The organism is Klebsiella sp. GG_Kp146 (genome assembly GCF_040061975.1).
Classification (GTDB): domain Bacteria; phylum Pseudomonadota; class Gammaproteobacteria; order Enterobacterales; family Enterobacteriaceae; genus Klebsiella; species Klebsiella quasipneumoniae.
On the sequence record NZ_JBEAHA010000042.1, the window covers coordinates 1 to 104,366 of the forward strand.

The 104,366-nt window shown below is 58.7% G+C and carries 95 protein-coding genes and 3 pseudogenes; 40 read left to right on the forward strand and 58 right to left on the reverse strand.

Annotated elements, in window-relative coordinates; genetic code table 11:
- Nucleotides 1-369: 369 nt before the first annotated feature.
- On the reverse strand, nucleotides 370-1,179 hold the full coding sequence (iolB, locus tag ABLU95_RS24015) for a 5-deoxy-glucuronate isomerase (protein WP_023291777.1): 810 nt from the start codon (nucleotides 1,177-1,179) through the stop codon (nucleotides 370-372).
- Nucleotides 1,180-1,197: 18 nt separating this feature from the next.
- The gene (locus tag ABLU95_RS24020) at nucleotides 1,198-2,703 is read right to left on the reverse strand and encodes a CoA-acylating methylmalonate-semialdehyde dehydrogenase (RefSeq protein WP_348880446.1); all 1,506 of its coding nucleotides are present in this window, start codon (nucleotides 2,701-2,703) and stop codon (nucleotides 1,198-1,200) included.
- Nucleotides 2,704-3,054: 351 nt separating this feature from the next.
- Between ABLU95_RS24020 and ABLU95_RS24025 the strand changes: the two genes are divergently transcribed.
- A complete protein-coding gene (locus ABLU95_RS24025; RefSeq protein WP_048296518.1) occupies nucleotides 3,055-3,876 on the forward strand; it encodes a TIM barrel protein in 822 nt (273 codons plus the stop codon).
- Between the two features lie 97 nt (nucleotides 3,877-3,973).
- Nucleotides 3,974-5,476: a helicase HerA-like C-terminal domain-containing protein gene (locus ABLU95_RS24030; protein ID WP_348880447.1), complete on the forward strand. Its 1,503-nt coding sequence runs from the start codon at nucleotides 3,974-3,976 to the stop codon at nucleotides 5,474-5,476.
- Between the two features lie 50 nt (nucleotides 5,477-5,526).
- On the opposite strand, the gene lptG is transcribed toward ABLU95_RS24030, so the two are convergent.
- Together lptG and lptF are read right to left on the reverse strand one after the other, a co-directional pair.
- Nucleotides 5,527-6,609 (reverse strand): LPS export ABC transporter permease LptG, encoded by a 1,083-nt coding sequence (gene lptG / locus ABLU95_RS24035; protein ID WP_002886956.1) that lies wholly within the window; start codon nucleotides 6,607-6,609, stop codon nucleotides 5,527-5,529.
- Nucleotides 6,609-7,706 (reverse strand): LPS export ABC transporter permease LptF, encoded by a 1,098-nt coding sequence (lptF, locus tag ABLU95_RS24040; RefSeq protein WP_023291773.1) that lies wholly within the window; start codon nucleotides 7,704-7,706, stop codon nucleotides 6,609-6,611. The genes lptG and lptF overlap by 1 nt, the downstream gene beginning before the upstream one ends.
- 389 nt (nucleotides 7,707-8,095) lie before the next feature.
- Here lptF and pepA point away from each other — a divergent pair, with 389 nt between their 5' ends.
- From pepA to ABLU95_RS24055, 3 genes are all read left to right on the forward strand, one after another.
- Nucleotides 8,096-9,607, forward strand: a complete 1,512-nt coding sequence (gene pepA, locus ABLU95_RS24045; protein WP_004206531.1) for a leucyl aminopeptidase — start codon at nucleotides 8,096-8,098, stop codon at nucleotides 9,605-9,607.
- A gap of 121 nt (nucleotides 9,608-9,728) precedes the next feature.
- A complete protein-coding gene (holC, locus tag ABLU95_RS24050) occupies nucleotides 9,729-10,172 on the forward strand; it encodes a DNA polymerase III subunit chi (protein WP_048296514.1) in 444 nt (147 codons plus the stop codon).
- The gene (locus ABLU95_RS24055) at nucleotides 10,172-13,027 is read left to right on the forward strand and encodes a valine--tRNA ligase (RefSeq protein WP_087848676.1); all 2,856 of its coding nucleotides are present in this window, start codon (nucleotides 10,172-10,174) and stop codon (nucleotides 13,025-13,027) included. The genes holC and ABLU95_RS24055 overlap by 1 nt, the downstream gene beginning before the upstream one ends.
- Nucleotides 13,028-13,074: 47 nt before the next feature.
- On the opposite strand, the gene ABLU95_RS24060 is transcribed toward ABLU95_RS24055, so the two are convergent.
- Entirely contained in the window at nucleotides 13,075-14,268 is a 1,194-nt protein-coding gene (locus ABLU95_RS24060; RefSeq protein ID WP_241515831.1) for a DUF898 family protein, read from the reverse strand.
- Nucleotides 14,269-14,453: 185 nt separating this feature from the next.
- On the opposite strand from ABLU95_RS24060, the gene ABLU95_RS24065 reads away from it, so the two are divergent.
- Nucleotides 14,454-14,957: a GNAT family N-acetyltransferase gene (locus ABLU95_RS24065; protein WP_032454663.1), complete on the forward strand. Its 504-nt coding sequence runs from the start codon at nucleotides 14,454-14,456 to the stop codon at nucleotides 14,955-14,957.
- 251 nt (nucleotides 14,958-15,208) lie between these two features.
- On the opposite strand, the gene miaE is transcribed toward ABLU95_RS24065, so the two are convergent.
- Complete coding sequence (gene miaE / locus ABLU95_RS24070) at nucleotides 15,209-15,973, reverse strand: tRNA isopentenyl-2-thiomethyl-A-37 hydroxylase MiaE (RefSeq protein ID WP_023291769.1); 765 nt, start codon at nucleotides 15,971-15,973, stop codon at nucleotides 15,209-15,211.
- Between the two features lie 57 nt (nucleotides 15,974-16,030).
- Nucleotides 16,031-16,453, reverse strand: coding sequence for a ribonuclease E inhibitor RraB (rraB, locus tag ABLU95_RS24075; RefSeq protein ID WP_023291768.1), 423 nt, complete (start codon nucleotides 16,451-16,453; stop codon nucleotides 16,031-16,033).
- 163 nt (nucleotides 16,454-16,616) lie between these two features.
- Between rraB and argF the strand changes: the two genes are divergently transcribed.
- Nucleotides 16,617-17,621, forward strand: coding sequence for an ornithine carbamoyltransferase (argF, locus tag ABLU95_RS24080; protein WP_048296511.1), 1,005 nt, complete (start codon nucleotides 16,617-16,619; stop codon nucleotides 17,619-17,621).
- 69 nt (nucleotides 17,622-17,690) lie between these two features.
- Here the strand turns inward: argF and ABLU95_RS24085 are convergent, their stop codons facing one another.
- Entirely contained in the window at nucleotides 17,691-18,143 is a 453-nt protein-coding gene (locus tag ABLU95_RS24085; RefSeq protein WP_023291766.1) for a YhcH/YjgK/YiaL family protein, read from the reverse strand.
- A 194-nt stretch (nucleotides 18,144-18,337) separates the two neighbouring features.
- Between ABLU95_RS24085 and ABLU95_RS24090 the strand changes: the two genes are divergently transcribed.
- From ABLU95_RS24090 to ridA, 5 genes are all read left to right on the forward strand, one after another.
- Nucleotides 18,338-18,442, forward strand: a complete 105-nt coding sequence (locus ABLU95_RS24090) for a pyrBI operon leader peptide (RefSeq protein ID WP_002886930.1) — start codon at nucleotides 18,338-18,340, stop codon at nucleotides 18,440-18,442.
- Entirely contained in the window at nucleotides 18,417-18,476 is a 60-nt protein-coding gene (locus ABLU95_RS24095; RefSeq protein WP_227650304.1) for a pyrBI operon leader peptide, read from the forward strand. Before ABLU95_RS24090 ends, ABLU95_RS24095 begins: the two co-directional genes overlap by 26 nt.
- Nucleotides 18,477-18,478: 2 nt before the next feature.
- The gene (pyrB, locus tag ABLU95_RS24100) at nucleotides 18,479-19,414 is read left to right on the forward strand and encodes an aspartate carbamoyltransferase (protein WP_004206522.1); all 936 of its coding nucleotides are present in this window, start codon (nucleotides 18,479-18,481) and stop codon (nucleotides 19,412-19,414) included.
- A gap of 13 nt (nucleotides 19,415-19,427) precedes the next feature.
- A complete protein-coding gene (pyrI, locus tag ABLU95_RS24105; RefSeq protein WP_002886927.1) occupies nucleotides 19,428-19,889 on the forward strand; it encodes an aspartate carbamoyltransferase regulatory subunit in 462 nt (153 codons plus the stop codon).
- A 153-nt stretch (nucleotides 19,890-20,042) separates the two neighbouring features.
- Complete coding sequence (gene ridA / locus ABLU95_RS24110; protein ID WP_002886926.1) at nucleotides 20,043-20,429, forward strand: 2-iminobutanoate/2-iminopropanoate deaminase; 387 nt, start codon at nucleotides 20,043-20,045, stop codon at nucleotides 20,427-20,429.
- A gap of 73 nt (nucleotides 20,430-20,502) precedes the next feature.
- On the opposite strand, the gene mgtA is transcribed toward ridA, so the two are convergent.
- Nucleotides 20,503-23,211, reverse strand: coding sequence for a magnesium-translocating P-type ATPase (gene mgtA / locus ABLU95_RS24115; RefSeq protein WP_218810428.1), 2,709 nt, complete (start codon nucleotides 23,209-23,211; stop codon nucleotides 20,503-20,505).
- Nucleotides 23,212-23,590: 379 nt separating this feature from the next.
- Here mgtA and treR point away from each other — a divergent pair, with 379 nt between their 5' ends.
- The 5 genes from treR (at nucleotide 23,591) to nrdG (ending at nucleotide 31,109) form a co-directional block, all read left to right on the forward strand.
- Nucleotides 23,591-24,538, forward strand: a complete 948-nt coding sequence (gene treR, locus ABLU95_RS24120) for a trehalose operon repressor TreR (RefSeq protein ID WP_004206520.1) — start codon at nucleotides 23,591-23,593, stop codon at nucleotides 24,536-24,538.
- Nucleotides 24,539-24,668: 130 nt separating this feature from the next.
- Nucleotides 24,669-26,087 carry a PTS trehalose transporter subunit IIBC gene (gene treB, locus ABLU95_RS24125; RefSeq protein ID WP_023291762.1) on the forward strand — a complete coding sequence of 473 codons (1,419 nt, stop codon included), beginning with the start codon at nucleotides 24,669-24,671 and terminating at the stop codon, nucleotides 26,085-26,087.
- Nucleotides 26,088-26,138: 51 nt separating this feature from the next.
- The gene (gene treC / locus ABLU95_RS24130) at nucleotides 26,139-27,794 is read left to right on the forward strand and encodes an alpha,alpha-phosphotrehalase (protein ID WP_241515827.1); all 1,656 of its coding nucleotides are present in this window, start codon (nucleotides 26,139-26,141) and stop codon (nucleotides 27,792-27,794) included.
- Nucleotides 27,795-28,179: 385 nt separating this feature from the next.
- A complete protein-coding gene (gene nrdD / locus ABLU95_RS24135; protein ID WP_348880448.1) occupies nucleotides 28,180-30,318 on the forward strand; it encodes an anaerobic ribonucleoside-triphosphate reductase in 2,139 nt (712 codons plus the stop codon).
- Nucleotides 30,319-30,644: 326 nt separating this feature from the next.
- Entirely contained in the window at nucleotides 30,645-31,109 is a 465-nt protein-coding gene (gene nrdG / locus ABLU95_RS24140) for an anaerobic ribonucleoside-triphosphate reductase-activating protein (RefSeq protein WP_012969085.1), read from the forward strand.
- A gap of 3 nt (nucleotides 31,110-31,112) precedes the next feature.
- On the opposite strand, the pseudogene ABLU95_RS24145 reads toward nrdG, so the two are convergent.
- From ABLU95_RS24145 to pmbA, 14 genes and pseudogenes are all read right to left on the reverse strand, one after another.
- A pseudogene (locus tag ABLU95_RS24145) lies at nucleotides 31,113-31,397 on the reverse strand (type II toxin-antitoxin system RelE/ParE family toxin).
- The gene (locus tag ABLU95_RS24150) at nucleotides 31,387-31,629 is read right to left on the reverse strand and encodes a type II toxin-antitoxin system RelB/DinJ family antitoxin (RefSeq protein ID WP_023291757.1); all 243 of its coding nucleotides are present in this window, start codon (nucleotides 31,627-31,629) and stop codon (nucleotides 31,387-31,389) included. The pseudogene ABLU95_RS24145 and the gene ABLU95_RS24150 overlap by 11 nt, the downstream one beginning before the upstream one ends.
- Before the next feature lie 77 nt (nucleotides 31,630-31,706).
- Nucleotides 31,707-33,617 carry a PRD domain-containing protein gene (locus tag ABLU95_RS24155; protein ID WP_241515825.1) on the reverse strand — a complete coding sequence of 637 codons (1,911 nt, stop codon included), beginning with the start codon at nucleotides 33,615-33,617 and terminating at the stop codon, nucleotides 31,707-31,709.
- Between the two features lie 22 nt (nucleotides 33,618-33,639).
- Nucleotides 33,640-34,790 (reverse strand): annotated as a pseudogene (locus ABLU95_RS24160) (lactonase family protein).
- A 66-nt stretch (nucleotides 34,791-34,856) separates the two neighbouring features.
- The gene (locus tag ABLU95_RS24165) at nucleotides 34,857-35,597 is read right to left on the reverse strand and encodes a KDGP aldolase family protein (protein WP_004206507.1); all 741 of its coding nucleotides are present in this window, start codon (nucleotides 35,595-35,597) and stop codon (nucleotides 34,857-34,859) included.
- The gene (locus ABLU95_RS24170) at nucleotides 35,594-36,712 is read right to left on the reverse strand and encodes a DgaE family pyridoxal phosphate-dependent ammonia lyase (RefSeq protein ID WP_086075671.1); all 1,119 of its coding nucleotides are present in this window, start codon (nucleotides 36,710-36,712) and stop codon (nucleotides 35,594-35,596) included. The genes ABLU95_RS24165 and ABLU95_RS24170 overlap by 4 nt, the downstream gene beginning before the upstream one ends.
- Nucleotides 36,696-37,829 (reverse strand): amidohydrolase/deacetylase family metallohydrolase, encoded by a 1,134-nt coding sequence (locus ABLU95_RS24175; RefSeq protein ID WP_065882701.1) that lies wholly within the window; start codon nucleotides 37,827-37,829, stop codon nucleotides 36,696-36,698. The genes ABLU95_RS24170 and ABLU95_RS24175 overlap by 17 nt, the downstream gene beginning before the upstream one ends.
- Before the next feature lie 112 nt (nucleotides 37,830-37,941).
- The gene (locus ABLU95_RS24180; protein WP_004206504.1) at nucleotides 37,942-38,586 is read right to left on the reverse strand and encodes a DUF4310 family protein; all 645 of its coding nucleotides are present in this window, start codon (nucleotides 38,584-38,586) and stop codon (nucleotides 37,942-37,944) included.
- A 13-nt stretch (nucleotides 38,587-38,599) separates the two neighbouring features.
- On the reverse strand, nucleotides 38,600-39,376 hold the full coding sequence (locus ABLU95_RS24185) for a DUF4311 domain-containing protein (RefSeq protein WP_002886897.1): 777 nt from the start codon (nucleotides 39,374-39,376) through the stop codon (nucleotides 38,600-38,602).
- A 21-nt stretch (nucleotides 39,377-39,397) separates the two neighbouring features.
- On the reverse strand, nucleotides 39,398-39,697 hold the full coding sequence (locus tag ABLU95_RS24190; protein WP_004206503.1) for a DUF4312 family protein: 300 nt from the start codon (nucleotides 39,695-39,697) through the stop codon (nucleotides 39,398-39,400).
- Between the two features lie 2 nt (nucleotides 39,698-39,699).
- Nucleotides 39,700-40,062, reverse strand: coding sequence for an SFCGS family glycine-rich protein (locus ABLU95_RS24195; RefSeq protein WP_032454653.1), 363 nt, complete (start codon nucleotides 40,060-40,062; stop codon nucleotides 39,700-39,702).
- Between the two features lie 10 nt (nucleotides 40,063-40,072).
- Nucleotides 40,073-40,411 (reverse strand): PRD domain-containing protein, encoded by a 339-nt coding sequence (locus ABLU95_RS24200; protein WP_101976681.1) that lies wholly within the window; start codon nucleotides 40,409-40,411, stop codon nucleotides 40,073-40,075.
- A 289-nt stretch (nucleotides 40,412-40,700) separates the two neighbouring features.
- The gene (cybC, locus tag ABLU95_RS24205) at nucleotides 40,701-41,087 is read right to left on the reverse strand and encodes a cytochrome b562 (protein ID WP_065882703.1); all 387 of its coding nucleotides are present in this window, start codon (nucleotides 41,085-41,087) and stop codon (nucleotides 40,701-40,703) included.
- A 36-nt stretch (nucleotides 41,088-41,123) separates the two neighbouring features.
- Nucleotides 41,124-42,476 carry a metalloprotease PmbA gene (gene pmbA, locus ABLU95_RS24210; protein ID WP_065882704.1) on the reverse strand — a complete coding sequence of 451 codons (1,353 nt, stop codon included), beginning with the start codon at nucleotides 42,474-42,476 and terminating at the stop codon, nucleotides 41,124-41,126.
- A gap of 95 nt (nucleotides 42,477-42,571) precedes the next feature.
- On the opposite strand from pmbA, the gene yjgA reads away from it, so the two are divergent.
- On the forward strand, nucleotides 42,572-43,123 hold the full coding sequence (gene yjgA / locus ABLU95_RS24215) for a ribosome biogenesis factor YjgA (protein WP_004206498.1): 552 nt from the start codon (nucleotides 42,572-42,574) through the stop codon (nucleotides 43,121-43,123).
- A 631-nt stretch (nucleotides 43,124-43,754) separates the two neighbouring features.
- Nucleotides 43,755-44,963 (forward strand): aldose 1-epimerase family protein, encoded by a 1,209-nt coding sequence (locus tag ABLU95_RS24220; protein WP_023291750.1) that lies wholly within the window; start codon nucleotides 43,755-43,757, stop codon nucleotides 44,961-44,963.
- A 42-nt stretch (nucleotides 44,964-45,005) separates the two neighbouring features.
- Here ABLU95_RS24220 and ABLU95_RS24225 read toward each other — a convergent pair whose 3' ends face one another.
- Together ABLU95_RS24225 and mpl are read right to left on the reverse strand one after the other, a co-directional pair.
- Nucleotides 45,006-45,533 (reverse strand): GNAT family N-acetyltransferase, encoded by a 528-nt coding sequence (locus ABLU95_RS24225; protein ID WP_023291749.1) that lies wholly within the window; start codon nucleotides 45,531-45,533, stop codon nucleotides 45,006-45,008.
- A gap of 66 nt (nucleotides 45,534-45,599) precedes the next feature.
- Nucleotides 45,600-46,973 carry a UDP-N-acetylmuramate:L-alanyl-gamma-D-glutamyl-meso-diaminopimelate ligase gene (gene mpl / locus ABLU95_RS24230; protein WP_048296492.1) on the reverse strand — a complete coding sequence of 458 codons (1,374 nt, stop codon included), beginning with the start codon at nucleotides 46,971-46,973 and terminating at the stop codon, nucleotides 45,600-45,602.
- 175 nt (nucleotides 46,974-47,148) lie between these two features.
- On the opposite strand from mpl, the gene fbp reads away from it, so the two are divergent.
- Complete coding sequence (gene fbp, locus ABLU95_RS24235) at nucleotides 47,149-48,147, forward strand: class 1 fructose-bisphosphatase (protein WP_065882706.1); 999 nt, start codon at nucleotides 47,149-47,151, stop codon at nucleotides 48,145-48,147.
- Between the two features lie 44 nt (nucleotides 48,148-48,191).
- Here the strand turns inward: fbp and yjfF are convergent, their stop codons facing one another.
- The 4 genes from yjfF to ytfQ form a co-directional block, all read right to left on the reverse strand.
- Nucleotides 48,192-49,190: a galactofuranose ABC transporter, permease protein YjfF gene (gene yjfF, locus ABLU95_RS24240; protein WP_002886825.1), complete on the reverse strand. Its 999-nt coding sequence runs from the start codon at nucleotides 49,188-49,190 to the stop codon at nucleotides 48,192-48,194.
- On the reverse strand, nucleotides 49,177-50,202 hold the full coding sequence (gene ytfT / locus ABLU95_RS24245) for a galactofuranose ABC transporter, ATP-binding protein YtfT (protein WP_023291747.1): 1,026 nt from the start codon (nucleotides 50,200-50,202) through the stop codon (nucleotides 49,177-49,179). The genes yjfF and ytfT overlap by 14 nt, the downstream gene beginning before the upstream one ends.
- A gap of 10 nt (nucleotides 50,203-50,212) precedes the next feature.
- Entirely contained in the window at nucleotides 50,213-51,715 is a 1,503-nt protein-coding gene (gene ytfR / locus ABLU95_RS24250; RefSeq protein WP_348880449.1) for a galactofuranose ABC transporter, ATP-binding protein YtfR, read from the reverse strand.
- A 123-nt stretch (nucleotides 51,716-51,838) separates the two neighbouring features.
- On the reverse strand, nucleotides 51,839-52,795 hold the full coding sequence (gene ytfQ, locus ABLU95_RS24255) for a galactofuranose ABC transporter, galactofuranose-binding protein YtfQ (RefSeq protein WP_008807147.1): 957 nt from the start codon (nucleotides 52,793-52,795) through the stop codon (nucleotides 51,839-51,841).
- A 403-nt stretch (nucleotides 52,796-53,198) separates the two neighbouring features.
- Between ytfQ and ppa the strand changes: the two genes are divergently transcribed.
- Nucleotides 53,199-53,729: an inorganic diphosphatase gene (gene ppa / locus ABLU95_RS24260; RefSeq protein ID WP_002886766.1), complete on the forward strand. Its 531-nt coding sequence runs from the start codon at nucleotides 53,199-53,201 to the stop codon at nucleotides 53,727-53,729.
- 74 nt (nucleotides 53,730-53,803) lie between these two features.
- Nucleotides 53,804-54,991: a hypothetical protein gene (locus tag ABLU95_RS24265; protein ID WP_261901827.1), complete on the forward strand. Its 1,188-nt coding sequence runs from the start codon at nucleotides 53,804-53,806 to the stop codon at nucleotides 54,989-54,991.
- A gap of 144 nt (nucleotides 54,992-55,135) precedes the next feature.
- Here ABLU95_RS24265 and ABLU95_RS24270 read toward each other — a convergent pair whose 3' ends face one another.
- Genes ABLU95_RS24270 through tamA form a run of 3 tightly spaced genes read right to left on the reverse strand, consistent with a single transcriptional unit; the run spans nucleotide 55,136 to nucleotide 60,989 of the window.
- Nucleotides 55,136-55,480 carry a gamma-glutamylcyclotransferase gene (locus ABLU95_RS24270; protein WP_002886724.1) on the reverse strand — a complete coding sequence of 115 codons (345 nt, stop codon included), beginning with the start codon at nucleotides 55,478-55,480 and terminating at the stop codon, nucleotides 55,136-55,138.
- Between the two features lie 2 nt (nucleotides 55,481-55,482).
- Nucleotides 55,483-59,259 carry an autotransporter assembly complex protein TamB gene (gene tamB, locus ABLU95_RS24275; protein WP_348880450.1) on the reverse strand — a complete coding sequence of 1,259 codons (3,777 nt, stop codon included), beginning with the start codon at nucleotides 59,257-59,259 and terminating at the stop codon, nucleotides 55,483-55,485.
- A complete protein-coding gene (tamA, locus tag ABLU95_RS24280; RefSeq protein WP_023291743.1) occupies nucleotides 59,256-60,989 on the reverse strand; it encodes an autotransporter assembly complex protein TamA in 1,734 nt (577 codons plus the stop codon). Before tamA ends, tamB begins: the two co-directional genes overlap by 4 nt.
- A gap of 209 nt (nucleotides 60,990-61,198) precedes the next feature.
- Here tamA and msrA point away from each other — a divergent pair, with 209 nt between their 5' ends.
- The 5 genes from msrA to araC all read left to right on the forward strand — a co-directional run bounded on the left by msrA (nucleotide 61,199) and on the right by araC (nucleotide 67,719).
- Complete coding sequence (gene msrA / locus ABLU95_RS24285; protein ID WP_264274310.1) at nucleotides 61,199-61,837, forward strand: peptide-methionine (S)-S-oxide reductase MsrA; 639 nt, start codon at nucleotides 61,199-61,201, stop codon at nucleotides 61,835-61,837.
- A 180-nt stretch (nucleotides 61,838-62,017) separates the two neighbouring features.
- On the forward strand, nucleotides 62,018-63,355 hold the full coding sequence (locus tag ABLU95_RS24290) for a hemolysin family protein (protein WP_023291742.1): 1,338 nt from the start codon (nucleotides 62,018-62,020) through the stop codon (nucleotides 63,353-63,355).
- Nucleotides 63,356-63,555: 200 nt separating this feature from the next.
- Entirely contained in the window at nucleotides 63,556-64,788 is a 1,233-nt protein-coding gene (locus ABLU95_RS24295) for an oligosaccharide MFS transporter (RefSeq protein ID WP_032454642.1), read from the forward strand.
- Between the two features lie 18 nt (nucleotides 64,789-64,806).
- Nucleotides 64,807-66,816, forward strand: a complete 2,010-nt coding sequence (locus ABLU95_RS24300) for a beta-galactosidase (RefSeq protein ID WP_348880451.1) — start codon at nucleotides 64,807-64,809, stop codon at nucleotides 66,814-66,816.
- A 30-nt stretch (nucleotides 66,817-66,846) separates the two neighbouring features.
- The gene (gene araC, locus ABLU95_RS24305; protein ID WP_023291739.1) at nucleotides 66,847-67,719 is read left to right on the forward strand and encodes an arabinose operon transcriptional regulator AraC; all 873 of its coding nucleotides are present in this window, start codon (nucleotides 66,847-66,849) and stop codon (nucleotides 67,717-67,719) included.
- Nucleotides 67,720-67,780: 61 nt separating this feature from the next.
- On the opposite strand, the gene ABLU95_RS24310 is transcribed toward araC, so the two are convergent.
- Nucleotides 67,781-67,987 (reverse strand): DUF1107 domain-containing protein, encoded by a 207-nt coding sequence (locus tag ABLU95_RS24310; protein WP_002886707.1) that lies wholly within the window; start codon nucleotides 67,985-67,987, stop codon nucleotides 67,781-67,783.
- Nucleotides 67,988-68,310: 323 nt separating this feature from the next.
- Between ABLU95_RS24310 and ABLU95_RS24315 the strand changes: the two genes are divergently transcribed.
- Nucleotides 68,311-68,868 carry a YtfJ family protein gene (locus tag ABLU95_RS24315; RefSeq protein ID WP_023291738.1) on the forward strand — a complete coding sequence of 186 codons (558 nt, stop codon included), beginning with the start codon at nucleotides 68,311-68,313 and terminating at the stop codon, nucleotides 68,866-68,868.
- Here ABLU95_RS24315 and cysQ read toward each other — a convergent pair.
- Nucleotides 68,858-69,601 (reverse strand): 3'(2'),5'-bisphosphate nucleotidase CysQ, encoded by a 744-nt coding sequence (gene cysQ / locus ABLU95_RS24320; RefSeq protein WP_023291737.1) that lies wholly within the window; start codon nucleotides 69,599-69,601, stop codon nucleotides 68,858-68,860. The two genes, ABLU95_RS24315 and cysQ, sit on opposite strands and share 11 nt — an antisense overlap.
- Nucleotides 69,602-69,793: 192 nt before the next feature.
- On the opposite strand from cysQ, the gene cpdB reads away from it, so the two are divergent.
- Entirely contained in the window at nucleotides 69,794-71,737 is a 1,944-nt protein-coding gene (gene cpdB, locus ABLU95_RS24325; protein ID WP_101995541.1) for a 2',3'-cyclic-nucleotide 2'-phosphodiesterase, read from the forward strand.
- 54 nt (nucleotides 71,738-71,791) lie between these two features.
- On the opposite strand, the gene ABLU95_RS24330 is transcribed toward cpdB, so the two are convergent.
- The gene (locus ABLU95_RS24330; RefSeq protein WP_032429258.1) at nucleotides 71,792-72,163 is read right to left on the reverse strand and encodes a helix-turn-helix domain-containing protein; all 372 of its coding nucleotides are present in this window, start codon (nucleotides 72,161-72,163) and stop codon (nucleotides 71,792-71,794) included.
- A 90-nt stretch (nucleotides 72,164-72,253) separates the two neighbouring features.
- Between ABLU95_RS24330 and ABLU95_RS24335 the strand changes: the two genes are divergently transcribed.
- The 4 genes from ABLU95_RS24335 (at nucleotide 72,254) to ytfE (ending at nucleotide 75,797) form a co-directional block, all read left to right on the forward strand.
- Nucleotides 72,254-73,102: an SDR family oxidoreductase gene (locus tag ABLU95_RS24335; protein WP_023291734.1), complete on the forward strand. Its 849-nt coding sequence runs from the start codon at nucleotides 72,254-72,256 to the stop codon at nucleotides 73,100-73,102.
- Nucleotides 73,103-73,180: 78 nt separating this feature from the next.
- On the forward strand, nucleotides 73,181-74,005 hold the full coding sequence (locus ABLU95_RS24340; RefSeq protein ID WP_023291733.1) for an AraC family transcriptional regulator: 825 nt from the start codon (nucleotides 73,181-73,183) through the stop codon (nucleotides 74,003-74,005).
- 75 nt (nucleotides 74,006-74,080) lie between these two features.
- Nucleotides 74,081-75,052, forward strand: coding sequence for a DMT family transporter (locus tag ABLU95_RS24345; RefSeq protein ID WP_044525189.1), 972 nt, complete (start codon nucleotides 74,081-74,083; stop codon nucleotides 75,050-75,052).
- 82 nt (nucleotides 75,053-75,134) lie between these two features.
- On the forward strand, nucleotides 75,135-75,797 hold the full coding sequence (ytfE, locus tag ABLU95_RS24350) for an iron-sulfur cluster repair protein YtfE (RefSeq protein WP_032454637.1): 663 nt from the start codon (nucleotides 75,135-75,137) through the stop codon (nucleotides 75,795-75,797).
- Between the two features lie 104 nt (nucleotides 75,798-75,901).
- Here the strand turns inward: ytfE and cycA are convergent, their stop codons facing one another.
- Nucleotides 75,902-77,305, reverse strand: coding sequence for a D-serine/D-alanine/glycine transporter (gene cycA, locus ABLU95_RS24355; RefSeq protein WP_080901605.1), 1,404 nt, complete (start codon nucleotides 77,303-77,305; stop codon nucleotides 75,902-75,904).
- Between the two features lie 305 nt (nucleotides 77,306-77,610).
- Nucleotides 77,611-78,231, reverse strand: a complete 621-nt coding sequence (gene fklB / locus ABLU95_RS24360; RefSeq protein ID WP_002886687.1) for an FKBP-type peptidyl-prolyl cis-trans isomerase — start codon at nucleotides 78,229-78,231, stop codon at nucleotides 77,611-77,613.
- A 219-nt stretch (nucleotides 78,232-78,450) separates the two neighbouring features.
- Between fklB and ABLU95_RS24365 the strand changes: the two genes are divergently transcribed.
- On the forward strand, nucleotides 78,451-79,125 hold the full coding sequence (locus ABLU95_RS24365) for a LysM-like peptidoglycan-binding domain-containing protein (protein ID WP_023291729.1): 675 nt from the start codon (nucleotides 78,451-78,453) through the stop codon (nucleotides 79,123-79,125).
- Between the two features lie 108 nt (nucleotides 79,126-79,233).
- Here ABLU95_RS24365 and rplI read toward each other — a convergent pair whose 3' ends face one another.
- The 4 genes from rplI to rpsF are packed head-to-tail and all read right to left on the reverse strand — an operon-like array spanning nucleotide 79,234 to nucleotide 80,672.
- Nucleotides 79,234-79,683, reverse strand: coding sequence for a 50S ribosomal protein L9 (gene rplI, locus ABLU95_RS24370; RefSeq protein WP_004206464.1), 450 nt, complete (start codon nucleotides 79,681-79,683; stop codon nucleotides 79,234-79,236).
- 41 nt (nucleotides 79,684-79,724) lie between these two features.
- Complete coding sequence (gene rpsR, locus ABLU95_RS24375; protein ID WP_000135199.1) at nucleotides 79,725-79,952, reverse strand: 30S ribosomal protein S18; 228 nt, start codon at nucleotides 79,950-79,952, stop codon at nucleotides 79,725-79,727.
- A 4-nt stretch (nucleotides 79,953-79,956) separates the two neighbouring features.
- On the reverse strand, nucleotides 79,957-80,271 hold the full coding sequence (gene priB, locus ABLU95_RS24380) for a primosomal replication protein N (protein WP_002885722.1): 315 nt from the start codon (nucleotides 80,269-80,271) through the stop codon (nucleotides 79,957-79,959).
- A gap of 5 nt (nucleotides 80,272-80,276) precedes the next feature.
- Nucleotides 80,277-80,672: a 30S ribosomal protein S6 gene (gene rpsF, locus ABLU95_RS24385; RefSeq protein WP_008807174.1), complete on the reverse strand. Its 396-nt coding sequence runs from the start codon at nucleotides 80,670-80,672 to the stop codon at nucleotides 80,277-80,279.
- 341 nt (nucleotides 80,673-81,013) lie between these two features.
- On the opposite strand from rpsF, the gene ABLU95_RS24390 reads away from it, so the two are divergent.
- Together ABLU95_RS24390 and ABLU95_RS24395 are read left to right on the forward strand one after the other, a co-directional pair.
- Nucleotides 81,014-81,289, forward strand: a complete 276-nt coding sequence (locus ABLU95_RS24390; RefSeq protein WP_004206463.1) for a DUF1471 domain-containing protein — start codon at nucleotides 81,014-81,016, stop codon at nucleotides 81,287-81,289.
- Nucleotides 81,290-81,438: 149 nt separating this feature from the next.
- Nucleotides 81,439-82,632: an MFS transporter gene (locus tag ABLU95_RS24395; protein ID WP_348880452.1), complete on the forward strand. Its 1,194-nt coding sequence runs from the start codon at nucleotides 81,439-81,441 to the stop codon at nucleotides 82,630-82,632.
- 62 nt (nucleotides 82,633-82,694) lie between these two features.
- Here ABLU95_RS24395 and ABLU95_RS24400 read toward each other — a convergent pair.
- Together ABLU95_RS24400 and yjfP are read right to left on the reverse strand one after the other, a co-directional pair.
- Nucleotides 82,695-83,174, reverse strand: a pseudogene (locus ABLU95_RS24400) (class II aldolase/adducin family protein); the annotation flags it as partial.
- Nucleotides 83,175-83,190: 16 nt separating this feature from the next.
- A complete protein-coding gene (gene yjfP / locus ABLU95_RS24405; protein ID WP_023291719.1) occupies nucleotides 83,191-83,907 on the reverse strand; it encodes an esterase in 717 nt (238 codons plus the stop codon).
- Nucleotides 83,908-84,116: 209 nt separating this feature from the next.
- Between yjfP and bsmA the strand changes: the two genes are divergently transcribed.
- Together bsmA and yjfN are read left to right on the forward strand one after the other, a co-directional pair.
- Nucleotides 84,117-84,425 (forward strand): biofilm peroxide resistance protein BsmA, encoded by a 309-nt coding sequence (gene bsmA, locus ABLU95_RS24410; protein WP_262962760.1) that lies wholly within the window; start codon nucleotides 84,117-84,119, stop codon nucleotides 84,423-84,425.
- A gap of 137 nt (nucleotides 84,426-84,562) precedes the next feature.
- On the forward strand, nucleotides 84,563-84,838 hold the full coding sequence (yjfN, locus tag ABLU95_RS24415) for a DUF1471 family protease activator YjfN (RefSeq protein WP_004206450.1): 276 nt from the start codon (nucleotides 84,563-84,565) through the stop codon (nucleotides 84,836-84,838).
- On the opposite strand, the gene ABLU95_RS24420 is transcribed toward yjfN, so the two are convergent.
- From ABLU95_RS24420 to ABLU95_RS24445, 6 genes are all read right to left on the reverse strand, one after another.
- A complete protein-coding gene (locus ABLU95_RS24420; RefSeq protein WP_262962759.1) occupies nucleotides 84,829-86,466 on the reverse strand; it encodes an isovaleryl-CoA dehydrogenase in 1,638 nt (545 codons plus the stop codon). The two genes, yjfN and ABLU95_RS24420, sit on opposite strands and share 10 nt — an antisense overlap.
- A gap of 124 nt (nucleotides 86,467-86,590) precedes the next feature.
- Nucleotides 86,591-87,322, reverse strand: coding sequence for a 23S rRNA (guanosine(2251)-2'-O)-methyltransferase RlmB (gene rlmB / locus ABLU95_RS24425; protein WP_002885669.1), 732 nt, complete (start codon nucleotides 87,320-87,322; stop codon nucleotides 86,591-86,593).
- Nucleotides 87,323-87,401: 79 nt separating this feature from the next.
- Nucleotides 87,402-89,840, reverse strand: coding sequence for a ribonuclease R (gene rnr / locus ABLU95_RS24430; RefSeq protein WP_023291716.1), 2,439 nt, complete (start codon nucleotides 89,838-89,840; stop codon nucleotides 87,402-87,404).
- 36 nt (nucleotides 89,841-89,876) lie between these two features.
- On the reverse strand, nucleotides 89,877-90,302 hold the full coding sequence (gene nsrR / locus ABLU95_RS24435) for a nitric oxide-sensing transcriptional repressor NsrR (protein WP_002885667.1): 426 nt from the start codon (nucleotides 90,300-90,302) through the stop codon (nucleotides 89,877-89,879).
- A 150-nt stretch (nucleotides 90,303-90,452) separates the two neighbouring features.
- Nucleotides 90,453-91,751, reverse strand: a complete 1,299-nt coding sequence (locus tag ABLU95_RS24440; RefSeq protein ID WP_012543110.1) for an adenylosuccinate synthase — start codon at nucleotides 91,749-91,751, stop codon at nucleotides 90,453-90,455.
- A 102-nt stretch (nucleotides 91,752-91,853) separates the two neighbouring features.
- Nucleotides 91,854-92,051 carry a DUF2065 domain-containing protein gene (locus tag ABLU95_RS24445; protein ID WP_002885664.1) on the reverse strand — a complete coding sequence of 66 codons (198 nt, stop codon included), beginning with the start codon at nucleotides 92,049-92,051 and terminating at the stop codon, nucleotides 91,854-91,856.
- A gap of 223 nt (nucleotides 92,052-92,274) precedes the next feature.
- On the opposite strand from ABLU95_RS24445, the gene ABLU95_RS24450 reads away from it, so the two are divergent.
- Complete coding sequence (locus ABLU95_RS24450; RefSeq protein ID WP_080901606.1) at nucleotides 92,275-92,565, forward strand: hypothetical protein; 291 nt, start codon at nucleotides 92,275-92,277, stop codon at nucleotides 92,563-92,565.
- An 82-nt stretch (nucleotides 92,566-92,647) separates the two neighbouring features.
- On the opposite strand, the gene hflC is transcribed toward ABLU95_RS24450, so the two are convergent.
- The 9 genes from hflC to nnr all read right to left on the reverse strand — a co-directional run bounded on the left by hflC (nucleotide 92,648) and on the right by nnr (nucleotide 102,890).
- Entirely contained in the window at nucleotides 92,648-93,652 is a 1,005-nt protein-coding gene (hflC, locus tag ABLU95_RS24455) for a protease modulator HflC (RefSeq protein WP_004192484.1), read from the reverse strand.
- Nucleotides 93,653-93,654: 2 nt separating this feature from the next.
- Nucleotides 93,655-94,917, reverse strand: coding sequence for an FtsH protease activity modulator HflK (gene hflK, locus ABLU95_RS24460; protein WP_004206443.1), 1,263 nt, complete (start codon nucleotides 94,915-94,917; stop codon nucleotides 93,655-93,657).
- A 65-nt stretch (nucleotides 94,918-94,982) separates the two neighbouring features.
- Nucleotides 94,983-96,263, reverse strand: coding sequence for a ribosome rescue GTPase HflX (hflX, locus tag ABLU95_RS24465; protein ID WP_004146725.1), 1,281 nt, complete (start codon nucleotides 96,261-96,263; stop codon nucleotides 94,983-94,985).
- 75 nt (nucleotides 96,264-96,338) lie between these two features.
- Nucleotides 96,339-96,647 (reverse strand): RNA chaperone Hfq, encoded by a 309-nt coding sequence (hfq, locus tag ABLU95_RS24470; protein ID WP_002885659.1) that lies wholly within the window; start codon nucleotides 96,645-96,647, stop codon nucleotides 96,339-96,341.
- A gap of 92 nt (nucleotides 96,648-96,739) precedes the next feature.
- Entirely contained in the window at nucleotides 96,740-97,690 is a 951-nt protein-coding gene (gene miaA / locus ABLU95_RS24475; RefSeq protein WP_044525187.1) for a tRNA (adenosine(37)-N6)-dimethylallyltransferase MiaA, read from the reverse strand.
- Nucleotides 97,683-99,542, reverse strand: a complete 1,860-nt coding sequence (gene mutL / locus ABLU95_RS24480; RefSeq protein WP_086076019.1) for a DNA mismatch repair endonuclease MutL — start codon at nucleotides 99,540-99,542, stop codon at nucleotides 97,683-97,685. The genes miaA and mutL overlap by 8 nt, the downstream gene beginning before the upstream one ends.
- Nucleotides 99,543-99,552: 10 nt before the next feature.
- A complete protein-coding gene (gene amiB, locus ABLU95_RS24485; RefSeq protein ID WP_205425129.1) occupies nucleotides 99,553-100,908 on the reverse strand; it encodes an N-acetylmuramoyl-L-alanine amidase AmiB in 1,356 nt (451 codons plus the stop codon).
- A gap of 16 nt (nucleotides 100,909-100,924) precedes the next feature.
- On the reverse strand, nucleotides 100,925-101,386 hold the full coding sequence (gene tsaE, locus ABLU95_RS24490) for a tRNA (adenosine(37)-N6)-threonylcarbamoyltransferase complex ATPase subunit type 1 TsaE (RefSeq protein ID WP_032454629.1): 462 nt from the start codon (nucleotides 101,384-101,386) through the stop codon (nucleotides 100,925-100,927).
- A complete protein-coding gene (nnr, locus tag ABLU95_RS24495) occupies nucleotides 101,379-102,890 on the reverse strand; it encodes a bifunctional ADP-dependent NAD(P)H-hydrate dehydratase/NAD(P)H-hydrate epimerase (RefSeq protein WP_348880453.1) in 1,512 nt (503 codons plus the stop codon). Before nnr ends, tsaE begins: the two co-directional genes overlap by 8 nt.
- A gap of 13 nt (nucleotides 102,891-102,903) precedes the next feature.
- Here nnr and queG point away from each other — a divergent pair, with 13 nt between their 5' ends.
- Entirely contained in the window at nucleotides 102,904-104,043 is a 1,140-nt protein-coding gene (gene queG, locus ABLU95_RS24500) for a tRNA epoxyqueuosine(34) reductase QueG (protein WP_080901610.1), read from the forward strand.
- The last annotated feature ends 323 nt before the right edge of the window (nucleotides 104,044-104,366 follow it).

Below are 104,366 nucleotides of genomic sequence, written 5' to 3' on the forward strand. Positions count from 1 at the left end.
CATCGCCCGGTGGCGCTGCGCTTACCGGGCCTACGAGGTATGAGCCTGTGAGAGGCCCCCGTAGGCCGGATAAGCGTAGCGCCATCCGGCATAAAAACGGCGACGGTGTTTGCGGTGTCCTGCCCGGCGGCGCTGCGCTTACCGGGCCTACGAGGTATGAGTCTGTGAGAGGACCCCGTAGGCCGGATAAGCGTAGCGCCATCCGGCACAGCCACGGGTACGGTGCCTGACTGCCCGGCGACGCTGCGCTTGCCGGGCCTGGGAGTGGGATTCCGCGGACCCTTTCGCTAAAAAACACCCGCAGCCCATAGACAAGAAGGCCGGTTAGCATCGCTAACCGGCCTTTTTTATCGGCGTCTGCGCGTCACGTTAGTCGTGGCGCGGATATTCCGGGGTGTTGATCCAGGCGTGGTCCTCTTCCCAGGTGAACAGCCATTTCCGATCCGGCCCGGCCATGACGTTCAGATAGTAGCTGTCGTAACCGGCAATCGCCGCCACCGGATGGTAACCGCGCGGCACCATCACCACATCGTGGTTATAGGGCGCCATGCAGGCGTCCAGGCTGCGGTCGTCGGTGTAGACCCGCTGGAAGGCAAAGCCCTGCGGCGGATCGAAGCGGTGATAGTAGGTCTCTTCCAGCTGCGTCTCTTTGCCCGGCTGGGCGGTATCGTGCTTATGCGACGGCCACGAGCTGGTGGCCCCTTCGTCGGTGTAGACCTCGACCACCAGCAGGCAATCCGCCTCGGCGCTGTCCGGCAGAATATTATGCACCCGGCGCTGGTTGCGCCCTTTCCCGCGGTGCTCCACGCCGACGTCTTCCGGCCGAATCAGGCGTGCCGGGAAGCTGCCTTTGCCCGGCGCGCTGCACACCGCCAGCTCCAGATCGGAATCGGCGGTCACCTCGACCCGATCCTGCGGCGGCACGTATACCGACCACGGCGGGGTACGTTCAAACGGCGACATCCGTTTACCGAGATTCGGGAAATCGGCCTGCTGCGTTTTCACCGACGCCAGGCCAGCGACCAGCACCAGGCACAGCTCGCGATCGCCGCTCTCCAGCGTCACAGTCTGCCCTTTTTTCAACATCCAGACATCGAAGCCGATATAGCGCCAACCGGCGCTTTGCGGCGTAATGTGCTGGATCTGTCCCTCTTTTCGCGATTTAGCCAGTAACGACATGGCGCTCTCCTTCGCCGATTAACCTAACGTCGGCATGCTGAATTCAGATACGGTCTGCTGCCCTGCCGGCCAGCGTACGGTGGCGGTCTTCATGCGCGTGTAGAAGCGCACGCCGTCCGGCCCGTGGACGTTCAGCGCGCCAAACACTGAGCGCTTCCAGCCGCCGAAGCTGTGGAACGCCATCGGCACCGGGACCGGCACGTTCACCCCGACCATCCCCGCCTGCACGTCGTGGACGAATTCACGCGCGGTGTGGCCGTTGCTGGTGAAGACGGCGCTGCCGTTGCCAAACTCGTGGCTGTTGACCAGTTCGAGGGCGCTGTCATAGTCCGCCGCGCGCACAATCCCCAGCACCGGGCCAAAGATCTCTTCGCGCCAGATGGTCATCTCCGGGGTGACGTGATCGAACAGGGTGCCGCCGATATAATAGCCCGAGTCGTAGCCCGGCACGCGCAGTTTGCGGCCATCGACCACCAGTTTTGCCCCTTCGCTTTCGCCTTTATCAATATAGCCGAGCACTTTTTTCTGGTGAGTATCAGACACCACCGGCCCCATCTCGTTCTCTTCCTGGCCGCGCATGCAGCCCGGGCCCACTTTCAGCGCTTCCACCAGCGGCTTCAGGCGAGCGATCAGTTTGTCGGCGGTTTCATCTCCCACCGCCACCACCACCGGCAGCGCCATGCAGCGCTCGCCTGCGGAACCGAAGGCGCCGCCCATAATGGCGTTAACGGTGGCGTCGAGATCGGCATCCGGCATCACTATCGCGTGGTTTTTGGCGGCGCCGAAGGCCTGCACGCGCTTGCCGTGGGCGCTGGCGGTCTTATAGATATACTCCGCCACGCCGGAAGAGCCGACGAAGCTCACCGCCGCAATGCGCGGGTCAGTGTACAGCTGCTCGGCATCTTCATTGCTGCAGTGCACGACGTTAAACACGCCGTCCGGCAGACCGGCCTCTTTCAGCAGCTCTGCCAGACGCACGGCGGCCGTCGGCGCCAGCGCCGGCGGCTTGAGGACGAAGCTGTTGCCGCAGGCCAGCGCCAGCGGGAACATCCACATCGGCACCATCGCCGGGAAGTTGAACGGGGTGATCCCGGCCACCACGCCCAGCGGCTGCATCAACGAGTAGCTGTCGACGCCGGTGCCGACGTCAGAAGAGTATTCGCCTTTAATCAGGTGCGGGATCCCGCAGGCGAATTCGACCACTTCCATGCCGCGGGTCAGCTCGCCCAGCGCATCCGACCACACTTTGCCGTGCTCGCTGACGATGATCCCCGCCAGCTCTTCCACGTGCTGTTCCAGCAACATTTTAAAGTTGAACAGCACGCGGGCGCGGCGCAGCGGCGTGGTGCGAGACCAGCTGTCAAACGCATCGCGAGCAACCTGAATCGCCTCAGAGACTTCCTGCGCGGTCGATACCGTGACTTCGCGCACCGCTTTGCCCGTCGCCGGATCGTACACCGGCATCGTTTCGTTGCTGCTGCTGATAACGGTTTTCCCGCCAATAAAGTTTCCTGTGATCGTCATGTTCTCGCCTCATAGTGAAGAGGGCCAGCGCACGCCGGCCCGTCGCTGATTCTGCTGTGCTATAACCGTAGTAAAATGAAATTTATATTTCAACATTGTTGTGAAATGAAATTCCATTTTGGTGATAACAGTCGCATTTTGCGATCACGCATCGCTTACGCGCTTTCCCCATCGAGCCGCGCCGCCTCGCGATACCTGGCTCCCGGTCCCGGTCACTCCCGCCGCGGCAGCCGGGAATATTTTGCGAGGCAGCTCAAACAATCATCATTTTCATTCTTGCTTATTTTGGAATAAACGTTTTGACTGTTAGCCAATTGAACGAACCCAACCCTCTTCCGTCAGGAGTGTCTTATGGCCATCGCAATGCAACGTTTTTGTATTAACCGCAAAATCGCGCCAGCGCTCAGCATTGAAGCGTTTTTCCGTCTGGTGAACCGTCTGGGCCTGAATAAAGTCGAGCTGCGCAACGATTTACCCAGCGGGAAAGTGACCGACGATCTGAGCCATCAGCAGGTGCGCGAGCTGGCGGCGCGTTACCACATCGAGATCCTGACGATTAACGCGGTCTATCCCTTTAACCGCCGTAGCGAAGAGGTGCGGCAGCTGACCGAGTCGCTGCTGAAAGAGGCCCAGGCCATCGGCGCCAAATCGCTGGTGCTCTGCCCGCTCAACGACGGCAACGAGGTGCCGGCCAGCGACACCTTAGGCGCCCTGCGCGACCTGGCGCCGCTGTTCGCCTTCTACGGCATCCACGGCCTGGTGGAGCCGCTGGGCTTTCCGCAAAGCTCGCTGCGATCGGCGCACCAGGCGCAGACGCTGATCCATGACGCCCGCGTACCGTTTAAGCTGCTGATCGACACCTTCCATCACCATCTCTACCCGCAGGCGGCGGACGAGTTCAGCCAGGTGGAGGTGGCGGATATCGGTCTGGTGCACCTCTCCGGGGTGGACGATACCCGTCCGCGCGAGCAGCTCACCGATGCCGAGCGCATCATGCTGACGCCGCAGGATCGCCTCGGCACCTGCGAGCAGGTTAAAGCGCTGGAAGCCCGCGGCTATCAGGGGGTATACGCTTTTGAACCCTTCGCCCCCGAGCTGGCGCAGTGGAGCGAAGCGGATATCGAGCGCGAAATTGAGCAGAGCATTGCGCTTATCCAGCGCCACTGCGCCTGAGGCCTCTCGCGACAGCGTGCGCGGCGCGTGACGATTTCCCCAACGCCGGACGACGAGGTTGCCTATAATCGTCGCAGGATAAATGGAGGAATCGATCATGAGCTCACCCCTGTTGATTGCGCGCACGCTGGATAACGCGCTCTATTTGCTGCCCGCGATGGCCAACCGCCATGGGCTGATCACTGGTGCGACCGGCACCGGTAAAACCGTCACCCTGCAAAAGCTGGCTGAGTCGTTCTCGGAAATTGGCGTGCCGGTATTTATGGCGGACGTCAAGGGCGACCTGACCGGCATTGCCGCCGCGGGGCAGAGCTCAGAGAAACTGCAGGCGCGGCTGGAGAAGATCGGCGTCAGCGACTGGGAGCCGCACGTCAACCCGGTGGTGCTCTGGGATATCTTTGGCGAGAAGGGCCACCCGGTTCGGGCGACGGTCTCCGATCTTGGCCCCCTGCTGCTGGCGCGCCTGCTCAATCTCAATGAGGTGCAGAGCGGCGTGCTGAACATTATTTTCCGCATCGCGGACGACCGCGGTCTGCTGCTGCTTGACTTCAAAGACCTCCGCGCCATCACCCAGTTTATCGGCGACAACGCCAAATCTTTCCAGAACCAGTATGGCAATATCAGCAGCGCCTCGGTCGGCGCCATCCAGCGCGGACTGTTGACCCTGGAGCAACAGGGCGCCGGGCACTTCTTCGGCGAGCCGATGCTGGATATTGCCGACTGGATGCGCGTCGATGCCAGCGGCAAAGGGATAATCAATATCCTCAGCGCCGAAAAGCTCTACCAGATGCCGAAGCTCTACGCCGCCAGCCTGCTGTGGATGCTCTCCGAGCTGTACGAGCGTCTGCCGGAGGCGGGCGATCTCGACAAGCCCAAACTGGTGTTCTTCTTCGATGAGGCGCATCTGCTGTTCAACGACGCGCCGCAGGTGCTGCTGGATAAAATCGAACAGGTGATCCGTCTTATTCGCTCCAAGGGCGTCGGCGTCTATTTTGTCTCGCAGAACCCGGCGGATATACCCGACGCCGTGCTCGGCCAGCTGGGCAACCGCGTACAGCACGCGCTGCGCGCCTTTACGCCGAAGGATCAGAAAGCGGTGAAAACCGCCGCCCAGACCATGCGCGCCAACCCGGCCTTCAGTACCGAGCAGGCGATCCAGGAGCTGGGCACCGGCGAGGCGCTGATCTCCTTCCTCGATGAGAAAGGCAGCCCCTCGGTGGTCGAGCGGGCGATGGTTATCGCCCCCTGCTCGCGAATGGGGCCGGTCAGCGATGATGAGCGCAATGGCCTGCTGAATCACTCGCCGCTGTACGGCAAGTATGAAGAAGAGGTGGACCGCGAGTCGGCCTTCGAGATGCTGCAGCAAGGGGTGCAGGTCACTACCGAGCAGCAGTCGGCTCCGCCGGCGAAGGGTCAGCAGAGCGGGGATGACGATGGGCTGCTCGGCGGCCTGAAAGATATCCTGTTCGGCAGCACCGGCCCGCGCGGCGGCAAACGCGACGGTATCGTGCAGACCGCGGCGAAAAGCGCGGTTCGCCAGGTCACCAATCAGATCGTCCGCGGCATGCTGGGCAGTCTGCTGGGCGGCCGCAAGCGCTAAAAAAAAGCCCCCTCATCGTTGAGGGGGCTTACGTTCCGTAGCCGAGTCCGCTAGGCCTTGCGCATCATCAGCCAGAGGCTTATCAGGAAGAAGCTGGCGCTTGGCAACAGGGCGCCGATGATCGGCGGTATGCCGTACACCAGGGTCAGCGGGCCGAAAATCTGATCCAGCACGTAGAAGATAAAGCCGAAGCTAATCCCGGTCACCACCCTGACGCCCATCGGCACGCTACGCAGCGGGCCAAAGATAAACGACAGCGCCATCAGCATCATCACCGCCACCGACAGCGGCTGGAAGATTTTGCTCCACATATTGAGCTGGTAGCGTCCCGGATCCTGGCCGCTGGACTTCAGGTATTTCACATAGTTGTGCAGCCCGCTGATCGACAGCGCGTCCGGATCCAGGGCTACCACGCCGAGCTTGTCCGGCGTCAGGTTGGTTTTCCAGGTGCCGCTCACCATCTGCGACCCGGTCACCTGCTTCGGATCGGTCAGATCGGATTCATCCACCTGCGACAGGCGCCACACTTTATTCTCGCTATCGAATTTTGCCGAGGCGGCATAGCGCACCGACTGTAAACGACGCTCCGGGTTGAAGGCATAAATGCTGACGCCCCCCAGCTCATCGTTACCTTTTACCCGTTCGATATAGACAAAGTTATGGCCATCTTTCGCCCACAGCCCCTGCTGGGTGGAAAGCAGCGAACCGCCGTACATCTGCTGGGCGCGGTAGTTGCGCGCCATCTGTTCGCCCTGCGGCGCCACCCACTCGCCGATCGCCATGGTCAACAGCACCAGCGGGATCGCGGTTTTCATCACCGCCAGCGCCACCTGCAGCCGGGTGAAACCAGACGCCTGCATCACCACCAGCTCGCTGCGCTGGGCCAGCATCCCCAGCCCCAGCAGCGCGCCAAGCAGCGCCGCCATCGGGAAGAAGATCTGGATGTCTTTCGGCACGCTGAGGATGGTGTAGAGGCCGGCGCCCAGCGCATCGTAACTGCCCTGCCCGGACTTTTTCAGCTGATCGACAAACTTGATAATGCCGGAGAGCGACACCAGCATGAACAGGGTCATCATGATGGTGTTGAAAATCGTCTTACCGATATAACGGTCAAGTACGCCAAACGCCTGCATCAGGCCGCTCCTTTATTAAAACGGGCGCGGAAGCGGCGCATCGGCACCGTGTCCCACAGGTTTAACAGCACCGCCAGCGCAAAATAGAGCAGGTTAATCGCCCACATCCAGATAGCCGGGTCCATTTTGCCTTTGCCGCCGTTCGACTTAATCGAGGTCTGCAGCAGGAAGAACACCAGGTAGAGCAGCATCGCCGGCAGCATCGACAGCACGCGGCCCTGGCGCGGGTTGACCACGCTGAGCGGCACCACCATCAGCGCCATAATGAAGACGGTCGCCACCAGCGTGAAGCGCCAGTGCAGTTCGGCGCGCGCACGATCGGTGTGGGTCTGCCACAGGGTGCGCATATCCATCTGTTCGGTGTCGTCCGGATCGGCGGCCACCGCCTGGTGGCCGATAATGGCCTGATAGTTATTGAAGTCGGTGATGCGGAAGTCGCGCAGCATCGCGGTGCCTTCAAAGCGGGTGCCCTTATTGAGGGTCACCACCTGCGAACCGTCTTTCTGCTGCGACAGCTCGCCGGAATCCGCCACCACCACGGAGGGGCGCGCGTTGCCTTTCGGGCGCAGCTGGGCAAGGAAGACGTCATGGAAGCGGTTGCCGTTGACGCTCTCGATAAACATGACCGCGTTACCATCGCTGGCCTGCTGAAACTGGCCCTGGGCCAGCGCGGCCATGCCGGGGTTGGCCTTGGCTTCCGCCAGCACTTCATCCTGATGGCGCGACGACCACGGCCCCGCCCACATCACGTTGACCGCCGCCACCGCGCCGGTGAACAGCGCGAGGATCATCGCCGCCTTGATCAATACGGCTTTACTCAGGCCGCAGGCGTGCATCACCGTAATTTCGCTTTCGGTGTACAGCTTGCCGAGGGTCATCAGCAGGCCAAGGAACAGACTTAACGGCAGGATAAGCTGCGCCATCTCCGGGATGCCGAGCCCCAGCAGCGAGAGCACCAGATTGGTTGGGATATCGCCATCCACCGCAGCGCCGAGGATCCTGACTAATTTCTGGCAAAAGAAAATCAGTAACAGGATGAATAGGATCGCCAACTGGCTTTTCAGCGTCTCACGAACCAGATATCTTATGATTATCACTATAAATACGCCCGTAAAAACCCGTTTTAGTGCAGGAAAATTGCTTGTTTCATGGCTTAAACGTCATTTATTCTCTTTGGTCGTCGAAAACGTCGCTAAGATTAAATGACTCATCGGTTCTGCATGTCAGGATCTTTTCTGACGAACCCAGGCCTTATTAACGTTAAGATTAACACGAAGTCACCGCAACAGCGGACATGAGTTACGAAAGCTTGCAATTATATACTCAATGGATTTCGAGTTGTAAGAAGGCAGCAGGGCTGTGGCCCCTGGCGCGCACAATGTGCCACGTCAGGGTAAGCAGGCGCAGCCGGCGCATCTGCAACTTGAAAGGCGACGAGTATAGCCGTAGCCACCACTGTTGTCTTTAAGATTCAGGAGCATAGTGCATGGAGTTCAGTGTAAAAAGCGGTAGCCCGGAGAAGCAGCGGAGCGCCTGTATCGTGGTCGGCGTCTTTGAACCACGTCGCCTCTCCCCCATCGCCGAACAACTCGATAAAATCAGCGACGGCTACATCAGCGCCCTGCTGCGTCGCGGCGAGCTGGAAGGCAAACCTGGCCAGACGTTATTGCTGCACCATGTGCCGAACATTCTGTCTGAGCGCATTCTGCTGATTGGCTGCGGCAAAGAGCGCGAACTGGATGAGCGTCAGTACAAGCAGGTCATCCAGAAAACCATCAATACCCTGAATGATACCGGTTCAATGGAGGCAGTCTGCTTCCTGACCGAGCTGCACGTCAAGGGTCGTAACAACTACTGGAAAGTTCGCCAGGCGGTGGAAACCGCCAAAGAGACGCTGTACAGCTTCGACCAGTTGAAGACCAACAAAAGCGAGCCGCGTCGCCCGCTGCGTAAAATGGTCTTTAACGTGCCGACCCGTCGCGAGCTGACCAGCGGCGAACGCGCCATTCAGCACGGGCTGGCGATCGCCGCAGGCATCAAAGCGGCGAAAGATCTCGGCAACATGCCGCCGAACATCTGTAACGCCGCCTATCTGGCCTCCCAGGCGCGCCAGCTGGCCGATACCTATAGCAAAAACGTTATCACCCGGGTGATCGGCGAACAGCAGATGCGCGAGCTGGGAATGAACGCCTACCTCGCCGTCGGCAACGGTTCGCAGAACGAGTCGCTGATGTCGGTCATCGAGTATAAAGGCAACCCGTCGGAAGACGCGCGCCCTATCGTGCTGGTCGGTAAAGGCCTGACCTTCGACTCCGGCGGTATCTCCATCAAGCCGGCCGAAGGCATGGACGAGATGAAGTACGACATGTGCGGCGCCGCGGCGGTGTACGGCGTGATGCGGATGGTTGCTGAGCTGCAGCTGCCGCTGAACGTGATCGGCGTGCTGGCGGGCTGTGAAAACATGCCTGGCGGTCGCGCTTATCGCCCGGGAGATGTTCTGACCACCATGTCCGGCCAGACGGTGGAAGTGCTCAACACCGACGCCGAAGGCCGCCTGGTGCTGTGCGACGTGCTGACCTACGTTGAGCGCTTCGAGCCGGAAGCGGTTATCGATGTCGCGACGCTGACCGGCGCCTGCGTGATTGCCCTCGGCCATCACATCACCGGCCTGATGTCGAACCATAACCCGCTGGCCCATGAGCTGATCGGCGCCTCTGAACTGGCGGGCGACCGCGCATGGCGTCTGCCGCTGGCCGACGAGTTCCAGGATCAGCTGGAATCCAACTTTGCCGATATGGCGAATATCGGCGGCCGTCCTGGCGGCGCGATCACCGCCGGCTGCTTCCTGTCGCGCTTCACCCGCAAGTACAATTGGGCGCACCTCGACATCGCCGGCACCGCCTGGCGTTCCGGTAAGGCCAAAGGCGCCACCGGTCGTCCGGTCGCGCTGCTGTCGCAGTTCCTGCTCAATCGCGCGGGTTTTAACGGCGAAGAGTGATTGCCGTCTGATGCCCGGTGGCGCTACGCTTACCGGGCCTACGGAAAGAAGCCGTTTGTAAGCCGGGTAAGCGTAGCGTCGCCCGGCTTTACATTTAAATCCACAACAAGAAGCCCCATATATGAAAAACGCAACGTTCTATCTTCTGGACAACGAAGACACCGTCGAAGGCCTGAGCGCCGTCGAGCAGCTGGTGTGTGACATTGCCGCAGAACGTTGGCGCAACGGCAAGCGCGTCCTGATCGCCTGTGAAGATGAGCAGCAGGCGATTCGTCTCGATGAGGCGCTGTGGTCGCGACCACCGGAGAGCTTTGTGCCGCACAATCTGGCGGGCGAAGGCCCGCGAGGCGGCGCGCCGGTAGAGATTGCCTGGCCGCAAAAGCGCAACAGCAGCCCGCGGGATATTCTGATCAGCCTGCGGCTTAACTTTGCAGATTTTGCCACCGCTTTCACAGAAGTGATAGACTTTGTCCCTTACGAAGAAAATCTGAAACAACTGGCGCGCGAACGCTATAAGGCGTACCGCATGGCTGGTTTCAACCTGAACACGGCAACCTGGAAATAATGGAAAAGACATACAACCCACAAGATATCGAACAGCCGCTTTACGAGCACTGGGAAAAGCAGGGCTATTTCAAACCGAATGGTGATGAAAGCCAGGAGAGCTTCTGCATCATGATCCCGCCGCCGAACGTCACCGGCAGTTTGCATATGGGTCATGCCTTCCAGCAAACCATCATGGATACCATGATTCGCTACCAGCGCATGCAGGGCAAAAACACCCTGTGGCAGGCGGGGACCGACCACGCGGGTATCGCTACCCAGATGGTGGTTGAGCGTAAGATTGCCGCTGAAGAAGGGAAAACCCGTCACGACTACGGCCGCGACGCCTTTATCGACAAAATCTGGCAGTGGAAAGCGGAATCCGGCGGCACCATTACCCGTCAGATGCGCCGTCTCGGCAACTCCGTTGACTGGGAGCGCGAGCGCTTCACCATGGACGAAGGCCTTTCCAATGCCGTGAAAGAAGTCTTCGTTCGCCTGTACAAGGAAGACCTGATCTACCGCGGCAAACGCCTGGTTAACTGGGACCCGAAACTGCGCACCGCCATTTCCGACCTCGAAGTGGAAAACCGCGAATCGAAAGGCTCCATGTGGCATATCCGCTACCCGCTGGCCGATGGCGCGAAAACCGCTGACGGTAAAGACTACCTGGTGGTCGCCACCACCCGTCCGGAAACCCTGCTGGGCGATACCGGCGTGGCCGTTAACCCGGAAGATCCGCGTTACAAAGATCTGATTGGCAAATTCGTGGTGCTGCCGCTGGTTAACCGCCGCATCCCGATCGTGGGCGACGAACACGCCGACATGGAGAAAGGCACCGGCTGCGTGAAGATCACCCCGGCGCACGACTTTAACGACTACGAAGTGGGTCGTCGTCACCAGCTGCCGATGATCAATATCCTGACCTTTGACGGCGACATCCGCGAAAGCGCGGAAGTGTACGACACCAAAGGCAATGAATCTGACGTCTACTCCAGCGAGATCCCGGCGGAGTTCCAGAAACTGGAACGCTTCGCGGCGCGTAAAGCCGTCGTTGCGGCGGTTGACGCCCTCGGCCTGCTGGAAGAGATCAAACCGCACGACCTGACCGTGCCTTACGGCGACCGCGGCGGCGTGGTTATTGAACCGATGCTGACCGACCAGTGGTACGTGCGCGCGGACGTGCTGGCCAAGCCGGCGGTGGAAGCCGTTGAAAACGGCGACATTCAGTTCGTGCCGAAGCAGTACGAAAACATGTACTTCTCCTGGATGCGCGACATTCAGGACTGGTGTATCTCCCGTCAGCTGTGGTGGGGTCACCGCATCCCGGCATGGTATGACAACGACGGCAACGTTTACGTGGGCCGCACCGAAGACGAAGTACGCCAGGAAAATAACCTCGGCGCCGAGGTGGCGCTGCGCCAGGACGAAGACGTGCTGGATACCTGGTTCTCCTCCGCGCTGTGGACCTTCTCCACTCTCGGCTGGCCGGAAAACACCGACGCCCTGCGTCAGTTCCACCCGACCAGCGTGATGGTCTCCGGCTTCGACATCATCTTCTTCTGGATCGCCCGCATGATCATGATGACCATGCACTTCATCAAAGATGAAAACGGTAAACCGCAGGTGCCGTTTAAGACCGTCTACATGACCGGTCTGATCCGCGATGACGAGGGCCAGAAGATGTCCAAATCCAAGGGTAACGTTATCGACCCGCTGGATATGGTTGACGGCATCACCCTGCCGGAGCTGCTGGAGAAACGTACCGGCAACATGATGCAGCCGCAGCTGGCGGAGAAAATCCGTAAGCGCACCGAGAAACAGTTCCCGAACGGCATCGAGCCGCACGGCACCGACGCCCTGCGCTTCACCCTGGCGGCGCTGGCCTCTACCGGCCGCGACATCAACTGGGATATGAAGCGTCTGGAAGGTTACCGTAACTTCTGTAACAAGCTGTGGAACGCCAGCCGCTTCGTGCTGATGAACACCGAAGATCAGGATTGCGGCTTCAACGGCGGCGAGAGGGTACTCTCCCTGGCCGACCGCTGGATCCTCGCGGAATTCAACCACACCGTCAAAGCGTATCGCGAAGCGCTGGACAACTTCCGCTTCGATATCGCCGCCGGCATCCTGTACGAGTTCACCTGGAACCAGTTCTGCGACTGGTACCTGGAACTGACCAAGCCGGTGATGAACGGCGGCAGCGAAGCGGAACTGCGCGGCACTCGCCATACGCTGGTGACCGTGCTGGAAGGTCTGCTGCGCCTGGCGCATCCGATCATTCCGTTCATCACCGAGACCATCTGGCAGCGCGTGAAGGTCATCTGCGGGATCACCGCCGACACCATCATGCTGCAGCCGTTCCCGCAGTATGATGCCTCTCAGGTGGATGACGCGGCGCTGGCCGACACCGAATGGCTGAAGCAGGCGATCGTCGCCGTACGTAACATCCGTGCGGAAATGAACATCGCCCCGGGCAAACCGCTGGAACTGCTGCTGCGCGGCTGCAGCAAAGAGGCCGAGCGTCGCGTGAACGACAACCGCAGCTTCCTGCTGAATCTGGCGCGTCTGGAAAGCATTACCGTGCTGCCTGCCGATGATAAAGGTCCGGTCTCCGTGACCAAGATCGTCGACGGCGCCGAGCTGCTGATCCCGATGGCGGGCCTCATCAACAAAGAAGATGAGCTGGCGCGTCTGGCGAAAGAAGTGGCCAAAATCGAAGGCGAAATTGGCCGCATCGAAAGCAAGCTGGCAAACGAAGGCTTTGTCGCCCGCGCGCCGGAAGCGGTGATCGCCAAAGAGCGCGAGAAGCTGGAAGGCTACGCGGAAGCGAAAGCGAAGCTGATTGAGCAGCAGGCGGTGATCGCCGCGCTGTAATTGCTCGCGATAGAAAAAAGGCCGGAGCTTGCTCCGGCCTTTTTACATTACAGGAACGGCAGCATCGGAAAAAAACCGCCGCATAGTTTGTCAGATACCGTCGGCTGCGGTGGTGCCGCCGGCTGCAGATCGAGCGAATCGAACTCACCGACCATCGTCGTGTTTTCAGCAATATAGCGTAGCAAATCAATCTTGAACCAGGGATAGGCCAGCCCCAGCGTCAGCGGCGTGAGAAACGTCAACGCCAGTAAACGCGGAGCAAGACCGAAAAACGTCAGGGTGGAACGAAAATGAACGCTGTCCCCCAGCACCAGGTTATTCATCGCGTGATTACGTAAAGCCACACGAAGGTATGCCATGGATAACACGATACCGATAGTGAGGAATATATATCCCCCTAATATCGCCCCAAGATGTCGCAATGCCATAAACAGTGCCGAACCTTCACTGCACAGACCAAACATACAGCCCGTCAGCAGTTGAGCGAATGCGGAAAATAAAAAGCCAATAAAAATGATGATAAACGGCAACAAAATCGCCGTTGCCCATAAAAAAATCACCACACAACGCTTAGTACTCACATAAATATTAAATTTATTTTTGCCTAAGGTTGCGCCTTTGCCGATGAGATCAAGCCAGTGGCTGTAAACCACACCGCTGGTTATTGCCATAATAACTAGCGCCAGCAAAAGCAGAACAACGATCCCCAGCAGCATGCTATATAGGCCATTGTAAAAGAGCCGACTTCCCAGCATGGCGAACACCACCGCTGTTAGCACGTATATCAGCAAAGGTAAGCCGAGCATAATCCACCATCCGCGCAGCAGATGACACTGAACCCCAAAGCGAATATTCGTGAAAGAGGTCATCGTCGCATGGTAGCTTAACCCCTTAATTATCATTACCGGCAGCAGGATAAGAAATGCCAGCGTCTCCAGCCCTTCGCTACCGGGATAGAAAATGGCAAGCGCTAAGCTGAGTAAAACCAGCACGACAAATATCAATAGCCAGCTGAGTAAAATCGTGATACCGCGCCCATGATAGGCAAAGCGGGCGCCATTAACCTCCATATTCTCACAAAGATAACGGCGACTCCGTACCCATGCCCATGGAATAAATAACCCACAAGTTATTACAGAAAAAATAATATTAACCAGACAAATAATAAAATAGCGCCCGACCTGACCATGAAAAACAAAAGAATGGCCAGAACGCTGCAATTGCCCTGAAATCATACTCATAAAAAAGTCGTCCTTGTACTTTAAACCATATATAAAAATAATAAATAATGCGCATCGGCATTAAGCGAGCAGAATATATTATTTTGAATTTTCCCGGCAATACATTTCACGCGCACCTTGCGCCTGTAAACGAATAATGGTATTAAAGAAATATATGGTTATTTAAGCTAAAATTGAGTGATTCTATGAATCTTGCCGCGCCACAGACCTTTACTTTACGCCGTATCGCGGTACAGGATAACGCTGCGATAGCGGCCGTCATCCGCCAGGTATCCGCAGAATATGGCCTGACCGCCGATAAAGGCTATACGGTCGCCGACCCGAATCTCGATGAACTGTATGAGCTGTACAGCCAGCCGGGCTCCGCATACTGGGTGGTGGAGAAAGAGGGTGAAGTGGTTGGCGGCGGCGGCGTCGCGCCGCTCGCCTGCAGCGAGCCGGATATCTGCGAGCTGCAGAAAATGTATTTCATGACCAGCGCCCGCGGCCAGGGGCTGGCGAAGAAGCTGGCGCTGCTGGCGCTGGACTACGCCCGCGAGCAAGGGTTTAAACGCTGCTATCTGGAAACCACCGCCTTCCTGACGGAGGCGATCGGCTTATATGAGCATCTTGGCTTCGAACATATTGACGGTCCGCTGGGCTGCACCGGCCACGTGGACTGCGAAGTGCGGATGTTGAAAACGCTGTAACGCATCACTACCCTGGGCCTCCCCGGTAGCCCGGCTAAGCGTAGCGCGAGCCGGGGTATGTCCCGGATGGCACCGCTTGCACCTTACCCGTGCTCGCGGTGCCGTTTTTTTGTCGGGTGGCGGCTAACGCCTTACCCGACCTACGGCCCGTACCATGGCGAGCTGAAGCTCTCAACGCTATCTCTCCCCCATGGCTACTGAGACTGCCGGCGTGAGTGGCGACCGGGGCGACGGGAGCCGAACAGCGTGGGCTACGCCGCCGCCGGCACGCCGCTGTGAAAGCGGAACTCGGCCTCCGGACGGAGGATCAGCGCCGCTTCCGCCTCGCCGAGCTGGCGGACCCGTTCGCTGATATCTTCTCCGGCAATCTTCTGCGCCAGATCCAGGTAGTCCTGATAGTGACGCGCTTCCGAGCGCAGCAGCGACAGATAGAACTTCTGCAGATCGTCGTCCAGCCACGGCGCCAGCGCCGCAAAGCGCTCGCAGGAGCGGGCCTCGATATAGGCGCCGCAGATAAGCTTATCGATCAGCATCACCGGCTCATGTGAGCGCACCTCCCGTCGCATGCCGCGGGCATAGTTGCTGGCGGTGATTTTGACGTAGGGGATATCGCGCGCCAGCATCATCTCCCGCACCTGCCAGAAGTGATGCAGCTCCTCTTTAATCAGCAAAATCATGCTGTCCAGCAGCTGACGGCCCCACGGGTCGTCGGTCTGCGGCATGGCGCTTTTGTTGATCCGCTTATGCAGGGCGACAAAATCCGGCTCCGGCCCCCGGCGGTAGGTGAAGTCTTCATACGGCTTCAGGCAGGCCAGCAGCTCGTCGGCGTCGGCTTTATCCGCGACATAGCGACGCACCAGCAGCATGGCGTTCTGCGCCGCTTTCAGTTCGCACACCATATGGTCGGTCAGCAGCAGCGGCAGGTTTTCCGGCTTGCGGGCTTCGTCAATCCACGCCTGCGGCGTCGGGCAGTGCAGGAAGTTGATAATCGGGGAGAGTATCTGCGGGTAATCCATGGAGGTTCCTTGCTATACGGCGGCTGGCGCCGCCGTATCATCTACATCTTCTGCGACTTAGTGACGAACACCATCGTCGTCTTCATCGACAAAATCTTCGTCATCCTCGCCATCTTCTTCACCGTTCGGGTCCTCATAGTAGGTGCCCCAACCGTCATACTCGACGTCAAATTTTTCTGCCAGCGTCATCAGCTGTTCCACCTGGGCATCGATCAGTTCTGCGTTCAGGGCGCATTCGCTCAGAATATCGCAGCAGATGACCACTTCACCCTCTTCCACTTCCAGCTCTTCGGGCTCGGTCACTTCGTAGCCCAGCTTAAACGCTTCCACCGCCACTTTCTCCAGGGTTTCGAAATCGTCTGCAGAGAGGTGATGCTCAATCGTGTACAGTGCGTCCGGATCGCTGCCATCTTCCAGCAGCTCTTCGATAATCAGACGCGTCTCTTCACGCTGTTCTTCCAGGTGTTCCGGGTTTGCCATGGCTCGTTCCTCATAATGTGCGGCAGTTATCCCTATTGTCACATACCGCCGTCATTGCCTCCACTTCTCAGTGAAAGATTTCGATCACAGACTTGCAAATGAATATTCATACATATAAATTGAATTTTAATTCAATTAGTGGCCTATGCCAGGTGAGGGAACCATGTCTGCGTTTTACCAGAAGCATTTTTTAAAGTTACTCGATTTTACGCCTGCAGAAATCACCGCCCTGCTCGAGCTGGCGGCAAAGCTGAAAGCCGATAAGAAAAACGGTATCGAAGTCCAGAAACTGGCAGGGAAAAACATCGCGCTCATCTTCGAAAAAGACTCAACCCGTACACGATGCTCTTTCGAAGTTGCCGCATACGATCAGGGCGCCCGCGTGACCTACCTGGGGCCCAGCGGCAGCCAGATTGGCCATAAAGAGTCGATCAAGGACACCGCCCGCGTGCTCGGACGGATGTACGACGGCATTCAGTACCGCGGCCACGGCCAGGAAGTGGTGGAGACCCTGGCGCAATACGCCGGCGTGCCGGTGTGGAACGGCCTCACCAACGAGTTCCACCCTACCCAGCTGCTGGCGGACCTGCTGACCATGAAAGAGCACCTGCCGGGCAAAGCCTTTAACCAGATGACGCTGGTCTACGCCGGCGACGCGCGCAACAACATGGGCAATTCGATGCTGGAAGCCGCGGCGCTGACCGGTCTGGATCTGCGCCTGGTGGCGCCCTCGGCCTGCTGGCCGGAGGCCGCGCTGGTGGAAACCTGTACCGCGCTGGCGAAACAGCAGGGCGGCAACATCACTCTGACGGAAGATATCGCCGCGGGGGTGCAAGGCGCCGATTTTATCTATACCGACGTCTGGGTCTCAATGGGCGAGGCGAAGGAAAAATGGGCCGAACGTATCGCCCTGCTGCGCGACTATCAGGTTAACAGCGCGATGCTGGCGCTGACCGGCAACCCGCAGGTCAAATTCCTCCACTGCCTGCCGGCGTTCCACGACGACCAGACCACGCTGGGCAAACAGATGGCTGCCGATTACGGCCTGCACGGCGGCATGGAGGTGACTGACGAGGTGTTTGAGTCGGCGGCAAGCGTGGTCTTCGACCAGGCGGAAAACCGGATGCACACCATCAAAGCGGTGATGGTGGCGACGCTGAGCAAATAGTCCTTCGCTCGCCGTCAAATCCCGGATCGCTTGGCGCGTATCCGGGATACCGCTCGTCAGGACGCTTTGTCACGCCATCAGCATCTTCACCACCGCTTTGCGCACCTTCGCCGGGGCGCCCACGGCGCACAGCGGTTTATGCACTTCGCCGGGATAAAACACCACAAAGTCCCCTTCGTTAAGGATCACCGTTTGCTCCTGCGCCCCCTCCGCCAGGAAAGCGATGTCTTTCTCCGCCAGCCAGTCGGTCTGCGGCTCTCCTGCCGGCAGGGTGCTGAAGGTCATCCCCTCGCTGCCGCGGAGCACAATCTGGATATCGAGATAGCGGGCATGATATTCCGCGCGACGCGCGGCCTGCGGCTCGGTGGTGTCCTCGGAAATCAGATAAAACAGGTTGTTGCCGTCGATATCATGTTTACCCAGCGGCGTCGCCTCGCTGACATGGGCGATAACGTGTTCGATAGCCTCGCGCAGCGCGGCAGGCAGCCATGGCTGCAGATGGTGGATATTGCCAATAATCATCGCTTACCTCAAATATAAAACAACATTTCATTTTTGCGTTTTATACCCCCATCGTCGCTGCCATACCAGTGCAGTTTCACGGTTCTTTGCGCTGGCGCACTTTTCTGCAGGCAAACGATTACCTGTTTGTGAATGAATCGCTTGATCGTCATAACGGTCTGCGTATAATGCCAGTCGTTTTGCCGGGAGGAAGCATGGCCAATTGCGTACGACATTCTGTCTTAGCGCGTCTCAATGCAGACGCTGGCCTGCCGTTTTTCTTTCCGTTGCTCATTGGATTCCCGAAGCCCCTTATTTAAGGGGCTTTTTTTTTGCCCAGGCGTCAGGAGATAAGCATGGCTAACCCGCTATATCAAAAACATATCATTTCCATAAACGATCTCAGCCGCGAAGACCTCGAACTGGTGCTGGCGACGGCGGCAAAGCTGAAAGCTAATCCACAACCCGAGCTGCTGAAGCATAAGGTTATCGCCAGCTGTTTCTTTGAAGCCTCGACCCGCACCCGCCTCTCTTTTGAAACCTCGATGCACCGCCTGGGGGCCAGCGTGGTCGGCTTCTCCGACAGCGCCAACACCTCGCTGGGCAAAAAAGGGGAAACGCTGGCGGATACCATCTCCGTCATCAGCACCTACGTTGACGCCATCGTGATGCGTCATCCGCAGGAGGGCGCCGCCCGTCTGGCGACCGAATTCTCCGGCGGCGTGCCGGTACTGAACGCCGGCGACGGCGCCAACCAGCACCCGACCCAGACCCTGCTCGACCTGTTCACCATTCAGGAGACCCAGGGCCGCCTCGAAAACCTCAACGTGGCGATGGTCGGCGATCTGAAGTATGGCCGTACCGTCCACTCCCTGACCCAGGCGCTGGCCAAATTCAGCGGCAACCGCTTCTACTTTATCGCCCCGGACGCGCTGGCCATGCCGCAGTACATCCTCGATATGCTGGATGAAAAAGGTATCGCCTGGAGCCTGCATAGCGCCATCGACGACGTGATGGCGGAAGTGGATATTCTCTACATGACCCGCGTGCAGAAAGAGCGTCTGGATCCGTCGGAATACGCCAACGTCAAAGCGCAGTTCGTCCTGCGCGCCGCCGACCTCGAAGGGGCACGCGCCAATATGAAGGTGCTGCACCCGCTGCCGCGCATTGACGAAATCACCACCGATGTCGATAAAACGCCGCACGCCTGGTACTTCCAGCAGGCCGGTAACGGCATCTTCGCCCGCCAGGCGTTACTGGCACTGGTACTGAATAGCGAGCTGGCACTGTAAGGGGAAATGAGAGATGACACACGACAATAAACTGCAGGTAGAAGCGATCAAACGCGGCACCGTGATCGACCACATTCCGGCGCAGGTCGGCTTTAAGCTGCTCACCCTGTTCAAACTGACCGAAACCGACCAGCGCATCACCATCGGCCTGAACCTGCCCTCCGGCGAGATGGGCCGCAAAGATTTGATTAAAATCGAGAACACCTTCCTGACCGACGAGCAGGTTAACCAGCTGTCGCTGTACGCCCCGCAGGCGACGGTAAACCGCATTGATGATTACGAAGTGGTGGGCAAATCCCGCCCGAGCCTGCCGGATCGCATCGACAGCGTGCTGGTGTGCCCGAACAGCAACTGTATCAGCCACGCCGAACCGGTTTCTTCCAGTTTTGCAGTGAAAAAACGCGCTGATGACATCGCACTCAAATGTAAATACTGCGAAAAAGAGTTTTCTCATTATGTGGTGCTGGCCAACTAAATGCGGTTGGTATTGGTGGTAGGCCTCCCTATAATGGCTACCACCCTACGCTTCGTCCTTCAGGCGGCGTCTGCGCCCGGCGGCACAGCGCTTACCGCCTGGCGGCCACCTGAATGATTTTGCGTAACATTACTCAGTTCATCTGGAGATAACATGAGCAAAACTATTGCGACGGAAAATGCACCAGCAGCGATTGGCCCCTACGTTCAGGGCGTTGACCTGGGCAGCATGATCATCACCTCTGGCCAGATCCCGGTCGACCCGAAAACCGGCAGCGTCCCGGAAGACGTGTCCGCGCAGGCGCGCCAGTCGCTGAACAACGTGAAAGCCATCGTTGAAGCCGCAGGCCTCACCGTCGGCGATATCGTCAAGACCACCGTTTTCGTCAAAGATCTCAACGATTTCGCTACCGTTAACGCCACTTACGAAGCGTTCTTCACCGAGCACAACGCCACCTTCCCGGCGCGCTCCTGCGTTGAAGTGGCGCGTCTGCCGAAAGACGTGAAGATCGAGATCGAAGCCATCGCCGTGCGTCGCTGATCGCGAACTCCGGCATGAAAAAAGGCAGCCCGCAGGCTGCCTTTTTTACGTGGGTCATCCGCAAACCTTCCCCTCACTGCCAGCCGTAGCGGCGGCTGTAGAAGCCTTTGACCGTTTGGGTCAACACCATATAGCCCGCCAGGATCGCCACCAGCCATGGGAAGTAGCTCAGCGGCAGGGCCTGCAGCTGCAGATAGCCCGCCAGCGGCGAGAACGGCAGCGCGATCCCCACCGCCATCACCACCAGGGTCATGGCGAAAAGCGGCCAGGCGGCGCGGCTCTGGACGAACGGAATGCGCCGGGTGCGGATCATGTGCACGATCAGCGTTTGCGACAACAGCCCTTCAATAAACCAGCCGGACTGGAACAGGGTCTGCATCTCCACGGTATTGGCGTGGAACACCCACCACATCAGGCCGAAGGTGAGGATGTCGAAAATCGAGCTGATCGGGCCGAAGAAGACCATAAAGCGTCCGAGGTCGGCCGGGTTCCAGCGCTGCGGCTTGCGGATCTGTTCATCGTCGACATTATCGAACGGGATCGCCACCTGGGAGACATCGTACAGCAGGTTCTGAATCAACAGGTGCAGCGGCAGCATCGGCAGAAACGGCAGGAAGGCGCTGGCCACCAGCACGCTGAAGACATTGCCGAAGTTGGAGCTGGCGGTCATTTTGATGTACTTAAGCATGTTGGCGAAAGTGCGGCGGCCTTCGATCACCCCCTCCTCCAGCACCATCAGGCTTTTCTCCAGCAGAATGATATCCGCCGCCTCGCGGGCGATATCCACCGCGCCGTCGACCGAGATGCCGATGTCCGCCGCGCGCAGCGCCGGGGCGTCGTTGATGCCGTCGCCCATAAAGCCCACCACGTGGCCTTCGCGTTTCAGCAGCGTCACGATGCGCTCCTTATGCAGCGGCGCCAGGCGGGCGAAGAGCGTGGTGCGTTTCGCCAGCGCCGCCAGCTCGTCGTCGCTCATGGCTTCAATCTGGCTGCCAATCACCACTTCGCCGGCATCCAGCCCCACTTCATGGCACACCTTCGCCGCCACCAGCTCGCTGTCGCCGGTGAGGATCTTCACCGTGATGCCGCTGGCTTTTAACGCTTTCAGCGCCGGGGCGGTGGTCTCTTTCGGCGGATCGAGGAAGGCGATGTAGCCTTCAAGGATCAGGTCCGACTCATCGGCGCGCTGGTAGTCGCCTTCGCGGGCCGGCAGGTACTTGGTCGCCACCGCCACCACCCGCAGCCCCTGCCGGTTGAGGGTGTCAGTGACCCGGCGAATGCGGCGCAGCATGGTGTCGTCCAGCGGCACGATATCGCCGTTGTAGCGCACCTGGGTTGAGACGTTGAGGATCTCCTGCAGCGCCCCTTTGCAGATCAGCTGATGCGCGGCGTCCTCCTCTTTCACCACCACCGACATGCGGCGGCGTTCGAAATCGAAGGGGATCTCATCCACTTTCTGCCAGCGCGCCGCCAGCCCGCGGGCGGCCTCCAGCTCAACGCCCTCCAGCACCGCGGTGTCGAGCAGATTTTTCAACCCGGTCTGGTAGTGGCTGTTCAGCCAGGCGGCATGCAGTACGCGCTCGCTGACCTTGCCGGAGACGTCGGTATGGTTCTCCAGCACAATCTTATCCTGGGTCAGGGTGCCGGTTTTATCGGTGCAGAGGATGTCCATCGCGCCAAAGTTCTGAATGGCGTCGAGGTGCTTCACGATGACCTTTTGCTTCGACAGCTTTACCGCCCCGCGCGCCAGCGTCGAGGTGACGATCATCGGCAGCATCTCCGGCGTCAGGCCGACCGCTACCGACAGCGCGAACAGCGCCGCCTCCCACCAGTCGCCTTTGGTGTAGCCATTGATCAGCAACACCACCGGGGCCATCACCAGCATAAAGCGGATCAGCAGCATACTCACCCGGCTGATGCCTTTCTGGAAGGCGTTCGGCTCGCTCTCCTGCTCGCTGACGCGGCCGGCCAGTTGACCAAACCAGGTGTGGCCGCCGGTGGCGAAGACGATGGCCTGCGCCGAGCCGCTCACCACGTTGGTGCCCATAAAACACAGGGTGTCGCACTCCAGCGGGTTCTGCTGCAGCGGATCGCGGCTGCGGGCCACTTTCTCCACCGGCAGCGATTCGCCGGTCAGCGAGGCCTGGGCGACGAACAGATCCCGCGCCTGCAGGATACGCAGGTCCGCCGGGATCATGTCCCCCGCCGACAGCCGGATGATGTCGCCCGGCACCAGCTGGTCGATAGGCAGCTCCAGCCAGCGGCTCTCCCCCTGTTCGTTGACCACCCGCAGCACGGTGGCGGTATTGCTCACCATCGCCTTCAGCGCATCCGCCGCTTTGGTCGAGCGCGCCTCCTGGATGAAGTTGAGCAGCGTCGAGATCCCCACCATCAGGGCGATCACCCCGGCGGCGAACAGATCTTCGGTGGAATAGGAGACGACGCCGAGCACCGTCAGCAGCAGATTGAACGGGTTGCGGTAGCAGGTCCACAGATGCACCCACCACGGCGAGGGCTTCTGCGCCGGGATCTGGTTGTCGCCGTGTTTAAGGATTTTCGCCGCCACTTCGCCTTCATTGAGCCCTTCAGGGTGGCTGTCAAAGGCGCGCCAGATCTCCTGGTCGTCCATCGCCGCCACGTCCAGGCACTGTTTGCCCAGCGACTCAGGAATGGGGCCGCTCGCCAGATGGCGGGCGTCCGGCAGCGGATCGCGCTGGACTAAACGGCGTGGCAGATGGCGGCTAAGCTGTGCGAACAGCTGCCGGGTATAATTTTTCAGCATAAACAGTCCCTCCGCGCTCGCGCAAGCGAACGCAGCGTTGCCGACGGGCGTAGCAAAACCTACCTGTCAGGCATGTTATTTTTATGGCAGGGACATCAAGGACGTCACTGCTTTACGCTTTCCGGTAAAGCAGTGTTAAACAGGCTTACCGGAAAGAAAGGTTGCTCCATCGAGGATGAGGAGTGGGATCGGGGTCCATAACTATCTCCGGTAATTGAATATAAACGGCGCGGATTATAGCGCCCTCGTTGAGGATTGTGTGGCAATAATGGCGATGATAAACCCGCGCAACTAAACCGAACGTAAACCAGACTTTGCTCATTGCGGTTTGGTTGAGTAGCATTAGGCTCACTTCTACCCACCCTGACGAGAATTCCGCATGCAGAACCGGCTGACCATCAAAGATATCGCGCGCTTAAGCGGCGTAGGGAAATCAACGGTATCCCGCGTCCTCAACAACGAGAGCGGGGTCAGCGAACGGACCCGCGAGCGCGTCGAAGCGGTGATGCAGCAGCACGGTTTCTCGCCCTCCCGCTCCGCCCGCGCCATGCGCGGCCAGAGCGATAAAGTGGTGGCGATTATCGTCACCCGTCTCGATTCGCTGTCGGAAAACCTCGCCGTGCAGACCATGCTGCCCGCCTTTTATGAGCAGGGTTACGACCCGATTATGATGGAGAGTCAGTTCTCCCCTGGGCTGGTGGAGGAGCATCTCGGCATGCTCGCCCGGCGTAATATTGACGGCGTGGTGCTGTTCGGTTTTACCGGCATCGACGAGGCGATGCTCGCTCCCTGGCGCGACACCCTGGTGCTGATGGCCCGCGACGCCCCCGGCTTCGCCTCGGTGTGCTATGACGACGAGGGGGCCATCACGCTGCTGATGCAGCGGCTCTACGAGCGCGGACATCGCCACATCAGCTTCCTTGGCGTACCGCACAGCGACGTCACCACCGGCGAACGCCGCCATCTCGCCTACCTCGCCTTCTGTAAAAAGCATCGCCTGACGCCCACCGCCGCCCTGCCGGGGCTGGGCATGAAGCAGGGGTATGACACCGTCGCCAGCGTGCTGACGGCCGAGACCAGCGCCCTGGTGTGCGCCACCGATACCCTCGCCCTCGGCGCCAGCAAATATCTCCAGCAGCAGGGCCGCGATGCGCTGCAGCTCGCCAGCGTCGGCAGCACGCCGCTGATGAAGTTTCTCCACCCGGAAATATTGACCGTCGATCCTGGCTATGCCGAGTCCGGACGCCGGGCCGCCCGGCAGTTGATCGAGCAGATCGCCGGCAGCGTCGATCCCCGCCAGATCGTCATTCCCGCCGCCCTCAATTAATCTCGTTCGGGCGATTTATGTGATCGTCGCCGGGTTTCGGGAACGTTCCCATTTTGCAAATCAAGCGGAACGGTTAGGATGCCCTCAAGGTAAAAACGGCATCTCTCCCCTCTGTTTTTGAGGCTTCATCATGAGCAAAGTAAACCAGCAGGACATCGATAAACTGATCGAACTGGTGGGCGGGCGCGGCAATATCGCCACCGTCAGCCACTGTATTACCCGTTTGCGCTTTGTGCTGAACGACCCGGCCATCGCCAGACCAAAAGAGATTGAGCAACTGCGCATGGTGAAGGGATGCTTCACTAACGCCGGTCAGTTCCAGGTGGTCATCGGCACCGAGGTGGGTGATTACTACAAGGCCCTGCTGGCGACCACCGGTCAGACTTCCGCCGATAAAGAGCAGGTCAAACAGGCCGCGCGGCAAAATATGAAGTGGCATGAACAGCTGATCTCGCACTTCGCCGAGATCTTCTTCCCACTGCTGCCGGCGCTGATCAGCGGCGGTCTGATCCTCGGTTTCCGCAACGTCATCGGCGACTTACCCATGAGCAACGGCCAGACGCTGGCCCAGATGCACCCGTCGCTGAAAACCATCTATGACTTCCTGTGGCTGATTGGCGAGGCGATCTTCTTCTATCTGCCGGTGGGGATCTGCTGGTCGGCGGTGAAGAAGATGGGCGGTACGCCGATCCTCGGGATCGTCCTGGGCGTGACCCTGGTATCCCCGCAGCTGATGAACGCCTATCTCCTCGGCCAGCAGGTGCCGGAGGTGTGGAACTTCGGCCTGTTTACCATTGCTAAAGTCGGCTACCAGGCGCAGGTCATACCGGCCCTGCTGGCGGGCCTGACCTTAGGCTTTATCGAGACGCGCCTCAAGCGCATTGTGCCTGACTACCTCTATCTGGTCATTGTGCCGGTCTGCTCGCTGATCCTCGCGGTATTCCTCGCGCACGCCATTATCGGTCCGTTCGGCCGCCTGATCGGCGACGGCGTGGCCTTCGCAGTGCGCCATCTGTTAACCGGCAGCTTCGCGCCGATCGGCGCCGCGCTGTTTGGCTTCCTCTACGCGCCGCTGGTGATTACCGGCGTCCATCAGACCACCCTCGCCATCGATATGCAGATGATCCAGAGCATGGGCGGGACCCCGGTGTGGCCGCTGATTGCGCTGTCCAACATTGCCCAGGCGTCGGCGGTGGTCGGCATCATCATCGCCAGCCGCAAGCAGAATGAACGTGAAATCTCGGTACCGGCGGCGATCTCCGCCTATCTCGGGGTCACCGAGCCGGCAATGTACGGTATCAACCTGAAGTACCGCTTCCCAATGCTGTGCGCGATGATCGGCTCCGGCCTCGCCGGCCTGCTGTGCGGCCTGAACGGCGTGCTGGCGAACGGCATCGGCGTCGGCGGCCTGCCGGGGATCCTCTCCATCCAGCCGAGCTACTGGCAGGTGTACGCCATGGCGATGGCCATCGCGGTGGTGGTGCCGATTATCCTCACCACCGTGGTGTATCAGCGCAAGTACCGTCAGGGCACCTTGCAGATTGTCTAACTTCTTCTTTCGGGGCGCCTTTGGCGCCCCTCGTTGCAGCAGGAAAGTACTATGAATCATCTCCCCCACTGGTGGCAAAACGGCGTTATTTATCAAATCTATCCGAAGAGTTTTCAGGATACCACCGGCAGCGGCACCGGCGACCTGCGCGGCGTCACCTCCCGCCTCGACTATCTGCAAAAGCTTGGGGTCGACGCCATCTGGCTGACGCCGTTCTACGTTTCACCGCAGGTGGATAACGGCTACGACGTGGCAAACTACACCGCCATCGATCCCTCCTACGGCACGATGGCCGATTTTGACGCCCTGGTGGCGGAAGCGAAGGCCCGCGGGATCCGCATCGTGCTGGATATGGTGCTGAACCATACCTCGACCGAACACGAGTGGTTCCGTCAGTCGCTGAATAAGGAGAGCCCCTACCGTCAGTTCTATATCTGGCGCGACGGCGAACCGGACGCCCTGCCGAACAACTGGCGCTCCAAGTTTGGCGGCAACGCCTGGCAGTGGCATGCCGACAGCGGTCAGTATTATCTGCACCTGTTCGCCATTGAGCAGGCGGATCTCAACTGGGAGAACCCGGCGGTGCGCGCCGAGCTGAAAAAGGTCTGCGAATTCTGGGCCGACCGCGGCGTCGACGGCCTGCGCCTCGACGTGGTCAACCTGATCTCGAAGGATCAGGCCTTTCCCTGCGATGCGGACGGGGATGGCCGCCGCTTCTACACCGACGGCCCGCGGGTGCATGAGTTCCTGCAGGAGATGAGCCGCGATGTCTTCACGCCGCGTCATCTGATGACCGTCGGCGAGATGTCTTCCACCTCGCTGGAACACTGCCAGCAGTACGCCGCGCTGGACGGCCGCGAGCTGTCGATGACCTTTAACTTCCACCATTTAAAAGTCGATTATCCCGGTGGGGAGAAGTGGACCCTCGCCCGCCCGGACTATGTGGCGCTGAAGGCGCTGTTCCGCCACTGGCAGCAGGGGATGCACAACCGGGCGTGGAACGCGCTGTTCTGGTGTAATCACGATCAGCCGCGCATCGTCTCGCGCTTTGGCGACGAAGGCGAGTACCGGGTGCCGGCGGCGAAGATGCTGGCGATGGTGCTGCACGGCATGCAGGGCACGCCCTATATTTATCAGGGCGAAGAGATCGGCATGACCAATCCGCACTTCAACAGCATCAGCGATTATCGCGACGTTGAGAGCCACAATATGTTTATCGAACGTGCGGCGCAGGGGCAAAGTCCGGACGAACTGCTGGCGATCCTTGCCAGCAAGTCGCGCGACAACAGCCGCACGCCGATGCCGTGGCATGGTGGCGAGAACGGTGGCTTTAGCGATGGCGAACCGTGGATCGGCCTTGGCGATAACTACCGGGAGATCAACGTCGAGGCGGCGCTGGCGGACCCTGATTCGGTGTTTTATGCCTATCAGCAGCTGATTACGCTGCGTAAAACCCTGCCGCTGCTGACCTGGGGCGATTATCAGGATCTCCTGCCTGACCATCCGTCGCTGTGGTGCTATCGCCGTCAGTGGCAGGGACAAACGCTGGTGGTCGCCGCCAACCTGGGCCGCGACCTGCAGGCCTGGCAGCCTGAGGACGCCCCGGGCGAGTGGAAGATGATCATCAGCAACTATGCCGAGACCACGCCCCGCCCAACCGGGCTGACGCTGCGGCCGTTCGAAGCGGTATGGTGGCTGCAGGCGTAAGGTGTCCCCTGCCCTCCCGAAATGAGAAGGTCATGCCTGGCGCCGGTGGCGAACGCCAGGCATTTTTGCTTATTTTCCAGCCAGATAAATTTACATTTATCGCCAGCGCCCATCATCCGTACTCTCACCTTTTTACCTTGTTCTGGGTCAATAAAATCGCAAACATCTTTGATGCAAATCACTACATATAGAACTTAAAATGCGTCTCGGCCCTACATGTTGTATTAATCGTCTATTATGTCACCATATCTTGTCGATGTCTGGCGGTGATGAGATGTGGATAAAACGGGCCGGATCTGAAGGCAAACAGCACGAGCCGTAGCGTGCAGCGCCTTCGGGATAACCTCCGCCTCTGTGGATAACCTGTTCTATATATGGAGTGATCATGACACCGCATGTGATGAAACGTGATGGCTGTAAAGTGCCGTTCAAGTCAGAGCGCATTCAGGAAGCAATTCTGCGTGCAGCTAAAGCAGCGGGAGTCGATGACGCAGACTATTGCGCCACCGTCGCAGAAGTCGTTAGCCAACAAATGCAGGGCCGCGCCCAGGTCGACATCAACGAGATCCAGACCGCGGTGGAAAACCAGCTGATGTCCGGCCCCTATAAGCAGCTGGCGCGCGCCTACATTGAGTATCGCCATGACCGCGATAGCCAGCGTGAGAAGCGCGGCCGCCTCAATCAGGAGATCCGCGGCCTCGTCGAGCAGACCAACTCCGCGCTGCTCAACGAAAACGCCAACAAGGACAGTAAAGTCATCCCGACCCAGCGCGACCTGCTGGCCGGTATCGTCGCCAAGCACTACGCCCGACAGCACCTGCTGCCTCACGATGTGGTGATGGCCCACGAACGCGGCATGATCCACTATCATGACCTCGATTACTCGCCCTTCTTCCCGATGTTTAACTGCATGCTGATCGACCTGAAAGGCATGCTGACCCAGGGCTTTAAGATGGGCAACGCGGAGATCGAGCCGCCGAAGTCTATCTCTACCGCCACCGCGGTGACCGCGCAGATCATCGCCCAGGTCGCCAGCCATATTTACGGCGGCACCACCATCAACCGTATCGATGAAGTGCTGGCGCCGTTCGTCAGCGAAAGCTTTAACAAGCATCGTAAAATCGCTGAAGAGTGGCAGATCCCGGATGCCGAAGGCTATGCCCGCGCCCGTACCGAAAAAGAGTGCTACGACGCCTTCCAGTCGCTGGAGTATGAGGTTAACACGCTGCATACCGCCAACGGCCAGACGCCGTTCGTCACCTTCGGGTTCGGTCTCGGCACCAGCTGGGAATCGCGGCTGATCCAGCAGTCGATTCTGCGCAACCGCATTGCCGGCCTCGGTAAAAACCGTAAGACCGCGGTGTTCCCGAAACTGGTGTTCGCGATCCGTGACGGCCTGAACCATAAGTTCGGCGACCCGAACTACGACATCAAACAGCTGGCGCTGGAGTGCGCCAGCAAGCGCATGTACCCGGATATCCTCAACTACGACCAGGTGGTGAAGGTTACCGGGTCGTTCAAAACGCCGATGGGCTGCCGCAGCTTCCTCGGGGTGTGGGAAAACGAGAACGGCGAGCAGGTGCACGATGGGCGCAATAACCTCGGCGTCATCAGCCTCAACCTGCCGCGCATCGCCCTGGAAGCGAAAGGCGACGAAGCCGCCTTCTGGGCGCTGCTGGACGAGCGCCTGCAGCTGGCGCGCAAAGCGCTGATGACCCGCATTGCCCGCCTGGAAGGGGTAAAAGCGCGCGTGGCGCCGATCCTCTATATGGAAGGGGCCTGCGGCGTACGGCTGAAAGCCGACGACGACGTCGCCGAGATCTTTAAAAACGGCCGGGCGTCGATTTCGCTGGGCTATATCGGTATCCATGAAACTATCAATGCGCTGTACGGCAACCAGCATATGTACGACAGCGAGGAGCTGCGCGAGAAGGGTGTGGCCATCGTCCAGCGCCTGCGCGACGCCGTCGATTTGTGGAAAGAAGAGACCGGCTACGGCTTTAGCCTGTACAGCACGCCGAGCGAAAACCTGTGCGACCGCTTCTGCCGTCTCGACACCGCCGAGTTTGGCGTGGTGGAGGGCGTGACCGACAAAGGTTACTACACCAACAGCTTCCACCTCGACGTGGAGAAGAAGGTCAACCCGTACGACAAGATCGATTTTGAAGCGCCGTATCCGCCGCTGGCTAACGGGGGCTTCATTTGCTACGGCGAATACCCAAACATCCAGCACAACCTGAAGGCGCTGGAAGACGTATGGGATTACAGCTATCAGCATGTGCCGTACTACGGCACTAACACGCCGATCGATGAGTGCTACGAGTGCGGTTTCACCGGCGAGTTCGAGTGCACCAGCAAGGGCTTTACCTGCCCGAAATGCGGTAACCACGACGCCTCCCGCGTTTCCGTTACCCGTCGGGTGTGCGGCTACCTCGGCAGTCCGGACGCGCGTCCGTTCAACGCCGGCAAGCAGGAAGAAGTGAAGCGCCGCGTGAAGCACCTGGGCAACGGGCAGATCGGTTAATTCCAGCTGGTTTAGCCCCTCCCCCTCTCCCCAACGGGGAGAAGGGACCGGCTCCGTAGCCGTTTGGCCACTAAGGCGCCGTTCCCGGATCGCGGCGCAAAGCGCCTTATCCGGGCTACAACCGCGTATGCGGCTTTTCGTAGCCCGGGCGAGCGCAGCGACGCCGGGAGCCGTTCCCTTTACAAATGCACAGCACCTCCGTTTTCGCAAAGCCATTAGCGTCAGAGCAAGGCGGCAAACGAGTAAGTCCCGGGGAGCTTACTGGAGTAAGTGACCCGGGCGAGCGCAGCCAACGCCGCTACATCGGCAAATGAGAAGAGGAAACAATGAATTACCATCAATACTACCCGGTAGATATTGTCAACGGCCCCGGCACCCGCTGCACCCTGTTTGTCTCCGGCTGCGTCCATGAGTGCCCCGGCTGCTACAACAAAAGCACCTGGCGGGTGAACTCCGGCATGCCGTTTACCGCCGAGATGGCCGACCGCATCATTGCCGACCTCAACGATACCCGCATCAAACGCCAGGGGATTTCACTCTCCGGCGGCGATCCGCTGCATCCGCAGAACGTCGCGGAGATCCTCAAACTGGTTCAGCGCGTGCGTGCCGAATGCCCCGGCAAAGATATCTGGGTCTGGACCGGCTATAAACTGGATGAGCTGAATGAGGCGCAGATGCAGGTGGTGAACCTGATCAACGTGCTGGTCGACGGTAAGTTTGTGCAGGATTTAAAAGACCCGGCGCTGATCTGGCGCGGCAGCAGCAACCAGGTGGTACATCATTTGCGATAGCGTTTAGAGCCGTTTATTCGCCTGATGATAAACGGCCGCTTTCTCTCTTTTGCCAATGGCAATAACGTAAACCACCACCACACTATCCCGTACTTGATACACCAACCGATAACCTGACGCCTTAAGCTTGATTTTGTAGCAATCCGGTTAATCACTCAGACTGACCGATGCAATTCGCGGATTCTGCACAACCTGCTGGAGCTTATTTTTGAACTGTTTTTTGATCGTCTCGCCAAGCTTCTGCCATTCGCGCCAGGCACGCGGATCAAACGCCAGTTCATAGGTCATCCAGACTCACCTTCACCTCCGGCTGCGGGTTTTCCAGCCGCTCGCGGACGGTGCGTAATAATGCCGCTTCGCTATCGCTGATAGTCATACTTTTCACTGGCATGCGGCCATTTTCCGCAATGTATTGAAACAGCAGGCGCACCGCCTCCGTTGGCGTCATATCGAGTTTCTCCAGCACGGCATAAGCCTCTTTTTTGAGTTTATCGTCCAGTCGAACGTTGAGCGTGGCCATTATGCCTCCAGAAAGGGATATTTTGTAATGCATTATAGCATTACATTTGCATTACACTCGAATCTGGAAAACGCCTCTCAAAACCGGCTGACGCACTCCATCGCCACCGTTTTAAACTCATCGAAGCTGCGGGTCGCGGCGAGGCGGCTCATGGCGCGCTCGCGCAGGAAAGTCACGAAAATATCGTAGATCGCCATCGCCTCTTCATACTCGCGCTTGCTGATGGCGAGCAGGAAGATGATATGGGCGGTTTCGTCACCCCAGACGATGCCCTGCGGGGCAATGACGGTATAGACCACCGTCTTTTTCGCCAGTAGCCCCAGGGAGTGCGGCAGCGCAATGCCATCGCCGAGCATGGTGCTGACAATCGCTTCACGCTCCACCACCGAAGCATGAAACTCGGCGTCAACAAAGCCTTCCTCCAGCAGCTGCTGGCACAGCTCGGCGAACAGCGTTTGCTGATCCATCGGCGTATCGACCACCCGGAAGTGGGCGGCATCGAAGTACTTATTCAGCATCCATGGACGGGTACGGTCCACCAGCACCAGCTTGCCGATCTGATCCAGTTGATAGTCAGTGGGGAACGGCGCGATGGTCACTACCGGCTTGTCTTTTTCGCTGATCCGCACCGTGGAGATAACAAAATCCGCCTCGATCGCGTCCCGCTGTTCGTATTCGCGCTGGGAAATGGTGGCGGCGATCTCCAGCTGCGGATATTTGCGCTGCAGGATCGCCTCGATCATCCGCACCATCGCATTGCTGGTATCGCACACCAGCAGCACCTGCGGCTGACGCTGGTAGCCGATGTTGTAGTGGCGCTCCAGCCCGACGCCGATATGCAGCACCAGAAAGCCGATTTCGTTTTCGCTGATGGTGTACGGAGTATATTTGCCCCAGCTGGAGACCGCGGCGAGGGTCATATCCCAGGCCATCGGGTAGTGCTGTTTGATGTTATCCAGCAGCGGATTGGGGATCATGATCTGGTAGCGCACGCGGGTGATCATGGTCTTTATGTGGGTCAGCAGATCGGCGTGCAGCTGGGCATCGTCCAGCAGGTTGTAGTTATACTGGCTGTTGATGTAGCGCAGGATGTAGTTGACCAGCGCTTCGTCATCGTCGGCGCTGATGGTTTCCGGGTCCACGTCCTGTACCTGACGGGCGGCGATATGCACGCACAGCCACTCTTCTTCCGCGGGCGATAAAGGTTTACCGGCCAGCCGCTGCAGTTCGCCCGCCAGATCGCGCGCGGCATCGCGGACGTTCTGCGCCACATCTTCAGCACTAAAATCCGCCAGCGGGTAGCCTTCGCTGACGCGACGCACCACCACCGCCCCGTACAGGCCGATAAAGCGCTCGCCGACGTCAGTGAGGCGAATATGGTGGCGCGTGAGCGTCTCCTGCAGCACCGGCTCCAGCAGCGCAGGCACCTCCTCTGCAAAGGCCTCGGCGCCGATCGGCGGCGCGATACCGCCCTGCTGGGTTAGCTCCCACAGCAGGTCGGTGAGGCAGGTGCGAACCGATACCTCGCTACCGAACAGCTTCATGCCGTGGCGCGGGCGGGTTTCAAGGGTTAGCTGATAGCGCTGGAAGCGCTCGCGCACCTCGACCATATCGTTTTGCAGCGTGGCGCGGCTGACGAACCACTCATCCGCCAGGTCTTCCAGCTTGATCGAGAACGCCGACGTCAGAAAACGCACCAGCAGGAAAGTGATGCGATCCTGGGCGGTACGCGGGACATGCTGCGCCTTCGGCGCCGTCTCCTCCAGCGCCTGAAAGCTCGCCGGGTTATCAATTTTCAGCTGATAACCGCTGCCGCGGTTAAGGATAAACTGCGCGCCATACTGCGCCAGTAGCGCATTCAGGGCGGTAATATCGGCGCGCACGGTACGAGTGGAAACCGACAGGCGTTGCGCCAGCTCATCCTGCGGCAGCGTTTCATTCCGCAGCAGGGTGAAGAGTTGCGCTAAGCGTTGGTTGGGAAATCGCATGTCAGTTCCTTGTGGTTACGGCTCAGGGTTGGGCGGAAATCACCATCTGCGATGGGCTGCCGACCGGCGTGTAGTCTGAGACAAAGGTCAATTTGCCATCCTTCGGCGCCACGCTGAAGCGGGTAATATTATCGCTACGCTGGTTCATGACGTACAGCCACTGCCCCTGATTATCCAGGGTCAGCGTGCGGGGTAATCTCCGCGCGTCCAGATATCCTCCTGGTGGCGCAGGCGGCCGTCGGCCTGCACCGTAAAGTGGGCGATGCTGTTATGCAGACGGTTGGCGACGTACAGCTGTTTGCCGTCGTTGCTCAGCGCCAGGCCGGCGGCAAAGCTGGTGCCCTTATACTCTTTCGGCAGCGCGGAGACAGTTTTGCCTTCGCGCAGCAGGCCGCTTTGCTGATCCAGATGATAGAAGGTCAGCGTCGACGCTTCCTCGTTAATCAGCCACAGACCGTCGCCCTTTGGCGTGAAGACGAAGTGGCGCGGGCCGGCTCCCGGCGACGAGGCAGCGATAAACGGCGGATCGTTCGGCGTCAGCTTGCCGCTGGCGCTATCCAGCCGATACTGATAGATCCGATCCAGTCCCAGATCGGTGGAGTAAACAAATTTCCCGCTGGGATCGGCGGCGATCATATGGGCGTGCGGGCCATTGTGATCGCTGATGGCGAAGCTGCCCTCGACGGCCGCCGCCGGGCGTTCGGCCCCTGCCGGGCCTTCATCCTGATGCCTGTCCACCGCCTCACCCAGGCTACCGTCTTCTTTCACCGGTAGCACGGCGATGCTGCCGCTGACGTAGTTGGCCACCAGCAGCTGTTTACCGTTCGGCGTCAGGGAGAGATAAACCGGACCGGCGCCGCCGGAGGCGACCTGATTGAGTGCGGTCAGCTCGCCGTTCTTCTCAATGCGCCACGCCTGCACCACGCCTTTCTCCACCTCGCTGGCGGCATACAGCGTCTTGCCATCGCGCGAGGCGGTCAGCTGAGCGGCGTTCGGCAACGAACTCACCAGCGTCCTGTCACGTAGCGCGCCGGTTTGGCTGTCAACGGTAAAGCGGTACAGACCTTCGCCATTGGGATTATAGGTGCCTACCCAGGCATAGTGAGTTTGCGCGGCGGCGGCGGCGGCAAACAGGGACAGTGAAGCGACAAGCAGATGACGAGCGACAGGCATAGCAACTCCTTGATGGTTCAGTGGGATAAGCTGCCCCTCACCCTTTGAGGGTGAGGGGCAAGGGCACTACTTCACTAACTGTTTGGTCATCTCCAGCAGCTGGCGAACATCGGCCGGGCGGGTGTTGCCGCTGGCCTTATCGATAATCGAGCTGTAGATATGCGGGATGATTTTGCTCACCCCGGCATCGAGGGCGATCTTCAGGATCTCGCTGTAGTTTTCCAGATCGATACCGCCGGTCGGCTCCAGCCAGAAATCGTGCGCGGCGCAGGCTTTGGCCACCGCCTCGAACTCGTCGCGGTGCTTCAGGCCGCCCATCGGGAAGTATTTGATGGAGCTGCCGCCCATATCCTTTAACAGCGCGATGGCGGTTTCCAGCGGCACAATCCCATCCGCCGCGCCGCTGCTCAGCGGGCCGGTGGAGATCTTCACCATACCCGGGGTGCCGGTGGGCGAGACCAGGCCGTTGACCACCGTCTCGTTCTGCCCGAGTAGCGCGCGGCTGGTGGCCACGCCGGTGAAGACCTGATTGACGTGCTGCGGCTGCACCTGGCGCGAAATCTCGCTCACCATCGCCGACTGATTCGGATCCCCTGCGCCCAGCCCGACGGAGAGGGCGTTATCAATCAGCTTCGCGTAGTCGCGCATATCGGCCACCGCGCTGGCGACGTCCGGGTAGTTTTTGGAGAGCACGCCGACCAGGACATGACCTTCCGCCGCGTCATAGATTTCCCGGGCGTTGTCTTTGCTACCCGCCAGGACGTTCAGGCACACGCGGTCACGGTAAAAGTTTGGGGTCAGTTTCATGCTTGTTTCTCCTTGTTCAGAACTTCCGCGATACGGCGGGCGACTACCGCCAGCTGCTGGGCGTCAACGCTGCGGACATCGGCTTCGATAATGCCTTCATTCGCTTTATAGCCGCGGAAGTAGATGGCGTATTCGCCCTGCTTCAGCGCGTTAACCAGATCGCCGGTCTTCACGCCGGTCACCGCTTCGTCGAATTTGATTTCGGCGCGGGCGATATCGCGGCCGGCGCTGTCCCATACCACGCGGGCAGTGACGCCGTTGAGGGTATTGAGCTGTTCGATAAACGGCGTCATCTTCGCCACCATCTCTTGGCCGCTCTCTTTGCTTGCCGTCAGGTAGTGTTCAATGGCGCAGGTCAGGCCGAGGATCCCCTCTTTACCCACTTTCATCGCCCGGCCAATCCCCATCGACTGGCGTTTAACCCACTCGACGTACTGCGTTTTGCCGATCACCAGCCCGCTGGTCGGCCCTTCAATCGCTTTCGCGCCGCTGTAGATCACCAGGTCGGCGCCCATGCGGTAGTAGCCCTGCAGATCTTCCTCCGCCGCCGCGTCGACGATCAGCGGTAAATGATGCTGACGCGCCACTTCCGCGGCCTGCGCCACGTTGAGCATGCTTTTCTGCACGCAGTGGTGGGATTTGATGTAGAGGATCGCCGCGGTGCGCGGGGTGATCGCCGCCGCCAGCTGTTCGGCAGAGCATTCGTTGGCGTAGCCCGCTTCCACCAGCCTGCCGCCGCCCAGCGCCACCATGGTGCCGACCGGCGCGCCGAAGTTGACGTTGTGGCCCTTCGGCAAGACGATTTCGTTATGCTCTATCGGCGTGACGTGCAGGTTCTCCAGCAGCCAGTCGCTGTCTTTCACCAGCACCGCCGCCACCGACTGGGCAATCCCTGCCGAGGCGCAGGAGACCACGGTCGCCCCTTCCACGTCCAGCAGCCTGGCGATGTACTCGCCGGTTTTATTCACCAGATCTTTCATTTCAAAGTACTGGTTCATGCCGGCCATCGCGGCGTCCACCACTTCCGGACGCGGCGTGGAAACGCCCAGCGCCGTCATCCGGCCAGAAGTGTTAATAACTTGTTTTAAATGGTATTTTTCAAAAATCGAAGGCATGTTCCGCGCTCCCTTGTTCGGTCAGATAGCCTTTGCCCGCGCGGATCGCGGCCAGCGGCACCAAAATGTTGTCTGCCTGGAGGCTCTCTTTTTCGGCATCCACCAGCAGCGTTGGCTGGCGCTCCAGGCGAAATAGCGTGAGATCGGCGTCGAAACCCACTTCCAGCCGCCCTTTACGCGACAGGCGCAGCCCCTCGGCAGCGCTGACGGTCACGCAGGCAATCACCTGCGACAGGGTCATGCCGATGGCGAGAAATTTCGACATCACCAGCGCCAGCGAACGCACCGGGCCGTCGATGCGGTTACGGCAGTAAATATCCGAGCTGATGGTGTGCGGCAGAATGCCCAGCGCAATCGCCCGGCGCGCCACCTCAAAGCTGAAGCTGGCGGTACCGTGGCCGACGTCGAGGCGCACGCCGCGCTGCAGGGCGCGAGTAATCGAACTGCGCAGTTCGCCGGCAGGATTCAGAATGCGGTTCGGTTTGCCGTTATAGCAGTGGGTAATGATGTCGCCGCGGCTCAGCAGATCGGCGATTTCATCGAGGTTCGGCGGATTGTTGCCAATGTGCACCATCAGCGGCAGATCGCCGTTTTCCTGCTGAATCGCCTTGGCGCGCGCCAGCGGCGTAATGCCGTTTTCCCCCACTACGCTGCTGCTCATCCGCGCCTTCAGACCAACGATAAAATCGGGATGACGCTGCACCGCCTGCTTCACCGCCTCGGCGTCAATATTGGTCATATTGGCCAGTTCATTCTGGGCAATCAGCCCGACGCGGGAGATATTGAGCAGGGCATAGACTTCCGTCGCCGCTTTACGGGTCAGTTGATAGAACTCATCGACATCGTCGGCGCCGGTGCTGCCGGCATCAATCACGGTGGTGACGCCGGTGGCGATGCCGACGCTGTCCGGCTCATCGTGATAAATTGGCGAATTCGGGTAGCAGTGAACGTGGGAGTCAATCCAACCGGCGCTGACGTAGCTGTTGCCCTGCAGATCGAGGGTTTTGCGGGAGGGCGCGCTAATCTCGCCCAGCGCCGCGATTTTCCCGTCCTGAATGGCGATATCAGTCAGGGTATCGTCGACGAGGCGCGCGCGGCGCAGGAGTAAATCAAACATAGCTATCTCCTGATGAAAGAGTGTATCTGTTGCCGGATGGCGGCGTACCGCCTTATCCGGCCTACCAATCGCGCTGACGTGTAGGCCCGATAAGCGCCGCGCCATCGGGCGATTAGCTAATCGCCACCGGGAAAATGGAGCCGAGGATCATCGCGCCGAGGATAGCGCCGCCGGTGATCGGTTTCTGCCAGATGTAGAACAGCAGGGCGCCAACCAGCGAGCCGATCCCGATAGGAATCGAGGCGGTCATTGCGCTGAGGATGATCAAGGGGCCAAGGAAGCGGCCGGAGGCATTACCGGCCCCCATCATCACGTCGGCGCCGTAGGTGGAGTCGCTCTGGTTGATGGTGAACTTACGCGCCAGAATGATGATGTAGCCCACCGCCAGGCCGAGGATCAGGCCGGTTGCCAGCGAGGCGGCGAAGTTCGCCACCGGGAAGACAAAGCCCGCGCCGAGTAGCAGCGCCGGGACGCCAAGACCGATCCCGGTCTGAATAGCGCCGCCGATATCGAGGATCCCCACCAGCGACCCTTCGATGATGCGGGCGAACAGGAAGCTGGCGCCAAACGCCGCCACCGCGCCGTAAACGCCGGTATCAATCCCCGACTTCAGCATCGCCACGAAGGCGACTTCGTTAAAGGCGCCGATGCCGTACAGGTAGTACATGTGGGTCCCGGCGAAGACGCCGGAGGAGAGCAGGCCAACGAAGATCGGGAACGACCAGTCGGCATACCAAAAACCTTTATTCTGTTCCATTATCAGGCTCCCGTTACTTGCCGCTGAGTGAGTTGTGGATCATGTCCAGCCAGTTCGGCACGGTCAGATGGAAGGATTCGATCATCTTCATGTCGAAGCCGCGGAAGAAGCCGCTGAGGACGAACAGGGCGACAATGGCCACCATCATCACTTTGGTGACCCGGTTCCAGCCGCTCTCTTCAACGCCTTTGCCGATCAGGATGCCCAGCACCAGCCCCGGTACGGCGTTGCCCATAATCAGCTGCGCCGCGCCGCCGAAGATGGTCGCCCAGAAGCCTGATTTTTTACCGGCGTCGATCGCCGCCAGCCAGAAGATCACCGGCATCACGGTGTTCACCAGCAGGTTTGCCGCCGGGACCAGTACCTTAACCGCGGTCACCTGCAGCGCTTCCGGTACGGACGAGGCGGTGAGGTTAAGGAAGGCGACGACGATCATGCCGATGATGCCGCAGGAGATGGCCATTTTTTTCGGATCGTGCAGCGTTTCGCCGACGTTACGATTTTTCAGCATCAGCGCCGCCGCGCCCCAGTTGGGGATAATGCGGTGGTCAACATCCTGGGTGAAGGAGCCTGCTGCAACGGAAGAGGCCCAGGCGTTAAAGAAGAAACCGAGGCCAAAGGAGAAGTGGGAAGCCGGATCGCCCTCACAGGAGTTCAGCTCGCCCAGGGTTCGAAACGCCCCCATCCCCTGGGTGGTAGGGGCATGAAACATGCGTGCCGCTCCGGCGCCCACGCCGACGCCGACCAGGCCGCCGATGATAAGCGATTTTATTAATATTATCAGGAACATAGTCAGACCCTTTGCTAACAATCAGGTTTGCGTGACGAAATCCACTTTATCGAGATCGATGGCGGTCACGTTGACGGTGACGTCCAGCTCCACGCTGTAGGTCCGTCGTTCACGGCGCAAAAAGAAAAACAGGAAGGCCTCTTTTCGTACCGCTTCGCGCGCATGAACAACCGTCACGTCCTGTGGCTCAATACGCAGCAGAATGTGCGATGACGTTTTCATCACCGCAGCCTGCACATGGTTCAGGGCATCGGCGAAGGCCCGTGATTTGCTTTCGCCTTTGCCGGCAACCCTCACCGTGGTGGTGAATTGCTCTTTCATACTTATGCGCCGTATTTCTTTTTCCAGGCCTCTACCAGCCGCTCGCCCAGCTCTTCTTTATCCATAAAGCCGAAGCCCAGCACGTTGCAGCCTTCGTTGATGGCGGTGACGCCCTCTTCCACGGAACGCATGCCGTATTTCGCTTTGTAGCCGTGTTTGGTCTGGGCGGTGATGGCGCCGGCGCCGCCGCTGCCGCAGAAGGAGATGCCGAAGGTGGCGTTTTCCGCTTTCATCATGTCGCCAAGCTTCATGTCAGCAGCAACGCCAGGGACGACCACTGCACGTGCGCCGGCTTTCTCTGCGCCTGCGGCGACTTTTTGGCCTTTACCCAGACGGTCGCCAATAACTACGGTGATTTGTTCCATGTTTTGCTCCTTACAGGTTTTCTTTTGCGACTTCGAAATGGACGGAGAGCAGCCAGGCCTCTTCATCAGGCAGGTTGCCGAACTGCGCGACCACTTCGCGGGCCAACGTCATTGAATCTGGTGAAATCTCTTCGAACAGGCTGGCATCCACTTCCGGCAGCGGTTCGCCGCTGATTGACCGGTGGGCCATCGCCCGCACGTGGGAAGTCAGCATTTGCTCCTGAACGTCGTTAGGGACGATGCCGTGACGGCTTAACAGGGCAAAAACCTGCTGCAGCATCTTGTCAGCCAGGCGTTCGGTCTGCACTGCCTGCTCCCCTACGTCGTGTATTACCGCTCCGTTATTCACTTCTGATACCCCGCTGATGTCTCTGGGAATCAAAGTAGCGCCGGGGGGTGGGAGTTTGTAGCGAGTTGTTTTCCACTTCGAAGTGGAAAGGGAGACGGCAGGCGTGATCGACACCACATATTCACTGGAAAAATGAAAAAACAGCAATTATGGCGTGAGACGTATCACAACAATGCGCGCGAATGAGCCGCCCGCGGCTGCGGAAAGGCCGGAAAAAGAAAAGGGAAAAATGTGATACAGGTAGGTTTTCAGGCGGGAGACATCGGCTGATGCCTCCCGAAAAGAACAGTTAGCGGTACTTCTTATGGTAGGTGTTGCGGGTGGTTTTAAACTCCTCCGCGGCGGCCTGCGCCTCTTTCACCTTGCCTTCATTCGCCAGCTTCAGCGCGCCGTCGATCTGGCCGATCAGAATATCCAGACCGTGACGGTAATCTTTCATCTCAGCGCTGTCGGCCGCTTTGCCTTCCAGCTTCGGCGGCGTCTCTTTCTGGGCATCAACCGCGGCGGTACGCATCTTATTCAGCGCCGCTTTCAGTTCGCCGGCGTCGGAGGTTTTCTGTACCACTTGCAGATTTTCTGCCAGAGTGTCCATGTCTTCGCCCAGGTCGGCGAAGGCCGAGACTGAACCGAGCGCAAAAGCAGAGACAGCCAGCATCGCTAACATTTTTTTACGCATTGCTCACTTCCTTTTTATTATTTAAGCAAACAGGTGTTATTGCCCGGCGATTTTCATCTCCGGCAGCAGCACAGAACCGCACTGAATGTTGCTGCGCGTTTCAATATCATCGCCGATGGTCACGATATTACGCCACATTTCTTTCAGATTTCCTGCAATGGTGATCTCACTGACAGGATATTGAATTTCGCCATTTTCTACCCAGAAGCCGGATGCGCCGCGTGAGTAGTCGCCAGTGACGCCACTGACACCCTGCCCCATCAGTTCGGTAACCACAAGACCGGTGCCCATCTCTTTAAGCATCTTTGCAAAACTCAGGCCGCGGCCGTTGATGCGCCAGTTATGGATGCCGCCGGCGTGGCCGGTGCTTTTCATCCCCAGCTTGCGAGCGGAGTAGTTGGTCAGCAGCCACTGGGTCAGCACGCCGTCTTTGACGATATCGCGACGCTCGGTGCGCACGCCTTCGCTGTCGAACGGCGTGGAGGCCAGTCCTTTACGCAGGTGCGGATGCTCTTCAATGGTCAGCCACTCCGGCAAAATTTGTTTGCCCAGCGAATCGAGCAGGAAGGTGGATTTGCGGTATACCGAACCACCGGCAATCGCTCCGACCAGGTGGCCAAACAGCCCGGTCGCCACTTCATTGGCGAAAATCACCGGCGCCTTCATGGTCGACAGCTTACGCGGCGCGAGGCGCGACAGGGTGCGGCGGGCGCACTCTTCCCCGACCCATTCCGGGGACTGCAGATCCTCGATCGCCCGGCCAATGGTATAGGCGTAGTCGCGTTCCATGTCGCCGTCATCTTCCGCGATCACGCAGCTGGAAAGGGAGTGGCGAGTCGAACAGTAGCTCTGCAGCATGCCATGGCTGTTGCCGAACACTTTGATGCCGTAGTGGCTGTTAAAGCTGCCGCCTTCGGTGTTGGTGATGCGTTTATCGGTCTTCAGCGCCGCTTGCTCTGCGCGGGCGGCCAGTTCGATGGCCTCATCCGGGGAGACCTCCGCCGGGTGGAACAGGTCCAGATCCGGGGCGTCAAAGGCCAGCAGCTCTTTATCCGCCACGCCGGCGAAGGGATCCGGGGAGGTGTAGCGGGCGATATCCAGCGCCGCCTGCACGGTGCGGGCGATGGCGTCCGGGCTGAGATCGGTGGAAGAGGCGCTGCCCTTGCGGTTCTGGTGGTAAACCGTGATGCCTAACGCCCCATCGCTATTGAATTCTACATTCTCCACTTCGCCATAGCGGGTGCTGACGCCGATGCCCGTCGTCTTGCTGACGGAGACTTCCGCGCCATCGGATTTACCTGCCGCCAGTTCCAGCGCCGTGGTCACGGCCTCTTCCAGCGTCTTACGTTGCTGGGCAACTTGAGAGATCACTTTCATTGCTAATGCCATAATGTAAGAAGGAGTTAACTGAAGTCTAACAGAGAACCGTTTTTCAGTGCGCGCCTTAACTGGTAACATTAGCCTCTTTTTTTAAGGAGCCTGAGATGACAAAGCAGCCCGAAGACTGGCTCGACGACGTTCCCGGTGATGATATCGAGGATGAAGACGATGAAATTATCTGGGTCAGTAAGAGTGAAATTAAGCGCGACGCGGAAGAACTGAAGCGTCTTGGCGCGGAACTCGTTGACCTGGGGAAAAACGCGCTGGATAAAATTCCGCTGGATACTGACCTGCGCGACGCCATCGAACTCGCCCAGCGAATCAAAAAAGAGGGTCGCCGCCGCCAGTTGCAGCTTATCGGTAAGATGCTGCGCAATCGCGATGTCGATCCGATTCGTCAGGCGCTGGATAAGCTGAAAAACCGCCACAACCAGCAGGTTGCGCTGTTCCACAAGCTGGAGCAGATCCGTGACCGACTGATTGACGACGGGGATGACGCCGTAGCTGAAGTGCTGAACCTGTGGCCAGATGCTGACCGTCAGCAGCTGCGTTCCCTGATCCGCAATGCGAAGAAAGAGAAAGAAGGCAACAAACCGCCGAAATCCGCGCGCCTGATCTTCCAGTATTTGCGCGAACTGGCGGAAAACGAAGGCTAATTCCCGCCGCTTTTGCCGCACAAGTCACCCGGATGGCGGCGCGCTGCGCCTTATCCGGGCTACTCCGCTTTGTCTGGTGGGTGGCTAACGTCTTATCCGGCCTACGGAAGGCTGCTGAACCTGAGTTATCAAACAGTTGCTCGACTCTGTAGGCCCGCGCAAGCGCCGCGCCGCCGGGCAGGCTGTATCCGGCGCCGTTCCCGTCGTTGTGCCGGATGGCGGCTACGAAAGGCTGCTGAACCTGAGTTATCAAACAGTTGCTCAACTCCGCAGGCCCGCGCAAGCGCCGCGCCGCCGGGCAGGCTGTATCCGGCCCACCTCCCCCTTCTTCAACGCAAGCATCGCGCCAGCAGGGGTTCCCCGCTGCCTCCCCTGAGCCCCCAAGTCCACACAACGAGACTGTCGTTTATTGCCTTCTCTAAAGCTGAATCGTTAAAGCTAAAAGCAATGCAGATCACATCTTGTGGTGATAATTAAGCATGGTTTAGCACAATAATCCGACGACTATCGCATTTAATATCTTAAAAACGGCCACTTTCTCACCAGGTGAGGCGCTTCACATTTTAATCACCCCCATGCCGGTAGATTTCACACGTCAATGACACAATCGATTCAGCAAAAAGGGAATAAAATGAAAAAGACATTGGTTCTGACGGCTATCGCTCTGCTGGTTTCTGGCTCCGCCGCGGCAAAAACATGGGTGCTGACGAATGCTGAAGAGGGCATGGATAAAGGAAACTGGCAGATCGGCAGCGATCAGCTGAAGGTGAAAGACCATGCGTTCAGCATTGAGCAGAAAGTCCTGCACGGCGGCAAGCAGGAAGGCAGCAAAATCCTCACCATTCGCAGTAAAGACGGCCTGACCATCACCCTCAGCCCGACGCGCGGCATGAACTTGCTGCGAGTGGAAGGCTTCGGCAGCCGGATGGGTTGGGATTCGCCGGTCAAAGAGGTTGTTAACCCGGCGTTTATCAACCTGGAGAGTCGCAACGGGCTCGGCTGGCTGGAAGGGTTCAACGAAATGATGGTCCGCTGCGGCTATGAGTGGACCGGCCATCCGGTGACCGCGGACGGGCAAATTTATACCCTGCACGGCAAGGCAGGCAACACGCCGGCCTCTCTGGTGGAGGTAGAGGTGGCCGACAGCGCGCCGTATGAAATTCGCGTCCGCGGGCTGGTGAAAGAGAGCACCTTCAAAAAAGCCGATCTGCAAACCATGACCGAGCTGCGCTATATCCCGGGCAGCAACAGCTTCAGCCTGCACGATGTCTTAACCAATCACGCCGACTATCCGCATGATTACCAGATCATCTACCACAGCAACTTCGGCACCCCGATTCTGGAAGAAGGCGCGCGTTTCCTCGCCCCGATGTCCAGCATCAGCCCGTTCAATGATTACGCTAAGAGCGGATTAAAAACCTGGCAAACCTATCAGGGGCCGACCAAAGACTTTGACGAGATGGTGTTTAATATTCAGCCGCTGGCCGATGAAAATCACCAGACGCTGGCCGCCGTGGTCAACAAAGCGGGCGATAAAGGAGCCTCCATTCAGTTCGACACCCGCCAGCTGCCGGTCCTGACGCTGTGGAAAAACACCGACACCGTCAAACAGGGCTATGTCACCGGTATCGAGCCGGGGACCAGCTACGCCTATCCGGTGACCATTGAACGCGAGCAAAAACGCGTGAAGCAGCTGCAGCCGGGCGCCAGCGCGCAGTTTGATCTGACCTACACCCTGCTGCATGACAGTGCCCAAGTGGCCGCCGTCGAGCAGAAAATCGCGCAGATTCAGGGCGACAATAAAGTGGCGGAGAACGACACGCCGATCGCCAAAGAGTAAAAATACCCCAGCCGAACGCCCGGAGCGGTACGCCGCGCCGGGCTACGCCCGCCCCATCACCTCGCGCCCGAGATCCCGGGCAAACTGCTGATACTGTCGCTCATCGATCGGCTGCGGGTAGCTCAGCACCAGCAGCTCATGATCCGCGATGCCCTGATGATAGGTCGGATGACGATGCGCCCAGGGGTTAGCGTGGAATCCCATCGACTGATAAAAGCGCAGCCGTTTATGGGCGATCTCGCTGCTCAGCGGATCGATTTCCAGAATGGTCAGCGGCGCGCGCGTCAGGATCTGCGCCAGCAGCTGTTTACCATAGCCGCGGGAGCGCAGCGTATCGTCGATCGCCAAATGTTCGACATAACAGTAGCCGGCAAACTGCCAGCAGCCGCTGAGGCCGATAAATACGTCCTCATCGAACCACGCCTCCAGCGCGTAGTGCGCGTTGCTCAGCGCCTGACGTTTGGCCTCGCTTTCGCGCTGCTCGTGCCACGGAAAGGCGCGCGCGTAGAGCGCGTCCAGCATGGCGAAATGGGGCGAGTCGGTAGAAAGTACGCTTTCGCGGGTAAGCATCACACCATCCCTGTTGGTAAAAACAAAACTGCCCTCACGCGGAGGGCAGTGACCGGAGGCGGGACGTTACTCTGTCGCGGCCGCTTTTTGCGCCAGTTTATCCAGCAGCTTTTGATGAATGCCGCCGAAGCCGCCGTTGCTCATCACCAGGATATGGTCGCCAGGATGGGCGGTTTTGACCACCATCTCCGCCAGGGTATCGACGTCGGCGCTCCAGTGAGCCGGCTGGACGCAGGCTTCCGCCACTTCCGCCACCTGCCACGGGATATGCTGCGGCTGCAGGAGGAACACCTCATCGGCGCGGCCAAGAGACGGCGCCAGATCGTCCTTGCAGACGCCCATTTTCATGGTGTTAGAGCGCGGCTCCAGCACGGCGAGAATGCGCGCGGTGCCGCCCACTTTGCCGCGCAGCGCCTGCAGCGTAGCGAGGATGGCCGTCGGATGATGAGCGAAATCGTCATACACGGTGACGCCGTTGGCTTCGCCGCGCAGCTCCAGGCGACGGCGGGCGTTGATAAAGCTGCCCAGCGCGTTCGCGGCATCCGCCGGCAGTACCCCGACGTGACGCGCCGCGGCAATGGCCATCAGGCCGTTATGCATATTATGCTCGCCGACCAGCGCCCACTTCACCTCGCCGACCTTTTCACCGTCGAACAGCACTTCCCACTGCGAGGCGTCAGCGTTCAGCTTCTTCGCCTGCCAGTGGCCCTGCTCGCCCACCAGCTCCTGCTCGCTCCAGCAACCCATCGCCATCACCTGCTTCAGGTTGATGTCGTTCTCCGGCAGGATAATTTTGCCTTTGCCCGGCACGATGCGCACCAGATGGTGGAACTGCTTCTGAATCGCCTTCAGGTCGTCAAAGATATCCGCGTGGTCGAACTCAAGGTTGTTGAGGATCAGCGTCCGCGGGCAGTAGTGAACAAATTTGGAGCGCTTGTCGAAGAAGGCGCAGTCGTATTCATCCGCTTCAATGACGAAGAACGGGCTGTCGCCCAGGCGCGCAGAGACGTCAAAATTGCCCGGCACGCCGCCGATCACGAAGCCCGGCTGGTAACCGCAGGCTTCAAGGATCCAGGTCGCCATGCCGGCGGTGGTGGTTTTGCCGTGGGTCCCGGCGACGGCCAGCACCCAGCGATCGCGCAGCACGAAGTCGTGCAGCCACTGCGGGCCGGACATATAGGGAATATTGTTTTCCAGCACCGCTTCAACGCACGGGTTGCCGCGAGTCATGGCGTTACCGATGATCACCAGGTCCGGCCGGGGCTCCAGCTGGCTGGGGTCATAGCCCTGAATTAAATCAATCCCCTGGTTTTCCAGCAGGGTGCTCATCGGCGGATAGACGTTAGCATCCGACCCCGTTACCTCATGACCGAGGGAGCGCGCCAGCATGGCCAGGCCCCCCATAAACGTGCCACAGATTCCTAAAATATGAATGCGCATTCGTCATTTCCTTCTCTTATCCGGGGCACATTTTACCCATATCCCGGGCCCTGGCGAAATGCATTTCAGGCGAATCTGTATTTTGCTGGCGCGATTCACTAGTGCGCACTTTTTTGATTCTTTGTTAAGATTGTTGCGTTCGTTTTACTCAACATAAAAATGCAGGGAACGAGTTATGAAAACGTTAGGTGAGTTTATTGTTGAAAAGCAGCACGAGTTCTCCCACGCCACCGGTGAGCTGACTGCTTTGTTGTCAGCAATAAAGTTGGGCGCCAAGATCATCCACCGCGATATCAACAAGGCCGGTCTGGTCGATATCCTGGGTGCCAGCGGTGCAGAAAACGTTCAGGGCGAGGTGCAGCAAAAACTCGATCTGTTCGCGAATGAAAAATTAAAAGCCGCACTGCGAGCACGCGATATTGTTGCCGGGATCGCCTCTGAAGAAGAAGATGAGATTGTCGTCTTCGAAGGGTGTGAACACGCCAAATACGTGGTGCTGATGGACCCTCTGGATGGCTCCTCTAACATCGACGTTAACGTCTCTGTTGGTACGATCTTCTCTATCTACCGCCGCGTGACGCCTGTTGGCACGCCGGTGACAGAAGAAGACTTCCTGCAGCCGGGTAACCGCCAGGTCGCCGCCGGCTATGTGGTTTACGGTTCCTCGACGATGCTGGTGTATACCACCGGCTGCGGCGTCCACGCCTTCACCTACGACCCGTCCCTCGGCGTCTTCTGTCTGTGCCAGGAGCGCATGCGCTTCCCGGAGAAGGGCAATACCTACTCCATTAACGAAGGCAACTACATCAAATTCCCGCAGGGCGTGAAGAAGTACATTAAGTACTGCCAGGAAGAGGACAAAGCGACTCAGCGTCCTTATACCTCACGCTATATCGGCTCGCTGGTGGCGGACTTCCACCGCAACCTGCTGAAAGGCGGCATCTACCTCTATCCAAGCACCGCCAGCCACCCGGACGGCAAGCTGCGCCTGCTGTATGAATGCAACCCGATGGCCTTCCTCGCCGAACAGGCGGGCGGTAAGGCCAGCGATGGTAAAGAGCGTATTCTGGATATTGTTCCGGAAAGCCTGCACCAGCGCCGCTCCTTCTTCGTCGGCAACAACCACATGGTGGAAGACGTCGAGAACTTTATTAAGTCGTTCCCGGACGCCTAAGCGCCCTGCCCACTCCTCCCGCGCCTGCGGGAGGATCCTCTCTCTTAGCGACTCCCCGCCCCGCTCACCCGCGTGACCGCCGCATTCTGCCGGTTTTCCCACAGCACGGTCAGCCCACGCTGCAGCGCGATAAAGATAAACAGCAAAATGCCGATGGCGATTTTGGTCCACCATGAGCTGAGGGTGCCGTCGAAGTTGATGTAGGTCTGAATCAGCCCCTGGATCGCCACCCCGAACAGGGTTCCCAGCACAGTGCCGACGCCGCCGCTGAGCAGCGTGCCGCCGATCACCACCGAGGCAATGGCGTCCAGCTCCACGCCGACGCCCGCCAGCGCATAGCCCGCCTGGGTATAAATGGAAAAGACGATCCCGGCCAGCGTCGCCAGCCCGGTGGAGAGCATATAGATACGGATCGTGGCGCTGCGGGTGGAAATCCCCATTAAATTCGCCGACGTCGCGTTGCCGCCAATGGCATACACCTGGTTGCCGAAGCGGGTGCGGTGGGCGACAAAAATACCGGCCACCACCACCAGCAGCATCAGCAGCCCCATGGCGCTGAGGCGTCCGCCGCCGGGAATAGTCCATGCCAGCCCGGACAGGGTGTCGTACACCGGGTGGTTAATCGGAATCGACTCCTCTGACACCAGATAGCTCACGCCGCGCAGGAAGAACATGCCGGCGAGGGTGATGATAAAGGCCGGGATCTTCAGGGCGTCAATCAGCAGCCCCATAAACGCGCCGAAGGCGCAGCCCATCACCAGCACCAGCGGAAACGCCACCAGCGGTGATATTCCCCAAAAGCCAATCGCTTTGGCGAGAAAGACGCCGGTAAAGGCGATCACCGACCCGACAGACAGATCGATCCCGCCGGAGAGGATCACGAAGGTCATGCCCACGGCGATGATCCCGAGGAAGGCGTTATCCGTCAGGATATTGCAGATCACCCGCGTCGAGGCAAAGCCGGGGAATTGCGTCAGGCAGTAGAGATAGCCCAGCACAAACACCGCGAGGGTGATCATCAACGGTAAATTACGTTTTATCATGGCCGCGTACCCCTTTCAGTAAACCGATAAAGCGCGGCGACTGGACAATCAGTACGCACAGCACCACCACCGCTTTCACCACCTGGTTGAGCTCCGGCGGGAAGCCGGAGAGCAAAATCCCGGTGTTCATTCCCTGGATAATCAGCGCCCCCACCACCGACAGCAGCAGGTTGAAGCGCCCGCCCATCAGCGAAGCGCCGCCGATGACCACCGCCAGAATGGCGTCCAGCTCAAGCCATAGCCCGGCGTTATTGGCATCCGCGCCGCGAATGTCCGCCGCCACGATGATCCCGGCGATCGCCGCGCAGACGCCGCTCAGGACATAGGCCAGCATCACCACGATGCGGGTATTGACGCCGGCGTTTTTCGCCGCGCGGATATTGATCCCTACCGCTTCGATAAACATGCCCAGCGCCGTTTTGCGGGTAAACAGCCAGAACAGCAGCAGGGTCGCGGCGGCGATGATCACCGGCGTCGGAAACAGGAGGAACGATCCGCTGCCGAGCCACGCCAGCGCCGGGGAATCAAAGGTGACGATCTGCCCGGCGGTGATCAACTGCGCCACCCCGCGTCCGGCCACCATCAGGATCAGCGTCGCCACAAAGGGCTGGATCTTAAGGACCGCCACGAGAATGCCGTTCCACAGCCCGGCCAGCGCGCCCGCCGCCAGCGAGGCCAGCAGCACCACCGGCAGGCTGTGACCGGCGACGGTCATCGAGGCGGCCGTCGCGCCGGCTATCGCCATCACCGCCCCCACCGACAGGTCGATGCCGCCGGTGGCGATCACCAGCGTCATGCCGATGGCCAGCAGCGCCACCGGGGCGGCGCGGTTGAGAATATCGATTGGGCTGCCAAACAGGCGGCCATCCTGGAGCACCACCTGATAAAAATGGGGCGCCACCAGGCTGTCGACCAGCAGAACCAGCAGCAGGGCAATGATCTGCGGGGTGCCCTTCGGCCAGGTGAAGCGTCGCTTCTCCGGGCCGGTTTGCGAAAGAGATCGAGGCATCATGGGTTACTCCTTATGCCGCAATTGCGTTCATGATCGCCGGTACAGAGAGCTCGGCGAGCGGGATCTCGGCCACCTGCCGGCGATCGCGCATGATAATGACCCGATCGGCGTAACCCACCAGCTCCTCCAGTTCAGAGGAGATGACCAGCAGCGCGAGGCCATCGGCGCAGAGGGTTTCAATCAGGCGAATGATTTCCGCATGGGCGCCAACGTCGATGCCGCGGGTCGGCTCATCGAGGATCAGGAACTGCGGTTTGGTCAGCAGCCAGCGGGAAAGCAGCACCTTCTGCTGGTTGCCGCCGGAGAGAAACTCGATCGGCTGCTCCGCGCTGGGGGTGCGGATCCCCAGCTGGCGAATAAAGCGCTCGGCGATCTCGTTCTGTTCGCGCCGGGGTATCGGCCGCAGCCAGCCGCGCTGCGCCTGCAGGGCGAGGACGATATTTTCCCGCACCGAGGCGGCGGCGATAATGCCGTCGGTTTTGCGATCCTCCGGACAGAAGCCGATCCCGAGGCAGGAGGCCTGATGCGGAGAACGCAGGGTTTGCGGTTTGCCTTTGATCCACGCCTTCCCGCTGTCCGCCGTTTTAATACCGAAGATCACCTCGGCGGTTTCTGTGCGGCCGGAACCCAACAGGCCGGCGAGGCCAACGATTTCGCCCGGACGCACCTGCAGGTCGAACGGGGCGATGGTGCCTTTTTTACCGTAGCCTTCAAATGCCGCCACCGGCTTATCGCTCAGCAGGGTTCGGCCCGCCCGCTGCAGGGCGTTGTGGTCCAGTTCGCGGCCCAGCATCATTTTCACCAGCTCAATCTGCGGCAGTTCTCGGGTCTCGCGGCAGCCGACGAAGCTGCCGTTGCGCAGCACGGTAATGCGGTCGCTGACCGCATAGACCTGGTCGAGAAAATGGGTGACGAAGATCAGGCTGACGCCGTTATCCCTGAGCTGGCGCATCAGGGTAAACAGCATCTCCACCTCCTGGGTATCGAGGCTGGCGGTGGGCTCGTCGAGGATCAGCACCTTGGCCGACAGGTCGATGGCCCGGCAGATAGCGACGATCTGCTGCATCGCCACTGAAAAGCGGTTCAGCGGCTCGCGCACATCGAGGGAAAAGCCGTAGGAGGCCATCAGCGCCGTCGCCTTGGCCTCCATCTCTTTCCGCCGCAGCAGGCCAAACCGCCGCGGCTCACGGCCGATGAACAGGTTATCCGCCACCGACATATTGGGCAGCAGGTTCACTTCCTGGTAGACAGTGCCGATCCCCAGCTGCTGGGCATGGGCGGTATTTTTCGGGGAAATGGTCTGGCCTTCCAGCCAGATAGTGCCGCGATCGGCATGGTAAACGCCGGTAAGCGCTTTGATCAGCGTCGATTTCCCGGCGCCGTTTTCGCCCAACAGGGCCATGATTTCGCCGCGCCGCAGGCTAAAGTTGACGTTATCCAGCGCCTTAACGCCGGGGAAGAATTTACTGAGTCCTTCGGTGCGAAGGATCTCCTGGTGTGCCTCGGCGCTCATAATCGATATCACCTTCAAATGATGTCAGGTTGCCCCGGTTCGCGCTGTGCTTGCCGGGGTTGCTGGAACGCTGCCTGTTACCCTCTCCGGCTGAGGAGAGGGTCGGGATGAGGGGCTATTCACTCAGTAGCCCATATTTTTCTTCTTCTCTAACTCTTCTTTCGCCGTATCCGGCAGATACAGCGTCGATTTGGTAATGGTCAGCTTCTCCGGCAGGGTGCCGTCTTTTTTGTATTTCTCCAGCGCATCAAACGCCGGGCCGGCCATATTTGGCGTCAGCTCGACGCTGGCGTTGGCTTCGCCGGCGATCATCGCTTTATAGATATCCGGCACGCCGTCGATGGAGCCGGTCAGAATATCTTTGCCCGGCTTCAGGCCAGCTTCTTTAATGGCCTGGATGGCGCCGATGACCATATCGTCGTTATGAGCGAATACCATGCAGATGTTTTTGCCGTTATTCTCAGCCTTGATAAAGCTCTCCATAACCTCTTTCCCTTTGCTGCGGGTGAAGTCGCCGGACTGAGAGCGGATGATTTTGATATTCGACGCTTTGGCGATGGCGTCAGCGAAGCCTTTCTTACGGTCGATGGCCACGCTGGCCCCGACGGTGCCCTGCAGTTCCACGACGTTACACGGCTTACCGTCGACGGTTTTCACCAGCCAGTCGCCAATCAGCTGACCTTCCAGCACGTTGTTGGCGGTCACGGTGGTCATGTAGAGATCTTTATCTTTCACATCAATGGAACGGTCGAGGAGGAAGACCGGGATTTTGGCCTCTTTCGCCTCTTTCAGCACCGGCTCCCAGCCGGTAGCCACCACCGGCGCAATGAAGATCGCGTCTACCCCCTGGGCGATAAAGGAGCGCACCGCTTTGATCTGGTTTTCCTGTTTTTGCTGACCATCGGCGATCTTCAGCGTGATACCGCGCTTGGCGGCTTCCTCTTTCGCGACGCTGGTTTCCGCCGCACGCCAGCCGGATTCAGAACCGACCTGCGAAAAACCTACGGTTAGCGGGGCAGCTATCGCCATAGACGACATAGCTGCGGAAACTGCTGTGACAAGAAGTAAGCGCTTCCACATAAGGGTATCCTCGTAGGGTTATTGTTGGTTAAAATCTCACCTGCGGACAAACTATAGACAATCGGTGATGTAACTGAATGCGTTACATCACACTTCAAAAAAGTAAATGAGATGTTAATGACGGCCCCATTGCCCAGTGGAGAGCCGATAAGGCTTCGCAGGGAGCGCGGCTGTTGCGGTTTATGACGTTTTTTTAAGCGGTTTGATAAATCAATCACATGCAATGAAAACGGTTACATAAATTTATTCATGATGTGGCTATGTTTATGGATTTTCATGCCATTATTGCGCGCAAAATTCAGAGCACTCCACGGCGAGATCGGGAAAAAGAAGCGAAGACATTCGATGTGAGTTGGCTATAATACCGAGCACTTGTTTGCCATACATTTTAAAGGAAACAGACATGAGCTTACTCAACGTACCTGCGGGCAAAGATCTGCCGGAAGACATCTACGTCGTGATCGAGATCCCGGCGAACGCAGATCCCATCAAATACGAAGTCGACAAAGAGAGCGGTGCACTGTTCGTTGACCGTTTCATGTCCACAGCGATGTTCTATCCGTGCAACTACGGCTACATCAACCACACCCTGTCCCTGGACGGCGACCCGGTTGACGTGCTGGTCCCGACCCCGTACCCGCTGCAGCCGGGCTCCGTGATCCGCTGCCGTCCGGTTGGCGTTCTGAAGATGACCGACGAATCCGGTGAAGATGCGAAACTGGTTGCGGTACCGCACACCAAGCTGAGCAAAGAATACGATCACATCAACGATGTGAACGACCTGCCGGAACTGCTGAAAGCCCAGATCACTCACTTCTTTGAGCACTACAAAGATCTGGAAAAAGGCAAGTGGGTTAAAGTCGACGGTTGGGACAACGCAGAAGCGGCGAAAGCGGAAATCGTTGCCTCTTTCGAGCGCGCTAAGCAGAAGTAATTCTGTCTCAGGCAGGGTCATACCCTGCCTGATTGCGGCACGGATAGCCGCGATAACACCATGGAGGGTGTCCCGTGAAAAGCGTTCGCTATTTCACTCTTAACTTTTCTGGCTTCACAACCGCCGCCTCTGAAAAACAGGGGTATCTGCGCCTTATCGCCGGCGACCATGTCTTTTATACCGATAAACGCTATTTTAACGACCCCTCGCTTTTTGACCGCCTGAAGACCCATCAGCCTCTGTATCTCGGCGCCCGCCGCCTGGACAACGGCAGTTACTGGATCCACTGGCTCAGCGATGGTGAAACGCTCCTTGAGCCCAGTCAACGCGTCAAGCGCTGGGCCCGGCCGCTGCTGATTATCAGCCTGCTGACGCTCATCGTCTCCCTTATTCCGCTCCTGGTGAGCGCCTCAGAATGGGCAAAGTTCGGCTGCGGCATTATCGCGGTACTGGCCTTCATCGCGCTGTTAACCGGGCTCTGCGAGCGGCTGTTCCACCCGGCGCTAAAACGGCACCCCGCCATGCGCGATCTGCTGGCGAAGATGGCGCAGGCCCGCCGCCGCGACTTTTCTTTTTGCCAGCCGCTACCCGCAACGCCGCGGGCCGTCCGCCGGTCGGCGATGCCTTTTACGCATGCCCTGCCGGAACGCTATGCGGTTAAGACAGACATCATCACCGATACCCACTTTAAGAAGTGGTATGCGGGCAATCCTACGCGGGAATATCACGGCCTCGGGATACAATGCGGTTCCCTGCCGCTGGCCTTCTGGTGGCAGGCAGGCTGCACTAATTTCGCGCTGCATCCTGTTCTCTATCGTCGTCAGCCACCGTTTCTTGCCACTGGCGATCGTATCGTCGCCGTATACGAGCGCGACAGCCGGGCGATCCATGCGCTATACAATGCCAGCGACGGCGCGGCTTATGTAAAAAACCATCCGCTCTATCCTGGACGCAGACCGCTGTCGCTGCTTTATTACCTGTTTTACGGCCTCGCGCTGGTGATGTATCTGCTATTTCTCGGGATAGAAATCATCAGCGCCCTTCAGTCAGGCCGGCGCGTCTGGTGGCAGGTTCAGGATTCGCTGGACATGCTGTCCTTATTGTTACTCTGCTTTGGCGGAATGCTGGCGGTACTGGAGCTGATTGGCCCAACGGCCTGGTTATTGTCACACCGGGTGGCTGACTGGCTGAAGCTGCGATCGGCGATGCGGCGTTACCTGCGGGAGGCAGCCCCCCAAACCACGCCCGAGGAGGTCATGTAATGTTCAACACCCCAACACGACGATTATTATTCCTCGCGCTGACGACGCTGGCTTCCACGATGTGGCTGGCGAGAGATTATCTGCCGCTCTGGTAAGAGGCGGGCGCAGAAAAAACAACGCCACCCGAAGGTGGCGCTGTCGTGGTTAATACTGGTCGCGATCCAACCAGTTGCCGTTCGCTATCAACGTACAACCCTCAACGGAACGTTGATAGACATACATCCATGCGCTGCCGTAAGGCGTCTGAATCAGGTGGCGCGCATACTCGCCCCCCTTGGTGCGGAGCGCATCCAGTTCGGCCAGCGTCGATGCATCAATACGATAAACTTCACCATGTACTGTGCCTTCGCCGGGCACCGCGCCTGGATAGTGGCCCAGGCTGTACAGCTGATAATCGTCGACACTATGAGCGCCCAGCCACTGGGCGTTGGTCATCCAGTGGCTGTTGCCTTGTTTGCGTCGTAAACTGCCGTAAACAAATATTCGCATTGCTAAAACTCAAACTGATAGAGCAAATCGAGCGCCTGGTCGATGCCAGACACCGCTTCCACATATAGCTTAGGCATCAGGCGATAACGTAAAGTCAGCGTCGCCAGGGAATCGAAGATACCGACCCCGTATTTTACCTGCAGACCCGGCAGTACATAGCCGCTGACCACCACCTGGGAAGAGTCGCCTACCCCTTCGGTGTCCAACGCCAAATTGCTTACGCCAAACGTCTCGCCGATTTTACCCACAACCTGACCACTTTGTGCAACCCCCATACCAATAAGCATTGAGGTCATCGCGGCGCTATCGCTCTGTCCGCTGCTCAAACCCTGGCCGCGCAGCAGATAAGAGAGCGCTTCCTGCTGGGACATAACCGGGTCGGAGAAGATCTCCGCTTTCGGCTGATCGGCGGAGCCGGTGACGCGAACGCCGGCGATCACGTCGTCTTCGGTGGCATCCGGGTTACGAATCGCTTCGATATTCAGCAACGGCTGATCCGGCGGACCGGAGAACAGCAGCTCCCCTTTGCGCACAATCAAATCCTGGCCATAGGCGTGGAAGCGGCCGTCCGGAATATTGATCTGCCCGTTGAGTCCCAGCCCCTGCTTATCCTGCGCCACTTTCAGATCGCCGGTCAGACGCGCTTTCAGACCGAAGGCTTCCAGACGAACGTTGTTGCCGACGTGGATCGTCAGGTTGCTGTTGATCGGGATCCCGGCGCTCTGCTGCTTAATCGGCTTGAGGTTTTTGTCGAGCATCACTTCGTCCGACGACACGCCGACCGCGCTCTCCGGCACCTCGTTGACCACGATCCGCGCCCAGGGCACATCCACCTTGCCATCGAGGTTGAACAGGCTTGGCGTGGCGGTAAACACCACGTCCGGCGATACATCGAGACGGACCATCGGCGGCACTGTGATCCGCACCCGGCTGCCCTTCGCCGCAATCTGCGCCCGCCAGTTATCGATCTGCGTCCAGTCGGCGTTCCCGCTAAGGGCGATTTGCCCCTGACGGGTGTTCACCGTCCCCTGCAGGGTCGAGCGCGTGCCGTTGAAGTTCATCGCCAGCTGGCTCGGCTGCATATCAAACGGCATAAAGTTACCGTCGATATCCACCCCGCTTAGCTGCATCTGGCCGAACAGCTGCGGACTTTTCACGTTGCCGCCCAGGCGCAGACGGGCGTTGAGCCGTCCCTCCGCCTTTTCACCGCGGGCGAAAATCGGGTTGATCATCGCCAGCGAGAAGTTGCTGATATTGACGTTGCCGCCGAGGTTACGCCGCCCCTGCGGGTCGGTGACCTGCACCTGCCCATCCAGCTGGCCATTGTTGGTCAGGCGGATAAGCCAGCCCAGCTCCGCGCGATTGTTGTGCAGATCGGCGCTGAGGTTCAGCGTATCGAACGCCACCGGCAGCGGGGCGTCATTGACCACCTGGGTCACTTTGACGTTGCGCCCGCTGAGGGTCACTTTGCCCTGCGGCAGCCCCTCTTTGGTGGTGTCCCAGCTGACATCGGCATTACCGGTAAACACGCCGCTGGCCTGGGTCGCCTCCGGCATAAACGGCTTAAGCATCGCCAGGTCGAAGCGGTTGAGATTCACCCGCGCCCGCCCGCTGGCGCCCGCGTCAATGGTCTCAGGCACGCAGAGTTCGGCGTTCGGGTTGGTCCAGCAGTGTGGTCCGATGCTGATTTTCTGCTCCTGGTTACGGTAGTCCAGCGCAATACTGCGCGTCAGCGCTACCGGCCCTACCGGCGTCTGGAAGCGGGTATCGCTTAGCGCGCCTCTCCAGCGCTCGGCCTGACGATCGAAGCTGCCCGCCAGCGCCAGCTGGCCGGAAACCGGATCGCCCTGCACCCGCAGCCGCAGCTCATGCTGCTTCTCAGTGCCTTTGGCATTGAGCTGCACCAGGCTGATATTCACCCCCGGCTGGCTGATGCGATCCACCCGCACGTCCAGGTTGCCGCCAATCTGATCGGTGGATTTCACATCCCCTTTGACATTGACCAGGGCGATGCTCAGCTCCTGCCAGCGCAGCGCCCGGGCGGTGATGTCCGCCAGCAGCTGCGGCGCATCGACAGTGCCGCGCACTTTCACCAGCCCCTTCGCCGTCCCGCCGAGCCCCGGCAGCGCATTATCCAGGTGCGGCGCATCGATGGTGGCGTCGAGATTCAGATCCTTCACCCCCAGCTCGCCTTTGATATCGGCGCTGTTCGGGCCTAACGCCAGATGCAGCCCCGGGATCTTCCACTGCAGATAGCTGTTGCCCTGCAGCGAGCCGGAGACATCCACCTTGTTCTGTTTCACGTTGCCGGTAATTTTCAGCTCCGGCACCGACATCTGCCAGCTGCCGCCGTACAGGCTGCCCTGGGTCTTGATCCTGCCGTTGAGCTTCGACGGCCAGTCCGGCACCTCTTTGGCGGTGTTGATGCCGTCGAGGGTCAGCTCGCCGCGCCAGCTGATCGCCTGCTGCCAGTCGAGGAGCGCCTTCAGCTCGGTTTTCCCTTCGAGGGCATTGACCGTCAGCTTGTCGAGATTGATCTGCCGCTCATTGCCTTTGGCGTTGAGGGCGATTTTCGCCGGCGGCAGCGACTGGCCTTTCACCGCGGTGGAGAAGGCCAGCGCGTAGTCGGTCATTTTGCCGCTGAACTTCAGCTGGACGTCGTCGGCCTGGAACTGCTTCTCGCCGCTGAATGGCCAGGCGAGCTGCTTGCTCTTCAGCTCCATATTGAGCGGCAGCCCGGCCTCCGCCAGCTGCGCGTCCGCCCGCAGCGTGGCCGCTACCGGCCCGCTTAAGTCCACCCCGACCTTAAGCGTTTTACGTATCTCGCCGCCCACCTTCAGCTGCACTTTCTCCCCTTTCATCGGGTCGACGTTCAGCGTTCCGGCGAGGGTGATGTCTACCGGCCAGTTATCCTGCAGCTGGGCGCTGCCCGAGGCGGTGACTTTGCCCTGATCGGAGTCGATGTCGAGGGCGTCGAGCTTCATCTGCCCGTCGATACTGCTGACTTTCAGCAGCAGGTTATACACGGTGATATCGGTATCGCCGGTGAGGTGCAGCTGCTCGCCGCGGAACGCCTCAATATTGAGGTTCAGCGGCAGATGGACGTCGGTCATCCCCGGCAGCACCGGCTGCGAGAAGAGGTCGGTCATCGTCTCGCCGAGCGGTTTTTCCTGCGGCTGCGGGTTGTCGATTTTCGGTTCAACCACCTGCTCCTGCGCCACTTTCGCCACCTTCGGCAGGGCGATCAGCAGCCCCTGCAGCGAGGTCGGCGTCAGGGTCAGGTTTTTCTCCTGCCAGTTCAGGCCGGTGGAAAAATCGCGCACAGAGACCGCGGTATCGTCGATTTTGACGTTGACGTTATGCAGCGCGACGCGGCTGAGGGCGATCGGATAAGGGGTGGAGAGATTCAGCGGCCCGCTGTCCTCTTCCTCGACCGGCGCAGAGGGCGGCATCTTCTTCGTATCGACGGCGACGTAAATATCGCGCAGCGAGATGTCGTTTACGCACAGACTGCTGTCCCACAGGCAGCGCAACCTGACGCTGAGATGAAACTGGCCGGCGGTGACCGCCACGCCGGGCTGCTCATAGCGGACATTATCGAGGGTTAAATCACGCCAGCCGCCGGTCACTTTGCCGATTTCCAGCCCCGGAACCCAGCGATCCGCCGCTTTGAAAACCAGATGCAAGCCGGTGGTAGTGCCCACCAGGAACCCGACGGTACCCAGCAGGAGGACCAACACGATTAAGACGCCGAGGCTTATCTTCTTCCATAAACTCATAATTCAGGCCCCAGACCGATGTAAAACTGTAAACCATGCTCTTCTTTGTCGCCGATTGGCCGGGCGATATCCAGCTTGATCGGCCCCACCGGCGACTGCCAGCGCACGCCCACTCCGGCGCCGGTTTTGAAATCACTTTCGCGAATATCGCTGACCGCTTCGCCGCTATCGACAAACACGGCGCCCCACCATTTGCCGCTGACGTTGTACTGATATTCCAGCGAGCCGGTGGCCAGCTTCGAGGCCCCGATCAGCTTGCCGTCATCGTCCTTCGGCGAGATGGATTTGTATTTATAGCCGCGAATACTGCGATCGCCCCCGGCGAAAAAGCGCAGGTCCGGCGGCACCTTGTCAAAGTTGTCCGCTTCGATCCAGCCGAGGTTGCCGCGCACCACAAAGCGGTGGCGGTCATAGAGGGTACGGATCCAGACATCCTGGGCCTGCATCACGATGAAGTTGATGTCCGAGCCCCACATGGTGTTGGAGTAGTCCACCGAGTAGCGCTGGGAATCGCCCCAGGTGGGCATCAGGCCGCCGCGGGAGCGAGTGCGGTTCACCGAGACCCCGGGGTAAATCAGCATGGTGGTGTTGGTGACGTTCGCCTGGGTAAAGTGGTCCAGGCTCCAGCGCAGGTTGATCGCCCGCTGCCAGCCGCTCGACATCTCCCAGAAACGCGACAACCCAAGGGTGGTGGAGTCGGCCTGGGTGTCATTGAGATCGGTACGCTTAAAGCCGCCCTGCATCAGATAGTACTGCTCGAGCGGGCTCTTGAGCAGCGGGACTTTATAGGTGAAGTCGAACTGCTGCTCCGGGGCGGAGAGGCTGACGCTGGAGGTCAGGCTGTGGCCATAGGAGTTCATCCACGGTTTTTTCCACGTGGCTTTTACCCGCGGACCGACGTCTGTGGAGTACCCTACCCCGGTTTCCACGGTGTTCTCTTTGCGTGGCGAGACAACGCCCTGCAGAGGCAGCACCTTGGTTTTCCGTGACTTAGCAAAATCAGGCGCCACCACCACCGAACTGAACCACCCGGTCGCCGCCAGGCGGCGGTTTAGCTCGGCCAGGTCCTGAGAGGTGTAGTAGTCGCCCTCTTTAAACGGTACGAGGTTTTGCAGGTATTCATCACGAATTTGCGATCCGGAGAAGGTGACGTGGCCAAAGCGATAGCGTTCGCCGCTGTCGTAATCGATATCCCAGAACGCCTGATGGCGATCGAGGGAGACCCCCAGCTGGCTTTTATTGAACTCGCTGTCAAAGTAGCCTTTGCGCAGGGCGACGCGGGTCAGGGAGCTCTTGAAACCGTCGTAATCGCCGTGGTTGAGCACCGTCCCGATGGCCGGGCGGGTTTTCAACAGCGCCAGATAGTCGCTGTCGGTGCGGGCGCCGCCGCGCAGAATCACCTCGGTGCCGCCAATGCGCACCGGCTCACCCGGGGTCACTTTGGCGATCAGCACCTGACGGCCCCTTTTCGGCGGCGGACGAAGATCAAATTCAATCGTCGGCTCGTAATACCCCAGCGCTTTCAGACCTTCGCGAATGGCGTCATCGACGCGCGCGCGAAAGCGACGATCCGGCGTGACCTCATCACTCTGGATGGTGGAAAGCTGGGCGCGAACGTTTTTCTCCAGCTCCCCGGATAATCCTTCAACCTGCAAACGCACATTCGCTGCGCTGGCGATCCCGCTGACCAGCAAAAGGCTGGTGACACATAACTGGCGGATTTTTAGCACATTTTCTCCTGAATATCCCTGTTTCCCCCTACAGGAAACACTGGCGCCGCTCCACGGCTTAACAAAACCCTAACAACGTAGGGTTGAAAAAGTGGCAATAACCCAAATAATTCTTATGTATTAATCTAGACGTATTACGCGTATTTATTGTGTTAAAAGACACGCTTCGTTACAACCTTAACGACGATTTCTGTATTGAGAGGCCCACCGTGAGTCTATTTGATAAAACGCATCTTGTCGCCCAGGCGGATGCGCTGCCTGGACGCAATACCCCGATGCCTGTGGCGACGCTCCACGCAGTTAACGGCCACTCGATGACCAACGTCCCGGCGGGGATGGAAGTCGCGCTGTTCGCCATGGGCTGCTTCTGGGGAGTTGAACGTCTGTTCTGGCAATTGCCGGGGGTTTACAGCACCGCCGCCGGCTACACTGGCGGCTATACGCCCAATCCGACCTATCGCGAAGTGTGCAGCGGCCAGACCGGTCACGCGGAAGCGGTTCGCGTGGTCTACGATCCGCATGTCATCAGCTATGAGCAGTTATTGCAGGTGTTCTGGGAAAATCACGACCCGGCGCAGGGAATGAGACAGGGTAACGACCACGGCACCCAGTACCGCTCGGCGATTTACCCGTTGACGCCGGAACAGACGGAAGCGGCAAAGGCCAGCCTCGCGCGCTTCCAGGCGGCGATGAACGACGCGCACGATACCCGGCACATCACCACCGAGATCGCCACCGCCAAACCGTTCTACTATGCCGAGGACGATCACCAGCAGTATCTGTATAAGAACCCGCACGGCTATTGCGGCATCGGCGGCATTGGCGTCTGCCTGCCACCTCAGGCGTAATTCTGATTTCCGCCTCAACAGCGAGGCGGTTAATGAACGCTCTGGCGGCTTTACATTCCCTTACGCTATACTATCCAGTGTGACAGCCGGTCCAGCGCCTTCGGACCGGTTTTTTATGTATTCCACATTTGAGTTATCAACTTCCCTTCCGAGGATCTGACCTCAACGGTCAGAAAAGATATGTTAAACAGTATTTTAGTAATACTCTGTCTGATAGCCGTCAGTGCCTTTTTTTCGATATCGGAAATCTCACTGGCCGCCTCACGTAAAATCAAACTGAAACTGCTGGCCGATGAAGGCAACGTCAACGCACAGCGGGTGCTGAAGATGCAGGAGAACCCGGGCACCTTCTTTACCGTTGTGCAGATTGGCCTTAACGCCGTCGCCATTCTGGGCGGTATCGTGGGCGACGCGGCCTTCTCCCCGGCGTTTTATAGCCTGCTCAGCGGGTATATGTCACCGGAGCTCTCCGAGCAGCTGAGCTTCATCATCTCTTTTACCCTGGTCACCAGCTTGTTCATCCTGTTTGCTGACCTGACTCCGAAACGCATCGGTATGATTGCGCCCGAAACCGTGGCCCTGCGCATCATCAACCCGATGCGCTTCTGCCTGTTAGTCTTCCGCCCGCTGGTGTGGTTGTTTAACGGCATGGCTAATATGATCTTCCGCATCTTCAAACTGCCGATGGTGCGGAAAGACGATATCACCTCCGACGATATCTATGCCGTGGTCGAGGCCGGCGCGCTGGCCGGGGTGCTGCGCAAGCAGGAGCATGAGCTGATTGAGAACGTGTTCGAGCTGGAGTCCCGCACCGTTCCTTCCTCCATGACCCCGCGTGAAAGCGTCATTTGGTTTGATTTGCATGAAGACGAGCAGAGCCTGAAGAATAAAGTGGCCGAGCATCCGCACTCGAAGTTCCTCGTCTGTAATGAAGATATCGACCATATTATCGGCTACGTCGATTCCAAAGATCTGCTGAACCGCGTGCTGGCGAACCAGAGCCTGGTGCTGACCGGCGGCGTGCAGATCCGCAACACGCTGATCGTCCCGGATACCCTGACCCTCTCCGAAGCGCTGGAAAGCTTCAAAACCGCCGGGGAAGACTTCGCGGTGATCATGAATGAATATGCGCTGGTGGTCGGGATCATCACCCTTAACGACGTGATGACGACTTTGATGGGCGATCTCGTCGGCCAGGGGCTGGAAGAGCAGATCGTCGCTCGCGATGAAAACTCGTGGCTGATCGATGGCGGTACGCCGATTGATGACGTGATGCGCGTGCTGGATATCGACGAGTTTCCGCAGTCCGGGAACTACGAGACCATCGGCGGCTTTATGATGTTTATGCTGCGTAAAATCCCCAAGCGCACCGACGCGGTGAAGTTCTCCGGCTATAAGTTCGAGGTCGTGGATATCGACAACTACCGTATCGACCAGCTGCTGGTGACCCGCATCGATAACAAGCCAACGGTGCTGGTGCCCAAGCAGTCGGAAGCGGCGGAAAGCCAGAACGCCTGAGCATCATCTTTTCTCTCTCTTAAGGGCGGATGATCATCCGCCCTTTTTATTGCCCGAATGTGAAGCGGCTCACGCCCCTCTGCCGATAGCAGATTATTACTGCTCCATAGCGAAACGTTCATGACTCCCCCGTGCGCAAAAAGGTAACGTTGCTCGCGTCTACACGATCATATTCCTGAATAAAGGAAGCGAGGGTTACCATGATAACGTCGAATAAAAATTACTTTATCAGCTGTCTGTTTTTCCTGTTTTTCTTTATAGGCTGGGGATGCTGCTACCCCTATTTATCACTGTGGTTAACGGAAACCATCGGTATTAACTACACGGACGTCGGTCTGGTTTATTCTTTCACCGCCATTGTGGCCGTCTGCGTTCAGCCATTATTCGGTTTTATATCGGATAAGCTGGTGTATCGTAAGAATTTGATGTGGATGCTGGCGATCATTATCACCTTATTCGCCCCATACTGGATCTATGTCTTCGCGCCTCTGTTAAAAATAAATGTGTTCCTCGGCGCACTGGCTGGCGGCCTCTATATTGGCATGGCCTACGGCGCAGGCTGCGGGATTTGCGAAGCCTACATCGATAAGGTCAGCCGCGCCTCCGGCTTCGAATTTGGTCGGGCGAGGATGTTCGGCGGCATCGGCGCCGCGATCGGCACCTTTGCGGCAGGAAAGCTCTACGGCATCGATCAGAACATGATTTTCTGGCTGGCCAGCGCGGCAGGTGTCTGCCTGCTGGTGATTGTCTGGAAAATGCAGATCAGCACCCATCAGCAGCAGGGGCTACTGTCTGGCAAAACGTCTCCGGTCACCCTCCGCGATGCCGCCTCGCTGCTGAAAATTAAAAAATTCTGGTTCTTCGCGCTCTATGTGATTGGCGTGGGCGCGGTCTATGAAACCTATGACCAGCAGTTCGCTATCTACTACAGCCACTTCTTTGAGAGTAAAGCCCGGGGCGCAGAAGTCTTCGGTTATTTAACGACAGGGCAGATTTTCCTTGATGCCGTCGTCATGTTCTTTGCGCCGTGGTTTGTGAATAAAATCGGCCCCAAAAATGCGCTGTTATACTGCGGGCTGATTATGAGCTTGCGCATTATCGGTTCCGCGTGGGCTATTGGCCCGATATCCATCAGCCTGATTAAACTTCTCCATGGATTCGAAAGCTCGGTGTTACTCGTCGCGGCGCTTAAATATATTACCGCTAACTTTAACCCCCTGCTTTCTGCGACGGTTTACTTAATTGGTTTTCAGTTTTCAAAAAGCTTTAGCTCTATTTTCCTCTCCACCGGCATCGGCCATATGTACCAGAGAATGGGCTTTACCAGCAGCTATATCGTGCTGGGAAGTATTGCCCTGTGCTTCACGCTCATTTCGTTTATCACGCTGGATAAAGCGCGCGTGTTCTCTTCACAACCTGTGCCCGCGAATTAATGTCAGGAGGTAGTCTGCATGTCTCAGTTATTTTATGGCGTGGCGTATTACGATGAATATATGCCGGAAGATCGGCTGGCCAAGGATATTGCCTTAATGCGCGAAACCGGCATTAACGTGGTGCGTATCGCCGAGTCCACATGGAGTACGCTGGAGCCGAAAGAGGGCCAGTACAATTTCTACCATATCGACCGGGTGCTGGCGGCGATGCATGAGGCCGGCATCGCGGTCATCGTCGGGACGCCGACCTACGCGGTCCCGGCCTGGCTGGCGGCGAAACATCCCGATATTCTGGTCACCACCGTCACAGGGCAGCAAAAGTATGGCCCACGGCAGATCATGGATATCGTCAACCCGACCTTTCGCCGCTATGCCGAAAAAATTATCCGCACGCTGATGGCGCATGTGCAGCACCATCCGGCAATTATCGGCTGGCAACTGGATAACGAAACCAAGCATTACGACAATATCGGCCGCTATATGCAGGAGGGCTTTGTGCGCAGCCTGCAGGAGAAATATCCTGACCTCCGGCAGCTGAATCACGATTTCGGTCTGGATTACTGGAGCAACCGCATTGACCGCTGGCAGGATTTTCCGCCGGTGGAAAATACCATCAACGCCAGCCTCGCCTGCGCCTTTTTCCGTTATCAGCGCCAGCAGGTCACCGAGTATCTGGCCTGGCAGGCGGAGATCGTGCGCGAGTACGCCCAGCCGCACCAGTTCGTCACCCACAACTTCGATTTTGAATGGCGCGGTTACTCTTACGGCGTGCAGCCGCGGGTCGACCATTTTGCGGCAGCGCAGGCACTGGATATCGCCGGTGTTGATATCTATCACCCGAGCCAGGCGCACCTGACCGGGCGGGAAATCGCCTTCGGCGGCGCCATCACCCGCTCGCTTAAGCCGGGCCAGAACTACTTCGTGCTGGAAACGCAGGCGCAGGGTTTCGCCCAGTGGACTCCCTTCCCGGGGCAGCTGCGCCTGCAGGCGTTCAGCCATATCGCCTCCGGCGCCGCCATGGTCTCCTACTGGCATTGGCATTCGATTCATAACGCCTTCGAAACCTACTGGAAGGGGCTGCTCAGCCACGACTTCTCGCGTAATCCGACCTGGCAGGAGGCCACCACTATCGGGGCTGACTTTGCCCGCCTGTCGCCGCAGCTGGCGGAGCTGAAGGCCGAAAACGACGTTGCGCTGCTGATAAGCAATGAGGCAATGGACGCCCTTAACCAGTTCCGCCCCGGCGACGCCGAGGGCAATATTTATAACGATATTTTCCGCCGCTTCCACGATGCGCTGTATGACCACAATATCAGCCTCGATATCATCCACGACGTCAACGAGGAGACTTCTCGCTACCGGGTGCTGATCGTTCCCGGCCTGTACGCTGCCGATGATGGCCTGCTGGCGCGTATCAACCACTATATCGCCGAGGGCGGCAGAGCGCTTATCGGCTTTAAATCGGGCTTTAGCGATGAAAACGTCAAAGTGCGCCGCAGCGCGCAGCCTGGGATCCTGCGGCAGAGCTGCGGCGTCAGCTACAGCCAGTTCACCCTGCCGGAAGGGACAACGGTAAGCTCATGCTGCGCGGATATTGATTGCCGCAACGACAATCAGGCGGAGCTGTGGATGGAGCTGCTGACGCCGGATACCGGGACCCGCACTCTGCTGCGCTATCAGCATCCGGCATGGGGCGAGTACGCGGCCGCCACCGAAGCGGATTATGGCCGGGGACGATCGATGTACGTTGGCTTCCTGCCGCAGAAGCGATTGATTAGCCAGCTGTTTGATGTACTCACTGCCGATCTCGCATTGCGCTCGCGCACTTCCGCCTATCGCTACCCATTAGTGGTCAAAAAGATGCGTAATCGCGCCGGGAAAACCATCCACTTCCTGTTCAATTACTCTGGCGAGACGCTCGATTTCGGTAGCGAAACGGCGGGGAACGACCTGCTGAGCGGGGAAACAGTGCGCAGCGGCCAGCCGTTGCGCCTCAGGGCATGGGAATTTACTATCATCGAAAGGTAATGACGCTGCGACGCTCAGGTGGGAGAGAGAATGGAACTTGATATCAATGAGCTACTCAATTTCTCGCCATTGATGAAAACCTTTACCTTCAATGCCTGGGTTGTCGCGGGCTTCACGCCGATAACCCGCGGCTCCAAACTGGACTACTACATTAATCGTCCGCAGGGGATGAAAGGTTACATCATCAATCTGACCCTGCGTGGCCAGGCGCGGGCGAAAGCGGGCGATGGCTTTCTTCTGTGTCGGGAAAACGATCTGCTGCTGTTTCCCCCCGGCGTGCCTCATCATTACGGCAGAGACGAACACAGCGAGTATTGGGACCATCTCTGGATCTACTTTATTCCCCGCCCCTACTGGATAGACTGGCTAAAATGGGACCAAACCACGCACGGCATCGGCAAAACGACCGTTGCTGACCCCGACCAGCTCCAGCACCTGCGCGATCTGTTCCATGAAGTGATACGCCACCACTCGGCCTCCGCGCCGCTGTCGGAAGCGCTGGCGATGAACGCCCTGGAAAGGTTGATCCTCCGCTGTTTTCAGCAACAGCCCATCAGCAACCGCCACGCCCACGATCCGCGAATTAACGCCGTCTGCGACTACCTTAACGCCCATATCGCGCAAGAGGTAAAAATCGAGACCCTGGCGGCGATGGTATTTATCTCTCCTTCACGTCTGGCGCACCTTTTCAAAAATGAGCTGGGGCAGACGGTTTACGCCTGGCGGGAAGCTCAGCGCATCAACCGCGCCAGGTGGCTCATTCAGAGCACCACACTCCCGCTTAACAAGATTGCCTTATCGGTGGGTTACAGCGATCCGGTCTATTTCACCCGCTTGTTTCGTAAACATAACGGCATTCCACCGGGGGAGTATCGCAAACGCTATGCGGAGATGAAGGGCTGAAAACATCAACGGCCCCCATCGGGAGCCGTCTTTTACCTACTACGTACTGCTACGTGTCAGGTTATGCCATCTCAGTTTGCAGACGCAACACCTGACGATTGACTTCGGACATCACTGACAGATGCAGCTTGTCCTTGACCTTCGGGATAAGGATTTTGCCCTTATCAAATTCAAATGCGCCAACGTCCTTGATGTACAACCGTCCACGAAACAGGATCTTCACGTACTTCGCCACTTGCAGCGGATTGTAGCGTTGGAAAATTTTCATTCTTCTCTCCTGCCAGGGTTACGCTCCTGTGGTGCCACAGTTAGCCCACGTATCGGGAGCGCAAATTTTAATGCCCTAAAACTATAGTCCAGAATCTCAGAGGGACCCAGTGTGTATAAGTTTATTTACCGTTTGATGACAATAATTCAGAATTTTCGTTTCGGACATACGATGAAGTAAGTATAAGTCGCCGTTTTTCGACTAATTTGTGCGTCAACACGCAAACTGGCATCCTCATTGCGGGTAATCGTCGCCAATCGCACTTATCATTAAACGAGACCAAGTGGTCGGATCACCTGCACAAAAATGATTAAGGATTCCGCATGACCCTACGTAGCATACTGGCCGCCTCGTTACTCCTCTTCCCGCTGCTGGCCTCAGCGCATAACTTTGTCGACGGCCAGCGCGTGGCGCCGGTCGGCGTCGCGGATCGGGGCGAACTTATTCTGGATAATGATAAGTTTAGCTATAAAAACTGGAATAGCTCGCAGCTGGTGGGAAAAGTGCGCGTCATCCAGCACATCGCTGGGCGTTCGTCAGCAAAAGAGAAAAATGCCAACCTGATCGAGGCGATTAAAGCGGCGAGCTTCCCACACGATCGCTATCAGACCACCACCATTGTCAATACCGACGATGCCATCCCGGGCACCGGCATGTTCGTGCGCAACAGTATCGAGAGTAATAAACAGCTCTTCCCGTGGTCGCAATTTATCGTCGACAGCAACGGGCTGGTGCGAAAAGCCTGGCAGCTGGACGAGAAGAGCTCCGCGATTGTGGTGCTGGATAAGAGCGGGCGCGTACAGTGGGCCAAAGACGGCGCGCTCACCCAGCAGGAGGTGCAGCAGGTGATCGACCTGCTGCGTAAGCTGCTTAATAAATAGAGACCCGGAAGCCGGGGTTGAGGAAGGATTCACGCGGCGTGTAGTCGAGGGTTTTCCCCTGCCAGTCGTGAACATGCGCCCCGGCGGCGACCGCGACCGCATGGCCGGCGGCGGTGTCCCAGGTGCTGGTCGGCCCGAAGCGCGGATAGAGCTGGGCCTGACCTTCCGCCACCAGGCAGAACTTCAGCGAGGAGCCGATAGAGGTGGTCTGGTGCTCGCCCAGCTGCTCAAGGTACTCCTGCAGCTCGGGATCGTTGCCATGGGAGCGGCTGATCACCACCAGCGGCGGACGGGCATCGCGGACCTGGATCTGCTTGCGCACGCCGCACTCTTCTTTCCAAGCTTTGCCTTTTTCCGCGCTGTACATCACCTTCATCACCGGCGCGTAGACCACGCCCAGCGTCGGCTTGCCGTTTTCAATCAGCGCGATATTGACGGTGAACTCGCCGTTACGCTTAATAAATTCTTTGGTGCCGTCCAGCGGGTCGACCAGCCAGTAGCGCTGCCAGTGCTGACGCACTTCCCAGGCCGGCGGGTCCTCTTCCGACAAAACAGGAATGGTGGCATCCAGCGCCTGCAGGCCGCTGACAATGACTTTATGCGCCGCGATATCCGCCGCCGTGACCGGAGAATCATCTTTCTTGCTGGCGACGTTGATCGGTTGGTTTCCATCGTAAACTTCCATGATGGCATCGCCCGCGTTCCGTGCAAGCTGACATACTTGTTCTAACATTCTCCACCTCGTCTGGTTACAGTGGCGTTAACTCGTTGTTTTATTTATATCGCATCACCGCAAGTTCCGCTATCTGTGATAACGATGGCGGTTTCGCTGCCCACTTTTCTGGCAAGATTCACATTTCTGTAAGCAACAGAATATAAATACATTTTCTTCTGTGCTATCGCTCATAAAAAAAGGACGCCTCTGATGATTAAGTTTAGCGCAACGCTCCTGGCCACGCTGATCGCCGCCAGCGTCAGTGCCGCAACGGTCGACCTGCGGATCATGGAAACCACCGATCTGCACAGCAATATGATGGACTTTGACTATTACAAAGATGCCGCCACGGAGAAATTCGGCCTGGTGCGTACCGCCACCCTGATCGAACAGGCGCGGGCAGAAGCGAAAAACAGCGTACTGGTGGATAACGGGGATGTGATCCAGGGGAGCCCGCTGGGCGACTACATGGCCGCTAAGGGGCTGAAAGAGGGCGATGTTCATCCAGTGTATAAGGCGATGAACACCCTGAATTATGCCGTCGGCAACCTGGGCAACCATGAATTCAACTACGGCCTCGACTTCCTGCACAAAGCGCTGGCGGGGGCGAAATTCCCCTACGTGAACGCCAATATCATCGATGCCAAAACCGGCAAACCGCTGTTCACCCCCTACCTGATCCAGGACACCCCGGTTCAGGACAGCGACGGTCAATCCCATACCCTGCGCATCGGCTATATCGGCTTTGTGCCGCCGCAGATCATGACCTGGGATAAAGCCAATCTTAGCGGCAAAGTGACGGTCAACGACATTACCGAAACCGCGCGCAAATATATCCCGGAGATGCGGGCGAAAGGCGCTGACGTGGTCGTGGTGGTCGCGCACTCCGGCCTCTCCGCCGACCCGTATCAGGCGATGGCCGAGAACTCGGTCTACTACTTAAGCCAGCTGCCCGGCGTTGACGCCATCATGTTCGGCCACGCCCATGCGGTGTTCCCCGGCAAAGACTTCGCCAACATTAAAGGCGCGGATATCGCCAGAGGGACGCTGAACGGCGTGCCGGCGGTAATGCCGGGAATGTGGGGCGATCACCTCGGGGTGGTCGATCTGGTGCTGAACAACGACAGCGGAAAATGGCAGGTGACTCAGAGTAAAGCGGAAGCGCGGCCAATCTACGACGCGGTGGCGAAGAAATCGCTGGCGGCGGAAGACGGCAAGCTGGTGGCGGTGCTGAAAGCCGATCACGACGCCACTCGCGAGTTCGTCAGTCAGCCGATCGGCAAGTCCGCCGACAACATGTACAGCTATCTGGCGCTGGTGCAGGACGACCCGACGGTGCAGGTGGTCAACATGGCGCAAAAAGCCTACGTCGAACACTACATTCAGGGCGACCCGGACCTGGCGAAACTGCCGGTGCTCTCCGCCGCCGCGCCGTTTAAAGTCGGCGGGCGTAAAAACGATCCGGCGAGCTTCGTGGAAGTGGAAAAAGGCCAGCTCACCTTCCGCAACGCCGCCGACCTCTATCTCTACCCCAACACCCTGGTGGTGATGAAGGTCAGCGGGAAGGAGGTCAAGGAGTGGCTGGAGTGCTCCGCCGGGCAGTTTAACCAGATAGACCCGGCCAGCAGCAAGCCGCAGTCGCTGATCAACTGGGACGGCTTCCGCACCTATAACTTCGACGTGATTGACGGGGTGAACTACCAGATCGACGTCAGCCAGCCGGCCCGCTACGACGGCGAGTGCCAGATGATCCATCCGCAGGCAGAGCGCATCAAGGGCCTGACCTTCAATGGCAAACCGGTCGATCCGCAGGCCACTTTCCTGGTCGCCACCAATAACTATCGCGCTTACGGCGGTAAATTCGCCGGCACCGGCGAAAGCCATATCGCCTTTGCCTCACCGGATGAAAACCGTTCGGTGCTGGCGGCGTGGATTGGCGCGCAATCGAAGAAGGATGGCGCGATCCATCCGGCGGCGGATAACAACTGGCGCCTGGCGCCGATCCACAGTAAGACGCCGCTGGATATTCGTTTTGAGACCTCGCCTGGCGACAAAGCCGCGGCGTTTATCAAAGAGAAAGCCCAGTATCCGATGCGCCAGGTGGCCGCCGATGATATCGGCTTCGCCATTTATCAGCTGGATTTGAGTCAGTAATGCCTGTTCCCCGGTGGCGCTGCGCTTACCGGGGCTACAGGGAGTGATACATTTTCACTCCCCGTGGCTCGCCAGCACCGCGGGCAGATTAACCTCGATCCAGTCCGCCAGGGCGGCCACCTTATCGCTCACCTGCAGACCGAGCGGCGTCAGGCTATATTCAACGTGCGGCGGCACCACCGGATAAGAGACGCGGTCGATAAAACCATCCTGCTCCAGGGCCTGCAGCGACTGCGCCAGCATCTTTTCGCTGACCCCGCCCATTTTGCGCCGCAGATCGCTGAAGCGATGGGTCCCCTCGCGCAGCGCCACCAGAATCAACACGCCCCAGCGGCTGGTGACATGTTTAAGCACATCGCGCGACGGGCACTGTTCCGCAAACAGATTGCCGTTGCGCAGTTTATCGCTCAGCGTCGGTTCGGCCATTTTCATACTTACCTTTTTGTACGTACTTACTAAAAGTTAGTTAAGGTGTTAGCTTACCACAACTGCCAATAAACACGAAGGAGAAGCCCCATGATCGCCCTTACCGGTGCCACCGGCCAGCTTGGCCACTACGTTCTGCAAGACCTGCTTAAAACCGTTCCTGCCAGTCAGATTGTGGCGATTGTCCGCAACCCGGCCAAAGCCCAGGCGCTCAGCCAGCAGGGCGTCGTCGTCCGCCAGGCCGACTATAGCGACGAAGCGGCATTGACCGCCGCGCTGCAGGGCGTGAATAAACTGCTGTTAATCTCCTCCAGCGAAGTCGGCCAGCGTGCCGTACAGCACCGCAACGTCATCAACGCCGCCAAAGCCGCTGGGGTGACATTCATCGCCTATACCAGCCTGCTGCACGCCGACACTTCGCCGCTGGGCCTGGCCGCAGAGCATATTGAAACCGAGCAGATGCTGGCCGACTCTGGCATCGCTTACGCCCTGCTGCGCAATGGCTGGTATACCGAAAACTATCTGGCCAGCGCGCCGCCGGCGCTGGAGCACGGCGTGTTTATCGGCGCCGCCGGCGAAGGTAAAATTGCCTCCGCTACCCGCGCGGATTATGCCGCCGCGGCCGCCCGCGTTATCGCCGGTGAAGGCCATGCAGGGAAAGTTTACGAACTGGCGGGCGATAACGCCTGGACGCTGAGCGACCTGGCTGCCGAGCTGAGCACGCACAGCGGGAAAAACGTGGTCTATCAGAACCTCAGCGAAGCCGACTTCGCCGCCGCGCTGAAAAGCGTCGGCCTGCCGGCGGGTCTGGCGGATATGCTGGCGGACTCCGACGTCGGCGCCTCGAAAGGCGGGCTGTTTGACGACAGCCACACCCTGAGTACATTGATCGGCCGTCCGACCACTTCCCTTGCCGAAAGCGTGAAAGGCATGCTGTAACCGCCCCTCTCAGCTTTTGCGGTTGCGTCCCGGCGGTTCCTCTCTCATATTGAAGAGATCAACCGTCGGGAGGCAGGCATGCAGGGCGTACCACCCCAATTTAGTGATGAAAAAGATCGTGCGCGCTTTCGCCATCTCGAACAGCTGCCCGGGGTGGAGCTTTACCACGCCCATATCTCCCGCTACGCCTTTGAACCTCATACTCACGAAGCCTTCGGCATCGGCGTGATTGAGCAAGGCGCCGAGCGCTTTCGCTACCGTGGCAGCCAGCATATCGCCGCCGCGAACGCCATTGTTACCATGAATCCCGACGAGCTGCACACCGGCGAAGCGGAAACCGCCGACGGCTGGCGCTACAGGATGATTTATCTGGAGCCGGACCGTCTGGAGGCCATCACCGGGGTGCGCGACTGGTGGTTCAGCGAGGTGGTCCGCGAGGATCCCCTGCGGTCCCGGCGGATTGGCCAGCTAATATATGGCCTGTGGCACAGCGACGATGCGCTGGCCCAGCAGGGAATGCTGCTCGACCTCATCGACACCTTCCGCCCTCTGGCCCACCATGCCTCGGCGCAGGGCGAGACAGGACATCGCTTCGACCGCGTGCGCGACTACCTGCACGATAACTATATGCGCCCCATCACCCTCGACGAGCTGGCTCAGGTGGCGGCGCTTAGCCCGTACCACTTTCAGCGCCAGTTTAAAGCCCACTATCATGTGACGCCCCATCAGATGTTGATGGCCATCCGCCTGTGGCGCGCCAAGGCGTTTCTCACCCACGGCATGCCCGCCGCCGAAGTGGCGATAGCCGTCGGCCTTACCGACCAGTCTCATCTGACCCGCGCCTTCACCCAGCGTTACGGCATTACGCCGGTACGCTATCAGAAGCAGGTCGCCAGGCGCTGATGCGCAATCTCATACAATATTCCCGCCCGCCCTCCTTCTACACTGCAGACAACCGTGATGACAATGGATGCAATGATGATTAGTGGTGTGTTGTACGCCCTGCTGGCGGGGCTGATGTGGGGATTAATCTTTGTCGGGCCTTTGCTGGTGCCCGAGTATCCGGCGATGCTCCAGTCGATGGGACGCTATCTGGCGCTGGGTCTGATCGCCCTGCCACTGGCATGGCTCGGGCGCGCGCGTTTGCGCCAGCTGAGCCGGAACGACTGGTGGACCGCGCTGGGTCTGACGATGATGGGAAATCTTATCTATTACGTCTGTCTGGCCAGCGCCATTCAGCGCACCGGGGCGCCGGTCTCCACCATGATTATCGGCACGCTGCCGGTGGTATTGCCGGTCTTCGCCAATCTGCTCTACAGCCAGCGCGACGGAAAGCTGCCGTGGCGGCGCCTGTTTCCGGCGCTGGTCTGCATCGCCGTCGGCCTGATCTGCGTTAACGTCGCGGAACTGCGCCAGGGGTTGCCTGATTTTAGTCCGTGGCGCTACGGCTCCGGCATTGCGCTGGCGCTGGGGTCGGTAGTCTGCTGGGCCTGGTATGCGCTGCGCAACGCCCGCTGGCTGCGGGAGAATCCGCATCAACCGCCGATGATGTGGGCTACCGCTCAGGCGCTGGTGACGCTTCCGGTTTCGCTGGCCGGTTATCTCGCCGCCTGCGCCTGGCTGCACGGTCAGCAGGCCGGGTTCCCCCTGCCCTTCGGCCCGCGCCCGGCGGTGTTCATTACGCTGATGCTGGCCATCGCGGTGCTCTGCTCATGGGTCGGTGCGCTGTGCTGGAATATTGCCAGTCAACGGTTGCCGACGGTGATCCTCGGGCCGCTTATCGTTTTCGAAACCCTGGCCGGGCTCCTGTATACCTTTCTGCTGCGACAAAGCTTACCGCCGCTGTTAACCCTGAGCGGGATCCTGCTGCTGGTGCTCGGCGTGGTCTCCGCCGTACGCGCCAGGCCGGACAAACCGACGTTGCAACCGCTGACGCACGAAAAAAAGTAGCCGGGCCCTCTTAAGGGGTATTCCCTCGCCATAAAGATGCATTTAAAATGCACCTTATATTCCTGATGACGAGGTAACTGCTATGGCTTTCCGTGACCAACCTTTAGGCGAGCTGGCGCTGACCATCCCCCGCGCCTCCGCCCTGTTCCGTCAATACGATATGGACTACTGCTGCGGCGGCAAACAGACGCTGGCGCGCGCCGCATCGCGTAAAGCGCTGGATGTCGCGGTGATCGAAGCCGAGCTGGCGAAACTGGCCGAGCAGCCCGTCACCCACGACTGGCGCGCGGCGCCTCTCGCGGAGATTATCGACCATATCATCGTTCGCTATCATGATCGGCACCGCGAACAGCTGCCGGAGCTGATCCTGCAGGCCACCAAGGTGGAACGGGTCCATGCCGATAAACCGAACGTGCCGAAAGGGCTGACGAAGTACCTGACCATGCTGCAGCAGGAGCTCTCCAGCCACATGATGAAAGAGGAGCAGATCCTGTTCCCGATGATCAAACAGGGGATGGGCGCCCAGGCCGGGGGCCCCATCAGCGTGATGGAAAGCGAGCATGACGAAGCGGGTGAACTGCTGGAGGTGATCAAACATATCACCCATAACGTGACGCCGCCGCCGGAAGCGTGCACCACCTGGAAAGCGATGTATAACGGTATCAACGAGATGATTGACGATCTGATGGAGCACATCAGCCTGGAAAATAACGTGCTGTTCCCGCGTGCCCTCGCAGGAGAATAACGAAAAAGGCGCCCACAGGCGCCCTCGACATTGTCCGTCTTATTTGGCCACTCCGGGTGGCCTTTTTTATGACGGTCCGTTGCAAGCAACGTTAAAATGTTCTTTTATTTCGCCAGACGTTTTTTGCCGGCAAACAGCCAGCCCGCACCCAGCAGAACGAACCACAGCGGGGTGACCATCAGCGCTTCACGGGTGTCATCTTCGAGGGTCAACAGCACCAGTACGAAGACGAAGAAGGCCATGCACACCCAGCACATTAATTTGCCCAGCGGCATCTTATATTTGGACTTCTCGTGCAGCTGCGGACGCTGTTTACGATAGACCAGATAAGAGCAAAGGATAATGGTCCAGACGAACATGAACAGGATCGCCGACACCGTGGTGATCATGGTGAACGCGGCGATCACGCTCGGGTTGACCATCAGCATCACCACACCGCCCAGCAGGCACATGCAGGAGAAGGTTAAGCCCTTCGCCGGCACCGCACGCTTCGACAGCTTGGCGAACATCTTCGGCGCCTGACCATCCTGCGCCAGACCGAACAGCATACGGCTGGTGGAGAAGACGCCGCTGTTGGCCGATGAGGCTGCGGAAGTCAGCACCACGAAGTTAATCAGGCTCGCCGCCGCCGGCAGACCAACCAGCACGAACAGCTCAACGAACGGGCTCTTGCTCGGCACCACGGAGCTCCACGGCGTCACCGACATAATCACAATCAGCGCGAAGACGTAGAACATAATGATACGCAGCGGGATGGAGTTAATCGCTCGCGGCAGGGATTTTTCCGGGTCTTTGGTTTCAGCCGCGGTGGTACCGACCAGCTCAATCCCCACGAAGGCGAATACCGCAATCTGGAAGCCGGCGAAGAAGCCGCTCAGCCCTTTCGGGAACCAGCCGCCGTCATTCCACAGATGCGCGAAAGAGGCTTCGACGCCGGTCGGCGATTTGAAATGCATCATGACCATCACCAGGCCGACCACGATCAGCGCCACGATGGCGACGATTTTGATCATCGCGAACCAGAACTCCATTTCGCCAAACATTTTAACGGTGGCGAGGTTCAGGCCCAGCAGCAGCAGGATCACCGCCAGCGACGCGACCCAGTCGGAGAGTCCGGGAAACCAGAACTGCGCGTAGGCGGTGATCGCCACCACGTCCGCCATCCCCGTCACCACCCAGCAGAACCAATAGGTCCAGCCGGTAAAGTAGCCCGCCCAGGGGCCCAGCAGATCGGCCGCGAAGTCGCTGAAGGATTTATATTCGAGGTTCGACAGCAGTAATTCGCCCATGGCTCGCATAACGAAAAACAGCATAAAACCGATAATCATATAAACAAAAATAATGGATGGCCCGGCAAGGCTGATGGTTTTGCCAGAACCCATAAATAATCCAGTGCCGATCGCCCCGCCAATTGCAATCAGCTGAATATGTCGGTTTGTGAGATTTCGCCGTAGCGATTGTTCAGTCGGCTCCTGCTCGACAGCAGCGACTTTAACCTGATCTACCATGTGATTTCTTCCTGTTGTACCTGTCTGTGTTGTTCAGGCTCTGATGGCCTGTCGTCTGTCATTAACCCCAGCAAGGGCTAGTCGATATTAGGTAAGAATCGGAGGGATGAATACTATGATTTAGATATAATGTTAATTTTATGTTTAAAGTGAGTGTTATATCACTCATCTAACGCGAAATAGCTCACAAAAATACACCCATACGCGATGAATGCAAAACATAATTCCAATTAATTTTTAACTTAAGGATTTTACGCTATTTTTGTGGCTTCCCCCGCCGCTGGGGAAGAGGAAGCCTCTGCTGTTTAGATAATATCCAGCAGTTCAACTTCGAAGATCAGAGTGCTGAACGGAGGGATCGACGCGCCAGCGCCGCGCTCGCCGTAGGCGAGGTTGTGCGGGATGGTCAGTTCCCATTTGGAACCTACCGGCATCAGGGTCAGCGCTTCAATCCAGCCGCCGATTACGCCGGTCACCGGGAACTCTGCCGGTTCGCCGCGGGCGACGGAGCTGTCGAAGACGGTGCCGTCGATCAGTTTACCGGTGTAGTGCACGCGTACGCGGTCGGTACGGGCCGGGATCGGGCCTTCGCCCTGGGTCAGCACGCGGAACTGCAGACCGGACTCGGTGCTGTTCACCCCCTCTTTCTCGCGGTTTTCATCAAGGTATTTCTGGCCGTCAGCGGCCATCGCCTGGAAACGCTCGCGACGCACGGCGTCGGCGCGCTCGTGGATTTCACGCAGCGCACGGTGGACGGCTTCTACCGGCACCTGCGGCTGGTTACCTTCCAGCGCATCGGCGATACCCGCCACCAACGCTTCCGGCAGCAGCCCCTGCAGGCCGGATTCGCTCAGCTGTTGTCCAACCTGCAAGCCGATACCGTAACTTGCCTGCGCTTCGATAGTGTCAAAAGTTGGGGTTGCCATCTTTGTTCCTTTTTTGGGTGATAAACATCAAGAGAAAAGCGTCCGGAAGCATAACAGCCATAGCGAAATGGGTAAAACTTTGTCGGCGGATGATGACAAATCTCAGCGAAAAAGAAACAATAGGCGGCATCAGGTTAACTTCACTTTGTTCCGGTCATCAGGACGTTAGCCATCTATACTCATAGGCAGGATAAAAATATGCGGAGCAGGAGGAAAGCCATGCCCGGGCGCTTTGAACTGACATCTACCCTGGCGAAAATCTGGCACGCCCCGGATCATTTTCGCCTCCTGGACCCACTGCCCCCGATGCACCGCCGGGGAATTATCGCTGGCTTCCTGTTGGTGATTATCGGCATTCTGCTTCCCTCAGACGATAGCCAAAACCCGGCGTCCACCAGCCGTGAAGCAAACCTGAATCTGCAGTCGCAGTCCCAACCGCAAGCTGGCGGCAATCAGGCCGTTCCGCTGCCGCCGATCACCAATACGCCTACCGTGAGCGATGCCGACCAGATGGCGCCGGTCGCCCCGGAGCCGATTCAGGATGAGCAGCCGGATCAGGCGCAGACGCAGCAGCCCGCCGCCTCCCAGCCCTATCAATCCTCATCGCAGCAGTCCGCGCCGGGTATTGAACAGCAATGGCGGACCTATCGCATCGAGTCAGGCAAAACCCTGGCCCAGCTGTTCCGCGATCATGGGCTGCCGGCCACCGACGTTTACGCCATGGCGCAGGTTGAAGGCGCAGGTAAACCATTAAGCACGTTGCAGAGCGGACAGACGGTGCAGATTCGGCAGAACGCCAACGGCGTGGTCACCGGGCTCACTATTGATACCGGCAACGGACAGCAGGTGCTGTTTACCCGCCAGTCGAACGGCAGCTTTGTGCGTGCGCGCTAGCAGCGAAGACGACAGCGAGCGTTACGCCGCCGCAAAATGAAGGGCGCTAAAAAGCAAAACGCCGGCACAAGGCCGGCGATTTGTTGTTACCAGAACGTCAGAGGCCGATTACTCAGCAACCACGTTGATGATAACTTTAGCGAATACTTCGCTGTGAACCTGGAAGTCCACTTCGTGCTCGCCAACGTTACGCAGAACGCCGTTCGGCAGGCGAACTTCGCTCTTAGCAACTTTAACGCCTGCTGCAGTGACAGCGTCAGCGATGTCGCGAGTACCGATGGAACCGAACAGTTTACCTTCGTCGCCAGCTTTAGACGCGATGGTTACGGATTCCAGGGCGTTGATCTGCGCAGCACGAGCTTCAGCAGCTGCCAGAACGTCAGCCAGTTTGGCTTCCAGTTCAGCGCGACGTGCTTCGAAGAATTCAACGTTTTTCTTGGTAGCAGGAACAGCTTTACCCTGCGGGACCAGGAAGTTACGAGCATAGCCCGCTTTAACGTTAACCTGATCACCCAGGCTACCCAGGTTTGCTACTTTATCAAGCAGAATAACTTGCATTACCTTATCCTCTCAAAGTCGTATTAATGGACCGTGACCGATTACTGATGACGATCAGTGTACGGCAGCAGGGACAGGTAGCGAGCGCGTTTGATAGCGCGAGCCAGCTGACGCTGGTATTTTGCACGGGTACCGGTGATACGGCTCGGGACAATCTTACCGCTTTCGGTGATGTAGTTTTTCAGCGTAGCGATATCTTTATAGTCGATCTCTTGAACGCCTTCCGCGGTGAAACGGCAGAACTTGCGACGACGGAAATAACGTGCCATATGGCTAGTCTCCAGAATCTATCAATTCAATCTGCTCGGCATGCAGAACCATTTTGCTCAAGCCGTTCTTTGCCTTATGGCAAGAGATGAACCCTCGAACGGTTACTGCGCTACCGACCGTTATACTGTGAGTAATGGCCTGGTTCTCGTGACCGCTAATAATAACGGGCATCTGACACCATGCCTGCCGGTGAAAACCGGCTTCCTCCTGCACTGAACGATGCTCAAGCACGAACTGGCAGTGAGGAATTCCTGACGGGCTGACCTTACGAAGTGGAGTCCTGCAAATAATGCCGGACAGCTCCAGACGGTTGGTCATCAGGATTACTCTTCAGAATCCCCAGCTTCAGAATCATCTGCGGTTTCGTTGGCGAAATCTTCGCGACGCTCACGGCGCTCGTCTTTCGCTTTAACCATCGGAGATGCTTCGGTAACAGCGTGCTTAGTACGCATTACCATGCTGCGGATAACGGCGTCGTTGAAGCGGAAGTTAGTTTCCAGCTCATCGATCGCTTCCTGCGGCGCTTCAACGTTCAGCAGAACGTAGTGAGCTTTGTGCAGTTTGTTGATCGGATAAGCCAGCTGACGGCGGCCCCAGTCTTCCAGACGGTGGATCGTACCTGCTGCTGCAGTGATTGCACCAGTGTAACGTTCGATCATGCCCGGAACCTGTTCGCTCTGGTCAGGATGGACCATAAAAACGATTTCGTAATGACGCATCGAATTGCTCCTTACGGATTATTCAGCCTCCTGTCTGGGTCAGCCGCGGCCCATGGAGGCAAGGAACGTGTTAAAGGGCGGCTGAAAAATTGACGCGTCATTCTAATGGCGGCCCCCCAGGAACACAAGCGCATTTGCACAAATAATTCGCACTAAGCGCCAAGTGGCGCTAAGTGGGTGATTTAAAATTAACCAGCAAAGGAAGCGGCATTTTTTTGAACAACTGCATCAGAAAAGGTCGCGATACGCCGTTCAATCAGCGATTACACTTAAATCAGAAACCCAATGACCACAGGAGAGCCCCGAGTCAGCGTCAGGACTGTCAGTCAGGAGCGTAGTATATGAAACTGAAAATCATCGCCATGATGGCTGCGCTTTTCTTCAGCGCCAACGCGTTGGCAGCTATCCAAATCACCGAACGACAGGCCCGCAACATGGACGATGTGCAGAGCCTCGGCGTTATCTATATCAATCACAATATGGCCACTGAGCACGAGGCCGAACAGGCCCTTAGCCAGTTGAGCGATGCGCAGGGGGCGAAATATTTTCAGCCCATCCTGATGCACGAACCAGAAACCAACGGCCCGCTTCGCGCCAGCGCGGTGATTTACCGCTAATGTCGGGCCCATTCTTCGCCTCTCCTCGCGAGGGGCGAAGCAAGGCCAGCGGCTAAACGCAATTGAGAATAATTTTATAAATCAACTTATCAGCGTCATCGCAACCTGATTTAATCAGCCACTCGCCATTTGATATTCAGGAGTGATTGATGGTTCCGCGTTTCGCCACCTTAGGCCGCATCCCCAAAGGCGTTTGGGTACTCGGCGGCGTCAGCCTGCTGATGGATGTGTCGTCCGAGATGATCCACAGTCTCTTACCGCTGTTTATGGCCACCACCCTCGGCGCCAGCGTGATTATCATCGGTCTTATCGAGGGGCTGGCGGAAGCCACCGCCCTGATCCTGAAAATCTTCTCCGGCGCGATCAGCGACTACGTCGGTAAGCGCAAAGGGCTGGCGCTGCTGGGCTACGGCCTGGGCGCGCTCAGCAAGCCGCTGTTTGCCATCGCCCCGACCGCCGGCGTGGTGTTTAGCGCCCGCATGATCGACCGCGTAGGCAAAGGCATTCGCGGCGCGCCGCGCGACGCGCTGGTCGCCGACGTCACCCCACCGGAGATCCGCGGCGCCGCCTACGGGCTACGTCAGGCGCTGGATACCGTTGGCGCCTTTCTCGGCCCGCTGCTGGCGGTACTGCTGATGTTTATCTGGGCCAACGATTTTCACGCTATATTCTGGGTGGCGGTTATTCCCGCTGTGCTCTCCATTCTCCTGCTGGGTTTTGGCCTGCAGGAGCCAAAATCCGCCATCGACCATAAACGCAGTAATCCGCTGAAGCGCGAAAATCTGCAAAAGCTCTCCGCCGCCTACTGGTGGGTGGTCGCCATCGGCAGCATCTTCACCCTCGCCCGCTTCAGCGAAGCCTTTCTGGTGCTGCGCGCCCAGCAGATGGAGATCCCGCTGTTTACCATTCCGCTGGTCATGGTGGCGATGAACCTGGTCTACAGCGTTACGGCCTACCCGTTCGGCAAGCTCTCTGACAGCATGAGCCACAGCAAACTGCTGCAGTGGGGACTACTGGTGCTGATCCTCGCCGATATCGTGCTGGCCCTCAGCGCCCACTGGAGCACGCTGCTGGTCGGGGTCGCGCTGTGGGGAATTCATATGGGGATGACCCAGGGGCTGCTGGCGGCGATGGTCGCCCATACGGCGCCGCCGGCGCTACGCGGCACGGCGTTCGGTATGTTCAACCTGATGAGCGGCCTGGCGCTGTTGCTGGCCAGTACCGGCGCAGGCGTGCTGTGGGAAACCTTCGGCGCCGCTTCGACGTTTTACGCTGGCGCGATAATTTGCGTGGTCACGCTCATCGGCATGCGCGCTATGCCGTCGGCTTATCGTCAGGGCTAAAAACGGCTCCGGGGCCAGACCAGTTGCTTCACCGTGACGGTGAAAGCCCCGGAGCGCGTCGTTTACTTCCGCCCGTAGTAGGCGTTCGGCCCGTGTTTACGCAGAAAATGTTTTTCCATCAGCCAGCTGTCAATCGGCTGCAGCCGCGGATTAATGCCGCGGGCAATCCACGCCATGCGCGCCACCTCTTCCATCACCACCGCATTGTGCACCGCCTCGTGGGCGTCTTTCCCCCAGGAGAACGGCCCGTGCTGATAGACGACGATCCCCGGCGTATGCAACGGGTTTGCCTCGCCCAGCGTTTCGATAATCACCTCCCCGATGTTCAGCTCGTAGCCCTCATCCACCTCCTGCGCGCTAAGCGCCCGGGTGCAAGGGATATCACCGAAAAAGTAGTCCGCATGGGTGGTGCCGAGCGCCGGGATCGCCAGCCCCGCCTGCGCCCAGGCGGTAGCGTGCGTCGAATGGGTATGCACCACCCCGCCAAGGCCGGGATAACGGCGATAGAGCGCCAGATGGGTAGCGGTATCAGAGGAGGGGCGTCAGCGTAATCCGCGTTTAAAGATGCTGCTGAAAAAAGGCGACCGTCGTGGCCAGCGCCTCCGGGGTGATGCGATGGCGGACGCCTTTCTGCCAGACGCAGGTCAGCCTGGCGGCAAGATCGCTCTGCCTGAGCGCCTGCTCAAGCCGGAAGGTCTCTGCCGGCGGCACCACGTCGTCGGCATCGCCATGCCAGAGCAGCAGCGGCCGCCGGGCGAGCGACGCCAGCTGATGACTGACATCCCACTCGCTGAGGCTGTCGCCATCAAAGCCAGGCGAGGGAAACAGGGTTTGCGACAGCGAACGAAAATAACCCGACCCCATCAGGCAGGCGACGCTGTTCAGCTCGGGATGATGCGTCATGATACCCAGGGCCGTCATTCCCCCCATCGACGCCCCCGCCACCGCCAGTCGCTCTCCTTCCAGCCAGCCTTCGGCGATAATCGCCTCGCGCAGCGCGGGAAACTCTCTGAAATTCTGCTGCAGGATCGGCCAGAAGCGCTGCATCCGCCCGGTCTCATCACCGTGATAGCGCGCGCCATGCTCCGGCGCGTCCGGCATAATCACCCGGAAACCCGCCTGGGCCAGCGCCACTGCAAAGTAGCTGTAAACCAGTTTTGACGAGGTAAAGCCATGATAAAAGACGATACAGGGCAGTGGCTTATCCAGACTCTCCTGCGGGCAGGCATGCAAAATTTCGCCACCGCCGAGGTTGCGCATTTCGAGTGCAATCATTTATCGTCTCCCTTCTCTATGGTGGTTAGGCGGCATGGGAAAATGCATTCACCAGGCAACCCCGTTTGCTACGATTCATAATGTTGAGAACCCGGTTACGCTTTCACAACATTTTCATTCGAAAATCGCGTCAGAGATAACAGTTCGGGAACATTCCCCGGAAATCCTGTTAAGGCTACCACTACACTATCACTATCAGGAAACGAGATATGGCTATGCGCAGGTTTTGTCCGTGGTTACTGGCTATCGTCCTCAGCGGGTGTAGCGCTCTGCAGGGAACGCCAGAAGCCCCGCCGCCCGCCACCGACCATCCGCAGGAGATCCAGCGCAACCAGACGGCTGGCCTGCAGAAAATGGCCACGGTGAGCGTACTGATGTACGGTTCGCCGATGGATGTCGAAGCGGCGCTGAAGGCCAAAGCAGAAGCGGCCAAAGCCGATTACTACGTCATCATCATGATCGATGACACCATGGTACCCGGCCAGTGGTATTCGCAGGCGATCCTCTATCGTCGATGACGAGGCGGCGTCTTTAAATCTGCTTTACACAGCTTTGCGTCCATTCACGTTCTCCTGTGCATAATAACGTTCGGCCAGCCACCTGGCAGGACGTTAGCAACGGACTGCCCTTGGGACTACGTGAAATGGAGCTGACGATGAAACGATCTTTTACCCTATCCAGCCTGCTGTTAACCACTGCGACGGCCAACACCTCCGCGCAGTCAGCCGAATTCGCCAGCGCGGATTGCGTCACCGGCCTGAATGAAATCGGTCTGATCTCCGTCGCTAATCTTTCCGGCAGCCAACAGGATGTGGAGCACGCCATTGCCCGCAAAGCGGACGAGCAAGGCGCCTCCTGGTATCGCATTATTCAGATGTACGAGGAACAACAGCCGGACAGCTGGCGCGTGCAGGCCATTCTCTACGCCTGAGGCGCCTGGCGCCCCCGCCCCATGGCCCGCAGCAGCAGGTCGTCGAGGGTCGGCGCGTCAAGGCGTATGCCGCCGCGCGTGTCGAGCATCATCCGGCACCAGGCTTCGGCCAGCGGCGGCGAAGCGAAACGCAGCATCTGCGCCCCCGCCCCCAGACGATAGACCAGCCGGGCAATCTCTCTGCCCTGCTCTTCGGCGGGTCGTTTCAGCAATTGCTGCAGCTGACGCCATGCGCGGTCGAGATGGCGGTTCTGTCCTTTCACCTCCGCACACTCCGCGGCCAGCAGCTCCATCGCCATCGGCTGCTTGCTCAGCACCCGCATCACATCGAGGCACATAATATTGCCGGAGCCTTCCCAGATGCTGTTGACGGGCATCTCGCGATACAACCGCGGCAGCTCACTCTCCTCGCAATAGCCGATCCCTCCCAGGACTTCCATCGCCTCAGCGACGAACGGGATGCCGGCCTTGCAGATGGCAAACTTGGCCGCAGGCGTAAACAGACGCGCCCAGGCGCTTTCCCGGGCATCATCCCGACGGTCCCAGGCCCGCGCCAGACGAAACAGGAACGCGGTTTGTCCTTCAAGACGGAGCGCCATTTGCCCCAGCAGCTGGCGCATCATCGGTTGATCGACCAGATTTTTACCGAACGCCTGGCGCTGTAGCGCATGATACAGCGCCACCGAGAAGGCCCGGCGCATCAGGGCATGGCTACCCAGCGCGCAGTCAAAGCGGGTCAGGCCGCCCATCCTGAGGATCTGCCGCACGCCGTCGCCCTCTTCGCCCACCAGCCAGCCGCAGGCGTCATAAAACTCCACTTCGCTACTGGCGTTGGAGCGGTTGCCGAGCTTTTCTTTTAAGCGCTCCAGCCGCACGCCGTTGCGCTGTCCGTCGGGCAGCAGGCGCGGCACAAAGAAGCACGACAAGCCCGCAGGCGCCTGGGCCAGCACCAGGTGGGCATCGCTCTGCGGCACCGAGAAGAACCATTTGTGTCCCACCAGCCGGTAAAACCCTTCCGCCGTTTTCTCCGCGCGGGTGGTATTGCTCAGCACATCGGAGCCCCCTTGCTTCTCGGTCATCCCCATGCCAATCAGCAGGCCGCGCTTCTGGCCGCCTGGCGCGAGGTGGGGATCGTAACGGTCGCTCAGCAGCGGCGACAGCCAGTCGCCAAAAGGCGCGGGCAGGGCGTGCTGCAGCAGAGGCGTCGCGGCGAAGGTCATGGTAATCGGGCACAGCGTTCCGGCCTCTACCTGGGCGTGGAGCAGAAAGCGAGCGGCGCGCGCGACAAACGCGCCTTCACGGGCATCCTCCTGCCAGGCGAGATTATGCACCCGGTTCGCGCACAGCCCCTGCATCAGCAGGTGCCAGGCGGGGTGGAAGCGAACGTCGTCCAGTCGGGCGCCGGTGGCGTCATAGCGCAGCAGCTCCGGCGGGTTGCTGTTGGCCAGGCGTCCCAGCTCCAGCGATTCTGCGGTCCCCAGCTGCTGGCCAATGCTGGCGAGCAGATCGCCATCCCAGCCGGCGCCTTCACGGACCACCGCTTCACGCAGGGCGGTATCAGACAGGAACAGATTGCTGTTATTCAGCGGGGTCGGTTGATTAAAAACGGTGTGCGTTTGCCAGTGCATCGTGTCTCCCTCCATCAATGGCGATAACCATAAGTATGGTTATCCGGGGAGATACTCGCCCGCGAGAGCGGTCACAAAAAAGCCATCCCGGAGGATGGCTTTTCAGTTCCGTCAGCGGATCAGCTTAGCTGCGCTGGCGTACCGCCTCAAACAGGCAGATGCCAGTGGCCACCGAGACGTTCAGCGAGGAGACGCTACCCGCCATCGGGATGCTGATCAGCTCATCACAGTGCTCGCGGGTCAGGCGGCGCATACCTTCGCCTTCCGCGCCCATCACCAGCGCCATCGGCCCGGTCATTTTACTCTGGAACAGCGTATGGTCGGCTTCACCTGCGGTTCCGACGATCCAGACGTTCTCCTCCTGCAGCAGGCGCATGGTGCGCGCCAGGTTGGTGACGCGGATCAGCGGGACGTTCTCCGCCGCGCCGCAGGCCACTTTCTTCGCCGTCGCATTCAGCTGCGCGGAACGATCTTTCGGCACAATCACCGCGTGCACGCCGGCAGCATCGGCGCTGCGCAGGCAGGCGCCGAGGTTATGCGGATCGGTCACGCCGTCAAGGATCAACAGGAACGGCTGATCGAGCTGCGCCAGTAGATCCGGCAGATCGTTCTCCTGATACTGACGCCCCGGCTTCACGCGGGCAATGATCCCCTGGTGTACCGCGCCTTCGCTCTTCTCATCGAGGAACTGGCGGTTGGCCAGCTGAATCACCACGCCCTGCGCTTCCAGCGCGTGGATCAGCGGCAGCAGACGCTTATCCTCACGGCCTTTCAGAATATAAACTTCCTGAAAACGCTCAGGTGCGCGCTCCAGCAGTGCCTGCACCGCATGGATGCCGTAAATCATTTCACTCATTGATGTACTCGTTTTAGGTTCTGTTATCCACCCTTCACCCCGTCCTGCGTCAGCAGACTTCAGAGTGAAGGGTGGTCAATCACTCGGCGCTCTTCTTCTTTGCCGCGCGCTTGGCTTTGGTCGCGGCGGCGATTTTCTGCGTTTTCGCCGACGGTTTTTTCGCTTTCTTCTCGCCTTTCGGCTTCGCTTTCGCCTGGTCTTTTTCTTTGCGGAACGCGCTGTCCGGCTCGAAGTTCACCTGCTTACCAACCTGACGACGACGGCCGCCCGGTTTGCCGGAGGTGCTCTTTTTCGCTTTCTCACGGGCGGTTTTGCCGACATTACGCGGCGCGCGCTCGCTGGAGATCAGGGTAAAGTCGATTTTACGCTCGTCCATGTTGACCGCTTCCACACGGACTTCCACGCGGTCGCCCAGGCGATAGGTCTGCCCGCCGGACTCGCCGATCAGACGCTGCCCCACCTGGTCGAAACGATAGTAATCGTTATCGAGGGAGGAAACATGTACCAGGCCGTCGATAAACAGATCGTTGAGACGAACGAAGAAGCCAAAGCCGGTCACGCTGGCGATAACCCCGGAGAAGATATTGCCTACCTGATCCTGCATGAAGTCACACTTCAGCCAGTCGGAGACTTCGCGCGTCGCTTCATCGGCGCGACGTTCGGTCATCGAGCAGTGCTCGCCCAGCTGCAGCATCTCTTCCATGCTGTAGTGCCAGCCGCCGGTCTCCGTGCTATTGCCTTTATGCCCCTGCTCTTTGGCCAGCAGATATTTGATGGCGCGGTGCAGCGACAGATCCGGGTAACGACGGATCGGCGAGGTGAAGTGGGCATAGGACTGCAGCGCGAGGCCAAAGTGGCCGCGGTTTTCCGGATCATAGACCGCCTGCTTCATCGACCGCAGGAGCATCGTCTGCAGCATTTCCGCATCCGGGCGATCGGCGATGGAGGTCAGCAGTTCGGCGTAATCGCGCGGCTCCGGCTTGTTGCCGCCCGGCAGTTCCAGACCCAGTTCCGCCAGCACGCTGCGGAACGCGGTAATCGCCTCGGTGCTCGGCTTATCGTGAATACGGAACAGCGCCGGCTCCTGCGCCTTCTCAACGAAGCGCGCAGCGGAGATGTTCGCCAGGATCATGCACTCTTCAATCAGCTTGTGCGCATCGTTACGCTGGGTCTGTTCGATACGCTCGATACGGCGCTCTGCGTTGAAGATGAATTTAGCTTCTTCACTTTCAAATGAGATACCGCCACGCTCTTCGCGGGCGCCATCGAGCACCTTGTAGAGGTTATGCAGTTCTTCAATATGCTTCACCAGCGGCGCGTAGTGCTCACGCAGCTCCTGGTCGCCCTGCAGCATATGCCACACCTTGGTATAGGTCAGGCGAGCATGTGAACTCATCACCGCTTCATAGAATTTATAACCGGTCAGACGGCCTTTTGACGAAATCGTCATCTCGCACACCATGCACAGGCGATCGACCTGCGGGTTCAGCGAGCACAGACCGTTAGACAGCACTTCCGGCAGCATCGGCACCACCTGCGACGGGAAGTAGACCGAGGTTCCGCGGCTGCGCGCTTCAGCGTCCAGCGGCGTCCCTGGACGCACGTAGTAGCTGACGTCGGCAATGGCTACCCACAGGCGCCAGCCGCCGCCGCGTTTCTTCTCGCAGTACACCGCGTCATCGAAGTCGCGGGCATCTTCGCCGTCAATGGTGACCAGCGGCAGGGAGCGCAGATCGACGCGCCCGGCTTTCGCCTCTTCCGGCACCTGCTCTTTCAGGCCGGAAACCTGGTTTTCTACCGCCGGCGGCCAGACGTATGGAATTTCATGGGTGCGCAGCGCCATATCGACGGCCATACCGGTACCCATGTTGTCGCCCAGCACTTCGACGATTTTCCCCACGGCTTTGGTGCGACGGGTCGGGCGCTGGGTCAGCTCGACCACCACCACGTAGCCCATCCGCGCGCCCATGATCTCTTCCGGCGGGATCAGGATATCGAAGCTCAGGCGACTGTCGTCCGGGACGACGAAACCGACGCCAGCGTCGGTAAAGTAGCGGCCAACAATCTGGCTGGTTTTCGGCACCAGGACGCGGACAATGCGCGCTTCGCGGCGGCCCTTGCGGTCCGCGCCCAGCGGTTGGGCCAGCACCTGGTCGCCATGAATACAGGTTTTCATCTGCTCTGACGACAGGTAGAGATCGTCTTTGCGCCCTTCAACGCGCAGGAAACCATAGCCATCACGGTGGCCGATAACGGTTCCTTTGAGGAGATCAAGGCGCTCCGGCAGCGCATAGCACTGACGACGGGTGAAGACCAGCTGACCGTCGCGCTCCATCGCGCGCAGGCGGCGGCGCAGCGCTTCGGTTTGCTCTTCGCCCTCGATATTTAACTCGATGGCCAGCTCATCGCGGCTGGCAGGCTTTTCCCGTTTGGTTAAATGTTCGAGGATAAATTCCCGGCTCGGGATTGGGTTCGCGTACTTCTCAGCTTCGCGTTCCTGGAATGGATCTTGTGACATATCGGTTCCTCCGTTGTCATCTCCGGCAGAGTGGCGTCACTCCACCAGCAATAATTTATAAAGCGGTTGATTCTTCTCAACCAAATCAGCCAGCGTATAGTTATCCAGTTCCTTGAGAAAACTCTGCGCGGCTTCAGCTAGCGCCTGTTTCAAACGACAGGCTGGTGTAATGTGGCAAAACTCGCTGCTGCAGTTGACCAGCGATAAGGGTTCAAGGTCGCGCACCACGTCACCGACGCGGATCTGTCCTGCTGGTTTGCCGAGGCGAATGCCCCCGTTCTTCCCCCGCACGGCAGTTACGTAGCCCATGCGACTTAACTGATTGATTATTTTAACCATATGATTACGGGAGACGCCATAGACCTCGGTCACTTCCGAGATACTGGTCATCCGTCCTTCCGGCAGCGACGCCATATAAATCAGCGCCCGTAGTCCGTAATCGGTGAAACTCGTTAACTGCACATAAACCTCAGGGAAAAGAAAACAGGGTATGTCGAGCGACATCATTATTATTGATGATAAACCAGCCAGCGCTCAGGCCGCTAATTTATTTGAAATGGGGCGGGCGAACAGCAAAAACAAGGGCGCCCGAACGGCGCCCCTTGCGAGTGATTATGCGTCGAACGGGTCGCGCAGAATCATGGTCTCGGTACGGTCTGGACCGGTAGAGATGATATCAACCGGAACGCCGGTCAGCTCTTCAATACGCTGGATGTAGTTCAGCGCTGCCTGCGGCAGGCCGCTGCGCTCTTTCACGCCGAAGGTGGTTTCAGACCAGCCCGGCATGGTTTCGTAGATAGGCTCGATACCTTCCCAGTTGTCGGCTGCCAGCGGAGTGGTGGTCACTTCGCGGCCATCCGGCATACGGTAGCCAACGCAGATTTTCACTTCTTTCAGGCCGTCGAGGACGTCCAGTTTAGTCAGGCAGAAGCCGGACAGGGAGTTAATCTGCACCGCGCGACGAACCGCGACGGCGTCCAGCCAGCCGGTACGACGACGACGACCGGTGGTGGCGCCGAATTCGTTACCCTGCTTGCAGAGGAACTCGCCGGTTTCATCAAACAGCTCGGTCGGGAACGGACCCGCGCCTACGCGAGTCGAGTAAGCTTTGATGATACCCAGAACGTAATCCACATAACGCGGGCCCAGGCCGGAGCCGGTCGCCACGCCACCGGCGGTGGTGTTGGAAGAGGTTACGTACGGATAAGTACCATGGTCGATATCCAGCAGCGTGCCCTGCGCGCCTTCGAACATCACGAAGTCGCCGCGTTTACGCGCCTGATCCAGCAGGTCGGAAACGTCCACCACCATGCCGGTCAGGATGTCGGCAATCGCCATCACATCATCCAGCACTTTCTGGTAGTCAACCGCTTCTGCTTTGTAGAAGTTCACCAGCTGGAAGTTGTGATATTCCATCACTTCTTTCAGTTTATCGGCGAAGGTTGCTTTATCGAACAGATCGCCAACGCGCAGACCGCGACGAGCGACTTTATCTTCGTAAGCCGGGCCGATGCCGCGACCGGTGGTGCCGATCGCCTTCGCGCCGCGCGCTTTTTCACGCGCCACGTCCAGCGCCACGTGATAGTCAAGGATAAGCGGGCAGGCTTCAGAGAGCAGCAGACGCTCGCGAACCGGGATACCACGGTCTTCCAGGCCCTTCATCTCTTTCATCAGCGCAGCCGGAGACAGCACGACGCCGTTACCGATGATGCTGGTGACGTTTTCACGCAGAATGCCTGATGGAATAAGATGGAGAACGGTTTTTTCACCGTTGATTACGAGAGTATGGCCGGCGTTGTGACCACCCTGGTAGCGCACAACATATTTAGCCCGTTCTGTCAGGAGATCGACGATCTTCCCTTTACCTTCGTCACCCCATTGGGTGCCCAGTACGACGACGTTGTTACCCATTTTTCAAAATCACCGTTTGCTTAAAAATGGATTCTACCATCGCTTTTTCAGAGTTACAGCACTTTTTGCATCCAAAATAAGGCAAATCCGACCACTTTTTGATCAGCCAATCGATTTCCTCAACATGTAGTAGATCACAATCCCGGCAACCACAAGTCCGCCGCCAAAGCGCCGCAATAAATTATCCGGGAGCTGGCTCAGGCTGGCGACCATCTTGCGCCAGGCGCGCGGATAAAGTAGCGGGCCAAGCCCTTCGAGTACTAAAACCAGCGCCAGCGCCAGCCAAATGGTGGAGTTCATCGTCAACCCTAATTGAAAAGTATCATCGCCGCCTTCGCAGGCGTCATCGGCCAGCATAGTGAATTCATGCACTCATTTCACATTGTCCCGTATTTCAGCTTCATTATGAACCAGCAAAGTGAAACATAATTCACAACTAATTGTATTGATGGATATTTTTTAAACTGTAACTATGCCGCCGCGTACTACAACCCGGTACGTCTACATAATCAGGAAGATTATCATGAGAGAATTAACCGCATTTGAAATCGAAAATGTGAGCGGCGCAGGCTGGTTACAGGATGGCATGGCCTCCTTAGGTAGCAAGGTCGGCGCCGCCGTATGGACGATGGGCACCGATGTCCTGAGCATCAACCTGCCGCTGATTGGCACCATTAATCTGGCCGATCTGGCGCCGGACCTGGGCAAAACCCTGGGCGAAAGCGTTGGCTCATCTATCGGCGGCACCATCGAAAGTACGCTGGCGGGCCTGCCGGTGATCGGCGGCCTGCTGAACAAGCTGCTCGGCAACTAATTCATGCCGTCGTAGCATAAAAAAGGCGCCTGTCTCAGGCGCCTTTTTGCATTAACCACTGTAGGTTACCGTCATCTTCGACTTATTTACGCACCGAATCCGGTGAACGCATATAGCGGAAGAAATCGCTATCCGGGCTCAGGACCATGACATCCTGATTGCTCTGGAAGCTCTTCTCATAGGCGCGCAGGCTACGAATAAAGGAATAGAAGCCCGGATCCTGGCTGAACGCGTCGGCAAACAGTTTTGCCGATTCCGCATCGCCTTCACCACGCAGGATACGGCCCTGGCGCTCGGCTTCCGCCAGCGTCTTGGTGACTTCATAGTCCGCGGTCGCGCGCAGTTTTTCCGCCTCTTCCTGACCCTGTGAACGGTGGCGACGAGCAACCGCTTCACGCTCCGCGCGCATACGGTTGTAGATCGCTTCCGACACTTCCGCCGGCAGGTTGATCTGCTTGATACGCACGTCGACGACTTCAATACCCAGCGCCGCCATACTGTTCGGGTTGATCACCTGCACTTTGCCGTTGGTTTCAGCTTCCACGCGCTCTGCCGCTTTGGCAATCGCGTCGTCAGCTGCCGGCGTGCTAACCTCGTCTTCCGTACCGGCCGACCCTGAGTTCAGCGCATCACGCACTTCCAGCGTCAGACGGCCACGGGAGTCGGTGACGATGTCTTTCACATCCAAACGGCCGATTTCAGAACGCAGACGGTCCGAGAATTTACGCTTCAGCAGCACCTCTGCCTGGGAGACGTCGCCGCCGCCGGTGGCCAGGTAGTAACGGCTGAAGTCGCTGATGCGCCATTTAATATAGGAGTCGACGATCAGGTCTTTCTTCTCTTTGGTGACAAAACGGTCAGCCTGGTTATCCATGGTCTGAATACGCGCATCCAGCATTTTCACCGATTCGATAAACGGGATCTTGAAGTGCAGGCCTGGCGCATATACCAGCGGCTTGTTTTCGTCGTCGCGCAGAACTTTACCGAAACGCAGCGTGATACCGCGCTCGCCCTCCTTCACGACAAAGACTGACATGTAGAGCACTACCAGCACGATGACAATGATCGCGATAACAGATTTACGCATCGTTATTCCCCCTGACGCTGGTAGTCGTTACGCTGCGCGTTAGCGCGGCGTTGGTCCATAATGCTACCCCCGGTTGAGCTCGAGGTTGATGAGGTGCTGGCGCTGCCAGTGCTGGATGCAGGCGGCAGACGCAGCAGATCGCTGGCGTCACTGCTATCGCTCTTTGCTGCCGGCGCAGCGGCGCCTTTCAGCATCTGGTCCAGCGGCAGAACCATCAGATTGCCGTTTTTGCTGTCATTAACCAGCACTTTACGGGTGTGGCTCAGCACTTTTTCCATCGTTTCGATGTACAGACGCTCGCGGGTAATCTCCGGCGCGGCTTTGTATTCCGGCAGGATCTTAGCAAAGCGAGCCACTTCACCCTGGGCTTCCAGGACGGTCTGGGTCTTATAGGCGCGTGCCTCTTCGAGGATACGCTGCGCCTGACCATTCGCGCGCGGCTGGACTTCGTTGGTGTAAGCCTCCGCTTCACGAATGTACTGCTGTTCGTTCTCACGCGCGGCAATGGCATCGTCAAACGCGGCTTTCACCTCTTCCGGCGGACGTGCCGTCTGGAAGTTGACGTCCAGCAGAGTGATGCCCATGTTGTACGGGCGAATCGTCTCTTCCAGCTCACGCTGAGTATCGCTACGGATCACGGTACGACCTTCGGTCAGAATGCGATCCATAGTGTATTTACCGATCACCCCGCGCAGCGCGCTGTCGGTGGCCTGACGCAGGCTGTCGTCCGCGCTGGTGACGCTAAACAGATAGCGCTCCGGATCGGTGACGCGGTACTGCACGTTCATCTCAACGCGCACCACGTTTTCGTCAGAGGTCAACATGACGCCGGACGCCGCCAGTTCACGTACCGACTCCACGTTTACTGCCTGCACGTTATCGATAAAGGTCGGCTTCCAGTTCAGGCCCGGCTCAACCAGATGGCTGAACTTACCAAAACGGGTGACCACGCCGCGTTCGGCTTCTTTAATAGTATAGAAACCGCTGGCCGCCCAGATAATCACTGCCGCCGCGGCAACGATGCCGACAATACGCCCGCCCATCGGTCCGCGAGGTCCCTGCGCGCTATTGCCGCCGCCCAGTCCGCCCTTGCCGCCGCCGAGCCCGCCAAGTTTTTTACTTAACTTGCGGAAGATATCATCCAGATCCGGCGGCCCCTGCTCGCGACCGCCTTTGTTGCCATTTCCCTCAGAGTTGCCGCCAGGTTTGCTGCTCCCCCACGGGTCGCGGTCCTGTCCGTTATTACCGGGCTGATTCCACGCCATGTATATGCTCCATATTTGTTTTTGATATCCCCACAGGGGTCAATATCTTCAGGCAAGCTGCAAGGTCAAACCACATAGTCAACAAGCGTTGGCTCTTGCTTACAGAGGCGCCGCCAGTCAACGATCGGCATGCGCACCTGCAGACTCACGCTGCCGTCATCCTCCATCCACTCTTTTTCTATCGCCTGAAGCTGATAGAAACGGCTTCTCAGTCGCCCTTCTTTCGGCGGTAAGCGCAGCGTATGCTGGGCCACTTCACCGGAAAGGCGCTCCGTTAACGCCTGAAAAAGCAGTGGTACGCCAACCCCGGTCTGAGCGGAAAGCCAGACCCGAATCGGTTTATTTTCATCGTCGCGATCGATGCGCGGTTCAAAATCGTCCAGCATGTCGATTTTGTTCATCACCAGCAGCGCCGGGATCTCATCGGCCTCAATTTCAGCGAGAACCGTATTTACCGCATCAATGTTTTCCTGCACGCGGACATCCGCCGCGTCAATCACATGCAGCAGCAGCGTCGCCTGACGCGTCTCCTGCAACGTCGCTTTAAACGCGGCCACCAGATCGTGCGGCAGGTGGCGAATAAAGCCGACGGTATCGGCCAGCACCGTTTCGCCGACGTCAGGGACGTCAATGCGGCGCAGCGTCGGGTCCAGGGTCGCGAACAGCTGGTTCGCGGCATAGACCTCGGCGGCGGTGATCTGGTTAAAGAGCGTTGATTTTCCGGCGTTGGTGTAGCCCACCAGCGACACGGTTGGAATATCGGCTTTCGCGCGCGACCGCCGCCCCTGCTCACGCTGTTTTTCGACTTTTTCCAGCCGCGACAGGATCTGCATGATGCGGTTACGCAATAAACGACGGTCAGTTTCGAGCTGGGTTTCACCCGGGCCACGCAAACCGATCCCGCCCTTTTGTCTTTCAAGGTGGGTCCAGCCGCGGACAAGGCGGGTCGCCATATGGCGCAGCTGCGCCAGCTCGACCTGCAGTTTCCCTTCATGGGTGCGCGCGCGCTGAGCGAAAATATCTAAAATAAGACCGGTACGATCGATAACCCGGCATTCGCACAGGCGTTCCAGGTTGCGTTCTTGCGCCGGACTCAGGGCATGATCGAAGAGCACGACCGAAGCGCCGGTCGCTTTAACGGCTTCCGCAATTTCGACTGCCTTACCTTCACCAACAAAATACTTCGGGTGCGGTGCTTTACGGCTACCGGTAATCACCTGCATTGCTTCGACACCGGCGGAAGAGGCCAGAGTTTCAAACTCCTGGAGGTCTTCCATATCTTTGTCTTGCGAAAAATAGATGTGTACCAGTACCGCCTGCTCACCGGCGTCATAACGGTCAAACAAGCGTAAACCCCTTATAAAATACCAGCGGGGAACGCAGAAAACCTGGCTCCCCGGCGTGGAAAAACAGCACTAGCCTTATTCGGCGTCGTCGCTGTCTTGTTGTGGCGCAGAAGAGCCCTGCGCGCTACCACCGTGGTGATAGTTACTGGAACCGCCGCCAGCATTGTTGCTGTGGTGAGACACCGGGCGAGACGGGACAACAGTAGAAATTGCGTGCTTATAGACCATCTGGCTGACCGTGTTCTTCAACAGGATCACGAACTGATCGAAAGACTCAATTTGCCCTTGCAGCTTGATACCATTCACCAAATAAATAGAAACCGGAACGCGTTCCCGACGCAAAGCGTTCAGGAACGGATCTTGTAAAGATTGCCCCTTAGCCATTCTCTCTTTTCCTTATATGTATGCTTGTTTTGTACTCAGAACCTTACGATTCTCAAAAAAAATTACGCACGATACCGTTTAATTGTACACGTTCAGTTCTGGCTCGCACCAACAACCTGTAATACTTTGTTGAGCGCTTGTTCAGGTTGTTCACTGTCTAACCAGTGCACACCTTCCCAACCGCGCAGCCAGGTGACCTGACGTTTGGCTAACTGTCTCGTGGCGCAAACACCTCGATAAACCATCTCATCATATGGGATCTCGCCATTGAGATATGACCACATCTGGCGGTATCCGACACAACGGATGGAAGGCATATCCGTATGCAAATCTCCGCGGGCAAAAAGCGCCCGTACTTCTGCTTCAAAACCTGAAGCTAACATCTGATGAAAACGCTGTTCTATGCGTTGATGGAGCAGTTCACGGCTCGCCGGGGCGATGGCGAACTGATGCACCTGATATGGCAGAGCGTCTCCTGACGTTTGCGTCAGTTCCGTTAAAGTTTTACCCGAAATGAAAAAAACTTCCAGTGCCCGGGAAAGCCTTTGCGGATCATTTGGATGAATACGCGCAGCCGCCACGGGATCGATCTCCTGTAACTGCTGATGTAACGCGTTCCACCCCTGCTCTGCGGCCTGCCGCTCAATCCGCGCTCTGACCTCTGGGTCAGCGGACGGTAAGGGCGACAATCCTTCCAGCAACGCTTTGAAATACAACATCGTCCCGCCGACTAACAGCGGAATTCGCCCGGCGGCGACAATTTCCGCCATCGCCGCCAGCGCATCGCGGCGAAAATCCGCCGCGGAATAGGCCTCTGCAGGATCTAAAATATCCAGCAGCCGGTGCGGCGCGGCGCTCAGCTCTGCGGCATCCGGTTTGGCGGTGCCAATATCCATTCCCCGATAAATGAGGGCGGAATCAACACTAATCAACTCTACTGGCAAAACTTTACGTAAGGCTATCGCCAGCGCGGTTTTGCCGGAGGCCGTCGGGCCCATTAAAAAAATTGCCTTGGGCAGGCTCGCCTCGGTTACATCATTCATCTTTCAGGGCATTCATCGCCGAATGGAGATCTACAGGTTGTAACAGGCCACCCGGCGGCGTTCTCACCAGCTGCGGGCAAAGACGCTCAACGTCCGCCAGCAGCGCAATCGCCTGCGCCATATTCCATGACGTCTGTTCGCTCGTCAGATTACGCGCCATCCATTGGGCGATATTGCCGACGTCGAATGCGTTTTGCTGCGCCAGGTAGCCTATCAGTTCAGGAATCAAGATTTGTAAATTTTGTTGTCTTAAGGGTAAAGGGACCGCGCGCACCGTCACGTGCAGGGCATCGGTATGCATATCGATCCCCAGCTGCGTCAGCGCCGGCTGCGCGGCGGCCAGCGCCTGTTTTTCCCCTTCCGTCACTTTTAACCGCAGGGGGATCAGCAGCGGCTGGGCACAGACGGCCTCTGCTCCCGGGGTTAACTGCGCCTGGCGCAGCCAGCGCTCGGCAACGGTCAACGACAGCAGCGCCAGTCCGCCCTCGCGCTCGAGCAGCGCGCAGTCGCGGCTCACAATCGTCAGCACTCTGCCAAAGCTCTGGCTGTGACCGGCCAGTTCCGCCGTGCCCGGAGTCTGTAACGCGGGCTTTGGCGCCGTTGGCGTGTCGAGCAACTGACGATAAAGCGCCCCTTGCTGCTTCTGGTAACCCGGCTGCGCGTGCGGCCAGCTCGCGCCGCCCGGCCTGCCGCTGGAGGCCGCAGGCTCACGCGATGGCGTGATGCTGAAACGGGTTGCCGGTTCACGCGCTTCCGACGGCCGCGCAAACTGGTTGCCGCCCGCCGCGATCCGGTTCTCCGGCATCGCACGGGGCGCCGGCGGGTCGTCTTTTTCCGCCAGCGGCGCGTCAAGTTGCTGCTGCAGCACGCTCAGTACGCCCTGGTAGATAAAGTCATGCACCAGGCGCGACTGATGGAAACGCACCTCATGCTTGGCCGGGTGGACGTTCACATCCACCTGATGGGGATCGATCTCCAGATACAGCACAAACGCCGGCTGCTGATCGGCCCCCAGTTTGTCTTCACAGGCCTGGCGGATAGCGTGGTTGATCAGCCGGTCGCGCATCATCCGCCCGTTAACGTAGCAATACTGAATTTCCGCCAGCGCAGGGGTGGTATGCAGCGGATCGGCGACCCAGCCGCGCAGGGTCAGATCGCCATGCTGCCACTCAATCGCCAGGGCATGTTCAAGAAAGGCGGCGCCACAGATGGTTCCCAGCCGCCGCTCCCGTTGGCCATCCTGAGCGACTGCCCGATACTGGCGCATCACCTTGCCGTTATGGCTGAGGTTGATGGTGACGTCGAAGCGCGCCAGCGCAATGCGGCGGACCACCTCGTCAATGTGGCCGAACTCGGTCTTTTCGGTACGCATAAATTTGCGCCGCGCCGGGGTGTTGTAGAACAGATCGAGGACTTCCAGGGTGGTGCCGACCGGGTGCGCCGCCGGCTTCACCGTCACCGCCTGATCGCGGCCTTCGGCATACGCCTGCCAGGCTTCCTGCTGTTCCGCCGTGCGCGAGGTGAGCGTCAGACGCGCCACCGAGCTGATACTGGCCAGCGCTTCGCCGCGAAAACCGAGGCTGATAATGGCTTCGAGATCGTCGAGCGAGGCGATTTTGCTGGTCGCGTGGCGAGCCAGGGCCAGCGCCAGCTCGTCTTTTTTGATGCCGCAGCCGTTATCGCGAATGCGAATGAGCTTCGCGCCGCCGCGTTCGATATCAATATCAATTCGCGTGGCGCCCGCATCAAGGCTGTTTTCAACCAGCTCTTTCACCACCGACGCGGGCCGTTCCACCACTTCGCCGGCGGCAATCTGGTTGGCGAGCTGCGGCGGCAGAACCTGAATCGGCATCCCCTGCTCCTTAGTTAATCAACATCCCGCCTGGCGCTGCGGCGCTGGCGGTCTGCGCCGCCTCGCCGCGAGGCGCCGACTGCAGCGGATGCTGCATAAAGTAGTTGCGCAGACCGTTGTAAATCGCCTCCGCAATCTGCTCCTGGTAATCATCGCTCCCCAGTAGCCGTTCTTCCCCGTTGTTACTGATAAAGCCTGTTTCCACGAGAATCGACGGAATGTCCGGCGAGCGCAGTACGCCGAGGCTGGCATGCTCAGGACGGCGCTTATGCAGATTGCCAATCCGCTGCAGCTGGCTGAGTACGTTGGTCGCCACATCGTAGCCGACGCGCTGGGAGTGACCGAACTGCAGATCCAGCACCGCCTGGCTCAGGTAGGGATCGGCCTGGCTGTTCGCCAGCACATCGCCCGCTCCGCCGAGCAGTTCAGACTGCTTCTCATGCTGCTCCAGCCAGCCGGCCATTTCACTGTTGGCGCGACGGTTCGAGAGCACCCATACCGAGGCGCCGGTGGCATCGCGGTTTGGCGCGGCGTCGGCATGGATTGAGACGAGGAAGTTGGCGTTTTGCTTACGCGCCACATCCGAGCGCCCCATTACCGAAATAAAGTAATCCCCGTCACGGGTCAGCACCGGTTTAAACTGCGGATCGGCGTTCAGCAGCGCCCGCAGCTTGCGCGCGATAGCGATAGTCACGTTCTTCTCTTTGGTGCCATTCGGGCCAATCGCGCCAGGATCCTGACCGCCGTGCCCGGCGTCGATGGCGATAATCACCTTATCCTGCGCCGACACCGTGCGGGCCGCCGGACGGGTCACGGTCTGATTGTTGGTCATCGCCGGCTGCGAGGGGGTCATCACCGTCTGCCGATCGTGGCCCGACGAGCTAAACGGATTGCGTCCCGCCGTCGCCGTCCGGGAAGGCATTACCGGCGGCGGGTCGGCCCGTTTCACCACCACAGGAGGCGGCGGCGGCGGTGGCGGCGCGTCGGCGTTGATGGTAAAGACCACCGTGTAATTCGCCCCGTTCTGCTGCTTCACCGCCCGGGTTTTGCCATCTTCCGTCAGATCCACCAGCAGACGCAGCGTCTGCGTATCCTGCGGCGTACCGGCGCGAATACTCTTCACCAGGTTGCTGCCGCTAAATTTCAGCGGCAGTCCCTGCAATACGCCGGTCTGCTTGATATCCAGCGCCACCAGTCGTTTGCCCTGCGGGGTAAAGGAATACTCCGGTTCACCGACAAAGCTAAGAGTAATACGGGCCTGCTGGTCTCCGTTGGAGACCTGGATATCGGATAAACTCGCCGCAGTGGCGTGAAGACTCGACAGCATCAGCGCAGCGGCAAGCCAGGTGGTTATGCGATACTTCATCCCGTCATCCTTCAGGCTAAATGGCTAAACGCGCCAGTAAAGATTCACCCCGTGAGGAGATCGCGGTCATGCGCGCCTCACGCCCTTGTGCCTGGTAATCAAGGTGAATTTCAACGTCCGGGTCAGGCAGGACACCTGCGCCTTGCTGCGGCCATTCCACCAGGCAGATGGCATCGTCGGCAAAATAATCGCGGATCCCCATAAATTCCAGCTCCTCAGGATCCGCCAGGCGGTAGAGATCGAAGTGATACACCATCAGTTTGTCGAGGGTGTACGGCTCCACCAGGGTATAGGTTGGGCTTTTGACATTGCCGCGGTGACCGAGCGCCTGTAAAAAGCCGCGGCTAAAGGTGGTTTTCCCCGCGCCTAAGTCACCATACAGGTAAATCACGGTGGCGCCGGTACAGGCCTGCGCAATACGGTCGCCCAGGGCCAGCGTGGCCTGCTCATCGGGTAAAGGAATCACTCGGTTAATCATGGTCTACGTCAATCACATCCGGGTTAACAACACGCCTGAGCGTGGAAAAGAGATCGGTCGCCAGCATGCCGCGGGTGCCCTCGCGGGCGGCCAGTCGGTCGGCGGCATCGCCATGCGCGACGCACCCGGCACAGGCAGCATCATACGGCGTCTGGTGCTGTCCTAACAATGCGGCAATAATGCCAGTGAGCACATCGCCCATTCCGCCGCTGGCCATACCGGCATTGCCGGCGTCGATAATGCCCATCGCCCCGCTTTCACTGGCCACCACCGTGCCCGCGCCTTTTAGCACGACCACGCCGCCATACCGTTTTACCAGACGCTGCGCAGAAAGTAAGCGATCGCTTTCAATTTCTGCCACGCTGACGTTCAGCAGACGGGCCGCTTCGCCGGGGTGCGGCGTCAGCACGCGATTGTGACGTTTATCGGGATTGAATGCCAGCAGGTTCAGCGCGTCTGCGTCCCAGACCATCGGTTTGTTAACACTTTCCACCATGCGCAGGGCGCTGCGTCCCCACTCGTTCTGCCCCAGGCCCGGGCCAATCGCCACCACATCCGCCCATTCCAGCGCGGCTTTCAGAGTCTGCGGCGTCAGTTCATCCACCATTAATTCCGGCCGGGCGGTGACAATGGGCGCCACGCTCTCAGGGTGAGTGAGTACTCGCACCAGCCCTGCGCCGGCGCGTAAAGCCGCTTCACCGCACATGCGAATCGCGCCTGCCGTGCCGCGATCGCCGCCGACGATCGCCAGCTTGCCGTGATCGCCCTTATGGGAGGTAGCCCGACGCGGCGGCAGCCAGTCGGCAAGGTGGGCGGTGCAAAATCGCGTCAGGGGAGTACTTTGTCCGGCGAGCCAGCGCTCAAGCCCCAGCGCATGATGGTGGAGCTGCCCGACGACATCCCGCGCCTTGCCGGTCAGCAGCCCCGGCTTGAGCGCAATAAACGTCAGCGTATGGTCGGCCTGAATGACCGCCCCCGGCGTCGCGCCGGTCTGCGCATTCAGGCCGGAAGGGATATCCAGAGCCACCACCGGCGCAGGATGGTGGTTCGCCTGGTGGATGAGCGCCGCGATGGATTCGCGCGGCGCACTGCGCAACCCGGTGCCAAGCAGGCCGTCAATAATCAGTGAGATATCGTCTGGCCAGGGGACAGTGGCCGCATGGATCACGCCGCCGGCGTTAAGCCATGCCTCCCGCGCCGCCTGCGCCTCTTCCGGCAGCGGGTTGTCACTCTCCACCGCCAGCAGCGTCACCCGCCGCCCGGCGGCCTGGGCCAGACGCGCGACGACATATCCGTCGCCGCCGTTGTTGCCATGCCCGCAGAGGATCAGCCAGTGCGCGCTGTCAGGAAAAGCGCGGCTGGCCAGCTGGAACGCCGCCTCGCCTGCGCGCTGCATCAGTTCAAACAGCGTCAGTCCCAGGCTGTCCGCTGCCTCTCGTTCGGCCAGGCGCAGCGCCTCCGCAGGCCAAATGTTGTATGGTATACTGTCAGGGTTTTTCGTCATTGTATGGTCCATCATGTCACAGCCCCTCGATCTCGTTCAGTTAGCGCAACAAATCAAACAATGGGGCACAGAACTCGGGTTCCAGCAGGTCGGTATCGCCGATACCGACCTTAGCGCCAGTGAACCCAAACTGCAGGCATGGCTGGATAAACAATACCACGGCGAAATGGAGTGGATGGCTCGTCACGGTATGATGCGCGCCCGCCCCCACGAACTGCTGCCCGGTACGTTACGCGTCATCAGCGTGCGGATGAACTATCTGCCCGCCAACGCCGCCTTTGCCCGCACCCTGAAAGATCCCGCGCTGGGTTACGTCAGCCGTTATGCCCTTGGGCGTGATTATCATAAGCTGCTACGTAATCGCCTGAAAAAACTGGGTGAGAAGATTCAGGAACAGTGTGCTTCGCTCAATTTTAGACCGTTTGTCGATTCCGCGCCTATCCTGGAGCGGCCCATCGCAGAAAAAGCGGGCCTTGGATGGACAGGTAAGCACTCACTTATCTTAAGCCGCGACGCCGGCTCCTTCTTTTTCCTCGGCGAACTGCTGATTGACCTGCCCCTGCCGGTCGACAGCCCGGTCGCGGAGGAGTGTGGACGCTGCGTCGCCTGCATGACCATCTGCCCCACCGGGGCCATCGTCGAGCCCTATACCGTCGACGCCCGCCGCTGCATCTCCTATCTCACCATCGAACTGGAAGGCGCGATCCCGGAGGAATTCCGTCCGCTCATCGGCAACCGGATCTATGGCTGTGACGACTGCCAGCTCATCTGCCCGTGGAACCGTTTCTCACAGCTCACCGATGAAGAGGATTTCAGTCCGCGCCAGGCGCTGCATGCCCCGCCGCTGGTGGAGCTGTTCGCCTGGAGCGAATCGTGGTTTCTGAAGGTGACCGAAGGGTCGGCGATTCGTCGCATTGGTCACCTGCGCTGGCTGCGTAATATCGCCGTCGCGCTGGGTAATGCGCCCTGGGATGAAGCCCATCTTCGCGCGCTGGAGAGTCGCCTGGGCGAGCACCCGCTTCTCGACGAACACATTGAGTGGGCGATGGCCCAGCAGCTGAAAAAACGGAGCGCCGACGCCGTTGAAGTACAGCTGCCGAAAAAATTACGTCTGGTCAGGGTGGTAGAGAAAGGGCTGCCGCGCGACGCCTGATTCATTCACAGGCTGTGAATAAAATCTAAAACACATTGCGTTTCAAGGCGCAGACCGAGGTCAAGTGATCGGATTAACATTTCGAAATGAAATTTAATTGTTAAATTTCAATTAGATATAAAGATATTATTTACAAAGCGAAGCATTTACGCCGTCAGAGACGAAACGACAACCTGTGGATAACTCTGTTCACAGTATTTCTGCAGACCAAATGAAAATCATCCCCGGCGCTGGATTGCACTGTGGATAAATAAGAGATGGAAGAAAATTTGGAGCGGGAAACGAGACTCGAACTCGCGACCCCGACCTTGGCAAGGTCGTGC

What these genes read in the sequence shown, in the direction of transcription:
- ABLU95_RS24065 (WP_032454663.1), top strand. Translation starts at nt 14,454, where the DNA reads ATGAATCTTGCCGCGCCACAGACCTTTACTTTACGCCGTATCGCGGTA.
- queG (WP_080901610.1), top strand. Translation starts at nt 102,904, where the DNA reads ATGTCACAGCCCCTCGATCTCGTTCAGTTAGCGCAACAAATCAAACAA.
- rraB (WP_023291768.1), bottom strand. Translation starts at nt 16,453, where the DNA reads ATGGCAAACCCGGAACACCTGGAAGAACAGCGTGAAGAGACGCGTCTG.
- cpdB (WP_101995541.1), top strand. Translation starts at nt 69,794, where the DNA reads ATGATTAAGTTTAGCGCAACGCTCCTGGCCACGCTGATCGCCGCCAGC.
- ABLU95_RS24225 (WP_023291749.1), bottom strand. Translation starts at nt 45,533, where the DNA reads ATGCTTACCCGCGAAAGCGTACTTTCTACCGACTCGCCCCATTTCGCC.
- argF (WP_048296511.1), top strand. Translation starts at nt 16,617, where the DNA reads ATGTCTGCGTTTTACCAGAAGCATTTTTTAAAGTTACTCGATTTTACG.
- hfq (WP_002885659.1), bottom strand. Translation starts at nt 96,647, where the DNA reads ATGGCTAAGGGGCAATCTTTACAAGATCCGTTCCTGAACGCTTTGCGT.
- ABLU95_RS24395 (WP_348880452.1), top strand. Translation starts at nt 81,439, where the DNA reads ATGGTTCCGCGTTTCGCCACCTTAGGCCGCATCCCCAAAGGCGTTTGG.
- yjfP (WP_023291719.1), bottom strand. Translation starts at nt 83,907, where the DNA reads ATGATTGCACTCGAAATGCGCAACCTCGGCGGTGGCGAAATTTTGCAT.
- treR (WP_004206520.1), top strand. Translation starts at nt 23,591, where the DNA reads ATGCAGAACCGGCTGACCATCAAAGATATCGCGCGCTTAAGCGGCGTA.
- ABLU95_RS24170 (WP_086075671.1), bottom strand. Translation starts at nt 36,712, where the DNA reads ATGCCTTCGATTTTTGAAAAATACCATTTAAAACAAGTTATTAACACT.
- fklB (WP_002886687.1), bottom strand. Translation starts at nt 78,231, where the DNA reads ATGGCAACCCCAACTTTTGACACTATCGAAGCGCAGGCAAGTTACGGT.
- cybC (WP_065882703.1), bottom strand. Translation starts at nt 41,087, where the DNA reads ATGCGTAAAAAAATGTTAGCGATGCTGGCTGTCTCTGCTTTTGCGCTC.
- rnr (WP_023291716.1), bottom strand. Translation starts at nt 89,840, where the DNA reads ATGTCACAAGATCCATTCCAGGAACGCGAAGCTGAGAAGTACGCGAAC.
- cycA (WP_080901605.1), bottom strand. Translation starts at nt 77,305, where the DNA reads ATGGTAGATCAGGTTAAAGTCGCTGCTGTCGAGCAGGAGCCGACTGAA.
- ABLU95_RS24330 (WP_032429258.1), bottom strand. Translation starts at nt 72,163, where the DNA reads ATGGCCGAACCGACGCTGAGCGATAAACTGCGCAACGGCAATCTGTTT.
- ytfE (WP_032454637.1), top strand. Translation starts at nt 75,135, where the DNA reads ATGGCTTTCCGTGACCAACCTTTAGGCGAGCTGGCGCTGACCATCCCC.
- ABLU95_RS24300 (WP_348880451.1), top strand. Translation starts at nt 64,807, where the DNA reads ATGTCTCAGTTATTTTATGGCGTGGCGTATTACGATGAATATATGCCG.
- holC (WP_048296514.1), top strand. Translation starts at nt 9,729, where the DNA reads ATGAAAAACGCAACGTTCTATCTTCTGGACAACGAAGACACCGTCGAA.
- miaE (WP_023291769.1), bottom strand. Translation starts at nt 15,973, where the DNA reads ATGGATTACCCGCAGATACTCTCCCCGATTATCAACTTCCTGCACTGC.
- cysQ (WP_023291737.1), bottom strand. Translation starts at nt 69,601, where the DNA reads ATGTTAGAACAAGTATGTCAGCTTGCACGGAACGCGGGCGATGCCATC.
- rplI (WP_004206464.1), bottom strand. Translation starts at nt 79,683, where the DNA reads ATGCAAGTTATTCTGCTTGATAAAGTAGCAAACCTGGGTAGCCTGGGT.
- ABLU95_RS24030 (WP_348880447.1), top strand. Translation starts at nt 3,974, where the DNA reads ATGAGCTCACCCCTGTTGATTGCGCGCACGCTGGATAACGCGCTCTAT.
- miaA (WP_044525187.1), bottom strand. Translation starts at nt 97,690, where the DNA reads ATGAATGATGTAACCGAGGCGAGCCTGCCCAAGGCAATTTTTTTAATG.
- nrdD (WP_348880448.1), top strand. Translation starts at nt 28,180, where the DNA reads ATGACACCGCATGTGATGAAACGTGATGGCTGTAAAGTGCCGTTCAAG.
- rlmB (WP_002885669.1), bottom strand. Translation starts at nt 87,322, where the DNA reads ATGAGTGAAATGATTTACGGCATCCATGCGGTGCAGGCACTGCTGGAG.
- ABLU95_RS24340 (WP_023291733.1), top strand. Translation starts at nt 73,181, where the DNA reads ATGCAGGGCGTACCACCCCAATTTAGTGATGAAAAAGATCGTGCGCGC.
- ABLU95_RS24440 (WP_012543110.1), bottom strand. Translation starts at nt 91,751, where the DNA reads ATGGGTAACAACGTCGTCGTACTGGGCACCCAATGGGGTGACGAAGGT.
- ABLU95_RS24390 (WP_004206463.1), top strand. Translation starts at nt 81,014, where the DNA reads ATGAAACTGAAAATCATCGCCATGATGGCTGCGCTTTTCTTCAGCGCC.
- rpsF (WP_008807174.1), bottom strand. Translation starts at nt 80,672, where the DNA reads ATGCGTCATTACGAAATCGTTTTTATGGTCCATCCTGACCAGAGCGAA.
- amiB (WP_205425129.1), bottom strand. Translation starts at nt 100,908, where the DNA reads ATGAAGTATCGCATAACCACCTGGCTTGCCGCTGCGCTGATGCTGTCG.
- ABLU95_RS24450 (WP_080901606.1), top strand. Translation starts at nt 92,275, where the DNA reads ATGAGAGAATTAACCGCATTTGAAATCGAAAATGTGAGCGGCGCAGGC.
- ABLU95_RS24190 (WP_004206503.1), bottom strand. Translation starts at nt 39,697, where the DNA reads ATGAAAGAGCAATTCACCACCACGGTGAGGGTTGCCGGCAAAGGCGAA.
- ABLU95_RS24155 (WP_241515825.1), bottom strand. Translation starts at nt 33,617, where the DNA reads ATGCGATTTCCCAACCAACGCTTAGCGCAACTCTTCACCCTGCTGCGG.
- ABLU95_RS24220 (WP_023291750.1), top strand. Translation starts at nt 43,755, where the DNA reads ATGAAAAAGACATTGGTTCTGACGGCTATCGCTCTGCTGGTTTCTGGC.
- ABLU95_RS24195 (WP_032454653.1), bottom strand. Translation starts at nt 40,062, where the DNA reads ATGGAACAAATCACCGTAGTTATTGGCGACCGTCTGGGTAAAGGCCAA.
- ridA (WP_002886926.1), top strand. Translation starts at nt 20,043, where the DNA reads ATGAGCAAAACTATTGCGACGGAAAATGCACCAGCAGCGATTGGCCCC.
- yjgA (WP_004206498.1), top strand. Translation starts at nt 42,572, where the DNA reads ATGACAAAGCAGCCCGAAGACTGGCTCGACGACGTTCCCGGTGATGAT.
- ytfR (WP_348880449.1), bottom strand. Translation starts at nt 51,715, where the DNA reads ATGAGCGCCGAGGCACACCAGGAGATCCTTCGCACCGAAGGACTCAGT.
- ABLU95_RS24060 (WP_241515831.1), bottom strand. Translation starts at nt 14,268, where the DNA reads ATGAGTATGATTTCAGGGCAATTGCAGCGTTCTGGCCATTCTTTTGTT.
- ABLU95_RS24025 (WP_048296518.1), top strand. Translation starts at nt 3,055, where the DNA reads ATGGCCATCGCAATGCAACGTTTTTGTATTAACCGCAAAATCGCGCCA.
- ABLU95_RS24365 (WP_023291729.1), top strand. Translation starts at nt 78,451, where the DNA reads ATGCCCGGGCGCTTTGAACTGACATCTACCCTGGCGAAAATCTGGCAC.
- iolB (WP_023291777.1), bottom strand. Translation starts at nt 1,179, where the DNA reads ATGTCGTTACTGGCTAAATCGCGAAAAGAGGGACAGATCCAGCACATT.
- pyrI (WP_002886927.1), top strand. Translation starts at nt 19,428, where the DNA reads ATGACACACGACAATAAACTGCAGGTAGAAGCGATCAAACGCGGCACC.
- pmbA (WP_065882704.1), bottom strand. Translation starts at nt 42,476, where the DNA reads ATGGCATTAGCAATGAAAGTGATCTCTCAAGTTGCCCAGCAACGTAAG.
- ytfQ (WP_008807147.1), bottom strand. Translation starts at nt 52,795, where the DNA reads ATGTGGAAGCGCTTACTTCTTGTCACAGCAGTTTCCGCAGCTATGTCG.
- ABLU95_RS24165 (WP_004206507.1), bottom strand. Translation starts at nt 35,597, where the DNA reads ATGAAACTGACCCCAAACTTTTACCGTGACCGCGTGTGCCTGAACGTC.
- nnr (WP_348880453.1), bottom strand. Translation starts at nt 102,890, where the DNA reads ATGACGAAAAACCCTGACAGTATACCATACAACATTTGGCCTGCGGAG.
- ABLU95_RS24290 (WP_023291742.1), top strand. Translation starts at nt 62,018, where the DNA reads ATGTTAAACAGTATTTTAGTAATACTCTGTCTGATAGCCGTCAGTGCC.
- ABLU95_RS24315 (WP_023291738.1), top strand. Translation starts at nt 68,311, where the DNA reads ATGACCCTACGTAGCATACTGGCCGCCTCGTTACTCCTCTTCCCGCTG.
- treB (WP_023291762.1), top strand. Translation starts at nt 24,669, where the DNA reads ATGAGCAAAGTAAACCAGCAGGACATCGATAAACTGATCGAACTGGTG.
- tamB (WP_348880450.1), bottom strand. Translation starts at nt 59,259, where the DNA reads ATGAGTTTATGGAAGAAGATAAGCCTCGGCGTCTTAATCGTGTTGGTC.
- ppa (WP_002886766.1), top strand. Translation starts at nt 53,199, where the DNA reads ATGAGCTTACTCAACGTACCTGCGGGCAAAGATCTGCCGGAAGACATC.
- lptG (WP_002886956.1), bottom strand. Translation starts at nt 6,609, where the DNA reads ATGCAGGCGTTTGGCGTACTTGACCGTTATATCGGTAAGACGATTTTC.
- hflC (WP_004192484.1), bottom strand. Translation starts at nt 93,652, where the DNA reads ATGCGTAAATCTGTTATCGCGATCATTGTCATCGTGCTGGTAGTGCTC.
- ytfT (WP_023291747.1), bottom strand. Translation starts at nt 50,202, where the DNA reads ATGATGCCTCGATCTCTTTCGCAAACCGGCCCGGAGAAGCGACGCTTC.
- ABLU95_RS24180 (WP_004206504.1), bottom strand. Translation starts at nt 38,586, where the DNA reads ATGGAACAGAATAAAGGTTTTTGGTATGCCGACTGGTCGTTCCCGATC.
- mutL (WP_086076019.1), bottom strand. Translation starts at nt 99,542, where the DNA reads ATGCCGATTCAGGTTCTGCCGCCGCAGCTCGCCAACCAGATTGCCGCC.
- nrdG (WP_012969085.1), top strand. Translation starts at nt 30,645, where the DNA reads ATGAATTACCATCAATACTACCCGGTAGATATTGTCAACGGCCCCGGC.
- ABLU95_RS24310 (WP_002886707.1), bottom strand. Translation starts at nt 67,987, where the DNA reads ATGAAAATTTTCCAACGCTACAATCCGCTGCAAGTGGCGAAGTACGTG.
- ABLU95_RS24295 (WP_032454642.1), top strand. Translation starts at nt 63,556, where the DNA reads ATGATAACGTCGAATAAAAATTACTTTATCAGCTGTCTGTTTTTCCTG.
- ABLU95_RS24185 (WP_002886897.1), bottom strand. Translation starts at nt 39,376, where the DNA reads ATGTTCCTGATAATATTAATAAAATCGCTTATCATCGGCGGCCTGGTC.
- ABLU95_RS24085 (WP_023291766.1), bottom strand. Translation starts at nt 18,143, where the DNA reads ATGATTATTGGCAATATCCACCATCTGCAGCCATGGCTGCCTGCCGCG.
- treC (WP_241515827.1), top strand. Translation starts at nt 26,139, where the DNA reads ATGAATCATCTCCCCCACTGGTGGCAAAACGGCGTTATTTATCAAATC.
- ABLU95_RS24335 (WP_023291734.1), top strand. Translation starts at nt 72,254, where the DNA reads ATGATCGCCCTTACCGGTGCCACCGGCCAGCTTGGCCACTACGTTCTG.
- ABLU95_RS24020 (WP_348880446.1), bottom strand. Translation starts at nt 2,703, where the DNA reads ATGACGATCACAGGAAACTTTATTGGCGGGAAAACCGTTATCAGCAGC.
- pyrB (WP_004206522.1), top strand. Translation starts at nt 18,479, where the DNA reads ATGGCTAACCCGCTATATCAAAAACATATCATTTCCATAAACGATCTC.
- fbp (WP_065882706.1), top strand. Translation starts at nt 47,149, where the DNA reads ATGAAAACGTTAGGTGAGTTTATTGTTGAAAAGCAGCACGAGTTCTCC.
- yjfN (WP_004206450.1), top strand. Translation starts at nt 84,563, where the DNA reads ATGAAACGATCTTTTACCCTATCCAGCCTGCTGTTAACCACTGCGACG.
- mpl (WP_048296492.1), bottom strand. Translation starts at nt 46,973, where the DNA reads ATGCGCATTCATATTTTAGGAATCTGTGGCACGTTTATGGGGGGCCTG.
- mgtA (WP_218810428.1), bottom strand. Translation starts at nt 23,211, where the DNA reads ATGCTGAAAAATTATACCCGGCAGCTGTTCGCACAGCTTAGCCGCCAT.
- ABLU95_RS24445 (WP_002885664.1), bottom strand. Translation starts at nt 92,051, where the DNA reads ATGAACTCCACCATTTGGCTGGCGCTGGCGCTGGTTTTAGTACTCGAA.
- ABLU95_RS24420 (WP_262962759.1), bottom strand. Translation starts at nt 86,466, where the DNA reads ATGCACTGGCAAACGCACACCGTTTTTAATCAACCGACCCCGCTGAAT.
- tsaE (WP_032454629.1), bottom strand. Translation starts at nt 101,386, where the DNA reads ATGATTAACCGAGTGATTCCTTTACCCGATGAGCAGGCCACGCTGGCC.
- yjfF (WP_002886825.1), bottom strand. Translation starts at nt 49,190, where the DNA reads ATGATAAAACGTAATTTACCGTTGATGATCACCCTCGCGGTGTTTGTG.
- ABLU95_RS24270 (WP_002886724.1), bottom strand. Translation starts at nt 55,480, where the DNA reads ATGCGAATATTTGTTTACGGCAGTTTACGACGCAAACAAGGCAACAGC.
- ABLU95_RS24175 (WP_065882701.1), bottom strand. Translation starts at nt 37,829, where the DNA reads ATGTTTGATTTACTCCTGCGCCGCGCGCGCCTCGTCGACGATACCCTG.
- rpsR (WP_000135199.1), bottom strand. Translation starts at nt 79,952, where the DNA reads ATGGCACGTTATTTCCGTCGTCGCAAGTTCTGCCGTTTCACCGCGGAA.
- araC (WP_023291739.1), top strand. Translation starts at nt 66,847, where the DNA reads ATGGAACTTGATATCAATGAGCTACTCAATTTCTCGCCATTGATGAAA.
- bsmA (WP_262962760.1), top strand. Translation starts at nt 84,117, where the DNA reads ATGGCTATGCGCAGGTTTTGTCCGTGGTTACTGGCTATCGTCCTCAGC.
- ABLU95_RS24150 (WP_023291757.1), bottom strand. Translation starts at nt 31,629, where the DNA reads ATGGCCACGCTCAACGTTCGACTGGACGATAAACTCAAAAAAGAGGCT.
- ABLU95_RS24055 (WP_087848676.1), top strand. Translation starts at nt 10,172, where the DNA reads ATGGAAAAGACATACAACCCACAAGATATCGAACAGCCGCTTTACGAG.
- hflK (WP_004206443.1), bottom strand. Translation starts at nt 94,917, where the DNA reads ATGGCGTGGAATCAGCCCGGTAATAACGGACAGGACCGCGACCCGTGG.
- ABLU95_RS24090 (WP_002886930.1), top strand. Translation starts at nt 18,338, where the DNA reads ATGGCCAATTGCGTACGACATTCTGTCTTAGCGCGTCTCAATGCAGAC.
- priB (WP_002885722.1), bottom strand. Translation starts at nt 80,271, where the DNA reads ATGACCAACCGTCTGGAGCTGTCCGGCATTATTTGCAGGACTCCACTT.
- pepA (WP_004206531.1), top strand. Translation starts at nt 8,096, where the DNA reads ATGGAGTTCAGTGTAAAAAGCGGTAGCCCGGAGAAGCAGCGGAGCGCC.
- ABLU95_RS24345 (WP_044525189.1), top strand. Translation starts at nt 74,081, where the DNA reads ATGATTAGTGGTGTGTTGTACGCCCTGCTGGCGGGGCTGATGTGGGGA.